We start from the raw sequence: 86828 nt of genomic DNA, 5'->3' as shown, positions 1-86828 counted from the left end.
GGCTTTGAGAAAGAAACTGACTCGAAATCCCTCTAGCCTTTCTTGACTAAATAATGAAATTCTTTATTACCTGCTTCATCTAACACTTCTTCTTTTAATAATAATTCATGGCCTAAATGCATACAGAATTTTGGAATATCCCAAGAAGTTGAATTATCTGTCGCAAACACTTCAACCACATCGCCAGACCTCGATTTACGAATCGCCTGATGCAGCATCATCACGGGTTCAGGACACCGTAATCCACGGGTATTTAATTGAATGCTTGGAATGACAGAGGGTTCAGACATCAGAAAACTCAGGTTTAAAATCTGCAGTTATTTTAGCATAAACATAAACACCCTGTGATATGCAGGGAAATGAAGAAAATAGTCTCTTTTTCTGACTCAATTGCCTATGGATTAGATGAATATTAGCGATAGACAACTGTATTTTCTACGGTATGATTAAAATTACATTTTTTAGATATTAAGCGTCTTTAGGAAAGATCATGCACGAGGAATCAGGCCCGTCGTGGGGCATGCGCGGCTTACGCAAATGGCTGGGTACAGCACCCGAAACTCGCGACGAACTGCTAAAATTAGTACAAGATTCACGTCGTTTTTTAGAACCCGATACGGTTGCCATGCTTGAAGGTGTGCTTGACCTTCCAGCAACCAAAATTCGTGAGGTCATGACTCCGCGAACTGCCATGATCAGCTTACAAGAAGATGATCAGCTGTTCGATATTCTGCATGTGCTAGTTGAATCTGCCCATTCACGTTTTCCTGTTTTTTCATCTGATCAACCGGATAATGTGGTCGGGATTTTATTGGCCAAAGACCTACTGCCATTTCTGACCGAGCCGACATCCAAAGTGGACATTCGCGCACTCATGCGCCAACCCCTATTCGTGCCAGAAAGTGCCCGTTCTGACCAGGTCATGCGGATGTTGAAAAACACCCAGACCCATATTGCTGTGGTGATTGATGAATATGGCACTACTTCAGGCCTAGTCACGCTAGAAGATATTCTGGAAGAAATTGTCGGTGAAATTGAAGATGAACACGACAAGGTGGATGAAGAAGCCCAGTACATTATTCCCGATAATGACCCGCACACGGCGAATACATGGCTTGTTCAAGCACTTACACCAATTGAACACTTTAACAATGTTTTAGATGCTGATTTTTCCGATGATGAAGTAGAAACTGTCGGCGGTTTATTGCTTCAAGAAATGGGTTTAGTCAGCGATTTACAAGGTCAAGTGATTGAACTTGAAAATTGGGAATTCACCATTGTAGAAGCAGATGCACGTACTATTCATCTGATTCGAGCTGTCCGTAAATGAGAACTTACTTTGATAAGCTGTTAAATTCATCTCAACAACAAAAGCAGCTCCCTTTTATTTATCCTTTTTTAATTTCGTTATTTTCAGGTGCCATGTTCAGTTTTGCGCTGGCACCTTATTATTACTGGTGGTTGGCACTACTGTCTCCAGCCCTGCTCTATGCTTCACTACGTAAACGCTCAGCAAAGCAAGCTTTTGGCATTGGCTGGGCCTATGGCTTTGGTTTATGGTTTGTTGGCGCATTTTGGCTGTATACCTCAATCCACGTTTATGGTGATACCAGCTCTTTTGTCAGTGTACTGATGATTGCTTTTATGGCCTTGGTGATGGGCTTGTTTACCGCATTGCAAACTTGGATCTATCGTCGCTTTTTCCCGGAAACACCGCTGACTTTTGCGCCGCTTTGGGTATTCTTTGAATGGGCAAAAACCTGGGTATTTACCGGTTTCCCTTGGTTATTTGCAGGGTATGCGTTTACCGAGCGCTTCCTAGATAACTATGCGCCACTGTTTGGGATCTTCGGTGTCTCGTTTGTAGTGATTATCTTAGCCTGTGCGCTGGTGGAAATACTGAATAAACGCATGTTCTGGATTATCCCTTCAGCCCTGATACTGCTGGGCGCTTGGGGTGCTTCCTACCTTCAGTTTGTGGAACAAAAAAATGAGAAGCCGCTTTCCGTTTCATTAATTCAGGGCAACATTCCACAAGACCTGAAATGGCTGACAGAGTATCAAGTCAAAACCTTGATGATCTATGCCAATTTAAGCCGGACTGAATGGGGACGCGATCTGATTGTCTGGCCAGAATCTTCGATTCCTATGTTCCAGACCGATATCGAACCTTTCCTCGATGCCATGAAAGTTCAGGCAGAAAAATCTGGAACGGCTTGGGTCACCGGCCTTCCTTATTGGGATTTGAAAGAATCTAAAACTGAACAACATCCAATGTACTACAACAGCATTATGGCAATGGGTGATGAGTCTGAAGGCCTATATAAAAAGCAACGTCTGGTTCCTTTTGGTGAATATGTGCCTTTATCTGGCTGGCTCAGTTGGGTACTGCCGGCATTGCAAAATGACCCTTCCATGAGTGGTTTTTCTCGTGGTGCCCTCGACCAAAAACCATTAGACGTAAAAAATCATGCGCTGGGTGCAGCCATCTGTTATGAAGTGGCTTATCCGAACCTGACCCGTCGTAATGCCAGTCAAAGCGATTATCTGGTCACTGTCTCTAATGATGCCTGGTTTACCGGCACCGCTGGCCCTTGGCAACATTTACAAATGGTGCAAATGCGCGCCAAAGAAAATGGCCGCTGGTTTATTCGTGCCACCAATACCGGTGTCACTGCATTTATTGATCATCACGGGCATATTGTAAAACAGGCACCCACCGATCAAACCGCGATTCTTCGTGGCGAACTGCCTGCAATGCAAGGTGAAACCCTCTATATGCGCTTAAGCGACTGGCCCGTACTGATTGTGTCAATCTTGCTATTACTGCTGGGTTGGCGCTTCCGTCCGCGTAAGGTAGATGTGTCGTTTAAATCACGACGTTAAGGCATACCCTGAACGAGCTTTAAAGCATTGCTTTTAAAGAGAAGGCAAGTGAAGGGTAGAGAGAGGACTTTTGAATTTCTCCTCTCCCTTGCGGACTTAGGATATATTCTGAGGATTCTCATCTCCCACAGGGAGAAGGAAAAAAAGGTAATAAAAAAACCGAGGCATTAACCTCGGTTTTTTTATTCAATTGGTTTTATAACTGGGTGACCAGATAGGACACCATGACAGTTAAAAACAACATAGGAATATAGCGATAAATTTTTACTACCATGTGTTCTAAAGCTGAAGTCTGTTGTTGTTTTAAGTTGAGTACCGTCGCTTTTAAGGCAGACCAAAAACACAATATAAATAATGCACTCAATACACTGATTGCAAAAAAGCCCACCATAATCTGGCTACTTCCTTCGGTTGCATTCCATAAGGTTAAAATGCCCTGACTCATGGGAAGCAAACTCAAAATTAAAAGAACAGACTTGAGCATTGCCCAATGAAATTGGTTAATTTCATCCGATATTATGAATGCTTTCATTCCATTCTCTCCGACAAAACCTTTGCCATTCAGAACATTATGCAAGCTTTTGAATAAATAGAAAGTCTATTTCCATTCACATATAATCATTATTGTAACTATCAAATATGGGAATAATTCTTATTATAACTCTCAAACAGCCAATATTATATAATTTTAATTAAATTCAATAACTTAATATATATTTATTTATAATTAAGATTTATTATCACTTCACTTAGTATTGAATAGCCAGATAAAGTGAAGTGATATATTTTATATCCTTAAAATAATTAAGGATTTTTAATTAAGGCTGATAATAAATATCGGCATCTGTACCTTCACCGCCTTCTTTACCATCGGCACCAAAAGAATATAAATCGAATGGACGGCCTTCAGCACCGGGAATCACATATTGAATATCATTATCCCAACTGTCTTTTGGATAACCACCTTTAACATAACCACCCTGCATCCAGTTTTTTGCCGAAGCCGGCTGATTGACCAAAGCATCTAAACCACCATCCTGCATGGACGGGTATTTACCGTTATCCAGTTTATATTGATCTAACGCTCCGGCTACCCCTTTTAAGGTAATGGCTGATGTATCCACCTTGGCTTTTTCACCACGCCCCATAACATTAGGCACAATGAGGGCAGCCAATACCCCTAAAATCACAATCACCACCATCACTTCAATCAAAGTAAAACCAGTCTGCTTATTAAGTTGATTCCGTTTCATTCAATTTCTCTCATTCATCTTGATACTTTAGAAAGTCTAATTCGCTTTCAACTATTCGAAGAATTTACCCTAGTTCTATTTAAATCATATTATTCATATTCACGATTGGCAGCATCACCGCAATAACGATTACCAGCACGATACTGGCCATCAATACCAACATGAGCGGTTCAAGCAGAGCCAGCAAAGTTGAAATGAGGGTGGTCACTTCCCGATCCTGCATGGTCGAGGCACGTGCCAGCATACGGTCCAGTTCCCCAGAGGCTTCACCACTTTTGATCATTTGTACCATCATCGGTGGGAAATAACCACTACGCTCCAGTTGCGTGGCCAGGTTGCCGCCTTCGGTAACGCGTTCGGCTGCCAGGTTAACAGAATCACGGATGACCCAGTTATTACTCACTGCAGCGCCAATTTTAAGCGCATCTACCAAAGGCACCCCAGATTGGGTCAAAATGGATAAAGTACTGGCAAAACGGGCGGCATTGATACCACGTGATAATTTACCCAATAATGGCAATTTCAGGGTTAAGCGGTCAAATGCATAATGTCCGGCTGTGGTTCTTAAAAAGCGTAGCAGCCCAGTAAAACCCACCACACCCGCGACCAGTAAAAATGGCCATGCTACCCGTATAAAGTCGCTGGCTTTCATTAAGGCAACCGTGATCCAGGGCAAGGCATCTTTACTCTGGTCAAAGGTCTTGACGATATCGGGAACGACATAGGTCATCAGCCCCATCACAATCGCAAAGGACATCAGCATCAAGATAATGGGATAAATCATCGCGCCCTGCACTTTCTTTTGCATGGCAAAGCGGTTTTCGGTGTAATCTGCTAACTGATCCAGAATTAAATCCAGATGTCCTGAGCGTTCACCGGCGGCGATGGTCGCGATATATAAATCCGGTAAACGCCCTGCTTGCTGCAAGGCATTGGCCAGTGAATGCCCTTCCATGACTTTTGAGCGCACTGACATCAACAGGTTCTGTACATGCGCTTTTTCACTTTGTTTGCCCACAGCCCGCAGCGCTTCTTCTAAAGGAATCGCCGCTGCCACCAGAACCGAAAGCTGACGGGTAAACAAGGCCAAATCATAAGCGGTAATTTTTTTCTGAAACCAGCGGGTGGAATTTTGCTTATCTTTTTGCTCGACCGGATCGACCGTCACAGGAATAAGCGCTTTATCTCTCAGCTGTTGACGGATTTGACGTGCAGAATCACCCTCTAACACGCCTTTTTGCTGCTTCCCTGAAGCATCAATGGCAGTAAATTGATATGCAGGCATTGTGATGCTCTAATTTTCTAAAATTTGCTTCAGCGCTGTTGCGTCTGACCACCAAAATCATTCATATTCTTAGATATTCATGATTTGCTCACTCTAACATAACTCGACCTTTAGCACGACGAAATTTGATCAGGACCATTTGACCCTTATTTATGCCAAATACACCATCGACTCCAGCCGACATTTATCGCATTCGTGTTGCAGTACCCGTACATATCTATGACTGCTTTGACTATACATTGACTGCTGAACAATACCAGCAAGCCGAAGTGGGAGCGCGTGTTGCGATATCATTTGGACGGCAAAATCTGGTCGGGATTATTGTTGAAAAATTAACGGCCGACACCCCGATTGATCCGCGTTTTAAGCTTAAAGCCATCACCGAGCTGTTAGATAAGCATGCTCTTTTAGATGCCAAAGTTTTAAATTTATTGATCTGGTCCGCTCAATATTACCAATTTCCGATTGGAGAAGTTTTTCAGAGCGCCTTACCGACATTTTTACGTCAGGGCAAACCCTATAATTTATTGGCACGGCTATGGAAAGTGCTGGATTTGCATGCCGAAGACAAGCTGACGCGCTCTGAAAAACAGCAACAAGCGTATAAAGTTTTAAAACTGCATCCTCAAGGCACCACAGAAAATATTTTAAATTTGGCCGGAATTGAGACAGCGACACTCAAAGCTCTGGAAAAAAAAGCCATTGTGGCATGCATTCTGGAACATCAGGATTTTCGCCCGCAACCGGTCACACTGGCGCAAATGCCATTAACAGCAAATGAAGATCAGAAGAAAGCCATTCAACAGGTATTGAAAGCACAGAAAAAATATCAGGCTTTTTTGCTGGATGGTCTGACCGGTAGCGGTAAAACTGAAGTCTATTTACAGATCATGCAAGAGGTGCTGAAACAGGGCAAGCAAGTCTTGGTTTTAGTCCCTGAAATTGGGCTTACCCCACAGACCATTAGCCGTTTCCAGTCACGTTTTCACGGCAATATCGTATTGCTACATTCAGGACTAAACGATTCCAAACGTCTACAAGCCTGGCAAGCGGCACAAACCGGCAAAGCCTCGATTATTCTGGGAACCCGTTCGGCCATTTATACCCCGCTGCCAAATTTGGGCTTGATCATTTTAGATGAAGAACACGACCTTTCATTTAAACAACAAGAAGGCTTTCGCTACCATGCACGCGATGTTGCGATGTATCGGGCTCATTTAGAAAGCTGTCCGATTATTTTAGGTTCAGCTACCCCTAGTATTGAAAGTTATGCACTGGCTGACTCAGGGAAAATGACCCGTTTAGAGCTGAATCAGCGTGCGGGTGTGGCACTAATGCCCAAGATTCATCTGATTGATCTGAAAATTGCCCAAAAGCAAAATGGGATTAGCCAAAGTCTGATTGATGAAATTCAAAAACGTCTGGATAAAAAAGAACAGGTGTTGGTGTTTTTAAACCGCCGTGGTTATGCACCGGTACTGATTTGTGAAAGCTGTGCCTGGCAGGCCAAGTGCCCGCATTGTGATGCCAACTTTACCGTGCATCGACAGCCTTATCAGCATTTGCATTGTCACCATTGTGGCAGCATTCACCGCATGCCCGATCATTGCCCGCAGTGCAAGCATAGCGAATTAAAACCTCTTGGTCTGGGCACCGCCAAAGTGGAAGAACATTTACAACAACTGTTCCCTAACTTTGACGTAATTCGGGTGGATCGCGATTCCACCAGTCGGGTCGGCAGCTGGCAGAAAATCTATGACAAGATTCAAAAAAGTGAACCGGTGATTCTGCTCGGTACCCAGATGCTGGCCAAAGGCCACCACTTTCCTTATGTCACCTTAGTCGCCATTTTAGATATTGACTCCGGCCTGCTTAGTGTAGATTTCCGTGCCACCGAACGCACGGCACAACTGATTGTCCAAGTGGCCGGTCGTGCCGGACGCGGTGAACGCAAAGGTGAAGTCTATTTACAAACCTTGAGACCGGATCATCCTCTACTCAATACCTTAATCCAACAGGACTATCGTCATTTTGTCAAACAGACGCTAAAAGAACGCCAAGCTGCACTACTGCCGCCTTTTCGTTATGCAGTATTGATTCGCTGTGAATCGAAAAGTCAGGAACAGAACCAGGAATTCTTGCAGCAGCATGCTCAAGCTTTAAGACAGGTTTCAGAAAACCTGATTGATATCTGGGGGCCCATTCCTGCCCCGATGGAACGTAAGGCTGGGCGTTATCAGGCACATATGGTGCTGCTGTCACAGGATCGTGCCCGATTACATTTTTATATCCGTACCTGGTGGCAAAATATGTTGCATCAAAAGCCCTCAAGCATGAAACTGACACTCGATATAGATCCTCAAGAATTAAGCTAAATCCGAACTCATGTTTGGTTTAATTTTTTTGCAATTCAAATCAATTCCAGGATGAACTGATGTCGTTACTGTTACAAATCACGATTTTCCTCGGTGCTTCACTACTCTTGGTGCCACTCGCCAAGCGTTTTGGTATTGCCACGGTACTCGGGTATTTGTTTACAGGTATTTTGCTCGGTCCCGGCGTATTGAATATGGCCAGTGACCCGGAAGCCATTCAGGAACTGGCCGAATTTGGCGTGATTTTGTTGATGTTTATTATTGGCCTGGAGCTACGCCCCCAACGGCTCTGGGAAATGCGTAAGTCCATCTTCCTGATGGGCAGCTTGCAGGTCGGGATTACCGGGGTGATTCTGGCCATCCTGACCTTTTTTGCCTTAAACCAGAGCCTTTCTGCCAGCTTTGTGATTGGTATGGCGCTGGCGCTATCCTCTACCGCCTTTGTGTTACAGTTACTGGCAGAAAAACAGCAACTAAATACCACTTTCGGGCAACAATCTTTTTCCATTTTACTGTTTCAGGATATTGCGGCCATTCCGCTACTGGCCATTATTCCACTATTGGCAGGCACCGAATCGACCCATCACGGCATTGCCTATTTTGCTGCAATCATTGCCACCTTTAGCGGTTTGTTCCTGTTTAGCCGTTATATGATGCGGCCATTTTTCCGCTTTGTGGCCAAAAGCGGGGCGCATGAACTGATTACCGCTGTCGGCTTGTTTATTGTACTCGGTGTCGTGGTGCTGATGGATGTGCTCGGGATCAGCACCACCCTGGGGGCTTTCTTAACTGGGGTATTGTTGGCCGACTCCGAATTCAGGCATGAACTGGAAGCCAGTATCGCGCCCTTTAAAGGCTTGCTGCTGGGTTTATTCTTTATGACCGTCGGCATGACCACACAATTATCCTTACTGGTGGATATGCCGTGGCTGATCATTGGCGGTGCAGTGGTTTTAATGCTGGTCAAAAGCGTGACCCTGACGGCCATTGCCCGTTATTTAAACTATTCATGGCGCAACAGCTTGCTGCTTGCCACCTGTCTGGCCCAAGGCGGTGAATTTGCCTTTGTGGTACTTAAAGTGGCCAGTAGTGAAAAAGTACTCACCCAAGCCATGCTTGAGCCTTTGACCTTGATTGTGACCCTTTCCATGGTGCTCACTCCAATGCTGTACTGGATCATCAGCAACTGGATTATTCTGCTTATCGATAAAGAAAAAGCGCCGGTTTATGATGAAATTCCAGATCGCCATAACCCAATGATCATTGCCGGATTTGGGCGTTTTGGACAGATCATTGCCCGTATTGCGCATTTACAGCATCAGTCCTTTACTGCCATTGACAGTAATCTGGAAAAAGTTGATTTCGTGCGGAATTATGGCGGTACTGTATACTATGGTGATGCTACACAACCGGATATCCTACGTTCTGCAGGTGTTGAACACGCCAAGGTTTTTGTTCTCGCGATTGATGATATTGAAGACTCGATGAATGTGGCACGTCATATTCGCTTAAACTATCCTAATCTGAAACTTTTGGTTCGTGCACGCGATCGTCATCATGTGCATTTACTGCGAGATTTAGGTGTAGAACATATCTGGCGTGAAACCTATTTATCGTCTATGGGTATGGCCTATCGAGCCTTGCGTGAATTGGATATCAGTGAAGAAGATGCGTATAAAAGTATTGAACTGTTCCGCGATTACGATGAAAAATTATTGCTTCAGCAACAACGGGTGTATACCGATGAACAAAAGATTTATGAAACCCATCGTAATGCTTTGGCCGAGCTGGAACATTTATTTGAAAGTGATGCGCAGATTCGTCAAGAACCTACTGGCGTCAATTTACAACGTGGCTTAGCACATCAGCGTATTGATGTCACAAGAGATGATAGTAACTAGCTTGTGTTTTACAATATAGACACCATTAACACGGGCTATTGGAGAAATTTATGTCTGAATTACGTCAACGCTTTTATATTGAGAATTGCCCGATTCGTGGTGAAGTGGTCCATCTTGAAAGCGTTTTGCAAACCATCCTTGCACAACGTGATTATCCGCAAGCAATTCAAATTCTTTTGGGAGAAATGCTGAGTGCCACGGCATTACTGGCCAGCACCCTGAAAATTAAAGGCCGGATCAGCCTGCAAATCCAGGCAGCCGGCACGTTCAAATGGGCGATGGCAGAATGTAACCATCGCGGTGAGGTACGTGCATCGGCCGATTATGAAGAAGATCCGCGTTTCTTTCAGGCAGAAAACAGCAGTACAGTGTTGAATGCACTGGTCAGTCCAATCCTGTTTATTAACATTGAACCTGAGTTTGGTGAACGCTATCAGGGCATTATTGCCCTTGAGCACGATACGCTGGCCGGTTGTTTAATGCAGTATTATGATTTATCTGCGCAAATTCCAACAAAAATCGTTTTAGCCAGTACCGCCGAACGCTCTGGCGGTCTGCTGATTCAACTCTTGCCACGCAATAGTGAAGAAGAACAGCAACGGGTCGATGAAGACCTCTGGCCACGTTTGACCATGTTGACTGAAACCTTAAAAGCGGAAGAGCTGACAGAGCTCGAACCCACTGAAATTCTGTATCGTCTATATAATGAAGAAGATGTACGTTTACCCGAAGTCGAGCCGTTGAGTTTTGGCTGTACCTGTTCAAAAGAACGTTGTGCCAATGCACTCATTCAGATTGGGGTGGAAGCAGTACGCGAAACTTTAGAGTTCCAGAACCCGATTACCATGGATTGCCAGTTCTGTAGCACCCGCTATACCTTTACTGCAGAAGAAGCTTTTGGTTTATTTGGTAAACACCTAAGCTAATGCGATTCAAGTAAATAAAATCAGAGTGGCGATAACAGCTGCTCTTTTTTTATCGCCAGATTGAGTAGCGACTTTTCTGTTCTTTTTTATACAAGTTTTATCTACTTGTAATCTAAATATTTTAAAGTAAAATTCCACAGCAAAATAAAGCAGCTCATTTTTTTAAGGCTTTATTTTTACTGAAAAAAAATAAATTAATTATTGGAACCACCACATGAACACAAAAATAATTGTGACTACCCTCTTGCTTCTTGCCTGTCCTTTTATTCAGGCCCAAGTACCTGACTTAGTGGGGACATGGAAAACGATTGATGACAAGACCGGCTATGCCCGTGCTGAAGTCTTCATTAGCCAACAACAAAATGGGACTTATCTGGGGAAAATTGTCAAAGTACATGGTGTTCCAAACCAGACTGCTATTGATCATTGCGAAAAATGCAAAGGCAGCTTGAAAAATGCCCCTTTAATTGGCTTAGCTATTTTGACCGGATTTAAGCAAAACCCGAAAAATAAAAATGAATTCATTGAGGGGCATATTCTTGATCCACTTTCTGGTCATACCTATCAGAGCAAAGGACATCTGAATACCCGAGGCAATGTACTGACCTTACGTGGTTTTATGGGGACCAGTTTGCTCGGCCGAACCGTATCCTGGATTAAAACGGAATAAAACCTGGAAGAAGGTCATCACAAGTTTTGATCTGGCAAATGATTCAGAACTTGTGATCTCCCTCTTTAGCACCCTACGATCTTGCTGGCATTCCTCCTGCTCACCCATTTCATAACTCGATCACCCTGACCTAGAAAGCAAGCAGCAGACAACTCGCTGTGTTGCACATAGGCCAGCGAGCAATCACAGAAAATCTTATATTCTTTTTTAATTTATGGTCTTACTTACTGTGGGATAAAATATAAATGAAAGAAAAGTTCAATATTTCAGCCCTTACCCGGACATTTTTTAAATACGGATTGCTAAAAAACTGGATTTCAGCGCATAACTTATTATTTATGTGATTTATATAACAATTTAATCATTTGATTTTATACCTGTTTGCCGCTATAAATTAGGCGTTTTACTCTAAAATTAAAAAATAGTTCATTCAACAGGGGAAATTAGTGAAGAATTTATATAAAGGGATTTTGACCGGGGTAATTTTAGCTGCTGTTTCATCTTTCAGTTTTGCTGAAAATGATCCCTTGGTGGGCAAATGGAAAACCATTGATGACCGAACCGGTTATTCCCGTGCTGATGTAGAAATCAGCAAAAAGCCGGATGGCACCTACGAAGGGGTCATCGTCGCGACCCGTAATGTACCTGGTACAGAAAAGATGGTAATCTGCTCAAACTGCCCGGGTAACCTAAAAAATAAACCGTTTATTGGCTTACCTTTTATTTGGGGATTTACACAAAATCCGGACAATCCACGCGAATTTAATCATGGTCGCGTACTTGATCCGATTGGCGGCAAAGTTTACAAGGGCAAAGCACGCATCAGTGCCAGTGGCAAGCACTTAAACCTGCGTGGTTATGTCGGTGTATCGGTGATTGGCCGCAGTGTGACATGGATTAAATATTGATCTTATTCATGATTTGCGAAGGTTCCGGTTACGGAGCCTTTTTTGTCATAATTTGAAACAATAAGGCACAGATCAATACTGTTTCAGAACTATGAAAAGCATAATAATGATTAAAACATGATCAATCCCAGATTCCCATTATATGCCTCAAAATCATTATGAAGTTCTTGGCATTAACCGAAATGCCACCCAAGATCAAATCAAAAAAACCTACCGGAAATTGGCTCGAAAATATCATCCCGATGTCAGCAAAGAAACCGATGCTGAAACAAAAATGCAAAGTATTAATGTCGCTTATGACACGCTAAGCAATGAAGAAAAAAAAGCTGAATACGATTTTCAGCTTGATCATCCTGAAGCTTTTTATCAATCTGGAGCACAGACTGGCACAGGAGGTTTTGACCATAACCAATTTTACCGTCAGGGTTTTAACCAGCAGCAGTCCGATTTTAGTGGTTTTGAAGACCTTTTTGGACGTTTTGGTTCAGGTTTTGGCGGAGCCAACTACCAATATCAAAATCAGCAAAGACAGCAACAGCGCAGTTATAAAGGCGAAGACCAACATGCCAGCATAGAGGTTGATCCGGCAATTGCTTATCAGGGAGCCACTCAACAGATTACCTTACAGATTCCGACTTTAAATGCCTATGGCGAGCCGGAGGTTCAACGTAAAACCTTGCAGGTCAAAATTCCTAAAGGCATGAAAGAAGGACAAAATATCCGTCTCTCTGGACAAGGACAAAGTGGCATCAACGGAGGCAAGAATGGTGATCTGTATATCGAGATTCACTATAAAGACACTGCACGGATCCGGGTTGAAGGTGCCGATATTTATTACAACGTGGATATCGCACCTTGGGAAGCAGCATTAGGTCAAGGCATTGAAATATCGACACCCGAAGGTAAAAAAATTCAGGTGAATGTGCCTAAAAATGCCAAAACCGGTCAACAGTTACGACTCAAGGACAAAGGGATTCCAAGCAAGATACCCGGCCATCTCTATCTGGTTTTAAATATCGTGTATCCAACTGCACAAACTGAACATGAACAGCAGGCTTATCAAGCTTTTTCCGATGCTTTTGCAACATTTAAGCCTCGCAATGCTTAAGGAGAACATCATGGCGACTATTCATTATCGTGAAATAATATCTGATGAATTTAATCCTGCAGATGTCATTGATGAACATTACAGTTTTGATTTAAAGCATTTTGCTGATGCGTGTGGGCAAAGTCCGGAATGGGTTTTGCAGTTGCTTGAATACGATATTTTAGACACGCGTCCAGAAGAAAGAATTCATCAATTTTTTGGTGATGATGTTTCGCGTGCACGTCGGGCCTACCGTTTACAACGCGACTTTGATGCCAGCTTTTCTGCTGTGGCAATGATGCTCGACTTGATTGATGAAGTGCAACGATTACGTAAGCAAGTGAAACACTTCAATGTAAAAGATGCTTAAGGCTACTTTTCTGCCTCCAGCGTACCGTTTATATAACAGGTCCGTGGTGGTTATTTTGTTCTGAGATTCAACGCTGGAGAATAATCTAGGCTTATGAAAACCAAAGAATGCAATAAAAAAGTGAAGAGAATGTTTCCTGAATATCAGGAATTGATCCATAAACTACGACATGATGATCCTCATTTCGCAAAAATATTTGAGAGCCATCAGGAACTCGATAAGGAGATTACTCAGCTTGAGCTCAATCCGGTCAATTTAATTAATGATGATATTGATTCTCTAAAACGCAAGAAGCTCAAAATGAAAGATGAAATTTATAAAATTTTGTCGCAGAGTGTTCAGGTGAGCTAATCTTCCAGCAGACTAAAAATGACCAAGACCATTTTGGGGTTTGAATGAACTGACAGGATTGTGCATCAAATATAGCGAGTAGGAATAAAAACTGACCTTTTATTTTAACTTGGTCAGTTTTTCAACTTCTTTCATGGTTTCCTTGACCGATTGCTTAATCGGCTCATAGTTTAAAAACCAGAACAGGTTCACGTGTTGATCTTGATGTTGTTGGGCCAATAAATCAATCACGCTCTTTTCCCCGCGCCCTACCAGATGGCGACGATAAAAATAATAAACCAACAGTATCGTAGTGATCAGCATTACCATCAGCATGCTCCAAAACCCGGTTGGAGATTTTAAACCTGGAATAAATTCAAAGTTCATCCCATACACCCCGGTCAATAAAGTCAGAGGGGCAAAAATTGCGGTGATAATAGCCAGAATACGCATATTTTCATTGGTCTGGTTAGCAATTGCAGAAAAATGCAAATCTATAGCTGCCTGAATGGAGGCACGAAGACGAACCATATGCTTTTGAATCCGGCCCACATGGCTAACCAGATCATCCATCCGCACCAGCATAATATCTTGCCGTTCAGACTTCTTCTTGCCTTTTAAATGGGGGTAATTATCTACAATTTCATCGCGTAGTTCTTGTAAGGCATCAATCTGTTCTTCGCAAAGATTCTCTACTTGCTGAAAAGTCATGCTTTCCTGAAATAACTGATTCCATTTGGTAAATCTGCGATGACCTTGCAGCAATTCTTGCTGCCAAAACTCTACACGCCGGGTCAGGGGGACACGTAAATCTAAATAACCATCTACAATGCTATTCAATAATCGTAAAGCCAGGTCTAAGGGGGTAGTGGAAACTTTGCGTGATTTGCTTTGATCTTGAGCAGGACGGATAAAATTCATTTCAATCCGTGAGATATAATTCTCAACCGCCCGATTGCCTTGTTCACGCACTGTAATGAGCACCTGAGGCGTCATGATAAAGCTAACCGGTGTGGTGGCTAAACCAAACATCTTTTCATGCTGTTCCAGCGCTTGTGCCCCGGTCTTAATATCATCATCAGGTGTAATCAATTTACGAAAAATCAGTAAATCATAATTTTCCATGGTATCGAAGGTACAAGGATGCTCTAGGTTCAAAACATCTTTCAAATGAAACTCGTTTAATATCAGCTGAGTATATTGATAAATTTCTTTTTGCCACTCATCCGCACGGTTCACTACATCCTCCCGGGTGCAATCTATCCATACAAAGACTGGTTCAGCTTCAGTATTTTGGTCTTTTTGTACAAAAATATGCTGTTCAGTAGGATGTTGGTAGAAATAATAAACCTGCATATAAACAATTCTCTGGTGTACTTTCTTATTGTTGGATTGATTGAAGTTTCAATAATTCAAAGCTGCGATCTGGCATAAAATTATGAGCTGCGCGCAAGCGTTAAGCAATAACATACAACTGGATTTGCAAATTTTAAATCAAATTTTCTCTCTGCCCATAAAAAAGCCCTGAGCAAGCCAAAGTCAAAACTTTAGCGAAGCACAGGGCTTTCTTTATAAATATTCACATGGTTAACCCATGTGAATACTCAAACCATTAAGCTTGTTCGATGTCTTTCATAGTCAATTTGATACGACCACGGTTGTCGACATCAGCAACTTGAACCTTGATTTCTTGACCTTCTTTCAATACGTCTGCAACGTTCGCAATGCGTTCGTTAGAGATTTGAGAGATGTGAAGTAAACCATCAGTACCAGGAAGGATGTTTACGAACGCACCGAATTCAACGATACGAATGACTTTACCAGTGTAGATTGTACCTGGTTCGATTTCAGCAGTAAGCGCCTGGATTTTTGCAACAGCAGCCATCGCAGCAGCTTTAGTTTCACCAAATACGCGAACTGTACCGTTATCTTCGATATCGATAGCAGCTTTAGTTTCTTCAGTGATTGCACGAATAGTCGCGCCGCCTTTACCAATGACATCACGGATCTTATCAGGGTTGATGGTGATCACTTGGAATGTAGGAGCGTGCATAGAAATTTCAGGACGAGCGCGTGAAATTACTTGGTTCATTTCATTCAAGATGTGCATACGACCAGCATAAGCTTGGTTCAATGCAGACTCCATGATCTCTTCAGTAATACCTTCGATCTTGATGTCCATTTGAAGTGCAGTAATACCGTTTGCAGAACCTGCTACTTTAAAGTCCATGTCGCCAAGGTGATCTTCGTCACCCAAGATGTCAGAAAGAACTGCGAAACGCTCGCCTTCTTTCACAAGACCCATCGCGATACCCGCAACTGGTGCTTTAAGTGGAACACCTGCGTCCATAAGTGATAGAGAAGCACCACATACAGAAGCCATTGAAGATGAACCGTTAGATTCAGTGATGTCAGATACGATACGGATCACGTACGGGAAGCGGTCAGCTGCAGGAAGAACCGCTTGAACACCACGACGCGCTAGACGACCGTGACCGATTTCACGACGTTTAGGACCAGATTCACGACCAGTTTCACCTACAGAGTATGCAGGGAAGTTGTAGTGCAACATGAAGTTATCAGTTTTAGTACCTGCAAGGGTATCAACCATTAACGCATCACGTGTATTACCCAAAGTCGTTGTTACCAAGGCTTGAGTTTCACCACGTGTGAACAATGCAGAACCGTGAGCACGACCTAATACGCCAACTTGTACGTCGATTGCACGAACAGTTTTCGTGTCACGACCATCAATACGTGGTTTACCAGACAAGATGTTGTCACGTACTGTGCGGTATTTTAAGTCTTCGAATAATTCGTTTACTTCGTCAGCAATGCCAGTTTCGTCATTTTCAGGAACGAATTGAGCCAATGCTTCTTCTTGAAGTGCATCAAGCGCTGCATAACGTTCATGTTTAACAGCGATTGTGTATGCTTCAGAGATTTTAGCTTCAAAAGCTTCTTTCAATTTAGCACGAAGGTCTTCGTTTTTCTCAGGAGCAGTCCAAGTAGACTCAGTTGCACCAGCTGCTGCAGCAAATTCTTTAATTGCTTGGATCGCAATTTGCATTTCGTCATGACCGAAAAGCACAGCGCCGAGCATTTGGTCTTCTGAAAGTTCTTTCGCTTCAGATTCAACCATCAATACTGCTGATTCTGTACCCGCAACCACAAGGTCAAGATCACTTTCTTTTAACTGTTCATTGTTCGGGTTAAGAACGTATTCACCATTGATTAAACCAACGCGCGCACCACCGATTGGACCACGGAAAGGCGTGCCAGCGATAGCAAGCGCTGCTGAAGTACCAAGCATTGCAGCAATGTCAGCATCCATCGTTTTGTCAGAAGAAATAACAGTTGCTGTTACTTGAATTTCGTTGAAGTAACCTTCTGGGAACAATGGACGAATTGGACGGTCGATTAAGCGTGAAATTAAAGTTTCAGCTTCAGAAGCACGGCCTTCACGTTTACCGTAACCACCCGGGATACGACCTGCAGCATATTGTTTTTCTTGATAGTTAACAGTTAAGGGGAAGAAATCCTGACCTGCTTTTGCTTTTGGTTGCGCAACAACAGCAACAAGTACTGTTACGCCGCCCATAGTAATCACTACTGTGTTTGCCTGACGAGCAACACGACCTGTTTCTAGGACAACTTGATGTTGACCAAATTGAAATTCTTTACGAACAATATTAAACATTGACATGTATTTTTCTTTCCTAGTTCTTTTGAACAGTTATTCTAGTGGAGACCCCTAAGGTTTGGCATTCACATCAACTGCATAAATGACAAAGCTTAGAAGCCGACCTCACTAGACTATAAAAATGTATGAATACACTATTTTTAAACACAAAGAAGGAGCGAAACAATCGCCCCTTCCCCATTACCTAACCAAGGTCAGGTATACTTTAATTTTCAGTAATACAGCATTTAACATGCAATAGTCCGAAAAAATAAGTTTAATCGAATTAACGACGTAAACCTAAAGCAGCGATCAAAGCGCTGTAACGAGTAGCATCTTTACCTTTAAGGTAGTCAAGAAGCTTACGACGTTGGTTAACCATACGGATAAGACCGCGACGGCTATGGTGGTCGTGTTTATGTTCTTTAAAGTGACCTTGCAAATCATTGATTTGGGCAGTTAAAAGAGCTACTTGAACTTCAGGTGAACCAGTGTCGTTTTCAGCGCGAGCAAATTTAGCAACGATCTCTGCGCGATCTGCGTTTGTTAAAGCCATTCGATTTCTCCGAGATGCTTAAAAATTACATTTGATAGAAATCAATTGATTTCTCAATTGACTGCCGTGCATCACTACAGCAAGTGCGTTATTTTAAGGGAAAATTCAGGGGATTGCAAAAAGAGAAACCGCTTTTCATCTTTTAATATCAATTCATTGAAAAAGCTTCATTTTATCGTTTGAGCTTTGAATTTATTCATTGCCGGTTAAATCCTCCCCTGAAAAAGGCGCGGTGCAAATTGTTTTCCCAGATTTAAAAAGCACTTATTTTTATGTTCTATTCATCCATGTAAGATAAAAAAAAGCCCAAGCTGGGCTTGGGCTTTTTTTGCGCTGTAGTTTCTTCTATTTTAGTTATTATTCTTTTATTTATAGTCATAATTTACGCTGTTCGCGTTTATTATTATAAACATTCCGTGTGTGAAGTTTTACTTCCTTATGTGGTAGATTCTGCCACAAAGCATTATGTAAAAAAGTGGGCTTTCTCGTATCTCTTTGTAAGCATTTTCGTACATTAATTAATATTTCTTATGTTTCATGTAACCCATCAAATAACCACTATTTATTTAAAATTAATCACTTAAGGTTAAATAAAATATCTAACTTATACAAAAGCCGTCATATTCCTCCACATTTAATTTTTGCTTATATAACTGGGTCTGAATAGTGGCGGTTTCAGCCAATCATTTTTGTAATAAATCGTCCATTTTTGCATATAAAAAAGCCCTGTAGTCTCTCCCAAAACTACAAGGCTTAGCGGCTGTAAGTTTCCTCTTTATACTTACTTCACTGTAAGTTCGCTGTCTTTCGACATTATTATTATATTATGGCGATTTTGCTCAATTTTCCGTATCGAGCTTTTTATGTGCAGCCATCATCTCAAAAACATTCATAAAGCTCTATGCGGCAATTTCTCGAATCACTGTAAGTAATTTCGTACAAAAATGAAAAATTATTTATTTATTGTTAACAATTTAGCAAATTATTTATTTTATCTAACAGACCGCTCTTTCTTGTGGTTTTAATGGTTAAAGATTGTACTAAAGCCTCTTGATCGACCAAAAGGCTTACCACTTTTTTGGCCCGGGTAATGGCCGTATAAAGTAATTCTTTACTCAATAAATTTTTTGCAGCCTCATCTAAAACCACTGCGGTATGGGTAAATTCCGAACCTTGCGATTTATGAATGGTCAGCACAAATGCGGTTTCAATACTTTTCGGTAAACGGGTGGCAGGTACCCATTTTTCCAGACTGGGGAAATACACTTCAAACTGGGACTGCGCATCTCGACTGCGCTTAAAACAGATCCCGATATCCCCATTCGACAAGCCCAGCTGGTAATCGTTATAGGTCATCATCACCGGACGGCCGACATACCAGTCGCCCTGTTTGCTCATATGTAATGCCAAGGCTTCCAGCAGGCGCTGTTCCATTTGCATATTCAGCTGGCGCAAACCCAAGGCGCCATGTCGGATAGCCGCTAAAATACGGTAATCATCAAACACCTTGACCACCTGCATCACCCAAAGTTCAGGTTCATCTGCAGTTAAATAGCTTTTCAGCACCGCAATATAATTCTGATAGCCCAGCATCAATTTGTCGTAATATGCCGTGCGGTCGAATTGTGTGGACATGTGGGCAGGAAGATATTCCAGTTGAATTTGATCTTGCATTTCGGCCTTTAAGGCAATGGCTTTTATTTCAGCAGGTTGCACAATTTTCTGGGCAAACTGCGCTAATAGCGCTGCACTATTTTGCCCCGGCTGTTGCAGTTGAATAAATTCGGCCATCTGTCCAATCAGCGCCCCGGCTTTAAAACGGCGACTATTGACTAAATTGACCCGATTTTCAGCCAAAGCCGGCACCTGTTGTAAATCTGCCAACACCGAGCCAACATCGACCGCAGCGAGCTGATTGGCATCGCCCAGTAAAATCAGGCGAGCATGATCCGGCACCGCTGACAGCAGCATATTGGCCAGACTGAGATCCAGCATGGATGCTTCATCCACCACAATCACGTCATAAGGCAAAGGCTGCTTGGCATGAAAGCGCGGTTGAGAGTTACTCCCTAGACCCAATAAGCGGTGAATGGTAATCGGATTAAGTTGTTTTAATTCATCACTGACTAGGTCCTGAAGTTTTTCATCATTCAGCGAGTTTTGCAGCGCTTCTTTCATTCGCTGTGCTGCCTTACCGGTCGGTGCTGCCATCGCAATGCGGATATTTGACATCGCTTGATTCAGCACGGCAATAATACGTGCCAAGGTGTAGGTCTTCCCCGTACCCGGTCCACCGGTAATGATATTCAGGGCTTGTTTCGCCACCATGCTTAAGGCATTAATTTGGTGTTCATCGCTGAGTAAGTCTGGATAAGCAGAAAGATCCACCGCTTCTATGGATTGCTGTTTTAAACGTGCGACTTGCTGGGCCAACGACTGCTCCAGCGCCCAGTAACGATACAAATACAAATGCTGCTGATCGAAAACAAAGGGTGCGATCTGATCTTGTATATTGTTTTCAATATTTTCAGCCGAAATCACCAGATCATGCAGGGCTTGAATCTGTTGCGCTGTTGCCGAAATACAACTGTCCCCTTGTTGAATAGCTTCCAGAACCTGCCCGATAATGTGGCTGCTATTTTCGTCCTGCGCTGCATCACTAAAAGGCTGCTGGCAAATAAACTGACTCCAAGTGCTGATCCATGCAGCGCTTTGGTCATCTTTATATTGTTTATTTTCCACACAGTTATCCTCAAAGTTATCCACAACTCAATCTATTGTTTAAAAGCTATTAATTTCGCTACATCAGGCGATTTTGCTGCTTTTATCTTCACTAAAATAGCCCAAAATTGCATCAAGACGCAGAATAAATTCGGCATCCGGCTTCCAGTGATAAAAACCCTGTTCGGCTTGCCCGTCCATGCCACGCAAATACAGATAGCTCGCGCCACCCAAATGCTTTTCGATGTCATAATCCTGCATCTGCACGCTTAAATAACGGTGCAAGACTACCAAATATAAACCTGCCTGTAACCAGTAACTGGACTGGCTCATATTCTGCTGAATCGCCTCAGCGCTATAATGCTGTTGATCAGGCCCCAGAAAGTTACTTTTATAATCGGCAATATGGTAACGCTGGCCATCAAAATACACCAGATCGATGGAACCGGTTAAGTAACGGGCAGAATTGGCCTGATTAAAATCCAGCATGTCTATACCATGTTCTGCATAGAGCTGATGAATACGCTGAATCGCCAAGACATGATCCGACAGGGATAGATAAAAAGGAAACTCGGCTAAATGTTCCTGCTCCTGCAGTTGATTCAACTGAAAGTCGCGATGCAAAGGTGTAGTTAAAACCTCTGCCAGCCATTCTCCCATCCAGCTGATGAGCTGCTCTTCATCGACCTGCTGAAACTCTTGCTCATATTTACCACTCAGTTCTGTCCATAATCCGGGATAGTCATTTTTAAAACGGCGGCGAATTTCTAAAGGCCAATCCTGCGGATCATGGAAATCGATATGTTCAAAAATTTCATGCAGGAAGGTTCCCGCTACCGTACCCATCGGGAAATTACGCTTAATCCATGACACGGGCTGGCTCGCAACGGTGTCATGCGCTTCAAGTACATGAATTTCGTCAGCTGCACTAGACAGCTGTTCGGTATTGACGGCCAAGGCGTCCATGGCCTGTTTACGGCTTAAATGCTGGGCCAAGGCACTGAAACTGGTTTTGGAGCGTGGATAAAAGCGCTGACTCGGGAATTGTAGCGCCTGTAAAGGCAAAGGCTCCTGCTGCTTGGCTTGCAGCTTGATCGGTCTTTCATTGATTAAGGCTTCGTCGGCACTGGCAGGATGGGTAAAATCTGTTCCACGCCAGAAAGCCAGACCATGATTGGAATTGCCTTCCTGATCCTGCAACATGGCATAAACCCGATGGCTGGCCCGGGTCAGTGCCACGTACCAAAGCCGGTGTTGTTCAGCCACAGCACGGGCATTGTGCTGATCAATCGCATTTTGATCGAGCAGATTTTTGTCATTGACTGCTACCATACGCTGGACTTCGACTTTGCCGGTGACCGGATGAATATGTTCCACGGTAGAGAAGTTCAGGGTTTTGTTATTGTCACTAGGTTTTTTGTCAGCCCCAAGCAAAAAGACGATTTTAAATTCCAGCCCTTTAGACTGGTGGATGGTCATCAGCTGGACCCCTGCCTCATTCGACAGTTTGCGTTCCAGTTCCCACTCCCGCTCTGCCGGAGATTGCAGCTGTTTTAAATACCAGTGATAAAGCTTTTGCGCACCCTGATATTGTTCGCTGTGCTGACTCAGTAATTCGGTCAGATGGCGCAAATTGACCACACAACGTTCATTATCGCGGCTCTGGGTCGCCACCAGATTTTTCCAGACCTGAAACAGATTCAGGCAATACTGCCAAGCGGTTAAAAAGCCTTTTTCCAGCCACATTTCGCGAATGCAGTCGAAGTCATAAATAAACTGGCTTAAGCCATCCGCCTGAGCTTCCAGCTGAATCAGCTGTTGTAAATTAAAGCCCAATAAACGGCTCAGCAAAGCTCGTTTGATTTTGCCTTCATCATAAGGATGCATGATGGCGCTGAGCACAGCCCCGACATCTTTGGCCACCTGATGGTCGAACACGCTGCGCTTAGAAGGTCGATTGACCCGAATCCCCAAACGCTCCAGTTCATATTGGGCTTTATCCAGACCGTCATGGCTTTTCGATAAAATCGCAATATCATTTTCCTGCAGATATTTGGGCCCGGACTTTTCTGCTAGGTAAAGTTTTTCTTCAATGCCCTGATTAAGTAAGTCGCGAATTTTCCAGGCTACCTGAATTGGCTCGTGTTTTTTATCTTGTAGCATAATCCAGCGTAGCGGTTGATGATTTTCGCCATGCGCATCGATGAGTGCCGGATGAGGACGGGAACCAGCCTGAACCGGGCTGTAACTGACCTGTTCACCAAAATCCATCTGCCGCTGAAACAGGGCATCGACCGCCTCCACCAGCACTTTCACCGAACGGTGATTATGCCGCAGGCTGTATTCCCGGCCCTGTTTAGACAATACATCGGCACGGGCCTTATTATAGGTCAGCATGTCGCCGCCACGGAAACCATAAATGGCCTGTTTCGGGTCACCGACCATGATCATGCAGCCTTGCATATAACGTTTCTGGTCGCGCCAGATCCGGGCCAGCATGTTGTCCTGATCCTGATTGGTATCCTGAAATTCATCGACTAAAATGAGCGGATAATGGGTCTGGACAAATTTGGCAAAACGCAGCCCCTGTTCCCCCTGCAAGGCTTCAGACAAAGTCCGGATTTGCTGGGCAAAGGTGGTTTCACTTTTTTGCTGCAACACTTGCGGCAGGCGCTTTTTTACTTCTTGAGCTAAATAATATTTAATATAACTATCAAACTCATCCAACTGATTTTGAAATACTAATTCAGATTCAATGAATGCTTTTAATAAAGATAATACAGGATCATTATAAAACTGTGTTTTTACATCCTCAGGACAAGAGTTAAAAATACTATTTCTAAATTGACCTTTAGAATCTAAGAAAATAGCCCTGATATCAGAAACAGCTAGTACTAATGTTGTATCAAAATAATTCTGTATCCCCTTATTCTTTAATTCATTAATGAGCTTTGGTAAGCTTTTTTGAAAAATTCGAGTAAAACGCCCCTTAGGAAAAATTTTTTTATTTATTATTTTATAAAACTGTCCTTCTTCTAAATAATATTCTTTTAAATTTTCAATTTTAGAATCTTCGATCTTTGCAATTTTCTCTAATAAACTTTCAAAGCTTTCAATATCTAGAGTTGGCTTACTCATAGATTTAAACTGCGCCGAAGCAAAATTCAGGCTATTTTCCACCACCGGCACATAGGCATCCTGCGACTTCAGCTTTTGATTGAGCAGCAGATAATCCACCACATTTTGTGGCTGGGACTGAATCCATTCACGCAGCACATCATGAATCAGTTGATAGGTATAGCTTTTGGCATCATCAGTGATATCGGCACGTTCAATCTTGCCACTTTCAAAGGAAAACTCGCGCAGCAATTTCTGGCTGAAACTGTCCAGCGTACCGACAAACAGCTCATCCAGCTGATCGAGTACCAGCTTTAAGCGTTCACGGGCAAAATCTACCCGCGTGGCATAATCGCTTAAAACTTTCTGAAACAAAGGATCGGTTTCAGCCGCGATTTTGGCCTGAATTTCAGCTTCAGTCAGGGTTTGACAGTGTTCAAAATAACGTAAGGTTTCCACCAGACGTAGCCGAATCCGGTTTTTCAGTTCTGCTGCAGCCTTACGGGTAAAAGTGGTGGCAATCACCTGATTGGGCAAATACGGCCCAAGAAAAATCCGCACCATCAGACTGGATAAGGTGAAGGTTTTGCCTGTACCTGCGGAAGCTTCAATCCAGTGCAAACCCTTGAATTGCATATCGACAATCGGGTGAAAGGAAACGGCCGTTAATGTTTGAGGATGATTCATCTTATTGTTTATTCTTCAATCACTTGTTGATGCAAAAATACCGGTTGATAGAGCTGATAGGAAAATTGCGCACAGGCATCTTCCAGCAGTGCAGTGGCATCCTGTTCCTGTAAAATAAACTGCCAGTCCCGGTGCATTTTGGTCGCTTCATTATCCGCCACCGAAAAACCGCTGAACTTGCCATCTTCATGCCAGTCTTTATAGATCACGTCCATATCATCAATACACATCTGATTCTGTTCATTCGGCTGCCAGTCATGTTCTTTGTCTTTTTCAGCAATTTTCAGCAGCAAGGCTGCAGGTAAAACCAGCGGCTGGGTCTGTCCATATTTCCAGGCAGCCAGCCAGTGGTCCAGCCATTCGCGTGCCTTGTTGGAACTTACCCCATGACACAAGATGGTCCGGTCACTAAACACGACTATTCGCGCCAGTTTTTCACCACCCTCGCCCATGTTCAGATAAGCCAGCCAGAGCAAATACTCCAGCCAGACTTTGGCACGACGCTTGGCACGGGCACTGGAAGCATCCAGACTGACCCATTTTTCTGCGCCATGCTTGGGTAGACTGATGTTCATATAAACATGATCATTGACCTTCCAGACCTGCTGTGTAGTGGGCGTCACTTCGGTCGCATATTTCAGCAAACGGTCTTTCAGGCGCTGCTGCTCTACCAGGCTGATTTCCCAGCTACTGTGTTTTAGCTTGCCAATGGGTAGCTGATCCATCAGTAATTCGGGCTTACTTGGCCCTTCCTGCTTTTGCAGGAACTGGCGCACGGCATAGCGTCCCAAACCATCCAGCAACAAAGGCTCATCCACGGCAGGCAAATCTTCCGGACGCAGGTTTTCCACACCCAGGGTTTTTAAATATAAACGTGCCGGAAAGGTCACATCCTGAATCCACTGATGGCTGTCCAGCACCTGAATATCCTGTTGCAGCAGCTGATAAGGCGTATTTACCCAGGATGTCCGCTTGCCCGTGGCATGGCGAATCTGCCCGGCCACACAAAACCACTGATCCTGATAACGCACCGGTCGAGCCGATTCAAAGCCCAGCGGATCAAACGGCAATAAGGGATGCACATGATACAGCGACCGTAGTTGTTCAGGCACTTCCACGCCATTGATCTCTACAGTGGCATCGGCTTGATTGTCCGCTTGTTTACTCTGCACAATAAAAGCCAGATGTTGCACCAGTTCCTGCAACACGGTGGATGGATCACGCACTTCACCATCGTTAATGTCGAAACCATTATAAAACAGCCACAGGTTCTCCTGCGCCAGCAGCAGGTGATCTAAAAATGCGCCCTGATCATCCTCCAGACGGGAACGGTCGCCCAGCTGCGGCTTGAGCAAATCCATCAAGTCAAAAGGCAAATGCTGGGTCCGGTTCGGAAACTTACCGCTGTCCAGTCCCAACATCACAATCAGCTTGTACGGCACAGGGCGAATCTGCCCGATCTGGCTAAAGGTAATCTGTCCGGTCGGTTCGGCATGTTCCAGCTGAGCTTCCAGCGTATTGTTAATTTCGGCCAGCAAATAAGGCAAGGGTAAACTCAAGCTACGTAAGGCATGATGATCATGTTCATCGTAGAAGCTGGCCAGCGTCAACATACGCTCTTGCTTTTTAATAATTTTATAAACAGTTGCTAAAGATTCGACACCAACTTGCTCAAACTCGGCAATATCCTGCATCAGGTATTTTAGCCACTGCTCCACCGGCACAGTTTTGCCTTTCTCATGCGCAATCATCCAGTCACGGCGTACATCAAAATCCTGATAAATCTGGATCAGCTTGCCAATCAGCTCAAAATCACTCGGCAAGACCTGAGCAAAACTAAGCGTGTTATTAAACAGGGTATGTTCAGGAATGGCGATACCCAATGCCAGCCGGTCGAGTGCAAATTTAAAACTGAAACGATAATCTTCATCGCCTTCACACAGGCTACGCTTTAAATGCTGCGCATCCAGCCCCCTTTTAAAGCCGGCATCAATCAGCAATGCTGTGATACGTTCAATTGAGTTGACTTCTAAACCATAGAGCTGCTGGTTTGCACTTAGGCTGAGCCAGTCGGCAAAATCTTCAATGCTGAAACGTCCTTGAATCAATTCAATGCGTCCCAGTACTGCTCGCCAGGCATTTAGCGCATCCAGCTGGGTCACACCAGCAATCTGAATTGGTAAATAAACACTGTCTTTGGACAGTTGATGACTGCTGCCCGTTTTTTGCTGGATCAGATCGCGTTCACTCGGCGGTGGGGCAAATACGCTACGGATCAGCGGTTCCAGTTCGCTTAAACTTGGACTCAGCACCAGAATATCGCTCGGCCGGCGTGGTGCATCTTTGCTGCCTTGTGCCAACCAGTGAATCAGTTGCTCTTTTAAAACTTCCAGCTGGCGCAAACTGGAATGACAGACATGAATCTGAATCGACTCATCCTGTTCATCCAGCATATATTGATGCTTTTCCGGTTCGACCAGATAGAGAATGTCGGACTGGATTTTACCCAGTAAATTCTGTTGATATTCATCCACAAAGGCATCTGCCCAGACCCCATCTTCGCCTGAAGACAAGTTGGATAATAAAGAGAAATGATCCCGCGCCTGTTTACCGAAACGGGTCAGCAAAGGATGGCGTGACTCGCGCTGTTCCGCATTGAAATTTAAGGTAAATTCCTGAAAGAATTTTTCAATATCAGCATCACTGGCCTTGCTCTTGTTCTGCTGTTCATATTTGGCAATAAAGCGTTCTTTAACCCGCACGTCATAACGTGCTTTCCAGTTCGGATCGACACTGTCGGCCCAGTATTCTTGTGATGGGTTGTAATGCAGAATATAAATATCGATGTACTGGCCTAAACGACGGACAAACTCCAGCTGCATCGGCGGCAAATCCAGCAAGGTAAAAATGACCAGTTGTCGTGGCAATTTTTTTAATGCAGCTTTGCATGTTTCCGGATGGTCCAGTGTTTCCCAGAACATGGCATCAATACTTTGCATCTGTTCAAAGTCCTGATGAAACACTTCCTGCCACAACCAGCGCTGCCAGGCTTCCAGCTCACGGGCCTGATTTAGGGTAAATTCGGAAATCTCGCTATTGGTCTTAAAGAACATGTCCTCAATAGCCAGTTCCCTGTTCTGCCCCCAGGCTTGCAACCAGTTAGTCTGACAGTTACAGCTATGAGTCGGACAGTTTTTTTGGCAATGTCCACGGTATTCCATGTAATGTGTGAACAGGCGCGATACCTGTTCCGCAACCCAGTACAGCATGCCCTGTTTTTTCAGCTGTTTTTCAATGCCTTGTTCCAACCGGTCGGCACTGTCATAAATTCGCTGCACGATGGGATGGAGTGGATGATCCTGTGCCAGAGGATTTTGTTCAGCCTGAATAAAGGCTTTCAGTGTCTGAAACACCCGCCACTTAATAATAATACGGGGGATGTTGGCTTTACGAACCTGTTCTTTGTGTTCGGTCAGCACCCATTGATAGGCTGACCACTGCAAACCACGAATACGGTGATGAAACTGGGTATTGGCACTGATACCTTTTTGTTCGGCCAGCTTCTGGGTCAGCCAGGCTTCAACCGCATGCGACGGTACAATAAAATGTTGGCTTTGCAGAACCTGGAAAGGTGTTGTGGCAGGCTTATTCACGGTCGTCAGCATGGCGTGCACAAGCACGTCTATACGCTGACTTTGAATCACATGAATGGCCATTACTTACTTTCTCCAGTTTTTTTTGCAAAATGAAATGCCTACAAAAGCATAAAGATTATTTACTATACATCTGCATCTGTCTATGTCACTTTTAATTGGACATTGAATTTAAAAATGCTTTGAAATTCACACCTTAATGATGGTTGAATAGAACAAATAACACGAAATTTAAGGTATTACATGATGAAAATAGATAAAATTCCAGACGCAATCGATCCACAATTAAACTTGGAAAGCATTCGGGAAGAATGCCTAGAACTTGTCAAAAAACGTGCTTACTGCTCTGCAGGTGCAGCCGTCATTCCTGTTCCATTTCTCGATGTGGTCATCGACGTCGGAATTTTGTCACAACTCATTCCGGATGTGAATGCACGTTTTGGTTTGGCTCCTGAACAAATCAGTGTCTATGATCCGCAAACCAAACAAGTGCATTGGAAGGAACTGCGCAAACGTGGCGTGGAATTTTCCGGTTTGGTGGTTGCGCGTACGGCAGTCAAAAAGTCCCTCAACAATGTGTTAGCCAAGGTCATCACCAAACAGGTGACCAAATTTATTCCCTTAGGCGGACAACTTATTGCCGCAAGTCTGGGCTACATGGTCATGAAAAAAGTAGCCGATGCCCACGTAGAAGATTGTTACAAAATTGCCAAAAGTATTCAGCAAAAGCAGCCAATGAGCTAAAAACTTTTGTTCAGTATGTCAATAATCAGCTAGATGAATCTCGCCGCTGAGAGCTTAATCCGCTCTCAGCTGTTTTAGAATGGCTCTTAATATGGCTAAACGCGCGGTATTTTTATCATTGCCAGCAATGATATGCCACGGTGCATAGGAAGTACTGGTTTTTTCGAACATATCGGCGGCAGCATCGAGATAGGCATCCCATTTTTCCCGATTGCGCCAATCCTCCGGAGTGATTTTAAAGCGCTTATGCGGTGTTTCTTCGCGGGCTTTAAAACGGGCTGCCTGCTCATCCTTGCTAATCGCCAGCCAGAATTTGATCACCACAGTTTGACTATTGGCCAAATCCTTTTCAAAGCGGTTAATTTCCTCATAAGCCCGCTGCCACTCCTGTTCACTAACCAAGCCCTCCACGCGTTCTACCAGCACCCGCCCATACCAGGAACGGTCAAAAATCCGGATGTCTTCATCGGTTTGCAACTTGGTCCAGAAACGCCACAAATACGGATGACGCATCTCATATCGTTCAGGGGCTGAAATACTGTGAATGTCATATTCTCGCGGATCCAGATTTTTCACCAGACGTTTAATGGCGCCGCCCTTTCCTGCCGCATCCATACCTTCAAAAACAACAATGGCTTTACGGTCATCAAAACGTAGCGCCTCTGCCACTTTTACCGATAGCTCTTTCAGCTCTTTTTTATAGTCTTCTTTAGTCGTGGGCTGCTTTTCCGGGTGCAGCAGCAGCTCTGGAATAGCTGCCTGTTTCCATGTGGTTTTTGCTTCGGTCGGGTGCTTGGGACAGTCTTTCAAAGCCGCCAAAATGATCTGTGCAAATTGCTGATTACGCGCTTTTTCATCTTCACAATCAATGATGTTCCAATCCTTGATAAAACGCTGACTGAGATTTTGCAAATTGTCATATTGCTTCTTATTGCGCCAGTCCAGACCATGCAATTTATGCCAGCGTATTTCGCTGGGATCCAGATTATCCAGCCGCTTCTGCAAGGATTTCCAGGACAGGTCAAACCAGACCTTAACCACATCGACATGGTTATTTCTTAAGTCCTGCTCAAAAGCCTGCATATCTTCAATATAGGCATCAAACTGGGTTTCATCGAGAGGTTTCGACACATGCAAGGCTGTGGCCAGCAAATCGCTATACCAGTTGTCAAACAGCACCATGATCTGCCCTTCGGCAGGAATAAAGCGTGCATACGGTTGCCAGAACGGCTGTTTCTGATTAAACATGATCGGTGCATCGGCCTTGACCAGCAAATAACGTGGATCGACCCATTCGCGCAGCTGCTTCACCGCCTCGCCCTTTCCGGCCAGCTCAATGCCATTGACCAGCACCAGTACGCTTTTGGCATTGTTCTGATCGCGGGTATCTTTTAAAAAATATTGTGCTTCAATCAGATTCAGGGAAAGCTCATCTTCATCCAGCAACGGATTTTTTGTTTTTTTAAGTGTCATGTTTTCCCCGTCTTTTCTTCTAGATTTCAGTCTATTCAAGCATAGTACAATACTGAATTTAAACCCATAGTGTTTATATTGCGTATAATTGCTTCGTTTTCCAGCAAACTGACTTAATTTAAATCATTTTTCTTGCAGTTTGTCATAGCGACTTTGCCCATCTCGCTCTAAGATTTAGCCATCTAAAAAATAATAGAGACACAGAATGTCTAAACTGGCTGCATTAGATGATCTTTTAGAGTTGTATTATCAATTAAATTATCATCAAAACCCTGACATTTTTCGGCGCCTGCAAGATGTACAGGCCTGGCAAAAGCAACGTATGCAAGCTACCCATAGCAAGCCTTTTGCAGAAAAGCATAATGTGTTGATGTCGGAGTATTTTCTGAATCGCCTGTATGGCGGTCCGGACTTTGATGCCCTGGCTGAGCAAATCGCGCGTTTAATGAAATATGCCCACAAGGCAGAAAAATTGATTCCTGAAAATGCTGTTAAAACTGGTACCTCAGGCGTATCTTTGGCCATTTTTGCAGTGCAGCTGGATGAGCAGGTGGCAATGCAGTTGCTTGAGGACTATCATCCGCATGAAAGCTTAAATGATGAGATGATGCGACTGACCTATCTAAAACTGGATCAGGGCCAACAGCGCTTGCAGCAGCTGGATTTACTCGATCAGCTGGGCTTAAGTTTAGATAAATACATGCGCTCATTTGTGGTTTATACCGCCTTTAAAATGTGCAAAGGCACAGCCAGCAAATATAACTTCGACGTGATGTATGAGTTTATGCAGGATGGCTTTTTAGCAATGAAACCGTTAAAGTCGGCAGAGAAGTTCGTGAAAGATTTCACTGCGGTTGAACGTCAAATTATCCACAAGGTTCATGCAGGCGATCCTCATCCATTTCAGTGACTTTATATGGTGATGGAAATAACAAATTTGCGCAGTGAATAAAAACTCAGAACAGATTTCTGTATATTATTCATAACAATTGCATGCGGATTGCTGTACAACGTCCTAGAATCTGTCATCATGCAAGCACTGCAACATTAACCCTATTTTTATGTTAGGAGTGACTCTAATGTCTAACGAAAATCAAACGCCTACCTCGACAACCGAGCCGGCACAAAAAAAAGACAAAGTGAGTCCTTTCTTAACTGAGCCCCTTCCGCAAGGGACTGCACAAGGTCAGCAACAATCGCTACAACAACAGTTGACCGATACTCCAGTAACCGGTTCAGTACCGAAATACAATCTTCCACGTGGTGCCAATACCGGTAATGTCGGTGCAACCACCCATTTCGGTTACCAGACAGTAAGTAGTGAAGATAAAGCCCAGAAAGTGGCAGAAGTGTTCCATTCTGTAGCGAGTAAATACGACATCATGAATGACTTGATGTCATTTGGTATTCACCGTTTATGGAAGCGCTTTGCCATTAACATGTCTGGCGTACGTCGTGGTCAGCATGTACTGGATATTGCAGGCGGTACAGGTGACTTGGCTAAAGTCTTCAGTCGTGAAGTCGGTTCTACCGGTCATGTGGTTCTTTCAGACATTAACGAATCGATGTTGAATGTCGGTCGTGACCGTTTAATCGATGCAGGCTGCACCAATGTCGATTTTGTTTTGGCCAATGCTGAAACTTTAGAGCCATTTGCAGACAACAGCTTTGACTTACTCACCATCAGCTTCGGTTTACGTAACGTTACCGATAAAGATGCCGCACTCGCTGCTATGTACCGCGTACTTAAGCCAGGCGGTCGTTTATTGGTGCTTGAATTCTCTAAACCGGTGTTTGAGCCATTTTCTAAACTTTATGACTTGTATTCATTCACGGCTTTACCAATCATGGGTAAAATTATTGCCAATGACTCGGAAAGTTATAAATATCTGGCCGAATCTATTCGTATGCACCCAGACCAGCGTACCCTCAAAGGTATGATGGAAAATGCCGGATTCCAAAACTGTGATTACCACAACTTAACTGGTGGTATTGTGGCGGTTCACCGCGGCTTTAAACTTTAAGGTTTTATGCTATGTGGTCGATTCTTGCACTCGGTGCAGTTGAACGATTAATTCATCATGTGATTGATTTGGATGCGATTACCCGTATCCAGCTCAATCAATTGCAAGGCAAAATGTTGCGGGTGGTGATTGAGTCACCGCAGCTGTCTGTCGATGTGTTTTTTGACGACAACAAGGTGCGCCTAGAACCAACCGTTACCGGTCAAAGCGAAACACCTTCCATTTTTGAACAACGTCCATTCGATAAAAACCAGCAGATTTCGGAAGCGACCGCAACTTTGCAGGTTAAAAATGTAGTCGAGCTGATCAAACTGCTGCTGGCAGATGGTGTTGGCAATATTCCGCTGCAAGGGGACTATCACCTGTTGCAGGATATTCAACGCATCATGCAACAGGCCGAACCGGATTTGGCTGCGCATTTAAGTCCGTGGATTGGTCCTGCCTTGGCCCATGAACTGGGAAAAATCCAGCTAGCACCCAAACATTTAAAACGGTCATTAGAAAGTTATTTATTCTTTGCTGAAGATGCGTTAAAAGAAGATACCGGTCTGTTTGCCTCACGTTGGCAAATGGATGATTTGCAGCAAGATACCCGAATTTTCAATCAAAATTTAGATCGGGCTGAAGCCAAAATTCAACAGCTTCAGGCACAGATTGATTCAACTCAAAACTAGGTATAAACATTTATGATTCCGCACGTTTCACGTTTACTCGAACTTTGGCGCATCGCCGCGCACTATAGACTCGACACGTTGTTTCCTGCGGAAGAATTACCTGAAAAAGCCCGTCATGCTTTAAGCCTGATTCGCATGCACCCTGCGGCATGGTCCAGTCGTGAACGTAAAAATCCGCTGAAGCTGAAACAAGCTTTGGAGGAAATGGGGCCGCTGGCAATTAAATTAGGGCAACTGCTTTCAACCCGCCGAGATTTGATTCCACCCGAAATTTTACAACAATTGGTGCTTTTACAAGATCGGGTCAAACCGTTTGACAACAACCTTGCCAAAATGCGTATTCAGGAATCGCTAAAAGCCGATGTGAATACCTTGTTTGCCCGTTTCGATGAACAACCGCTTGCCGCAGCTTCCATTGCTCAAGTGCATACCGCTGCCCTGCATGATGGCCGTGAAGTGGTGGTGAAAGTCACTCGCCCCAATATTCGCAGTCAAATTTTACAGGATTTCGAGATTTTAGACTGGCTCGGTGCTGCCTTAGAAAAACGTTTAGAGGCTGCCCGCGCTTTGCATCTTTCTGAAATTATTCAGGACTATCGTCAAATCATTTTAAATGAACTGGATTTGACTTTAGAAGCCGATAATACCCGTCGTATGCGCCATTACTTCACCGGCTCGAGCATGATGTATGTGCCTGAAGTATATATGGACAGCAAAGACGTGATGGTCGCTGAACGCATCACCGGTGTTCCTATTTCCGACATTGCCACTTTTGACCGTATGGGGATGAATCGCGCGGACTTGGCAGAGAAAGGTTTAACCATCTTTTTTACCCAGGTGTTCCGCGACAACTTCTTCCATGCCGACATGCACCCAGGAAATGTGTTTGTCGAAACTATTAATCCGAGTAATCCACGCTTTATTGCGCTCGACTGCGCGATTATGGGTGAGCTGTCCAAACATGATCAAATGACTGTGGCACGCATGTTACTGGCGGTGATGAACAGCGACTTCATGCAACTGATTCTGGTAGTACATCAAGCCGGTTGGATTCCACCGGGTACAGACCAAGATGCTTTAGCGCGTGAAATGCATCGCACTGTGGGGCCAATGGTATCGAAGCCAATGCATGAGCTGGACTTTGCCGGCATCCTGATTCAGGTCATGGATATCGCCCGTCGTTTCCATCTGGAAATTCCACCGCAATTGATGCTATTGCTAAAAACCTTAGTGCATGTAGAAGGCTTGGGAACAGACCTTTATCCGGAACTGGATATCTGGAAACTGGCGAAACCGATCCTTAGCGATTGGATTAAAGCCCAAATGAATCCTCAGAAGAATCTGAAGGAATTGGGGCAAAAAATTCCAGACCTTCTTCTGGGTGCACAAGATTTACCAAGCCTGATGATCGATAGTCTGAACGGTTTAAAAAATCAGTCGGCCTGGCATTCCAAACAGTTGCATGAACTGCAAAGCATGCGTCTGCAAATGGAACATCAGCAAAAACGCAGCTGGATGTTTGGCAGTATCATGGCGATCTTGTTATCGATTGCGATTATTGCACCGTGGTATGTATCCATTATTTTAATTCTGCTTTCCAGCTTGCTTGCCGTTTGGCGGGTAGTGAAATAGCTGTTTAAAATTAAAACTTTTAAAAACAATCAAACTTAGATTCTCAGATGAAGTGCAACAGAGATTAATTTAGCGAGGAAGCAAGATGAGATAGCATTTTGCTTCCAGACCGACCAAAGTCAAAGTTGCACAATGAACTATTCTCATCTCACTCAAAAAGAAAGATATCAGATTTATGCTTTATGACGTGAAGGTTTTTCCACAGGTCATATTGCCCGCAGATTAACCCGTGCTCCCTCTACGATTTCCAGGGAGATCAAACGCAATCGAAATGGCTACTTTGCCAAGCATGCTCACAAACTGGCTAAAACACGCCATATTTCGAACCATAGAACCATAAATTCCACTGTATGGAAACAGGTTGAAAGCTATCTTGCTTTGCAATGGAGTCCTGAACAGATCGCCTCTCAAGTTGCTGTCAGCATGCATTCGATCTAGCGTTATATCCAACAGGATAAAATAAAAGGAGGTGACCTGTATTTGCATTTACGTTTTAGAAACCAACGTAAAAGAAAGTATGGACACCCAGAAAAGCGCGGGAAACTCAATAACCGTAAAAGTATTCATGACAGACCGAAGATCATTGAAGAGCGGTCACGTTTTGGCGATTTAGAAATAGATACGATTGTCGGCAAGAATCATCATCAGTCTCTGGTTTCAATCGTCGATAGAAAAACCGGCTACTTATGGTTAAAGAAGTGTAGCACTCGTAAAAGTCAGGAGGTGGGTGAAGCCACGGTTCACTTGCTAGATCCAGTCAAAGAGAAATTACACTCCATCACTGCCGATAATGGCAAAGAGTTTAGCTTGCATGAGCAAATCGCTGCTGAGTTAGGAATAGAATTCTACTTTGCCGATCCTTACAGTGCATGGCAGAGAGGGACGAATGAGAATACCAATGGTTTGATCAGGCAATATATTAGAAAAGGGAGTGATTTAAAGGACTATTCAGACGACTATATTACCGAGATTACTCACCGACTCAATCATCGCCCAAGAAAAAGACTCGGATTTAAAAGTTCGAGTCAGGTATTATTCCAAGAACATGGGGTTGCACTTCAAATGCTAATCTAAGCCCTTTAAAAAATGACCTTGTTGCGATTATAAAATATTGAAAACGATCTTCGCTCGTAATGTCATCATTAGTCTGCTTAGATCATAATTTTTCTATAGTAAATTTCACCTCAATGTCATCAGGAGTAGAGTAATCCATCATCAAATGCGTTAAATCTAATAGCATGAATCACCTGTGATCTTAGAGTGACTACATAGTCACCAACTGAATCATCTCGCCATTGTTGCCCTGAGCTAGCTACTTAAAATAAGCATATCCTTGTATATTTAATAATAGATCATGACGCAAATCCTGCAGAAACGTCCACCAGCATTAAACATCCGTGCGGGTCACTTGGCACGTCAATTGATTGAAAAAGACGGTTTACTTGCCCAGCAAGTCGATATTATCCCTGGCGCTGCAGGTGGCCCCAAAGGGATTGGTATTCAAGGTTTAGATCAGGCCATTTTCGGTGATTTTCTAGCTCAGGCACCACAGCGCAGAACCCTGATTGGTTCATCTATTGGCAGCTGGCGCTTTGCCAGTATTGCTGCTTGGGGGGCGAAAGAAGGAACCGAACGCCTTTCAGAACTTTATACCAACCTGTATTTCCATAAAAAAATGACGCGTCAGCAGGTAGGTAATATTTGCCACGAGATGCTGGTCAATCTGATTCAAGGTAAAGAACAACAGTTGGTACAACATGCAGATTATCATCTTGCAGTAATTTCGGTGAAGGCGCAGCATATCTTTCAAAGTGACCAAGCCTTGCCGTTGCTGGCTTCTGTGGTAGGCATCGTCAGCAGCAATGCCTTGGCACGCAAGCATAACCGGTTATTTATGCAGCGGGTCATCAGCCAACCTGAAACAGGTACGCAGTTTAAAGTAGATGATGATTTTGTCACGCATTATCAAACTTTAACCCAAGACAATGTCACGCCTTGGCTGATGGCTTCTGCCTCCATTCCCGGCGTGATGGCGGCTATTCGTGATATTCCGAATGCGCCCAAAGGCAGCTACCGCGATGGTGGCTTAATTGATTATCACCTGGATCTGCCCTTTGAAAGTCAGGGCATTGTGTTGTATCCGCACTTTAGCGACAGCATCACCCCGGGTTGGTTCGACAAGATGCTGTTAAAGAAACGCCAGGCCAAGCCTGAAAATCAGGCACGAACTTTACTGCTTTCACCCTCACAAGACTATTTGCAATCTTTACCATTGGGGCGTTTGCCTGATCGTAAAGATTTCACTTTAAAAGGCTTGGATCAGAAAAAACGGATTCAGATGTGGAATCAATCGGTAGCAGAAAGCCAGCGTCTGGGCGATGAATTTTTAGAAATGGTCGAAAAGCAAAACTTCCCACAGTTTATGCAGGATTTATAAACCCATTTTAAATACAGGTTCATTTATAAGATGAACTGTACCTTATACATAAATCCCCTGTTTTTTCACTTGTTTTGATCGATAAAAAATAGACCACGCTATTTTCAAGTTTTAAGCTCCGCTACAAGCGATGAAGAAACGAAATGATGAGGCGTATATTTTTTTCTCAAAGCAGCGCTAATCACGTACACTATGCAGTGGCGATTTTCATTCGCTCTTTTTAATTTTGAACATATATTTTGGTGAAATTCTCATGAACAACTTGCAATGGCTCGATGAAGTAAAATTTAACGAACAAGGTCTAATCCCTGCCATTGCACAGCATCACCAAACTGGCCGTGTGCTCATGGTCGCGTGGATGAACCGTGAAGCTTTAGCCTTAACTGCGGAAAAAAACCAGGCGGTATATTTCTCTCGTTCGCGTCAAAAATTGTGGCATAAAGGCGAAGAATCCGGTCATTTCCAGACCGTGCATGAAATCCGCTTGGACTGTGATGCCGACGTAATTGTATTGCAGATCGAACAGCACGGCGGTATTGCTTGCCATACCGGTCGTGAATCGTGTTTCTATCGCAAACTCACTGCAAATGGCTGGGAAATTGTTGATGCACAATTGAAAGATCCAAAACAAATTTATACTGAAAAATCTGCCAATTCACACAATCCACATACTCTGGCCATGAATGCTTCAACTGCGCAATCTGAACAAGTGGAAGTTTTAGATTATTTAGGTCAGATGATGGCAGAGCGTAAAAAAGCCGATCCAGATTCCTCTTATGTAGCCAAGTTGTATCACAAAGGCTTAAACAAAATTTTAGAAAAAGTCGGTGAAGAAAGTATCGAAACCATCATTGCAGCGAAAGACTTTAAAGCCGAGGCCAATGAAGACAATAAAAATGATCTAATTTATGAAGTGGCAGATTTATGGTTCCATACTATTGTGATGTTGGGCTATTTCGATCTTGAACCACAACTGGTACTCAACGAGCTCGCGCGTCGCCAAGGCTTGTCTGGCCTGGTTGAAAAAGCCAGTCGTCAACATTAAGCCCATGACTGTGTCTGATCCGAAAAAACCGAGCGCCACTTATGAGCAAGCGATTGCCATAGATAATGCGCGTTTAGGTAAATCCTTTAAAGTGATTGCCTATGCAGGCACAGGTAAAACCACCACCTTGCAAATGATCAGTGATGCCATGCCCGAGCGGCGTGGTATGTATCTGGCATTTAACAAAGCGATTGCTAGCGAGGCGCAAAGTAAATTTCATCGCAATGTCGACTGTCGCACCTTTCACTCACTGGCTTTTCGTAGTGCGCCGCGTGGCGTGACTGACAAACTGCGGCTGCCACGTTTAAGTCCAAGTTTTATTGCCAAAGAATATCGACTACAACCGATTACCCTGCGCCGGATGATGGGCGGGCGTTATGAAAAATATGTGATGATGCCATCGCGGTTGGCTAGTCTGGTGGCCAATGCGGTGAGTTATTTCTGCTCGACCAGTTCGCAATATCCTGCACCGCGCCATCTGCAAGCACCGAGCTGGTTACATCCAGACGATATTGACGAATTGCAGAAACATTTATATCCGGCCATTGAACGGCGCTGGCTCGAGTCGATTGATCCCAATCATCAAGCCGGTATTGGACATGATATTTATCTAAAACTTTGGGCACTCTCAGAGCCGAATATTCCTGCCGATTATGTACTGTTTGATGAAGCACAAGATGCCGACCCTTTGATGCTGGGAATTTTGCTGCGTCAGAGAAATACCCAGGTGATTTATGTCGGCGATGCCCATCAACAGATTTACGCCTGGCGTGGTGCGGTCAATGCCATGCAGCAGCTGCCGCTGCCTGAATCGCGCTTGACCACATCATTCCGTTTTGGTGAAGAAATTGCCTTGAATGCCAATGCCATTTTAGGTGCCTTAAACGAGACGGTACCTTTACTTGGTAATCCGCATCTGAATTCCAAAGTCGTCAATAAACCGCATACCAAACAGCGTGATGCGATTTTATGCCGCACCAATGCACGAGCCATGGAATTACTGCTTTCCGGACTGGTGCATGGCGACAAAGTCAGCTTGCAGGCCGATCATGCCAAACTGAACCGTTTTGTCGATGCCGCCAGCATGCTGAAACAAGGCCGCCGTGTCACTGATGTGCCGGAACTGGCCTGGTTTAATTCATGGCATGATGTGCATGAATACTGTGAAACCAATGATGGCAGTGACATTAAGCCTTTAGTAAAACTGGTAGATGATCACGGTACAGATCCACTCAAAAGAGCCTTGGCCAAAATCACCCCGATTGAACAGGCTGACTACATTATTTCGACCGCACACAAAGCCAAAGGTCTGGAATGGGATCGTGTGCATATCGAAGATGACTATCAATTCAAGGTCAATGAAAAAGACCATAAAATTAGTGACGAAGAGTTAAGATTGCTTTACGTGGCCTGCACACGTGCTAAAGTAAGTTTAAATATTCACCACATTTACGATTTGCTGCAACAACTGAAAAAGCAAATGCCGGTATCGCTGCGTAAAGCTGTGGGAGAATAATTTTAGCTTCAGCTGCAAGGCAGGTGTTTTATGAAAATCGATTCTATTCAACTCAAACACGCGCTTCATTTTGCCGATCTCAAGCTGAAATTTAACGACAAGCCCATCACCCTGATTCTGGGCGATCAAAGCTCGGGCAAAACCGGCATTTTAAAATTTACCTATCAGGCACTGACCTGGTTTGCTGCGCGCTATAAAGATTTGCGTGCGACCGGTGTGGTGATGCTGGATCAGGACATCATGTTTACCCGCCTGCAATCCAAAATTGATATTCGGGTTCATATTCCGCCTGATATTGGTACTTTAAATGCGTCTAGCGAAGCTGGAGACAAAACACTCACTGTGTGTGACTGGCAAATTTATAAAACCTTAAATAGTCATGGCGTTGGCACCAGCAAGGCTGAAACCCAGCAATTAGACAATCTGGTGGAGCTCTATCATAACGCGCTCAAACACGATCAGCTGCAAGGCTTGCCCTTAATTGCCTATTACCCGGCAGAACGCTTTGTGAATGAAATAAACATTCAGAACAAAAATAATCCGGTGGTGTTTCAGAATTCACATGCCTATGAAATTTCCAGCATTCCCTATACCACCTTTAGCCGTTTCTTTGAATGGTTTCGTGAAATCAGCGATATTGAAAATGCCCAGATTGCGCAGCTGTTTCAACAGCTGGTGTCGCATCCTTCCATTCAGAAGAATAAAGAAAATGACTTTTTGCAACATCTGGTGAATGCACAAAAACAAATGAACGCGCCCAGTCTGGATGCTTTAAAACAGGCCTTAAGCACCGTTCTTCCCGATTTTGAAGATATTTATTTGCAATATCAGCCCAAATTACAACTGATGGTGAGTTATGCAGAAAAAACCATGCTCTATCAGCAGCTTTCCAACAGTGTCAAAAACTGGATCGCCTTGGTGGGAGATATCGTACGGCGCTTGTGCCTGCTCAATCCCAACAGTTTATATCCCTGTCTGGAAGGCGATGGCATTTTGCTGATTGATGCGATTGATCACCAGCTGGATCAAAATACTTCTCAAGTGATTTTACAGCGCCTGCATCAGGCTTTTCCGCGTCTGCAAATTATTGCTACGGGTAATCGTATCGAATTACTGGAACATGCAATTGAATATCAATGCTTAAAATTGGAAAATAAACAGCTGTTTGATATGCAGCTACAGCCTTTGCAGGAAAAGTTTGACACCATTTATGAGAACCTGGTGTTTAATGAAGAAGTGATTGAAACCGACACTTTAACTGAACCTGAATTGGAAAGCATCACTCCACAAAGCCTGTTAGAACAGATTCAACAGCATTTAAATGGTGAACAGCAAACCGAATTGCTGCGTTTAATTCAACAACAGGATGATACATCTTCCCCCCATCCTTTGCCTTGACTGAAAAGATTGAATTTAATTCAAAAAAGTTTCAATCTTAAAAATACTCCATTCTGGGGCGTGATCTGGCTAAACACGCTGCGCCCCTTTTGTATGGACAGGCGTATAATAAACAGGGTTTGTTGACACTTCGTCTATGTTTACAACATATACGTCTCATGCTCAATTTTAGCCTGCAGCACAAGCCATTTATGAAATGTCGACCAACCCTTGTGTGTGCGCAAAAATAATTGATGTTGTTTTACTCATGTCAAAAGATCATGTATATTTAAAGTTTAATAGTAAAATCCGATTTTACTATGACTTTTTACAGGTTGCGCAACACAGCTTGTTTTTCATTTTTTAACTCAAACCGGCTTTCAAGATTGAGAAGTTTGGATGGCTCTTTGCAGTCCTGTAATCCTTGAAAGATAAGATTCACGCTTAGGTTTTTATCGCCTAAATCACGACTTTGGATATGAGTGTGCTACCGATTATTATCTTGTTACCGTTAATACTAGGCACAACCCTTGTCTCGTGGTTGAAATTTTCACGCGGGCTAACGGCTTTAGCCGCCATTACGGTTAGTCTCAGCAGCCTGGCCCTGTTATTGACACAAGCCAAAGATGTCTTTAACGGTACCCCTATCACGCAAAGCTGGAGCTGGATTCCCCAACTCGGTATCAATTTAAGCTTTCGTCTGGATGCCTTAGGCCTGTTATTTTGCTTGCTGATTAGCGGTATCGGAACGCTGATTTATATTTATGCCTATTATTATTTAAATCCCAGAAACTCCCTGAGCAAACTGTATCTTTTGCTGATGCTGTTCATGGCCTCCATGCTCGGCATATCACTTTCTAACAATTTAATTTTACTGCTTATTTTCTGGGAGCTCACCAGTATTTCCTCCTTCCTGCTGGTGGGTTACTGGAATAATTATGAAGCGGCACAACGTGGTTCACGTATGGCGCTCACCATTACCGGCATGGGTGGCTTGGCCATGCTGGGCGGTTTCATTCTGTTAGGTCAAATGACCGGAACCTATCAGATTGACCAGATCCTTACGATGAAGGATCAAATTCAGCATCATTCATTATTTGTTCCAGCTTTATTGCTGATTTTAACTGGAGCCTTTACCAAAAGTGCCCAGTTTCCGTTCCATTTCTGGCTACCGAATGCCATGGCAGCACCGACCCCGGTTTCTGCCTATTTACACTCTGCCACCATGGTCAAAGCCGGAATTTTCCTGCTGGCCCGTTTTACCCCGATTTTTGTCGGTGCCGCGCTGTATCACAATATTGTGACTTTCGTGGGCTTGTTCACCTTATGTATGGCTGCCTTTTTTGCCATTTTCAAGGAAGACTTAAAAGGCTTACTGGCTTATTCCACCATCAGTCATTTGGGGCTGATTGTGTGCTTGTTGGGGATTGGCTCACCACTGGCCGTCACGGCAGCCATTTTCCATATTATTAACCATGCCACCTTTAAAGCTGCCCTGTTCATGATTGCCGGGATCATTGACCATGAAACCGGAACCCGTGATTTGCGTAAACTCAGCGGTATCTGGCAGTTGCTGCCCTTTACTGCGACCCTGACCATGGTCACGGCTGCCTCTATGGCCGGTGTACCCCTGACCAATGGCTTCCTGTCCAAGGAAATGTTCTTTACTGAACTTTTGGCCAACCTGTCCGGCCCAGTACTGATTTTTTCTGCCATTGCCGCAACACTGGCCGGAATTTTCGCAGTGACCTATTCAGTACGTTTAGTACATGGGGTATTTTTTGATGGACCAGTAGGCTCGCAGGTACCCAACCACAAAGTTCATGAACCCCCTTTCGGCATGCGCTTGCCTGCAATACTGCTGGCAGTTTTATGTATTTTAGTCGGTCTTGCACCTGCCCTGCTGGTGGAAAAGATTGTTAATTCAACTGCACGTGCCAGCACTCAAATGCCTGACTTTACCGGTACCCATTTAGCCATCTGGCATGGTTTTAACCTGCCTTTGCTGATGAGTGCGATTGCGTTATTCGGTGGAATCATTTTCTATTTTGCTTTGGCCAAAGGCGGTCGCATTCGGGAAATTGATCTTGATCCTATCTTGGGCAAATTTCAGGGCAAGGTGCTGTTTGATTTATTTCTCAAGCACCTGTTACTCAGTTCACGCAAGTTCAAACGTCAAACTGAAAATGGCTCACTGCAAAGCTATCTGATGTGGATTGTGCTGTTCAGTGCTGCTTTGCTGAGCATGCCTTTTATTCATCAAGGCCTGACCACTGGCACACGTGAACTTACCCACGCCCCTGCAATTGCCATTGTACTGTGGCTGCTCTTGTTCTCGGCCTGCTGGATGATGCTGTGGTTCCATCATGAACGGATCAAGGCGGTACTGATTAGCGGTGCAGTTGGTCTTGTCGTTACACTGGTTTTTGTGACACTCTCTGCTCCTGATCTGGCCTTAACCCAAATCACTGTCGATGTGGTTACTACAGTATTGCTACTGATGAGCCTCTCCCTGCTGCCACAGCTCACGCCTTATGAATCCAGTGTTTCGCAGCGCTGGCGCGATGCCCTGATTGCCATTGGTGGCGGTCTGGGCATAGGCTGGATTAGCTGGCTGATCTTGACCCGTGACCACAACTCGATTTCATGGTTCTTTATGCAACAGTCGCTTCCACTCGGTGGCGGCTCCAATGTGGTCAACGTGATTCTGGTCGACTTCCGTGGTTTCGATACCTTCGGCGAAATTACCGTACTCGGTATTGCTGCTGTAGGAGCACTCTGTCTCATGGATGGCATGCGTGCACACGGTACCACCATCACCCAGGGACTGACTTACCGCTTTAATCCTTCTCCGTTGATGTTCCGTATTACTGCATCCTGGGTATTGCCTTTGGCACTGGTGGTGAGCCTGTATATCTTCCTGCGCGGCCATAACCTGCCCGGTGGCGGATTTATTGCCGGTCTAATTACCGCTTTGGCGCTGGTGATTCAATACATTGCCTTAGGCCAAGACCAGGCTGAACAGATGCTAAAAGCCAAATCAGGCCGCTTATATGAAATCTGGATTGGTTCAGGTCTAAGCATTGCAGGACTGACCGGACTCGCTGCCTGGTTCTGGGGACGTCCGTTCCTGACCAGCGCCCATATCCATATCGCTCCGCCCCTGTTGGGTGATATTCACTTAGCCTCTGCGGCATTATTTGATGTCGGTGTCTATGTCACAGTGGTCGGTGCCACCATGTTGATGATTTCAGTCTTGGGTGACTCGCGCCACTCCAGCATGTCTGGTCCAGTATTGAAAGGGGAATAAAATGATCAGTCTAGAATTTTTACTTGCCTCTGCTATTGGCTTACTTACTGCAACAGGTATTTACCTGATCTTGCGTGCCCGTACTTTTCCTGTGGTCTTAGGGCTGGCGATGATTGGCTATGCGGTCAATTTATTCCTGTTTGCCATGGGACGCATTCAGGTCAATGCACCGGCTGTCCTGACTGAAACCAGCAAAGCTACCGATCCTCTACCTCAAGCTCTGGTATTGACCGCCATTGTGATTGGCTTTGCCACTACCGCCTTTATTGTACAACTGGCTTTGCGCAGCCGTTATGAAACCGGAACCGATCACGTCGATGCAAAAGAAGAAATCAACCCGATTGACTCGCGTGAGGATGAGCCTTAATGAATGCGATCCTCCAGTTCTGGACTGAACATACCCCGATCTTTAGCATTTTAATTCCGGCATTTACCGGCTTTTTGCTGGTTCTTTTAGGCAATCCCGGGCCAGGTTCATTATCACGTGATTGGCGACAGCCTTGGCGTCGTGGCATTAGTTATGTCTCGTCAATACTGGGATTAAGCACTGCGATAGTGTATTTAATATTCGCTAGCAGCGGGCAAATTAGTACTTACAACCTTAGTGAATGGTCTGCACCGTTCGGAATTGTGCTGGTTCTGGATCAGCTTTCTGCCCTGATGCTGGTGCTGACCTATGCCTTGGCAACACCGATCTTATGGTTTGCCAGTCACGCCTGGGATGCAAAAGGGCGTTATTTCCATGCCATGTTCCATTTTTTACTCATGGGCTTATGCGGTGCATTTCTGACAGGCGATTTATTTAACTTATTTGTATTCTTTGAAATCTTGTTGGTGGCCTCTTATGTCCTGCTGCTCCATGGACAAGGCAAGGCACGTTTTCAGCTCGGCATTCATTACGTCACCATCAACCTGCTGGCCTCTGCACTATTCCTGATTGGTCTGGGCATGATCTACGGCAGTGTCGGCAGTTTAAACATGGCCGATGTCGCACGTTTAATCCCGCTGTTAGAACCGGATCAGCATACCCTGGCAGTTGCAGGTGGCTTGCTGCTCTTTGTGGTCTTTGGCATCAAGGCTGCCATGTTGCCGGTAGGCTTCTGGCTTCCAAAAACTTATGCCGTTGCCACAACTCCCGTGGCTGCCATTTTCACCATCATGACCAAAGTGGGCATTTATGCCATTCTTCGAGTCAATGGCACGATTTTTGATGACCAATTAAGTCAGGGTATTCTGGCAAACTGGTTACTTCCAATCGGTTTAGCCACCTCAGTCTATGGCGTGATTGGCGCCATTGGAGCCGAGCGTTTACGCCGTTTTGTCGGTTTTATGATTTTATCCTCCATCGGTACCCTGCTGATTGCCATTTCACTGTTTAATACTTTGGCTTGGGCTGCAGGACTGTACTATCTGGTTCATAGCACCATTATTGGCGCTGCGTTTTATCTGCTTTCTGGCTGGATTACTTCACAACGCGTTGAATTCAAAGATCATTTCAATATTGCCCCGAAAATAAAACAGCAAAAAGCGGTGTCATTGACCTTCTTTTTGATTGCTTTAATGATGGCAGGTTTACCGCCTTTTAGTGGATTTTTAGGCAAGGTTTTTATCTTGCAGGCAACTTCGCATTCCCCTTATCAGGGCATTATTATTGCAGTCGTGTTATTGGTGAGTTTGCTCAGTATCATTGCCTTTACCCGGGTTGGCTTCATTCTGTTCTGGCGTGCCAGCAAACCTGAAGATCACCCGGAAACTGAAGAATTTAAAGCTTATCGGGCTTTACCCGATCGAGCCCCTGCACGCAATGACAAAACCATTTATCTGTTGTTGTCAGGCTTGGTGCTGTATATGGTTGGCGCAAATCCGATTCAGCAATATATGTTCAAAACGGCTGAACAAATCCAGAACAATGGCTTATATGAACAGGTTATTTTGCATAAAGATAATCTGCATCAAGTGATTAGCGTGCAGCCTTATAATTCTGAAAATTTACCCGAAACCAAATATGGGGGTGAAACGGTTGATCCTAATGCCCATCTGATTCCATACATCATCTCTGAAGATACGCTCGAAGGTGAGCATATTTCAGAATATAAGCAGCGTCAGATCAGGCAGCAGCAACAACAGCTGTCCACCTATCCGGATGATGTCAAACTCAAGCCTATGGAGCCTTAAGCATGCAAAAAACATCGTTTTGGGAAAGCTGGCTGCCTCATCCCTTTGTTTCCGTGATTGTGGCGTTAAGCTGGGTCATGCTTGCGCATAGCCTTGATCCGGCAACCTTGCTCATGGCTTTATTACTAGGCATTGCCATTCCACGTTTAGTCAAACCTTTTATTGGTCATACCCCTAATATTCACTGGATTTTGGCCGTAAAATTATTCTTTGTGGTGTTATGGGACATTATTGTCTGTAATATTAAAGTGGCCAAATTGGTCCTTGGACCGACACATAAACTACATCCCAAATGGTTTCGTGTGCCTTTGGAAACTCAGCATGAACAGGTTAATGTTCTACTTGCCCTGATTATTACCACCACCCCGGGTACGGTAACTGCAGGGATTGATGATGATCGTGGCGATATTCTGGTGCATGCTTTAAGTACCGATAATGCCGAAATTGATATCGTCGGAATTAAAACCCGTTATGAAAAAGCACTGATCGAAATCTTTGATGTGGAATTAGGAGAAGATTCATGAGTATTTTGCCTTATGCACTCGGTCTGTGTATGGTCGCAATCACTGTTTCCATGTTTCTTTGCCTGGTTCGTATGGTGATGGGGCCATCCATCGTAGATCGGCTTTTAGCACTGGATACCCTGTTTCTGAATGCAACCTGTCTGGTGGTCATTCTGGGCCTCTATTGGGCCAGTACCTCCTTATTTGAAGGCGCGCTTCTGGTGGCCATGCTGGGATTCGTTTCTACCGCAGCCCTGGCACGCTACTTTACCACTGGTCATGTGATCGATTAGGAGCTACAGCAATGCAACTTCTCATGGAAATCCTGATCTCAATTTTTTTGTTGATTGGCTCATTCTTCATGCTGGTGGGCGGCATTGGGATGGTTCGTCTGCCCGATTTATTTATGCGCCTACATGCACCGACCAAATCCAGTACCTTGGGACTCGGCAGCTTCTTAATTGCCGCCATGATTTTTTCAGCTTTTCAGGGACGTTTTGGTTTTGCCGAACTGTTGCTGACTTTACTGGCGTTCATTACTGCACCCGTGTCTGCAAACCTAATGGCACAGGCCGCACTGCATTTACGGTTACGCTCAACCAGTGGTGAAGTACCTGAAGCACTGGAACGCCCCCTACCCTGGCAACGTAGCCGACGCCGTAATCCCAAAGCAGAAAAAGACTCACATGATGATCTGGCCTGATATCAGGTGCATTTTGCTGAGTTTGAATTAAAAATCTGTTTTTTACTTTAATTTTTTACTCAATTTAAGTTCAGTAAATTGAATTAATTTTCAGCCAGAACTTTAGCCTTTTCTTGTTCAAATTCTTGTTTTGTAAGAACTCCATCATCTAATAATTTTTTTAAGACTGTAAGTTTCTCATACTTAGTTGCCGCAAGATGATGATTTCTATTTTCAGTTTTCTCAACACACTCAAACACCAGCTCTATTCTTGGAAAATTTCCCAAAATATATGGTGGCTTTGCGGCAGTTTCGCTAAGACCATGCATTGTTTCATTTTTACGTTCACAAAAAGCAATTGATGCTTGCTCTGCATTTGCTCGCACTGTTGATAATGATACAAAACCTGTAGCTGCTTGCCTAAAAATACGATATGAGGCTTCACTATTTTTCATTGGCTGATCCAATATCACCGTTTCCCCACCAAACACAGCATTCGCAAATGGTGATTTACTTTCTGAAGCCAACTGAATAGGCGGCACACTTGCACAGCTGGAAAGAAGAAATGCTGCAATGATAAAACTTAGTTTATTCATAAGTTTGAATCTCAAAAATAGAATATTTTCTTTATTAATCCTGATCGCTGATCAGTACATCATTTATATATAAGTTATTTAAATAATTAATAAAACTACCAAATTCTTAAAATAACTCAAAATAAAAAAAGCCACCCGAAGGTGGCTTTTTTATTACATCAATTATTCATCATCTTGCTTTGCTTCAGCAGGCGGTAAATCCTTCACTGCTTCAGCAATCAGACCAAACATATAGTTACCATATGCGTTGGTTTTGTCGTAATGGAAACGCAAGCGAGGCGTTACACGTGTCTTGATACGACGACTGAGTTCGTGACGCAAGAAACCAGAAGCCTTATTTAAAACTTCTAAGGTATCTTTGTTTGCTACTTCACTTTGCTCATCGCCCAGCTCACGACCCATCACGGTTACATAAACTTCGGCATATCCTAAATCTGGGCTAACTTTCACCGCAGAGATGGTCACCAGACCACCTAAGCGTGGATCTTTCAGCTCTTGGCGAATCAGTTCAGACAATTCACGCTGAACTGAGTCTCCCATACGCTTCAGACGTTGACTACCCGCCATTAAAGACTCCGTTTAATCAATTGAACATCATAGACTTCGATTTTATCGAGTACTTTAATGTCTTTATAACCTTTCACGGCAAGACCACATTCCATACCGGCACGAACTTCTTCAACCACTTCTTTATAGCGACGAAGAGATTCAAGCTCACCTTGGAATACCACCACGTCATCGCGTAATACGCGAATCGGTTTATTACGGTGTAACATGCCTTCAAGAACCATACAGCCCGCAGCCGCACCAAACTTACTTGAGTGGAACACTTCACGTACTTGAGCTACACCTAGAATCGTTTCACGATGTTCAGGCGCAAGCTTACCGCTCATTGCTGCTTTCACATCATCAATCAATTCATAAATGATGCTGTAGTAACGAATATCGATACCATCTGCATCCGCTTTTTGACGTGCAGTATTATCAGCACGTACGTTAAAGCCTAGAAGAACAGCTTCAGAAGATTCAGCAAGGGTAACGTCAGACTCGGTAATTGCACCTACACCTGAACCGATCACACGTACACGAACTTCATCAGTGGCCAATGCTTGCAATGCTACCGTCAATGCTTCCAATGTACCGCGTACATCAGTTTTAAGCACAACGTTCACATAAGGAACATCTTTTTTGCCCATAGATGCCATGATGTTTTCAAGACGCATTGCACTTTGACGCTCAAGACGTTTTTCACGTTCACGAGACATACGTGCATCAGCGACTTCACGTGCTTTCTTCTCATCGTTAACAACAAGAACTTCGTCACCCGCCATTGGCGCTTCAGGAAGACCCAAGATTTCTACTGGAATCGAAGGACCTGCCGATTTAATACGTTTACCGTTTTCATCTACCATCGCACGAACGCGACCATAAGATGCACCAGCAAGCACTAAATCACCCACATTCAAGGTACCGTTTTGTACAAGAATAGAAGCAACAGCACCACGGTCTTTATCTACACGTGCTTCAATGACCACACCTTGCGCAGCACCTTCTTCAGATGCTTTCAATTCAAGCAATTCTGACTGAATCAAAATCAAGTCTAGAAGTTCATCGATACCTTGACCAGAATGTGCAGAAACCATTGCTACAGGTACGTCACCGCCCCATTGTTCAGGCACGATTTCTTTGGTGGTCAATTCGTTCAATACGCGATCTGGATCGGCAGATTCTTTATCCATCTTGTTGATTGCAACAATGATTGGCGTACCTGCAGCACGTGCATGATCAATTGCTTCTGCAGTTTGTGGCATTACACCATCATCAGCCGCAACAACCAGAACCACGATATCAGTCGCTTTGGCACCACGTGAACGCATTGAAGTAAACGCTGCGTGTCCCGGTGTGTCTAAGAAAGTGATAATGCCTTTATCGGTTTTAACGTGATATGCACCGATATGCTGTGTAATACCGCCCGCTTCGCCCGCAGCTACTTTAGTACGACGGATACGGTCAAGAAGCGATGTTTTACCATGGTCAACGTGACCCATAATAGTGACTACAGGAGCACGAGTGGTTTGAACACCACGTGCTTCTTCAGCTGCTTCAAGTAAGTTATCTTCAGCTTGAGTATCAGATACTAGAACTGGGTTATGACCCATTTCCTCAACCACAAGTGCCGCAATTTCTTGCTCAATCGCCTGGTTCTGAGTAACAAGCTCACCCATTTTCATGAGTGATTTGATGACTTCGCGAACTTTAATCGCCATTTTCGCCGCTAAGTCAGCAACAACAATGGTTTCACCAATTTCAACATCATAAATTTGTTTTTTAACAGGTTTTTCAAAGCCATGCTTGTTGCCTTGGCTGGTTTTCAAACCACGTTTATGCTGGTTATGGCTGAAAGATTGCTCTTCCTGACCACGACGTCCGCCTTTTTTCGGTGCACGTGTACTTGTAGTGTTACCACCACGTTTAATTTCACGGTCTTCTTTCGCAAATGAATCTTCATAAGCCTGACCAACAAGGCCAGCCGCCAATGGAGAATCATCGACAACACGAATCGTTGCCGTAGTATCTTCAGAGGTGTACTTAGAAGCCATTTGACGCATTTGTTCAAGCGTACGTTGTTGAGCTTCTTCAGCCGATTTACGACGTGCTGCTTCTTCAACTGCTTTTAATTGCGCAGCTTGTGCTTCACGTGCTTTTTTCTGTTCAGCCGTCTCAACCTGTTTAACCGTTTGTTTTACAATTGGTTTGTTGTTCGACTTACGCTTCACAACAACAGCAGCTTTTGGTACTTCTTGCTTAGCCGTTTCTTGCTTAGCAGCAGCACGCATTGCTTCTAAAGCTTGTTTCGCCTTAGATGCGCCTGGTTGAGGTGCTTCAGCTTTTTGTTCAGTATTAGCAGCAGATGCAGTCGCATTCTTGTCTGCCTGTGCTTTAGCAAGTGCTTCAGCTTTGATTTGTTCAGGATCTGGCTTAACAAATGTATGTTTCTTACGAACTTCTACATTAATCGTTTTCGCCTTACCTGATGTACTTGCCACTTTAGCAGTACTGGTTGTTTTACGTTTCAACGTGATTTTTCCTGCATGCCCATCGTCTTGACCATGAACTTTCTTCAAATGGTTAACGAGGGTATTTTGTTGTTCAGTGGAAATAATATCTTCAGCTTTACGTTGCGGTAAACCTGCGTCACGAACCTGCTCTAGGAGCTTCTCAACGGGGCGATCCACGCTGAGAGCCAACTCTTTAATCGACTTGTCCGTCATATATTTCCTCCTAGTTAAACCATGATTCGCGCGCTTTCATAATAAGTTGACCCGCTTTTTCCGCACCTAAACCTTCAATATCTTCAATATCGTCAGTGGCTTGGTCAGCTAAATCATCTACAGTCACCACACCGCGGGCCGCAAGGGCATATGCGATTTCCTGTGTCATTCCTTGCATTGCAACAAGTTCTGCACTTGGATCTTGAATGTTTTCTTGTTGTTTTAACGCGTCTGCCAATGTAATTTCTTTCGCACGGCTTTGCAATAATTCAACAGTTTCAGCATCCAACTCAATTTCATCAAATGTTTCAGCTGGAACATAAGCAATTTCTTCTAGCGAAGTAAAGCCCATATCAACCAAAGCCATTGCCAAGTCTTCTTCAATATCCAGACGGGTGACAAACATGTCTAGATATTGTTGAGCTTCATTTTGTTGACGTGCGTAGAATTCATCTTCGAGCATCATATCCAGTTTGTAGCCTGTCAATTCAGAGGCTAAACGGACATTTTGACCTTGTGAACCAATGGCACGTGCCAACTGATCGCTTGCTGCAAAAATGATGTCTGCGCTGTGAACATCTTCATCAATCACAATACTCGATACATCTGCAGGCTCTAAAGCGCTTGCGATGTACTGTGCTGGATCGTCAGACCATACAACGACATCAATACGTTCGCCATTGAGCTCTGATTGTACTGCCTGAATACGTGTACCACGCATACCAATACAAGCACCTACAGGATCAATACGGTGATCGTTGGTTTTCACAGCAATTTTAGCACGAACGCCCGGTTGACGTGCAGCTGCTTTAATTTCGATAATTTCTTCAGAAATTTCAGGAATTTCTTTCTTCATCAACGCAATCAGCATTTCAGGACGTGCACGTGACAATAATAATTGTGCACCACGGCCTTCACGGTTCACGCTATATAAAATTGCGTTTACACGTTGTTTGGGACGAAGAATTTCCTTAGGAATCATTTCTTCACGCGCAAGATAAGCTTCCGCATTGTCACCCAAGTCAATAATAAAGCCATCTTTGGTTTGTTTTTTCACTTCACCATAAATGAGCTCACCGACTTTAGACTCATAGGCATCAGCAACTAAAGCACGTTCAGCTTCACGAATTTTTTGTACAATTACCTGTTTGGCAATTTGTGCAGCAATTCGACCGAAGTCAATCGATTCCACTTCGAGTTCACGAATGTCACCAATTGACCATTGAGCAGGATCAACATCAGAAATGGCATCCTGACATGCAGGCATCTCGTGATCTTCATCAGCTACTACTTCCCATTGACGGAAAGTACGGTAATCACCTGTTTTACGATCGATTTCCACACGTAAACGTGCTTCTTCCGAGTGTGTGCCTTCATAAAATTTCTTTTTAGTCGCAGCTACAAGCGCTTGTTCTAGCGCTTCAAAGATCGCTTCACGAGGTACACCTTTTTCGTTACTAACCGTTTCTACTACGGTAAGAATTTCACGTGCCATAAGTCACCTATTCGTTCAGATTCTTATTTATTAGATAAATTAATCTTGGTAAATCAAATTTGCTTTGTCGATATTATGACTATCAATTTCAAGAACTTGTTGTTTTTCAACTTCCACTTGAATGAGTTCATTTTCAAGATCAACAGCAACCAGTTTTGCTTGAAATTTACGACGGTTATCGACAGCACTAATCAGACGTAACGCAATTTGATGTCCAATATAGGCTGGCATTTGTTCGAGTTGAAAAAATGGACGATCCCAACCTGGCGAAGATACTTCAAGTGAATATTCGCCAGAAATTGGATCATGCACGTCAAGCATGGCACCGACTTGCTGTGTTACGCGAACACAATCTTGTACGCCTATGCCTCGGCCCTGCTCTAGCTCGCCTTCTTCATTCAAAACAGGCTGGGCATCGGTTTCATTTGCTTTATCAATATAGATACGCAATAAAGAACGCTTTCCTTGAGGAAGAAATTCGATTCCCCAAAGATCTACATTGCATGCTTGCACTGCAGGAGCGATTAGGTCTTGGAGTGCTTGAGTTTTATTTGATAGCTTCATTTACTCTCGTCATTATGGTGCGATTTAATGGTCGCGGTGACCGGTTCAGACTAACTCAACTATATTAGTAGTGAAACATGACGATTTGACCAATTAAATGTCGGACACTACACGATAGCCAATAAAAAAGGGCGTAATCGCCCCTATTTACACAGAAAAACCAAAGTCCACTGTGCAAAAAGGCCCACCTTTTTGTGAGCCTTTTAGAAACTTGGTAGCGGGAGCTGGATTTGAACCAACGACCTTCGGGTTATGAGCCCGACGAGCTACCAGACTGCTCCATCCCGCATCAACGTGCAAAAATTATATACAATCTACCGAACATTTTCAATCAAAAACTATTTAGTGATTGCTTGATTAAGTTGCACCTTAATCAAAAGTGGTAGCGGGAGCTGGATTTGAACCAACGACCTTCGGGTTATGAGCCCGACGAGCTACCAGACTGCTCCATCCCGCAACAACATTGCAAAAATTTTATCTCACCTCAATACTCAAGGTGCCTACTTCAGTTTGCATCTAAAATAAGATTGATTGGTAGCGGGAGCTGGATTTGAACCAACGACCTTCGGGTTATGAGCCCGACGAGCTACCAGACTGCTCCATCCCGCATCAACAGATTTGCTGCACAACACCAACTTATGTTCTGGATTACAAGTTGGTGCGGAAGGGGGGACTTGAACCCCCACGCCCGAAGGCACTACCACCTCAAGGTAGCGTGTCTACCAATTCCACCACCACCGCAGCTGTGTCGCATTCTAGTCGGATCAAACCCAAAAAGAAAGAACTAAATCAGATTATTCACCAGTTTTTGGTGCAACTGGCGAAGTTTCAGGCGATTGAGTTTGTGCAGGAACTGGGGTTTGTACCGATTTTAAGCTGTAAGCATCGGTGGTTTGTTTTTTGGCAAACACCGCTAAACTTAAGCTTGTTACAAAAAATAAAGCGGTCAAAATCGCGGTTACACGGGTTAAAAAATTACCGGAACCTGAAGCACCAAATACAGTTGCTGCACCACCACCACCAAATGATGCACCCGCATCGGCACCCTTACCATGTTGTACCAGAATCAATACAATCATTAAAAGGGCTAAGATAATATGTACTACCAGCACAAATGCATGCATGCTGAACTCCTAATTATTTTGTATTTGCAAAAGCCTGAGCAATTTTATAGAAAGACTCTGCATTTAAAGATGCACCACCAACCAGCGCACCATTAATATCTGGACAGGCAGCCAACTCTACTGCATTTTCTGGCTTAACACTACCACCATACAGAATAGCCATGCTTGCACCTAAAGGTGTAATTTGAGTTAAACCTTCACGAATTTTAGCGTGCATTGCCTGTGCATCTTCAGGTGAAGCTGTTTTGCCGGTACCAATCGCCCAAATGGGTTCATAAGCCACCACAATATTCTTCCATTGCTCTGCTGTTACAACAGTCGCAATATCACAAATTTGTTGCAAGACCACCTGCTCTGCCTGACCATTTTCACGCTGTTCCAGGCTTTCACCCACACAGTAAAGAATGGTTAATCCTGCATTTAAAGCATTTTTAACTTTTTCATTCAGAATCTGTGCAGTTTCAGCAAAAATTTCCCGACGTTCTGAATGACCAATCAGTACAAAATCAATTTGCTGATCTTTTAACAACTCAGCACTTACCTCACCGGTATATGCCCCTATTCCAGAAATACGGGAAACATCTTGGGCAACGCTATAGATGGGGCGAATTGAATCTGCTAATTCACTCTTCACTCCAGCCAAAGCAAGCATGGTAGGTGCAACACCTAAATAACAATCTTGTTCTTTAATTTCATTATTTTGCAATAATTTTTTAAAATCATTTACCCATACTTTGGCATCTGCTTGCATTGGGTTCATTTTCCAATTGCCGACAACCCAAGGAGTAATAGTCGAACCCGACATACAGTAACCTATTAAAAACAATTCATTAAACCGCGCACATTCTACACGGAATTCAGCATTTTTTAGATAATTTTCACCAGCCTTTTTTATAAGTTTGTTGTTTTTCAAAATTGCTACAAAAAAAACTTGGTCTTGTAATTACGACTGGTTCAAAGTTTTATCTGATATTAAGTAGATGACAACACTTTCAGATATGGTATTTTTATATAACAAAAGTATAATTTAATGATACCAATTATAAACAGATTGATTAAGCAGGCATATTAACGCATGGCAGCATTACAAGGTTCACCAAGATTTACAGGTTTTATTCGGCGTTTAGTCGAAGATGGCTTAGTTTCTGCTGAAAATATGCAGAGTGCAATATTGAATGCAAAAAAAGCCAATCAGGATATTGTCCCTTTTTTAATTGATCAGTTGAAAATTTCATCTTTAGAAATTGCAGTAAAAATTTCTCAAGAATTTGGCGAACCTCTTTTTGACTTGAGTGCATATGATTCAGCTCAAATTATCCGCGAAGGTGTGGATGAAAAACTCATCAGCAAACATTGCATTCTACCGATTTTTAAACGCGGGAATTTGCTCTACGTTGCAACCAGCAATCCGACTAATATAGATGCTATGGATGCAATCCGCTTCAGTAGTAAAATGAATATTGAAGCGGTTATTGTAGAATATCCAAAATTACACAAACTGATCGAACAAAATTTTACTCAAGCAGATAGCTTTGAATTCTCCGATGATGATATCGACTTAAATCTCGAGCAAGAAGACTTAAGTCAAAAAGATGATGATGATCATGATCAAAAAGAAGATGAAGCACCGATTGTTAAATATATTAATAAATTACTGATTGATGCCATTCGCATGGGCGCTTCAGATTTGCATTTTGAACCTTATGAAAAATCTTATCGGGTACGTTACCGTATTGACGGTGTATTACGTCAAATTGCTAATCCCCCTTTGCAACTGGCTACACGTTTGGCATCGCGTTTAAAAGTCATGTCGCAAATGGATATCTCTGAAAAACGCTTACCTCAGGATGGACGGATTAAACTTAAGCTTTCAAAAAGCAAAGCCATCGACTTTCGTGTCAACTCGCTACCGACCCTGTTTGGTGAAAAACTGGTACTGCGTATTCTAGATCCATCGAGTGCCATGCTAGGTATTGATGCATTGGGTTATGAACCAGAGCAGAAAGAGCTGTTTATGCAGGCCTTAGATAAACCTCAGGGTATGCTGCTGATTACCGGCCCCACTGGTTCAGGTAAAACCGTATCACTTTATACTGGCTTGAATATTCTGAATCGTGAAGACACCAATATTTCAACTGCCGAAGATCCTGTGGAAATCAACCTGGAAGGGATTAATCAGGTCAACGTCAACGCCAAAGTAGGCTTGACCTTCTCTGCAGCGCTAAAGTCTTTTCTACGTCAAGATCCAGATATTGTCATGGTGGGTGAGATTCGAGATCTGGAAACCGCCGAAATTGCCGTAAAAGCAGCGCAGACGGGTCATATGGTCATGTCTACACTGCATACCAACAGTGCACCTGAAACCTTAACCCGCTTAAGGAATATGGGTGTTCCGTCTTTCAATATCGCGACCTCTGTAAACTTGGTGATTGCACAACGTTTAGCACGTCGTTTATGCTCTCAATGTAAAGAGCCTGCAGATATTCCTGAACCTAGCTTATTAGAAATGGGCTTTACAGAAGAAGATCTTAAGCATCCAGATTTTCAAGTATATCAGCCTGTAGGCTGTCCCGAATGTCGTGAAGGTTATAAAGGTCGTGTCGGTATTTATGAGGTCATGAAAGTAACACCTGAAATTTCAAAAATTATTATGGAAGAGGGTAATGCACTGGAAATTGCAGCAGCTTCTGAAAGATTGGGGTTTAATAATTTAAGACGTTCAGGATTAATTAAGGTTATGCAGGGGGTGACTTCGCTTCAGGAAGTCAATCGTGTAACCAGTGAATAAATGAAAATTTAAAATAAGGATAAACGCATGGCTGTCAAAAAAGCACAGATGATGCCCACCTTCAGTTATGAAGGCATTGATCGTAAAGGGGAAAAACTTAAAGGGGAATTACCTGCACGTAATATGGCACTTGCTAAAGTGACCTTACGTAAGCAAGGCATTACCATTAAAAACATTCGGGAAAAACGTAAAAATATTCTCGAAGGTTTAATGAAAAAGAAAGTAACCACGCTGGATATTACTATTTTTACCCGCCAGCTAGCTACCATGATGAAAGCCGGTGTTCCTTTGGTTCAAAGCTTCGAAATTGTAGCAGAAGGCCTTGAGAATCCATCCATGCGTGAAGTGGTATTAGGGATTAAAGGTGAAGTCGAGGGCGGTAATACCTTTGCCGGTGCCCTTAAAAAATATCCTCAATATTTTGATAATTTATTTTGCTCACTGGTTGAATCCGGCGAACAGTCAGGTGCCCTAGAAACCATGCTGGATCGCGTCGCGATTTATAAAGAGAAAAGTGAACTTTTAAAGCAAAAAATCAAAAAAGCCATGAAATATCCGGCAGCTGTCATTGTGGTGGCCGTGATCGTGACCATTATTTTGATGGTTAAAGTGGTGCCGGTTTTCCAAGATCTATTTACATCCTTTGGTGCAGATTTACCTGCCTTTACCAAAATGGTAGTAAATATGTCGGAATGGATGCAAAAATACTGGTTTATTCTGATTATTGCCATTGGTGCGATGATTGCCGGATTTCTTGAAGCTAAAAAACGCAGTAAAAAATTCCGTGATTTTCTTGATAAAGCAGCCCTCAAAGCTCCTATTTTTGGTGACCTGGTCTATAAAGCTATTATTGCGCGTTACAGTCGTACTCTAGCGACTACCTTTGCTGCCGGTGTTCCCTTGATTGATGCATTGGAATCTACAGCAGGGGCAACCAATAACTGTGTCTATGAAGCTGCTGTAATGAAAATTCGTGATGATGTTGCTACAGGACAACAATTACAATTTGCCATGCGAGTCACCAACAAATTTCCCTCTATGGCTGTACAGATGGTAGCGATTGGTGAAGAATCAGGTGCTCTTGACAGTATGCTGGATAAAGTCGCAACGCATTTTGAAAACGAAGTCGACAATGCAGTAGACGGTTTAACCTCTATGATGGAACCCTTAATTATGGCAGTGCTGGGTGTACTAGTCGGTGGTTTGGTTGTTGCCATGTATCTTCCAATTTTCCAAATGGGCTCAGTCGTGGGCTAATCCAAAGGTTAATTCTCTTGTTTAATGACGTTATCTTATTTTTACAGATCAACCCAACTGCACTTTATCTTGCGGTTGGGCTTTTTAGTCTGTGTATCGGTAGTTTTTTAAATGTTGTCATCTATCGAACTCCCAAGATGATGGAGCAAGAGTGGCGACAGGATTGTCAAATATTGCTGCATCCTGAACAAGCCATTATTGATGAATCCAAACTGACGCTAAGCCAACCGCCATCTACCTGTCCTAAATGCCAAACTGAAATTCGCTGGTATCAAAATATTCCCGTCATCAGCTGGCTGGCCTTAGGCGGTAAATGTGGTTCTTGCAAAAATCCGATCAGTAGTCGTTATCCTTTAATTGAACTATTGACTGCAATATGCTCCCTGATCATTGTGGCCGTATTTGGCCCCACCCTAAAAATGCTGTTTGGCCTGCTGCTCACCTGGACACTGATCGCCCTCACCTTTATTGACTTCGATACCCAACTGTTACCTGACCGTTATACTTTGCCCCTTGCAGCTCTGGGTTTAGCAGTGAATAGCTATAGTATCTATACCAGTCCAAGTTCTGCAATCTGGGGCTACATTATTGGCTTTCTCTGTCTCTGGATTGTGTATTATCTGTTTAAGATCATTACCGGTAAGGAAGGTATGGGCTATGGAGACTTTAAACTCCTGGCGGCTTTAGGCGCCTGGATGGGTCCATTTCTATTACCGCTGATCGTATTACTCTCTTCCTTCGTTGGTGCAGTGATTGGCATTATTCTGCTGAAAATACGCAAAGAGAACCAACCTTTTGCATTCGGTCCTTATATTGCCATTGCCGGCTGGATTGCGTTCATTTGGGGTGAGCAGATTATGAAAATCTATTTGGGACAGTAATTTCTAGGTACATATATGACTTTTATCTTGGGTTTAACTGGAGGAATTGGCAGTGGAAAATCTGCCGCAAGTACATGGTTTGAAACCCAGGGCATTATTGTAGTAGATGCCGATATTGTCGCGCGAGAGATCGTTGAAAAAGGACAACCTGCTTTACAGCAAATTCACGCTGCATTTGGAGATTGGGTACTTTTAGCGAATGGCGAACTGAATCGTCGGGCATTACGCGAACATATTTTTAAAGATCCAGATGCGCGCAAAGTCCTAGAAAGCATTACCCATCCTGCGATTCGCCAATCCATTATTCAACAGCTGCAAGCCGCAACCAGTCCCTATGTGATATTGGTTTCTCCCCTGCTGTTTGAAACTAACCAGCATGAACTGACCGATCACACCTTGCTCATCGATGCATCGATTGATTTACAGATTCAGCGGGCTGCCATGCGTGATCATCAGTCGATCGAGCAAATTAAAAAGATTATTCAGGCTCAGATGTCACGTGAGCAAAAGCGTAGTTTGGCGGATGATATTGTGCTGAATGATGGTCATCTTGATCATCTCTACAGTCATTTAAAGCCATTACATGAAGCTTATTTAAAACGCTGAAATTAAAAAAGCAGTCGATCAGGACTGCTTTTTTTGCTGATCAAGTTGCCGCTACAAACTGTCTTGATGACTGATCCAGCGCCATGGCTGCAAAGCACCAATCGCCATACCAATCAAGCCACAAATAATGGCCAGACTTAAAGGTTCACCCAATAGCGGTACTGCTAAAATTGCAGCCATAAACGGTGCCAAAGTCACGATACTTCCCGCCTTGAATGCCCCTAAACGTTTAATGGCTTCTACATAAGTCAGTGTAGCTACAATCACCACAAAGATGCCGTGAAAAACCACCTGTAACAGTAAATGCATAGGTTCAGGTGCGGTTAAATTTTTCGGTAAAAACAGCAGATAAATCGGGACATAAACAATCGCCGACCAGATGGCGACCCCTGCCATGGAATGCCAGGCAGAGAGTTTCCATTGCCGTAACAGTACGGTAAACACACCCCACCAGATCGCACTCAGGAAAAATAGCATGTCGCCAAAGCCAAAAGCCACACCGGTTTCCTGATACATTAAGAAACTCATGGCAGTGATCGCGCTCAGCATAATCAACAGGCTGATCCAGATGTGTTTATCCAAAGGCTGCTTAAATAGCACAAATGCAGCTATGGCTGTGCACAGCGGAATACAGCCATTGAGAAAAATGGCTGCATGTGCTGCCGGCACATAATGGAATGCAGTATATGAGGTCAGGCAATATGCTACCCCGCCAATCATCGCCAAAATAAAAGGCTGTTTTTTCCATAAAAAAACGGTGTCTTTTTTATAGAGCAAAATGGGCATCAAAATACAAAATGCCAAGGCAAAACGTAAGGCGGTGATGTCCCAGGCACTAATCCCCCACTGGGCATTCAGACGGGAAGTAATGGTAAATCCCCCCCAAATACACATGGTAATGGCGACATAAAGATAACCTTGAGACCGGGGAGACATAGCAAACAACTTTTAAATTTGAAAGAGAAAAAATTACAGGTTACGTTGACGACAAGCTTCATACAGTGCCATCCCTGTGGCAACACTGACATTTAAACTCTGCAAGTTTCCTGCCATTGGAATGTATACCGTCTGATCACATTGCGACTGGGTAATCGGGCGTAAACCTGTATCTTCAGCCCCCATCACCACACACACTGCCGTACCGGTAAAATCAAATTTATCCACTGGTAAGGCTTTTTCATCCAGCATGGTTCCGACTACACGTACATTAAATTCATCTTTGATGTTACCCAAAGTACGCGCCAGATTGGTCACCTGAATAAACTTCACCTTTTCTGCGCCGCCGGCAGCAACCTTACGTGCAGTTGGCGTCAAGCTGGCAGAACGATCACGCGAAACCACCACCGCTTCAACACCCATGGCAGCGGCTGTACGAATACATGCACCCAAATTATGAGGATCGGTGACCTGGTCCAGCGCCAGCAAAAGTGCCTGAGGATTTTGCTTGAGCACTTCATCCAGGTCCTGTTCATTCAGCACTGGATGTGGACGTACTGCGGCAACCACGCCCTGATGAAAAGGCTGACCTGCCAGTTTTTCCAGTTTGTCACGGCTGGCTTGCTGCACACTAATGCCAAAAGGTTCAGCCAAAGCCAAGACGTTTTTCAAACGCTGGTCATCACGACCTTTCAAGGTAAATAGAGTCAATACGCGCTCAGGCTCGAGTTCTAATAATGACTCCACTGAGTGAACGCCATAATAATATTCTGGTTTTGCCATGAACGACCTCTAAAATCTATGGTAACAATACAAAAAAGAAAAATCCTGCAAAGCAGGCTTTACAGGATTGACGCTTGAATCTAGTTTAACCGATTCAAGGTAAAATTTCTTTGTCTTATCTGGGACTAATGCTTAGCCTTCAAAATGACAGACATAATCGAGGACTTCATCGGTCTCGATTTTAAAGCGGCTATTGCCTGGTACATAAAAAGATTGACCGGCACGGAACAATTCACTTTCGATTTTGTCGCCAATTTGTACACGACACTCACCTGAAATAATTTCCATACGTTCAGGCACATGAGTTTGAAAGGTCAATGCCTGTTCTGTTGGCAAAATCACCCCTAAGGTTTTTTTAGTGCCATCTTCAAACTGCACGGTATGACTGATACATAAGCCATCGAAATAAACATTCGACTTTTTGACAACCGAAACGTGATCAAACTGATTTGACATGCGTATTCTCCAGATAATGCGCATTTATAATTTTTGCTCGAGCTAGTTTAAAGCTGAGCATTCAACTAATCAATCGCTGTTTCATCCAGCTAAATTAATATTTTTCAAATTTTTACAAATATTTTTATTTCTGTATCAGTGAAAAATGAATGCTTGGTGCATGAATAGCGATAACCATGAAATTATAAGCCCAAATGGTGGATAATGTTTCCCCGACCAAAGGCTAATAGTGTGGTTGTAATTCTGTCTTAAATTTTCAAATGTCGCCCGATTGAAGTTTCAAACAGTTTCCAGTTTTGCTGATTTAGATAAATTGTTGACTCAAACATCTATCTTTTTTAATAACATGAATTGGCAGAGCAGAAAAATGATCGGCTATCTTGAACGGCGAGTTTCATGTTCACAGCCAATATAGGGTAAGATATTGATGTTTTAAGTCCTTTTAAAATAAAAGCTGTCTTGTGACCAAAACAAAATTTCACTATCTTAGACTAAAACTTTTCGCAGCTTGGATGCGTTTATGCTGACACATTTAACTCTGATCAATTTTGCTTTAGCCGATCATCTAGCCATTGATATTGAACAAGGTTTCAATGTCTTGACCGGTGAAACAGGTGCCGGTAAATCGCTATTGCTGGATGCACTTTCGGCCTGCCTGGGTGAACGTACCGACACCAATTATGTACGTTTCGGTTCAGACAAAGCCGATGTGACGGCCATTTTTAGTTATCAGGAACAGAGTCCTGAAGCCGAGTGGCTAAAAGCACATGAGTTGGATGATGAATCGGGTGAAATTCATTTACGTCGGGTGATTTTTGCCACTGGTCGCAGTAAGGCATGGATTAATGGCCGTCCAAGCAGCCTGTCTGAACTAAAAGAAATTGGCCGTTTACTGGTGCAGCTTTATAGTCAGCATAGCCAGCAACAACTGCTCGAACCGCCTTATCCGAAACACTGGCTCGACCGTTACAGCAATTTTTATCAGCCGGCTCAAGAGGTACGTGATGCCTACAGCACATGGCAAAAAGATATTCGCCAGTATCAGGCAGCTTTAGATGCTCAAGCCACCCGCAAACAGCGTATTGAAACTTTAGAGTTGCAACTGGAAGAACTCGAAGAGATTACCCAGATTGACTACAAAGAGATTGAACAGGAATTTGACCGCTTAAGCCATCATGAACATATCATGCTGGACTGTGGCAGCAGTTTAAATGTACTGGATGAAGCGGAACAGAATATTACCCAGGAACTGTCTTCCATTATTCGCCGTCTGGAATCACATTCTGGACGTAGTGAACAGCTTGCCGAAATCTATAATTCACTCATCAATGCACAAAGTGAAATTGAGGATGCAACGGCAAACTTGCGTCAGTTTATCGATCGCCAAAGCTTCGATCCGGAACGGATGGAAGAGCTGAATACACAACTGGAAGTTTTCCACCGTTTGGCCCGTAAATATCGCAGCCAGCCAGAAACCTTGAAAGAAGAATATCAGGCTTGGCAGGCTGAACTTGAGCAGTTGCATCAGCTTGAAGACCCTGAAACTTTAGCCGAACAGGTAGAATTGTCGCATCAGGACTTTTTAGCCAAAGCACAACATTTAGATGAGATTCGTCGTACTGCAGCGGTTCCTTTAGCCAAACATCTGACTGAACAGGTAAAACAGCTGGCTTTACCGGAAGCCTATTTTGAGTTCAAATTTGAGCCTCTGGAACAAGCCGGTGCTGAAGGTCTCAGTTTTATTCAATTGCTGTTTACTGCGAATAAAGGCATTCCACCGCAGCCTTTGGCCCGCGTGGCATCCGGTGGCGAACTCTCACGTATTGCCCTGGTGATGCAAGTCATGAATGCGGAAAAAACCGAATCGGAAGTTTTGGTGTTTGACGAAATTGACGTCGGTATTAGTGGCGGTACGGCAGAAATGGTCGGCCGCTTACTGGCAGACCTAGCCCAGCATGTACAGATTTTATGTATTACCCATCAGGCCCAGGTTGCAGCCCAATCGGATCAGCATCTGCTGGTGAAGAAACGTCAGACTGATCCAGCCAGCAGTACCATTCTCAATCTTTCCGAAGAACAGCGTATTGATGAACTAGCGCGTATGACCGGTGGAGTCGAGATTAATGATACGACCCTGCAACATGCCAAGCAATTACGTCAACTTAAATTTCAACAGGTATAAAAAAACCAGTACAGCATGTACTGGTTTTGAACTTCAATGCAAATAACGTTGCTTTGAGGACGACTTACCATTTGATCGGTTTTTCACTCGATCCTGGGGTCATGTCATAGGTTGGAGTAAAACCTGTCTCTTGATTCTGATAGGAGGCGGGTTGTAGTTTCATCCCAACCAGCACCTCTCGACTCAAGCTTTGCGCAATTTTATCTGTACTTGAATCATTCAATGAATTATTCAGCATGTTTTGAATTGCATTATCTGCAATAACACGGTTGAAGGTACCCGCTGCAACAACTTTGCTGGTATTCGCCTCAATCACACGCCAGGTTAAACGTACTTGATCTGAACCTTGATTCAGACCATACATCTGTTGACCATTGGCAACCGAGACATTATTGATACGGCCCACCAACAAATAGTCTGCACCCACTTTCTGACCTATACGTGCCAATTCTTGCGGCGCACCATCCCAGTATAAAAACTCATTTTCAGACTGCATTTCGCTTAAATAATGACGATCCACCAAGCTCAATTGACCCGTCTGAGCCAAATAGATACCCAACTGATCAGACAATTCTGATGCAAAATCTTCCGCAGAATCCACCTTGGCAGAACGGTTGTTTTTTTCATAAAATTGAAATGGCAGCACAGCAATGCGGCGTAAATGCTGATCCTGAACAGATGACTGGTACTGCACAACATACGCACGCACTTTCGCACGATAGTTGTTTTTTGATCCGGTCACGCTGAGCACCTGGAATTTAGTGACAGATCCTGAGCCAGTATTATCTACGCTAAATACTGGAGAAACTTTACCAGAATAACTCCATTTATTATTCGAAACTGACATATTGACAGTTGTTTCATAATCTACACGTGAGGAAACAGTCGCACCATTCACCGATTGAACCGCAACCAACAAGGCTTCTGAAATAGCTTGATGCTGGGTAGCTCCACTACCCGACGCTTCTTTAACCACTTCCTTTAATGCTGCAAATGCAGAGCTGGTCGCACAACCAGCAAGCAATAAAGCTAAAAATATTTTATTCATCATTATTATCTTCTTAAGCAACTGTGCAATCGCACAGTTGCATATTTGAATTATAAACCGAAGGTCGAACGTTTCGACGATTTACGAATTTCTTTCTCGCTGGTCCATTCCACAATGCCGGTTTGTACATTTTGAAGTTTTAAAGTGAACTTGTAATACACATCACTTTTACCCCCTGCATTTTTAACAATGCTCGACAGGTTACCGTTTAACATATATTCAGCACCAATATGACCACCGGCTTTTACCGAAGTCGCCTGGTTCACCAATCCACTTTGCTTTTGGTATGCCAACTGTTGAGCTAATGCGTTGGCAGAAGTCATATCTACAAAACGGAATTTGCCTGAATTGATGAGTTTGTTTTGAATGGTGTCAGTGATTGACTCGGTATCAATATGTTCTTGCGTTTTATTGCGGATGCGGTCGACAAACATCACTGGGCGGCGGTTTTGGGTCAATTGAACAATCACCGGAAAGGTCAACATATCATCCACCATTTTGTCCGCAATCATCTGCAAATCGGTAGAACCGAAATCTTTAGTCAGGGTTTCAACTGACTGGGCATCTCCATAACTCACGTTATTCGACGCACAGCCGCCCAAGACCAAAGTAGCCAAAATAGTAGTAGCCAAAGTTAATTTCAATTTCATGGAAAACTTATCCTTAATCTTTTCTCAAATAGACAACAACATCAACAGCAGATGGGTTAGGCGCAATGGATTGAACGGTCTTTATTTCGCGGCCTGTTAACTGAATAGGCTTCCAGCGTGAACCTTCTGGATTCACTTCAAAGCCATTTGCATCTACCCAAACAATTTTGTATTCAAAATTACGGCTCACAAACCAGCGGTCCTTAATTGCAATCGAAGCTTTTTTCAAATCGCCAGCGTATCCCATACTGATCCGATCAACAGCAATTTGCGTGACCAGTTTTGGGTTATTGCTAACGGTTTTTACGCTATAGTTGCCATCGGCTGCAGTTTGGGTAGAGAGTGAGTTGGGTGCGGTGCAACCAATAAGTGCAGTAGCCAAAAGGCCTGCCATCCCCAGCTTTAAAAATATTTTCATCATTACACTCTTTTAAAATTAACGAGTTACAGCACTTACACTGGCTGAAATTTTATTATTTATATCACTGACATAAACAAAAACGGTTTGGTTTGGATTTGCTTCAACATTAAGTGTTGGGCTAGAGGATTGTGGTCCAATAATTTTCAAATTATGTTTTCCTGGACTCACCTCAAAACGTGCCACCTGTGTATTACTTGGCAGTGTCGACCATGCTCTTAAATCGGCACGTTCAGTGGCAACATTCATTAAGTTTCCAGCCAGCTGCCCTAAGGATCCCAATTGCTGGCCCAATTGCTGTTGCATCACGTATTTTGTCGTTGCCCGTACAATCTGACTGGTAACGTTACTGATGGTTTGTTCTTTCAGGTTTTTTACTGCCAGTGCACCAATATCACTGACCAGAGCACTTTGCTGTACTTGGCGATCACCTAGCTTAATTTTCAAGCTTTTCGGTGGCACGTAAGTACTCGGCTCATAGGTGGCAAATGCAATATTAATCAGTCCATTGGGCATGGGAAAAGCAAGTTTATTTTCAATCTTTTTCGGTACTGTGCCCTGTTCAATAAATACAATGACAGGTACTGTTTTCGCATTGTTACTTAATACTTTATCAACCCGGGTTACATCTTGGGCAACATTGGAATCACCTTGCAATTCATAAGCTTTTTTAAAGTCTACCAAAGCATTGTTATAGTCACCTGTGGCTTCCCACAAATTAGCCGCCATGTAAAAAGCATAACCATTTTGATAGGTATTTTTAATTCGGCCTGCAATTGGATCCAAACCGGCAAAAGCTTCATCTAAAGTTGAATAATCAATTTGTTTATCTGCATTCTTCTGCTTATCTTTTTTCTGAGCAAATTCTTTCTCATGCGCCAGTTCAATTTCTCGCTGAATTTGCTGTGCAACACGCATTTCCACCGCTGCAGCTTCAGCATTATTCAGCAGAATATAATTTTTTGCCTGAGAAATATGCGCTAAAACCTGCTCATAGGGAGGAACCAAATAAGGTACAACGGACTCATTGCTCACCATCGAAAGGGCTTTGAACCCCATCCGGGTTACACTCACTTTACTTCTGTTGTTTTGCTGATCGATCAGCTCAAATGCCTTTTTATAAATATCCAGGCTTTCTTGATACTGTTGATTGACCTGTAAAATTCGTGCCTGTTCTAAATAATATAAAACTGCATCTTTAGAATTTTTCTTGCTGTCAAACTTTGCCGCCACGGATGAATTGAGTTCCGCATTTAAAGAGCTTCTAAAAAGAGATCCATCTTCTTCATAAGTTCCAAATACCGCTGCATGTGTTTGTACAGCAAACAATGAAGTAAAGCATAAAGTGATAACTTTCTTGTTTATTTGAACCGACATAATAATATTCAACTTACTTTTTATTACATACATCATACAAATCAAAACAATATGGATCAAATCAATATTTTTCTATAAAACATATAATTATTTTGACTAAATTAAGATAATTTAAATATTGGTCACAAAAAAAGTAAAAATACACAATAAGTCAAAAAAATATTTAAGTTTTAATAAATCAAGACAACTATTTTAATGTGACTTTAATCTCAAAATAAAATCTTAAGCGTGAGAAAAACATAAATTTATATATTCAGCTTATAATTCTTTATAGAAATTTGTAAGGTCAATGTTATAGTCAAGAAAGCTCTAGATAGAGTGACAGCTACACCAAATTTAAAAATATTTTTTCAAATGATAGACTAAAACTCGGAGATGCTTAGATGACTAAACAATATCTGACACATCGCTGTCTCATTGCACCTCCTGATTTAGCCAATGATTTTTTTGCCAATACGGTGATTTATTTGGCACGCCATGATGAAGACGGTGCTCAAGGCATTATCATTAACCGTCCGTCGGGTCTTTCAATCAAAGAATTATTGAATGACCTGGAAATTGAAGCAGATAATGTCAATCCCCATGCAGTCTTGCAAGGTGGACCGCTGCGCCCTGAAGCCGGCTTTGTGCTGCATACCGGTCAGCCGACCTGGCATTCATCCATTGCTGTGGGTGAAAATGTCTGTATCACCACATCCAAAGACATTCTGGATGCTATTGCACATAATGAAGGTGTGGGCCGTTATCAGATTGCCTTGGGCTATGCCAGCTGGGGCAAAAATCAACTGGAAGCAGAATTGGCACGTGGCGACTGGCTGATCTGCGATTCAGATATGGATTTGATTTTTAACTTACCTTATGACGACCGCTGGGATGCCGCCTATAAAAAAATGGGCGTCGACCGGACCTGGTTGTCATCAGAGATTGGACATGCCTGATTTATCACAACCACAAATGATTATGGCATTTGATTTTGGTACCCAAAAAATGGGCATGGCGGTGGGTCAATCCATGATTGAAAGTGCCAATCCGCTTGCCCTGTTTCCCATGAAAGATGGCATTCCGAATTGGGATGCTTTGCTAAAAATCGTCAAACAGTATCAACCCACCTTATTTCTGGTCGGTTTACCGCTGAATATGGATGATAGCGAATCGGAACTTTCAACACGTTCACGCAAATTTGCCCGTCGCTTGCGCCACCAGACCAATATTGAAACCTTGATGGTGGATGAACGCCTGACCACCCGTGAAGCACGCGATGAACTGGATCATTACCAAGCTCAGGGACGCGCCAAAAAACTGGCTGCAGACAGTATTGCAGCAGCGCTGTTTATAGAAAGCTGGTATCGTAATCCGGTAGGCTTAACCCCTTAAAAGCGAATGAACAAACAATAAAAAAGCATCCGGTCGGATGCTTTTTTATTGAAATGAACCAGGTCGAATCTATTCGAAGTTATTGGTGGATATTATTGGGATTTTTCTCAATATGCACTGTTGCAGTACGTCCAGCCACAAAGGCCAGCTGGTTCTTCGGCAATTCATCAATCATGATTTTCACCGGAACACGCTGTGCCAGACGCACCCAGCTAAAGGTTGGATTTACATTGGCAAGCAGGCCGGTGGTTGTAGTACGTTCCCGATCTTCAATCCCGGAAGCAATGCCCTGAACATGACCTTTTAGTTTTTGCGAATCTCCCATGAGCTGGATGGTTGCCGGAGCACCGACATAAATTTTGTCCAGTTTGGTTTCTTCAAAATAACCAACCACATACAGCTGCTGACGGTTTAACAGTGCAGCCACCGCCTGCCCCACTTTGACATAATTACCTTCCTGCAATTCAAAGTTAGACAAGGTACCATCCACCGGTGCCACGACTTCGGAACGGTTTAAGTTCAGTTCGGACAAGTGCAGATTACTGGTCGCGACTTCAATCAAGGCCTTTTGCTGCACAATATTGGCTTTGGCCTGTTCAATCGCGGCAAGCATTTGTTCGTGTTCAGCATGCGACTGATCACGCGTTGCAAACATCTGATCCTGTTCTTGTTTTGAAATCGCACCGTCCATTAAATTGGAATAGCGACTGGCATTTTTATCCGCCAGATTGCTATTGGCTTGGGACTTCACCACATTGGCTTTGGCCTGTGCCAATTCGGCTTCGGCAGCAGCCAAACCGGCTTTAGCTTTAGACAAGTCTGATCGGGCTTGCTCGACATCCAGAGCTTGACGGGCAACATCAATTTTAAACAGCACCTGACCTTTTTTGACCGTCTGGTTATCCTGCACCAAAACCTTAGTGACCAAACCGGAAACATCTGAAGAGACTTGAATCACATCGCCACGTACCCGTCCATCACGGGTCCAGGGTTCAGAATTGTAATAATCCCAAATATGTTTTACTGCCAAAATTGCAACGACAGCGACCACAGCAAAGAGTACCGGTCGGACGACTTTACGCAAGTCTAAAGATGTCATGGAAAAACCTCATTCACTTCAAAAGATAGCTGCTTAGCCCAAGCAGACAATAAAACCCCAATGCACTAACCACAGCAGTACCAGATAAATACAGAGATAAAAAATATGTGGCAGCGGAATCCAGCCCTGTTCCACAAAACGGTCGAGCAAGCGCATCAATACACGCAGTAAAGCGTAGGCCAGTACTGCCTGAATCAGCAGAATCGGGACATATACTCCATAGACATTTAACTCACCCATGGGCTACCTCTCCAAGTTCTGTGTGTTGCTTAGACTGTGCCGGTTCATGACACAAACTGCTGCGAATATTGTTTAAAGACATCTGAATCCTTTGAGCAGTTTCAGCATGCTCCAGTTGCTGTGTCTGGTTTTTTAATTGGCTGATTTTTAAAATAACTTGCTGATGAAGATCTGGAATCAGCTGCGTTTGTGCATTTTCTTTGGCACGAAAATAATCATCCAGACCTTGTTGCAGATCTTCCAGACTGGCCAAAATGGCTTGATCCGAATCAAGTCGATGCATCAATTCTTGCAGACGGGTCAGATCAATCACTGCACTGGTTTCCACCAGCGCCAAATTAATCTGGGTCTTTAATTTTTCTGACTGCACCATCTTGGTATTCAATACCCCAATCCGGTCTAGCATACTGCGCAGATGAATCCGGAACGGCACGCCATAAGGAAGATATAAAGCTTGGCGAATCGCCTTGTAATGCAGTGACAAAATCCGCTGTACCGTGATTTCAGGGGACATAGCCCGAACCAGATGAATGATATAAATTGAAATAATCGGCCCCAGCACCGAACCGATGGTGGCATCAAAGAAAAAAACCTGATCCAGCATGTAATGGTTTTGCAAGTTCAAGCCCATGATGGTTCCCATTAATAAGGGTAAGGCAATCCCGGTGAGTGGCGGATGGGGAAACATCATCAGGCAATAGATCACAAAAGGGGCCAGTACCAGTGCCAATTCCCAGAACGAGGTCACGTGCGGGAAAATGCCATAGGCATAAATAAACACCAGTACCCCGGCATAAATATTGCCGCGCACAAACATCTTCAATGCCGGTACCGGATTATCCATGGCCGTCAAAATACAGGCACTGATGGCCGCCATTTCAGCCATCATAAATCCGGCTTTCCAGCCACTTAAAATCCAAAATCCTGTAGCAATGATCACGACCATAAAAGCGGAAATCCCGCCCCGTACCGCAACCCCATGGTCACGGTGTAAATTGGGATAAGTCGTGGTCAGTGGCGTCACGCTTTCAGGCAGTGAAGCATCGCCTTGCTGAATGCGTCGCCAAATCAGTTTGATGGCTCTGATATTTTGAATGAAATGACGAATATCCATTTTCAGGCTGGCCAAAATCACCTGCTGTTCAGCTGGTGCAGCAGCCATCAAGTCAGCAAAATCTTGCTCAAAATTGTCAGGTAACAGATTTAAAGTCTGTTCCTGAATATCCTGATCATCTTTTAAAAATGCCGCGCTATGATCATGAATCACCTGAAGCTGAGCACGATATTGGCGATCCATTTGATCTAGCTGTTTGACCCGTTCCGCCATTGCCACCAGATTTGCCACCAGCATGCTCAGTTGATGCAACATTTCCTGTAACGGCTTGGTCATGCCCTGCAAGGTGGATTTTTCATAAGCCAAATGCACCGCCATGACATAAATTTCGGCAATATCACGAGCAATCTGACTGAGTGCGCTACTGTAATTTTCCAGTTTGGATGGGTTCAGCAAAATCTGGTCAAATAAATCTTTGGTGTCTTTAAAAGTTTTAGATACCTTTGCGGCCACGGCTGGTCCAATGTGCAGCGGAAAGATCGTCGTGGTCACGATGGCACTACAGACCACCCCGACCATAATCTCTAAAAAACGCCCCACTGCCATATCAAACATCGATGCCGTGCCGATGTTATAAATAATGTTGTAGCTGATAATCACGGTGGTATAGCCCGCAAGCATAAATACATAGCTACGCGGAGTTCGGTCGAGCATCGAGATATATAAGCAGCCACCTACCCAAGCGGCCAAAAACAAAGTAAACAGCCACGGCATGTTGATGAGTAGCGGAGTCACCACCACCGAAACCACAGCACCCAATAAGGTACCCAGTGTACGATACACACTTTTGGAAGAAGTCATGCCGGAAAAAGGATTGGCGATGACAAAGATTGTCCCAATCGCCCAAATGGGATAAGCCAAGTTCAATGCAAAAGCCACATATAAGGCGAGCATGCCTGCCAGAAACGTTTTAGTCGCAAAAATCCAGTCCATCTTGCTGGGACGAAATGCGAGTACTTGTTTGGTAAGCAACATGGGTTGATCTCAAATTAGGGTTTATACCTTCTTCCTAATTTTTAAATGACGACTACAAGGCACGATCTATCTGGAAGATGGATCGTGTAAAAATAGGCATGTTTCAACATGTCATCAGAGATGAGTGTCATTCAAAATGAATGGAGAAGATTCCACATCATCCTGTTGATGTGGAATAAAACAGGAAAACAGCCAAACCAGAAAGATTAAAAATTCATCATTAGATATTTAACTTGAGTATTTTTTCAAATAAAACATTTTAAGTCAATAATAATATCTTATTATGATAATAAGACTTAAATTAAAAAGATCTATTAAATAGATATTGCCTTATTTTCTCAGCTTAAATGAAAAATATTTTTAGCTGCCAACAAATCCAGCATTAGCTTAACAAAAGCCCTGCTTTGCCTATTTATTTGTTATAAAGTAATACTCATTGATTTCTTTTTTATATGCTTTGACCAAGCAGGTACTTATGGCACTTTCTAGTTTTGGTAAGATTCTCACCGTTTTAGATCTTTTTTCGGTGTCTCGTCCTATCATTAATGTCGATATCATTAGTGAGGAATTAGGACTCTCTAAACCCACAAGCTACCGTTATTTAAAAGAATTGGTTTCAGCAGAATTATTGCAGCGCTTAAGTGGTACCTCAGGTGACTACACCCTGGGTTCTAAGATTGCAGTCTTGGATTATATTTCCCGCACTACCGATCCCTTGGTGCAAATCAGTAGTCCATTTATGCAGCAAATTGTAGAGCGTACTGAATTCGGCTGTCTGCTCACACATTTAAATTACGATTCATGTATCGATATTCATCACGAACTGTATAAAGATCTGACCACACTGATTTATGGCCGTGGTTGCCCTCGCCCGATCTATAAAGGCTCTTCTGCCAAGGTGATTCTGGCACATTTACCCAAACAGCGTATTTTGGATTACTACCAGCGCTTTGCCACCGAGCTGTCTGAAGTTGGATTTGCGCATAACGAAGAAGAGTTTCTGTTGCAGATGAAGCAGATTAAAAAGCAGGGCTATTATTTCTCGAGTGGAGAAGTTGATCCAAATCTGGCCAGTCTTTCTATTCCGGTGAAATTCTCCAGCAAGGAACCGCCTTTGGCCTTGACCTTATTGGGTTCTAGAAACCGCTTTGAATTTACCAACTTCCAGAAGTTGATTGAAATTTTACAAGACAATGCCAGCTTGATTGAAAAGAAATTTATGGCCTTGACCCATCAGGAAGACACATTATAATTTAAGGAAATGTGATTTATTTTAATGTAAATTATATTGAATTTAACAATATATTCTCATAATATGATTATTGTTCTTCAGCATCCATTGTTCCATGATAACGTGATGCCATGTTAAAAACTCTCCTCAAATTAAAAAAGCTCATCACAGGATGGGCTTTTTTATTCGCTTATTTCCAATACTCTATTGCTTTTCATGCGGATAAAAATAACGGAAAGTCAGATTCACCCGTGGCTCAATAATTTTCACCGATTTCCTTAAAGTATGCTTCCAGTACTGCTGGGTCTTGCTACGCATCACAATCAGCTGACCGCCCTGTAACAGCAGATCAACTTTTGCTGGCTTTTTTTTATGCTTAAAACTGAATTTTCGGGTAGCGCCAAAACTTAATGAAGCAATCACGGTTTCACAACCGGCTTTAGAAACCAGAGCAGGCTCATCATCGCTATGCCAGCCCACACCCTGAATACCGTCTTCATATAAATTGGCTAAGCAAGAATTAAACGAATGCCCGACCAAATTTTCGACATGTTGTTTTAAACGAAATAATCCCGGTGTCCACACATGGGCTTGCTTGAATGTACCTGAATAATGATATGGGTAATGTTCATCGCCATACCAGGCCACTTTGCGTGCCGTTTTATAGTGTTTTCCATACAACACCACTTCATCATGTTGCCAGGCCAGATGAGCCAAAAAATACTGCAAATATTGCTCGCTCTGCTGAGGCGTTAAAATCAGGCCATAGTCTTCTACTACCCCATCACAGGGCAACAGATTGGCTCGAGCTTCCGGCTCAAACAATTCAAAGTTCATCGGCAAAAATGCATCATCTAAAATAAATATAAAATTCACTTTATTCTAGCGGATGATTTCTGTTCACAATAGAAAAGATTGTATGCGCTTGTGACATGGCCTGATCGGGCTTAGACTCAAATCAGGCTTGAAAATAAAAAAATTGCATATGAATTTATGGCACTTATTCCAAAAACTGCGCCCTTTTGTACGGCCATATCGCTTACTGGTCATCGCCACCCTAATTTTAACCCTGATTGGTTCCCTCACGGCTCAGGTCAATGCACTGACCTTACGCTATGCAGTCGACAGCATTAACCGGCTGATTGAATCTGGTCTCGGACTGGCTCAAGGCTGGCATATTCTGCTCACCATCTCTGCCATTTTATTGGGTAAAGAAGTTTTGAATGCCGTGGTTCAGTTTGGACAAAAATTTTATGGTGAAAAGTTACGCATTTTTGTTTCGCAGGACTTGGCCCAAGGCATCATTGAAAAATTCCTGACCTATAGACTGGCTTTCTTCAATGAAGACAACAATCAGGCCGGTAAATTACAAACCCGAATCGACCGTGGCATTGGCTCACTTACCCGGCTAGTGCAAATCTTTTTTATTGATATTTTGCCGCTATTTACCAGTGCTATTGTGGCACTGGGACTGATGTTCTATGCCAATGTCTATGTGGGTCTGGTCGCGCTGTGTATTGTGCCGGTCTATTTCTGGCTGACCTATATCCAGGCACAAAAACTGGGAGGATGGCGGCGTAAATTACGTGATGGCCGGGAGAAAAAAAGCCAGGGTATTCTTAGTATTATTAACTCAATTACCGTGATTAAATCCTTTAACCGCGAGTCGATCGAATCGGACAAACAGCTCAAACTGCAAAAAGAACTGACCGACAACCAGATGCAGACCCGGCAAACCAGTTTTTTGTTCGACGGCTTAAAGACCTTTATTGAACAGATTGGCATTGTACTGATTATTATCCTGACCGCTTATTTTGTGCTGGATGGACAGATGAGTATCGGCATGATCATGTATCACGTGCTGTTATTTAATAATGTTTCAGCCCCGATTCGCTCGCTGCATCGGATTTATGATGAAGTGAATGATGCCATGATTTATTCGGAAAGCTTCTTCAGGATTCTGGAAGCCGATCATGAAATCGAGCCTAGTGGCAGCCAAAAACCGGTGATTAGCGGCAGTTTTGAACTAAAAAATGTCGAATTCTATTATCCCAATGGTCATCATGCCTTAAAGAATATCAATATGCTGATTCAGCCGAATAAAATCACTGCCTTGGTTGGGTTATCAGGTGCAGGAAAATCGACATTGATTAGCTTACTCGATAAATTCTATCAACCGGCGTCCGGACAAGTGCAACTCGATGACATCAATCTGGAAGACATTGATACCCAATATCTGCGCGATCACATTGGTCTGGTATTGCAAAAAAACCACATTTTTCAGGGTTCAATTTTTAACAATATCCGTTATGGCAAAACCGATGCCAGCCTGGAAGAAGTCATAGAAGCTGCTAAAAAGGCGTCTATTCCCGAGCAAATTTTGCAGCTCCCCCAAGGCTATGATGCCGATGCTTTACAACTTTCTGGCGGCCAGCAACAACGGATTGCCATTGCCCGAATGTTCCTGAAAAATCCACCGATTATTTTTCTGGATGAACCGACGGCCAGTTTAGATGCGATTGCTTCCGAGCAAATCAAGCACAGTCTGGATCAAATCAAGCAAGGACGAACTGTGATTATCATTTCACACAGTTTGTCGCAGATTATTGATGCCGATTACACCTATGTGATGAAAGAAGGTCGCATCGCCGAGCATGGCGAACACGATGCGCTTTATCATCAGGGCGGTGTCTATAAGGAAATTTTTGATGCGATGGCCAAGAGCCTGAATATTGAAAAGATTGTCAAGACCTTTGAAGAAGATGCCGAAGAAGAAACACATAGCTAAATGCCTAGAATGAACAGCATTTTCATCCTAAGCATGATCCATATAGAAAGGTCTTATCCAAAAACAATTTTCCTCTAGTCAAAAAATTTGAAGAAGATCGATTGATGACCTTCACATATTGGGCATAGATTAAAAACTGATAATCCATTCACCCCTGATATAGCGATAATTGTAATCTGGACCAGAGTAGGACGCGCTACGATTATAGCCAGCATTCATACGAATAAATTGCGATCCGTGAACGGGACTTTGCACATTCAGTTCAAACAGTCGAGTTCCTTGACTCGGATCATCGTTAATTGTTTCACGCCCAAAGCCTGCGGTTAAACCGGTGGTCCAGCCCGCAAAACGCTGACGCCAACCCATGGCCAACATCCCCTCTTCATAGTCATGAGGATTAAAATAATAACCGGCCACATCAGCTTTGCTACTTTGATAAGTTCTGTATCGAGCCTGAAGGGTAAGCCCCAAGTCTAGTGAAGGCTGGTAGATCACTTTAATGCGTCCATGGTCACGGCGATTATCATCTGAAAAAAATTGTGATCCTGCGAGCCCTACCACGGTGACATGCTCACCTAAGCCCTGATCCACTGCCGCACCAACAAAGGTAAAATTCGTTCCTGCATCCAGTGCAGGTTTGGTTTCTACCCAATCCCGATTGGCAAACAGCTCTATAGCTGTCTTTTTGGCTAATGCAGTTCGATAACTGCCATCAAAGGTAAATAAGCTATGATCATCTTGCGTGAAAATGCCTGCATCTACAAACCAACCATTCGCTGTAGCAGAATCAATCTCGCGTCCAATAAATGAAATTTTTTGACCATCTCGACGCCAATCTTCAGCTTTATACTGATAAGCACTGGCACGTACCCCTAAGTAATGATCAGCATTTTCATATTGAGGCAAAAATTCTGCCGATAACTTACGGGTTTGGAAGCCTTCGCTATCATCACTAAAAAAGAATTCCGTTCCAGCTGCACGTTCATTTTGAACTTGATCATCCGGTAATGCATTTGCCAAACTGCTGGTACTCATGCCGATGAGCAAAGGAACAACAACATACATACTGGTTTTCTTGTTTTTCATTTTGTTCCCCATGTTTTTCGTGTTCTCAATAATTCATCCAAGTACCCTAAAATACTGGCAGGCTGTAATAAGAAACTGTACGCAAGAACATACAATAAAAAGCCGCTGAAGTTTTTTCGTACTTTAAGTTCCAGATCATCAAACATTCTACGTTCAATCGAGTAATTTAATAGACCGAGCAAAAATGCCATAGGTAACAATGCCAGGGTCATAATACCGACAATCCAGTAGTGTCCAAAACATGCCAGAATGATTCCTGGTATAAAGCCAAAGGTGAATGCGATGTCTAACCAAGGGAAAACCAGGTTCCAGTAAATAAAAAACGTGGATAATCTTGGTTTAATTAAAATAGTGGGATGTTTGATAAATGCTTCGATCATACCGCGTGCCCAACGCTGACGCTGTTTAACAAACACTTTAAGCGTTGTGGGTGCATTGGTAAACAGACAAGCATCCTCACAATGTCCCACACGATAGCCTGCTTTCAACAATGCCCAGGTGAGTACAATATCTTCACCAACGCATTCAGGCCATCCACCTACCTCAATCAAGGCATTGCGGTCATAAATAGAGAAAGCACCTTGGGCCACCAAGGTTCCCTGATATAGGGACTGCATACGTTTGGTCGCTGAAATCCCCAGAAAATAGTCCCATTCCTGAGTTTTGGTCAGCAAATTGGTACGAGAGTTACGCACCAGAATCTTACCCGCAACCGCACGTGTGTTGGGTGGATCCGCTACATAGCGTTCCACAATATTGATTAATGCAACACGATGTAAATAAGAGTCTGCATCGACTGTAATCACCAAATCATGCTGAGCAAGTTTCAGCCCTTCATTTAATGCGTGCGCCTTACCTGCATTTTGTTTTAAATCCAGTAAAGTCAGCCAAGGAAATTTTGCTTGTGCTTTTCGAACAATATCTGCAGTTTCATCCTGAGAACCGTCATTAATCACAATGACTTGTAGGGGACCTGGATATTTTTGCAGACCGATACTGACCAAAGTGTCTCGTATTGAGGCAGCTTCATTATAGGCAGCCACCAGCATGGTAATGCCAGGATAAGAAGGCAATGGTTGGCGCTTAGGCCTTCTATCCATCATTAGGCTTAATGCCGCAAATGAATTCATAAATCCCGGAATAATGGCAATCCCATAAATCAGGAAAACAGCCCAAAAATAACCGATATAGCTGCTGAGATCATACATCCAGTTCTGGGCAATCCATATGGAAAATACTGTCCAGAAACAGGCACCGATGAGAGCGACAATAAACTTTAAATGCACAGAAAAGTAAATTTGAGAGACTTCTCTTTTACTGTCATCAATGATCATGAATGTTCTCTAAATATTTCACGTAATAAAAATTTGTGCAGAATTATTTTTCGTAAAGTCTGGGAGTGTTGCAACAGATCATGACTTTATTTACATAAATAGATTTTTATAAACCCATGAAAATCATTATTTCGCCAAGAGCAAACTTTACTTTTTTGTTAAAAACAATCTGCATTTTGTATAATAATATATCATTTTGTATATTTTTTGATAAATAAGTCACACTTTTTTGAGATAATTTGTATTGCTTATTTCAAGTTGTTGTTTTTATGCATTCTAGTCATAGAAGTTTTTAAATGAATGGGGCTATTAAGCCAACCCACTGATAAAGAAATTTTTGAAACAAAAAAGCCTGCAAATCGCAGGCTTTTTATTGTGATTAATTTAGTAATTAACGTTGAACTTTTTGTTCAATCTCTTCCACACTGGTATGGCGTACATCCAAACCTTTGACCATATAGATGACCTGTTCGGAAATATTGCGCGCATGGTCACCAATCCGCTCCAAAGAACGCAGTACCCACATGACATTGATGACCCGTGAAATATGACGCGGATCTTCAATCATGTAAGTCATTAAGGTACGGGTCGCAGACTGATATTCACGGTCAATGTCGGCATCAGCTAGCAAAACACGTAAAGCCTGATCGACATCCAGGCGGGCAAAGGCATCCAGCGCATCATGAATCATGACCCGCACCTGATTGCCAATATGACGGGTTTCCATATAGCCGCGCGGTGAACTGCCCTCTTCACATAAATTCTGGGCAATTCGGGCAATTTTAGCCGCCTCATCACCAATACGCTCCAGGTCGGTATTGGCTTTAGACATGGCAATCACCATACGCAAATCAATCGCGGCAGGATGACGGCGTGCCAGAATCAGAGTCAAGGCTTCATCAATTTCAGTTTCCAGACGATTGACCACATTATCCTGAAACTGCACATCCATCGCTAAAGTGGCATCGGTATCCAGCAAGGCATGAATACCATTGGCCACTTGCTGTTCCACTAAGCCCCCCATGGTCATGAACTTGGTATTTACATCTTGCAAATCTTCATTAAATTGCGAAGAAATATGGTGATTTAACACCGGATTATTTGGCAAGGGGCATACTCCACAACAGCGATTTTAAAATGAATGATCTTGTTCAATATTAAAACATATCTAATATGAAACTTTCATGACAAAAACCGCAAGATTAGCTGGCTGGCTTGAACGACTTGTCAATCAACCAGGCATTCATTTCTTCCAGGTCTTTTTCGGTCAATTTACCGACCGATGCTTTTAAACGCAGCACATTAATTAAATAATCATATTTTGCATTTAAATAATCCTGTTTGGCAGAAAAAGCATTACGTTGGGCTAACAGCACATCGACCATGGTTTTTAAGCCTTCCCGATACTGTGCTTGTGAGGCCCGAGAAACCACTTCTGAAGAATCCATTGCCGCTTTTCGTGCCTGTAATTTGGCTTGATCGGTTTCCACCTGCATATAAGATTTTTTCACATCAGTATTGGCCTTGCGAATCATGGCATCCAGCTGAGATTCACTTTTTTTCACATTTACCGCTGCTTTTTGAATGGACTTTTGCGTTCTTCCACCAGTATAGACCTTCCAGTTCATCTCTACGCCAACCTGATCAAACTGGCCATCACTGGAAACCACATTTTGCGGTGATTGTTTGGCATAACCATAGGTACCGACCGCCTCAATTTGAGGATATAAGGCCGCTTTTTCTACCCGTTTCTGGTCTTCTGCATAATGCTGTTGTATACGCGCCTGCTGAACGGATAGATTCTGGCTCAGTGCCAAAGCTGTCCAGGCATCCAAATCCGTAGGATAGGGTTTCTGAAATTGAAAGTCATCTCTGAGTACGGCCAGATTCTCTTGATAGGGTCCAATTAACTGGGCCAGCTGTTCCTGTGCCAAAACCAATTGCACATGCGTGGCTATCCGGTTAGCCCGGGCACTTTGATATTGCGCATTGGCCTCACTGACATCGCTTTTTGCCACCAGACCTTCTTTTAATTTGGCATTCATGACATTGAGCTGTTCAAACAGGGTTTTTTCTTCTTGCAGATTGGCCACAGTTAAACTCTGCTGACGCAATACATTAAAATAACTTTCAGAGACATTTAAAATATGTTCTTGGCACTGTAACTGTAAAGTGATTTCACTCAAACTGACCGAAGTCTTGACCTGCTTTAAACCTTCCCAGGCATCCCAACGGAAGATCGGCTGGCGTGCTGTGATGGCAATTTGTCGAGTTGTGGAAGATGAAGCTGCAAATGCATCTGAGGGAAAACCTGGAATACTGCTGTCACTGGTCTGCTGACTTTTACGTGCCACATTTCCAGAAATAGTGACTGTTGGCAGCAAATTCCCTTTGGCAATGCCTAAATTGAGTTGATCTGCTTCATATTGTAAAAGATTGGCTTGCCAATTTGGATCGCTGTTTTTTGCCCGTTGATAGGCTTCCACCAAATCCAGAGCATGCCCCCATGTGCTAAACAGCAATGCACACGCACCAATGACTACTTTAATATTCATTTTTTTATAGTAAATCCCTACTAGACTAGCGACCATCCATAGACACGCATATTTATAATAAAAGCTATGTAATATTAAAACGATCTTCTCAACTTTCCGTATGATTTTTATTAATTTTTACAATCTGCACATGCGATTTCGATCCATCTCCATCATACTCGTCAATGATCACAGCGCGTAACCAAAACCCTGCACAATACTACACAGACAAAAACTTTTTCAGTTATAAAATATCCAGACACCCTACAAATCATTGCCGCATGTACCCCGATATAGAATGACTGTGCCTTTAAAAACAAATTTTTCTGTTAAGCAATGCTTTCCCTTTTTTATTTTTATCCTTCTGTTCGGGTGCCAAAAACCCGAGCCTCAACCTATCCCAGAACCGGTACAAAAACAATCACAACAAGATGAAACGGTAGATTTATCGTTATTATGCAAAAATCTTGAAAAAAACATGCTGGCTATTAATGCAGAACGCACCACTTTTGCCCTAGAACAAATTAATCAGGATCTCAAGTTATGCTTGCCGCTGTCTACCTTAGCAGAACAACAACATTTATTAAAACTGTCCAATCAAATGTACAACAACTTCCTTAGCGTGGATAGAACAGCTGCTCAGCAAGCTGCTTTCGAAGAGTATGCTTTTGATTTATCTCAGCATCCGACCATTCAACAAAACCTTTTTGAACAACTGACGTTACGTGATCAATACTTATTAAAACATAAAGGACAAGCTTATATTGAACTGTTTGATAGCGGTAAGGGCCGGGTCAATTATCGCCGCAGTCCCGAATATTTAGCCCGAATTTTTGCCCCTTATATGCCACCAGCCGAACAGGTCTTTATTGAAAACCTAGCCACACAGAATATGCTGCCGGTATTGTCAGAGCATATCTTAATTGTCGAACCGCATGAGATTGCGTCTCGGGCCTTATTTTGGGAAGACTATTTACATCAATATCCTAAAAGCAGCTATCGTAAAGATGCCGAATATCTGTTGCAGATGTATACCCTGTTTTTATTTAAAGGCACCAAAGACTCTCCGGTTTCGGACAGTTATATTGACAAGTATGCGGTACAAAGCAGTTCGCTGGATGAAATTGAAAAACTGGCAGAGGTCAAAAACTCGCATTTATCCACTCAAGCCACAAAATTTCTGCATTTTTTACAATTATCTGAACAGCAACGCCTCAAAGAGATTCCTGTTCAACTCAGCCTGCAGGAACAGCAGTCCCAAACTGAAAATCAACTGGCTGTTAAACAGCTGGATCAGTATCTGGGCTTGGCAAATCTTAGTCTTTCCAATCCACGTGACTGTTTTAGTGATGCAGTCTGTCTTTAAGTCTTTGTTTTCTATGCATGATCAATAAAACCACTGAAAAGCGATATTTTATGTGAATGTTTTTTACTAGTACGGCATGTTAAGATTGACGCATAGCTTGACGGAGCGCGAGTAATAACTTGCTGAGATCACCTAAATTCTATATGCAGATATGGCATTTGAGGGTGAGTACCGTTGAACCTGATCAGGTTAAGACCTGCGTAGGAATCAAGCCATCAAAAAACCTAAGCCCTCAATTTATCCATGTTAATTCTTTCAATGAATTTACCTGGATAAAGCAGCCACGTTTTTGGTCGTGCTTGATTCGTTGATGTCATTCACAAGGATCACCGCAATGCACCAATTAACGAATCTCTCTGCAACTGATATTTCTGCTCAACATGAGCAAGATGCTAAAGATCTCACCCGAATTTTGCCCGCTTCCCAAAAAGTCTATGTTCAAGGTTCACGTAGCGACATTCAGGTTCCCATGCGTGAAATTGCATTGACCGAAACCCCCACCGGTCTGGGTGGCGAACACAATCCTGCCATTATGGTCTATGACACTTCAGGGGTATATACCGACCCGAACGTTGCCATTGACCTGAATAAAGGTTTGCCCAATGTTCGTGAAACATGGATTGAGGAACGTCAGGATACTGAACGTTTAGAGACCCTGAGCTCTGCTTTTGGACAGGAACGCCTGAAAGATATTCGCACCGCGGACATCCGTTTTGCCCATATTCAAAAGCCGCGTCGTGCCAAAGCAGGTAAAAATGTCACTCAGATGCACTATGCACGTCAGGGTATCATTACCCCGGAAATGGAATATATCGCCATTCGTGAAAACCAGCGCCAGCAGGAAGGTGTGGATGCACGCCAGCATGCAGGTCAAAACTTCGGGGCCAAAAATCTGACTGAAATTACCCCTGAATTTGTGCGTCAGGAAGTAGCGGAAGGCCGTGCCATTATTCCGGCCAATATTAACCATCCTGAAATTGAGCCGATGATTATCGGACGTAATTTCCTGGTCAAGATCAATGCCAATATCGGCAACTCCGCACTCGGTTCCAGCATCGATGAAGAAGTGGCGAAAATGACCTGGGCGACTCGCTGGGGTGCAGACACCATCATGGATTTATCGACCGGCAAGAATATTCATGAAACCCGCGAATGGATTATCCGTAACTCCCCTGTTCCAATTGGTACCGTTCCAATCTATCAGGCGCTGGAAAAAGTCGATGGTGTTGCCGAGGACCTGACCTGGGAAATCTTTAAAGACACCCTGATTGAACAGGCAGAACAAGGCGTGGATTACTTCACCATTCATGCCGGCGTACTTTTACGATACGTGCCGCTGACCGCAAATCGACTTACCGGAATTGTGTCACGTGGCGGTTCCATTATGGCGCAGTGGTGTCTGGCACATCATCAAGAGAATTTCCTCTATACTCATTTCGATGAGATCTGCGAAATCATGAAAGCCTATGACGTGTCCTTCAGTTTGGGCGATGGTTTGCGTCCGGGCTCTATTCAGGATGCCAATGATGAAGCCCAATTTAGTGAACTGCGTACTTTGGGCGAGCTGACCCATCGTGCCTGGGAGCATGATGTACAGGTGATGATTGAAGGTCCGGGCCATGTGCCGATGCACATGGTCAAAGAGAATATGGATCTGCAACTAGAAGTCTGTAAGGAAGCACCTTTTTATACTCTGGGGCCTTTAACCACCGACATTGCTCCGGGCTATGACCATATTACTTCAGCGATTGGTGCTGCCATGATTGGCTGGTACGGTACCGCCATGTTGTGCTATGTCACACCAAAAGAGCATTTAGGCTTGCCGAACAAGAAAGATGTCAAAGACGGCATTATCACCTATAAAATTGCCGCGCATGCAGCCGATTTGGCCAAGGGACATCCAGGTTCACAAGTACGTGATAATGCCTTATCCAAAGCGCGTTTCGAATTCCGTTGGGAAGATCAGTTCAATTTGAGTCTGGATCCTGATACTGCACGCAGCATGCATGATGAAACCATGCCGAAGGAAGCACATAAGTCCGCGCATTTCTGTTCCATGTGTGGTCCTAAATTCTGTTCCATGAAAATCACCCAAAATGTGAGGGATTATGCGAAAAATCAAAGCAATGTGGAGCAAAGTCAAGAACAGGATACAGAGATTGAAGCAGGTTTGAGTGCCATGAAAACCAGCTATCATGAACATGGTCAAAAATTGTACCATAAGCTGTAATTCTGAAAAAAAAATCTTTTATTTTCATGAAATTCTCAGTTAGGATGAATGTATGCTTTTCATCCTGACTGAGCTATATGAATATTATTAGACAAGCCACATATAACAGCGACCAAGTCAAAATTCAGTCCCGTGAATATCTTTTTCGTGGCTTCATTCAGGTTGAAAAAGTAAATCTCAGCCATCGTTTATTTAACCAGCGCGAATTCACCCCAGTCATGCAACGTGAACTGATTCACCGGCCTGAAGCTGCGGGTGTGCTGATTTATAATGATGCGCAGCAAAAATTTGCCCTGATTGAACAATTCCGTGTCGGTGCGATGGATGATGCAGATTCTCCGTGGCAACTGGAAGTAATTGCCGGAGTACTTGATGGCAATGAGTCAGCGGAAAGCTGTATACGCCGTGAAAGTCTAGAGGAATCCGGCTGTGAGATTGATCAGTTACAGCATTTATTCAGCTTTTATCCATCGGCAGGTGCCTGTTCCGAACTGTTCCATTTATACAGTGCTGAAGCACATCTTCCTGAACAAGGCGGAGTTTTTGGCATGCCGGATGAAGGAGAAAATATTCAATTGCACATTATTGACTATAGGGAAATAGCTACTTTAATGAGCAATGGTCGCTTAAAAAATGCGCCGGTCATTATGGCCTTGCAATGGTTGCAACAACATATTAAAACAACAAGGAATGTCTAAGGAGTCAGACATGACTTTATCCAACAATAATCAAGACCAGCAAGACTGGACCATTATTCAGATTTCAGACACACATCTCATGAATCAGGAAGATTTAGAATTTGTGCATATGAATCCTGAGCACAGTTTTCATGCAATCATCAAGCAAATTCAGCAGCACTATCCGAATACCGATGCCATTATTCATACCGGTGACTTGGCTCAAGTCCCGGTCGCAGAGACCTATAGCCGTTACTTATCTTTTATGCAGGCGCTGGGAATCCCGTTTTATCAGATTCCGGGTAATCATGACGACCTGGATCTTTTCCCTTTCTACCAAAATAAGGA

72 protein-coding genes, 4 tRNA genes, 1 pseudogene and 1 riboswitch (1 of these 78 only partly in view) are annotated in these 86828 nt (G+C 43.4%); of the genes and pseudogenes, 40 read left to right on the top strand and 37 right to left on the bottom strand.

Annotation, left to right across the window (positions count from 1 at the left end; all coding sequences use genetic code 11):
* Nucleotides 1-32: 32 nt before the first annotated feature.
* Complete coding sequence (gene tusA, locus LZZ98_RS08860; protein WP_237787530.1) at nucleotides 33-290, bottom strand: sulfurtransferase TusA; 258 nt, start codon at nucleotides 288-290, stop codon at nucleotides 33-35.
* Between the two features lie 200 nt (nucleotides 291-490).
* Here tusA and LZZ98_RS08855 point away from each other — a divergent pair, with 200 nt between their 5' ends.
* Together LZZ98_RS08855 and lnt are read left to right on the top strand one after the other, a co-directional pair.
* Nucleotides 491-1330, top strand: coding sequence for an HlyC/CorC family transporter (locus LZZ98_RS08855; RefSeq protein WP_086174068.1), 840 nt, complete (start codon nucleotides 491-493; stop codon nucleotides 1328-1330).
* Nucleotides 1327-2886: an apolipoprotein N-acyltransferase gene (gene lnt, locus LZZ98_RS08850; protein ID WP_237787529.1), complete on the top strand. Its 1560-nt coding sequence runs from the start codon at nucleotides 1327-1329 to the stop codon at nucleotides 2884-2886. Before LZZ98_RS08855 ends, lnt begins: the two co-directional genes overlap by 4 nt.
* A gap of 196 nt (nucleotides 2887-3082) precedes the next feature.
* On the opposite strand, the gene LZZ98_RS08845 is transcribed toward lnt, so the two are convergent.
* The 3 genes from LZZ98_RS08845 to gspF all read right to left on the bottom strand — a co-directional run bounded on the left by LZZ98_RS08845 (nucleotide 3083) and on the right by gspF (nucleotide 5424).
* Nucleotides 3083-3418 (bottom strand): hypothetical protein, encoded by a 336-nt coding sequence (locus LZZ98_RS08845; RefSeq protein WP_237787528.1) that lies wholly within the window; start codon nucleotides 3416-3418, stop codon nucleotides 3083-3085.
* A 286-nt stretch (nucleotides 3419-3704) separates the two neighbouring features.
* Nucleotides 3705-4139 carry a type II secretion system major pseudopilin GspG gene (gene gspG / locus LZZ98_RS08840; protein WP_086174071.1) on the bottom strand — a complete coding sequence of 145 codons (435 nt, stop codon included), beginning with the start codon at nucleotides 4137-4139 and terminating at the stop codon, nucleotides 3705-3707.
* Nucleotides 4140-4218: 79 nt separating this feature from the next.
* Nucleotides 4219-5424 carry a type II secretion system inner membrane protein GspF gene (gspF, locus tag LZZ98_RS08835; protein WP_237787527.1) on the bottom strand — a complete coding sequence of 402 codons (1206 nt, stop codon included), beginning with the start codon at nucleotides 5422-5424 and terminating at the stop codon, nucleotides 4219-4221.
* Between the two features lie 152 nt (nucleotides 5425-5576).
* On the opposite strand from gspF, the gene LZZ98_RS08830 reads away from it, so the two are divergent.
* The 8 genes from LZZ98_RS08830 to LZZ98_RS08795 all read left to right on the top strand — a co-directional run bounded on the left by LZZ98_RS08830 (nucleotide 5577) and on the right by LZZ98_RS08795 (nucleotide 14012).
* Entirely contained in the window at nucleotides 5577-7799 is a 2223-nt protein-coding gene (locus LZZ98_RS08830; protein ID WP_237787526.1) for a primosomal protein N', read from the top strand.
* 59 nt (nucleotides 7800-7858) lie between these two features.
* Nucleotides 7859-9700: a monovalent cation:proton antiporter-2 (CPA2) family protein gene (locus LZZ98_RS08825; protein WP_237787525.1), complete on the top strand. Its 1842-nt coding sequence runs from the start codon at nucleotides 7859-7861 to the stop codon at nucleotides 9698-9700.
* A 50-nt stretch (nucleotides 9701-9750) separates the two neighbouring features.
* A complete protein-coding gene (gene hslO / locus LZZ98_RS08820) occupies nucleotides 9751-10626 on the top strand; it encodes an Hsp33 family molecular chaperone HslO (protein ID WP_237787524.1) in 876 nt (291 codons plus the stop codon).
* Nucleotides 10627-10840: 214 nt separating this feature from the next.
* On the top strand, nucleotides 10841-11296 hold the full coding sequence (locus LZZ98_RS08815) for a DUF2147 domain-containing protein (RefSeq protein ID WP_237787523.1): 456 nt from the start codon (nucleotides 10841-10843) through the stop codon (nucleotides 11294-11296).
* 446 nt (nucleotides 11297-11742) lie between these two features.
* Nucleotides 11743-12204, top strand: a complete 462-nt coding sequence (locus LZZ98_RS08810; protein WP_237787522.1) for a DUF2147 domain-containing protein — start codon at nucleotides 11743-11745, stop codon at nucleotides 12202-12204.
* Between the two features lie 142 nt (nucleotides 12205-12346).
* Nucleotides 12347-13312 (top strand): DnaJ C-terminal domain-containing protein, encoded by a 966-nt coding sequence (locus tag LZZ98_RS08805; RefSeq protein ID WP_237787521.1) that lies wholly within the window; start codon nucleotides 12347-12349, stop codon nucleotides 13310-13312.
* 10 nt (nucleotides 13313-13322) lie between these two features.
* A complete protein-coding gene (locus tag LZZ98_RS08800; protein WP_237787520.1) occupies nucleotides 13323-13661 on the top strand; it encodes a chaperone modulator CbpM in 339 nt (112 codons plus the stop codon).
* A 93-nt stretch (nucleotides 13662-13754) separates the two neighbouring features.
* Nucleotides 13755-14012 (top strand): YdcH family protein, encoded by a 258-nt coding sequence (locus tag LZZ98_RS08795; RefSeq protein WP_237787519.1) that lies wholly within the window; start codon nucleotides 13755-13757, stop codon nucleotides 14010-14012.
* A gap of 99 nt (nucleotides 14013-14111) precedes the next feature.
* On the opposite strand, the gene LZZ98_RS08790 is transcribed toward LZZ98_RS08795, so the two are convergent.
* The 6 genes from LZZ98_RS08790 to LZZ98_RS08765 form a co-directional block, all read right to left on the bottom strand.
* Nucleotides 14112-15347: a magnesium transporter CorA family protein gene (locus LZZ98_RS08790; RefSeq protein WP_237787518.1), complete on the bottom strand. Its 1236-nt coding sequence runs from the start codon at nucleotides 15345-15347 to the stop codon at nucleotides 14112-14114.
* 256 nt (nucleotides 15348-15603) lie between these two features.
* On the bottom strand, nucleotides 15604-17691 hold the full coding sequence (gene pnp / locus LZZ98_RS08785; protein ID WP_237787537.1) for a polyribonucleotide nucleotidyltransferase: 2088 nt from the start codon (nucleotides 17689-17691) through the stop codon (nucleotides 15604-15606).
* Between the two features lie 268 nt (nucleotides 17692-17959).
* Nucleotides 17960-18229, bottom strand: coding sequence for a 30S ribosomal protein S15 (gene rpsO, locus LZZ98_RS08780; RefSeq protein WP_005007057.1), 270 nt, complete (start codon nucleotides 18227-18229; stop codon nucleotides 17960-17962).
* Between the two features lie 966 nt (nucleotides 18230-19195).
* Complete coding sequence (recD, locus tag LZZ98_RS08775; RefSeq protein ID WP_237787517.1) at nucleotides 19196-20971, bottom strand: exodeoxyribonuclease V subunit alpha; 1776 nt, start codon at nucleotides 20969-20971, stop codon at nucleotides 19196-19198.
* Between the two features lie 63 nt (nucleotides 20972-21034).
* Nucleotides 21035-24754, bottom strand: coding sequence for a UvrD-helicase domain-containing protein (locus LZZ98_RS08770; RefSeq protein WP_237787516.1), 3720 nt, complete (start codon nucleotides 24752-24754; stop codon nucleotides 21035-21037).
* An 8-nt stretch (nucleotides 24755-24762) separates the two neighbouring features.
* Nucleotides 24763-28470: an exodeoxyribonuclease V subunit gamma gene (locus tag LZZ98_RS08765; RefSeq protein WP_237787515.1), complete on the bottom strand. Its 3708-nt coding sequence runs from the start codon at nucleotides 28468-28470 to the stop codon at nucleotides 24763-24765.
* 183 nt (nucleotides 28471-28653) lie between these two features.
* On the opposite strand from LZZ98_RS08765, the gene LZZ98_RS08760 reads away from it, so the two are divergent.
* A complete protein-coding gene (locus LZZ98_RS08760) occupies nucleotides 28654-29151 on the top strand; it encodes a hypothetical protein (protein WP_237787536.1) in 498 nt (165 codons plus the stop codon).
* 54 nt (nucleotides 29152-29205) lie between these two features.
* Here the strand turns inward: LZZ98_RS08760 and pap are convergent, their stop codons facing one another.
* A complete protein-coding gene (gene pap / locus LZZ98_RS08755; protein WP_237787514.1) occupies nucleotides 29206-30624 on the bottom strand; it encodes a polyphosphate:AMP phosphotransferase in 1419 nt (472 codons plus the stop codon).
* Nucleotides 30625-30829: 205 nt separating this feature from the next.
* Between pap and LZZ98_RS08750 the strand changes: the two genes are divergently transcribed.
* The 16 genes and pseudogenes from LZZ98_RS08750 to LZZ98_RS08680 all read left to right on the top strand — a co-directional run bounded on the left by LZZ98_RS08750 (nucleotide 30830) and on the right by LZZ98_RS08680 (nucleotide 48020).
* Nucleotides 30830-31534, top strand: coding sequence for an FFLEELY motif protein (locus tag LZZ98_RS08750; RefSeq protein WP_237787513.1), 705 nt, complete (start codon nucleotides 30830-30832; stop codon nucleotides 31532-31534).
* A gap of 169 nt (nucleotides 31535-31703) precedes the next feature.
* Nucleotides 31704-32648: a bifunctional demethylmenaquinone methyltransferase/2-methoxy-6-polyprenyl-1,4-benzoquinol methylase UbiE gene (gene ubiE, locus LZZ98_RS08745; protein ID WP_237787512.1), complete on the top strand. Its 945-nt coding sequence runs from the start codon at nucleotides 31704-31706 to the stop codon at nucleotides 32646-32648.
* A gap of 11 nt (nucleotides 32649-32659) precedes the next feature.
* Entirely contained in the window at nucleotides 32660-33322 is a 663-nt protein-coding gene (locus LZZ98_RS08740; protein WP_237787511.1) for a ubiquinone biosynthesis accessory factor UbiJ, read from the top strand.
* A gap of 12 nt (nucleotides 33323-33334) precedes the next feature.
* Nucleotides 33335-34954 (top strand): ABC1 kinase family protein, encoded by a 1620-nt coding sequence (locus tag LZZ98_RS08735; protein WP_237787510.1) that lies wholly within the window; start codon nucleotides 33335-33337, stop codon nucleotides 34952-34954.
* 201 nt (nucleotides 34955-35155) lie between these two features.
* Nucleotides 35156-35392: pseudogene (locus LZZ98_RS15610) on the top strand (helix-turn-helix domain-containing protein); the annotation flags it as partial.
* Between the two features lie 6 nt (nucleotides 35393-35398).
* A complete protein-coding gene (locus LZZ98_RS08730) occupies nucleotides 35399-36028 on the top strand; it encodes an IS30 family transposase (protein WP_330848200.1) in 630 nt (209 codons plus the stop codon).
* A 280-nt stretch (nucleotides 36029-36308) separates the two neighbouring features.
* The gene (locus LZZ98_RS08725) at nucleotides 36309-37391 is read left to right on the top strand and encodes a patatin-like phospholipase family protein (RefSeq protein ID WP_237787508.1); all 1083 of its coding nucleotides are present in this window, start codon (nucleotides 36309-36311) and stop codon (nucleotides 37389-37391) included.
* Between the two features lie 253 nt (nucleotides 37392-37644).
* Complete coding sequence (hisIE, locus tag LZZ98_RS08720; protein ID WP_237787507.1) at nucleotides 37645-38436, top strand: bifunctional phosphoribosyl-AMP cyclohydrolase/phosphoribosyl-ATP diphosphatase HisIE; 792 nt, start codon at nucleotides 37645-37647, stop codon at nucleotides 38434-38436.
* Nucleotides 38437-38446: 10 nt separating this feature from the next.
* On the top strand, nucleotides 38447-39952 hold the full coding sequence (locus tag LZZ98_RS08715) for a 3'-5' exonuclease (RefSeq protein ID WP_237787506.1): 1506 nt from the start codon (nucleotides 38447-38449) through the stop codon (nucleotides 39950-39952).
* Between the two features lie 30 nt (nucleotides 39953-39982).
* Entirely contained in the window at nucleotides 39983-41350 is a 1368-nt protein-coding gene (locus LZZ98_RS08710; protein ID WP_237787505.1) for an ATP-binding protein, read from the top strand.
* Nucleotides 41351-41801: 451 nt separating this feature from the next.
* Entirely contained in the window at nucleotides 41802-44639 is a 2838-nt protein-coding gene (locus LZZ98_RS08705) for a monovalent cation/H+ antiporter subunit A (protein WP_237787504.1), read from the top strand.
* Between the two features lies 1 nt (nucleotide 44640).
* Nucleotides 44641-45006, top strand: coding sequence for a Na+/H+ antiporter subunit C (locus LZZ98_RS08700; protein ID WP_086174097.1), 366 nt, complete (start codon nucleotides 44641-44643; stop codon nucleotides 45004-45006).
* On the top strand, nucleotides 45006-46814 hold the full coding sequence (locus LZZ98_RS08695) for a monovalent cation/H+ antiporter subunit D (protein WP_237787503.1): 1809 nt from the start codon (nucleotides 45006-45008) through the stop codon (nucleotides 46812-46814). The genes LZZ98_RS08700 and LZZ98_RS08695 overlap by 1 nt, the downstream gene beginning before the upstream one ends.
* 2 nt (nucleotides 46815-46816) lie before the next feature.
* A complete protein-coding gene (locus LZZ98_RS08690; protein WP_237787502.1) occupies nucleotides 46817-47338 on the top strand; it encodes a Na+/H+ antiporter subunit E in 522 nt (173 codons plus the stop codon).
* Nucleotides 47335-47610 (top strand): monovalent cation/H+ antiporter subunit F, encoded by a 276-nt coding sequence (locus tag LZZ98_RS08685; RefSeq protein ID WP_086174100.1) that lies wholly within the window; start codon nucleotides 47335-47337, stop codon nucleotides 47608-47610. Before LZZ98_RS08690 ends, LZZ98_RS08685 begins: the two co-directional genes overlap by 4 nt.
* Before the next feature lie 11 nt (nucleotides 47611-47621).
* Nucleotides 47622-48020, top strand: coding sequence for a Na+/H+ antiporter subunit G (locus tag LZZ98_RS08680; protein ID WP_237787501.1), 399 nt, complete (start codon nucleotides 47622-47624; stop codon nucleotides 48018-48020).
* Between the two features lie 83 nt (nucleotides 48021-48103).
* Here the strand turns inward: LZZ98_RS08680 and LZZ98_RS08675 are convergent, their stop codons facing one another.
* The 11 genes from LZZ98_RS08675 to tpiA form a co-directional block, all read right to left on the bottom strand.
* A complete protein-coding gene (locus tag LZZ98_RS08675) occupies nucleotides 48104-48595 on the bottom strand; it encodes an SHOCT domain-containing protein (RefSeq protein ID WP_237787500.1) in 492 nt (163 codons plus the stop codon).
* A 162-nt stretch (nucleotides 48596-48757) separates the two neighbouring features.
* On the bottom strand, nucleotides 48758-49162 hold the full coding sequence (locus LZZ98_RS08670) for a ribosome-binding factor A (protein WP_237787499.1): 405 nt from the start codon (nucleotides 49160-49162) through the stop codon (nucleotides 48758-48760).
* Nucleotides 49162-51867 (bottom strand): translation initiation factor IF-2, encoded by a 2706-nt coding sequence (infB, locus tag LZZ98_RS08665; protein ID WP_237787498.1) that lies wholly within the window; start codon nucleotides 51865-51867, stop codon nucleotides 49162-49164. The genes LZZ98_RS08670 and infB overlap by 1 nt, the downstream gene beginning before the upstream one ends.
* Before the next feature lie 10 nt (nucleotides 51868-51877).
* Nucleotides 51878-53362, bottom strand: coding sequence for a transcription termination factor NusA (gene nusA, locus LZZ98_RS08660; RefSeq protein ID WP_086174104.1), 1485 nt, complete (start codon nucleotides 53360-53362; stop codon nucleotides 51878-51880).
* 39 nt (nucleotides 53363-53401) lie between these two features.
* The gene (gene rimP, locus LZZ98_RS08655) at nucleotides 53402-53926 is read right to left on the bottom strand and encodes a ribosome maturation factor RimP (protein ID WP_237787497.1); all 525 of its coding nucleotides are present in this window, start codon (nucleotides 53924-53926) and stop codon (nucleotides 53402-53404) included.
* Nucleotides 53927-54138: 212 nt separating this feature from the next.
* Nucleotides 54139-54215: transfer RNA gene (locus LZZ98_RS08650), tRNA-Met, on the bottom strand.
* Between the two features lie 91 nt (nucleotides 54216-54306).
* Nucleotides 54307-54383 (bottom strand) — tRNA-Met (locus LZZ98_RS08645).
* Nucleotides 54384-54458: 75 nt separating this feature from the next.
* Nucleotides 54459-54535, bottom strand: a tRNA-Met gene (locus LZZ98_RS08640).
* 47 nt (nucleotides 54536-54582) lie between these two features.
* Nucleotides 54583-54667, bottom strand: a tRNA-Leu gene (locus tag LZZ98_RS08635).
* A 53-nt stretch (nucleotides 54668-54720) separates the two neighbouring features.
* Entirely contained in the window at nucleotides 54721-55050 is a 330-nt protein-coding gene (gene secG / locus LZZ98_RS08630) for a preprotein translocase subunit SecG (RefSeq protein WP_086174106.1), read from the bottom strand.
* A 13-nt stretch (nucleotides 55051-55063) separates the two neighbouring features.
* Nucleotides 55064-55855 carry a triose-phosphate isomerase gene (gene tpiA / locus LZZ98_RS08625; RefSeq protein WP_237787496.1) on the bottom strand — a complete coding sequence of 264 codons (792 nt, stop codon included), beginning with the start codon at nucleotides 55853-55855 and terminating at the stop codon, nucleotides 55064-55066.
* A gap of 270 nt (nucleotides 55856-56125) precedes the next feature.
* Here tpiA and pilB point away from each other — a divergent pair, with 270 nt between their 5' ends.
* Genes pilB through coaE form a run of 4 tightly spaced genes read left to right on the top strand, consistent with a single transcriptional unit; the run spans nucleotide 56126 to nucleotide 60582 of the window.
* Nucleotides 56126-57838, top strand: coding sequence for a type IV-A pilus assembly ATPase PilB (gene pilB, locus LZZ98_RS08620; protein WP_237787495.1), 1713 nt, complete (start codon nucleotides 56126-56128; stop codon nucleotides 57836-57838).
* Between the two features lie 27 nt (nucleotides 57839-57865).
* Nucleotides 57866-59095 carry a type II secretion system F family protein gene (locus LZZ98_RS08615; protein WP_237787494.1) on the top strand — a complete coding sequence of 410 codons (1230 nt, stop codon included), beginning with the start codon at nucleotides 57866-57868 and terminating at the stop codon, nucleotides 59093-59095.
* A 17-nt stretch (nucleotides 59096-59112) separates the two neighbouring features.
* Nucleotides 59113-59976: a prepilin peptidase gene (locus LZZ98_RS08610; protein ID WP_237787493.1), complete on the top strand. Its 864-nt coding sequence runs from the start codon at nucleotides 59113-59115 to the stop codon at nucleotides 59974-59976.
* Between the two features lie 15 nt (nucleotides 59977-59991).
* Nucleotides 59992-60582, top strand: a complete 591-nt coding sequence (gene coaE / locus LZZ98_RS08605) for a dephospho-CoA kinase (RefSeq protein ID WP_237787492.1) — start codon at nucleotides 59992-59994, stop codon at nucleotides 60580-60582.
* A 51-nt stretch (nucleotides 60583-60633) separates the two neighbouring features.
* Here the strand turns inward: coaE and LZZ98_RS08600 are convergent, their stop codons facing one another.
* From LZZ98_RS08600 to ppnP, 3 genes are all read right to left on the bottom strand, one after another.
* Nucleotides 60634-61518 carry a DMT family transporter gene (locus LZZ98_RS08600; protein ID WP_237787491.1) on the bottom strand — a complete coding sequence of 295 codons (885 nt, stop codon included), beginning with the start codon at nucleotides 61516-61518 and terminating at the stop codon, nucleotides 60634-60636.
* Between the two features lie 33 nt (nucleotides 61519-61551).
* The gene (rlmB, locus tag LZZ98_RS08595) at nucleotides 61552-62301 is read right to left on the bottom strand and encodes a 23S rRNA (guanosine(2251)-2'-O)-methyltransferase RlmB (RefSeq protein ID WP_237787490.1); all 750 of its coding nucleotides are present in this window, start codon (nucleotides 62299-62301) and stop codon (nucleotides 61552-61554) included.
* 132 nt (nucleotides 62302-62433) lie between these two features.
* A complete protein-coding gene (gene ppnP, locus LZZ98_RS08590) occupies nucleotides 62434-62757 on the bottom strand; it encodes a pyrimidine/purine nucleoside phosphorylase (protein WP_086174114.1) in 324 nt (107 codons plus the stop codon).
* A 520-nt stretch (nucleotides 62758-63277) separates the two neighbouring features.
* Here ppnP and recN point away from each other — a divergent pair.
* Nucleotides 63278-64939 (top strand): DNA repair protein RecN, encoded by a 1662-nt coding sequence (gene recN / locus LZZ98_RS08585; RefSeq protein WP_237787489.1) that lies wholly within the window; start codon nucleotides 63278-63280, stop codon nucleotides 64937-64939.
* Nucleotides 64940-65003: 64 nt separating this feature from the next.
* Here the strand turns inward: recN and LZZ98_RS08580 are convergent, their stop codons facing one another.
* From LZZ98_RS08580 to LZZ98_RS08565, 4 genes are read right to left on the bottom strand one after another with little or no spacing between them, the layout of a single operon-like run.
* Entirely contained in the window at nucleotides 65004-65987 is a 984-nt protein-coding gene (locus tag LZZ98_RS08580; protein WP_442862704.1) for a CsgG/HfaB family protein, read from the bottom strand.
* 50 nt (nucleotides 65988-66037) lie between these two features.
* Nucleotides 66038-66637, bottom strand: coding sequence for a penicillin-binding protein activator LpoB (gene lpoB / locus LZZ98_RS08575; protein WP_237787487.1), 600 nt, complete (start codon nucleotides 66635-66637; stop codon nucleotides 66038-66040).
* 13 nt (nucleotides 66638-66650) lie between these two features.
* Nucleotides 66651-67019 carry a DUF1425 domain-containing protein gene (locus LZZ98_RS08570; RefSeq protein ID WP_237787486.1) on the bottom strand — a complete coding sequence of 123 codons (369 nt, stop codon included), beginning with the start codon at nucleotides 67017-67019 and terminating at the stop codon, nucleotides 66651-66653.
* Nucleotides 67020-67073: 54 nt separating this feature from the next.
* A complete protein-coding gene (locus tag LZZ98_RS08565) occupies nucleotides 67074-68432 on the bottom strand; it encodes a hypothetical protein (protein ID WP_237787485.1) in 1359 nt (452 codons plus the stop codon).
* A 383-nt stretch (nucleotides 68433-68815) separates the two neighbouring features.
* On the opposite strand from LZZ98_RS08565, the gene LZZ98_RS08560 reads away from it, so the two are divergent.
* Both LZZ98_RS08560 and ruvX read left to right on the top strand, forming a co-directional pair.
* Nucleotides 68816-69370, top strand: coding sequence for a YqgE/AlgH family protein (locus LZZ98_RS08560; protein WP_237787484.1), 555 nt, complete (start codon nucleotides 68816-68818; stop codon nucleotides 69368-69370).
* Nucleotides 69363-69806, top strand: coding sequence for a Holliday junction resolvase RuvX (ruvX, locus tag LZZ98_RS08555; protein WP_237787483.1), 444 nt, complete (start codon nucleotides 69363-69365; stop codon nucleotides 69804-69806). The genes LZZ98_RS08560 and ruvX overlap by 8 nt, the downstream gene beginning before the upstream one ends.
* A gap of 79 nt (nucleotides 69807-69885) precedes the next feature.
* On the opposite strand, the gene LZZ98_RS08550 is transcribed toward ruvX, so the two are convergent.
* The 3 genes from LZZ98_RS08550 to LZZ98_RS08540 are packed head-to-tail and all read right to left on the bottom strand — an operon-like array spanning nucleotide 69886 to nucleotide 73234.
* Complete coding sequence (locus LZZ98_RS08550; protein WP_237787482.1) at nucleotides 69886-70905, bottom strand: HlyD family secretion protein; 1020 nt, start codon at nucleotides 70903-70905, stop codon at nucleotides 69886-69888.
* 33 nt (nucleotides 70906-70938) lie between these two features.
* Nucleotides 70939-71145 carry a DUF1656 domain-containing protein gene (locus tag LZZ98_RS08545; protein WP_237787481.1) on the bottom strand — a complete coding sequence of 69 codons (207 nt, stop codon included), beginning with the start codon at nucleotides 71143-71145 and terminating at the stop codon, nucleotides 70939-70941.
* The gene (locus tag LZZ98_RS08540) at nucleotides 71138-73234 is read right to left on the bottom strand and encodes an FUSC family protein (RefSeq protein WP_237787480.1); all 2097 of its coding nucleotides are present in this window, start codon (nucleotides 73232-73234) and stop codon (nucleotides 71138-71140) included. The genes LZZ98_RS08545 and LZZ98_RS08540 overlap by 8 nt, the downstream gene beginning before the upstream one ends.
* Nucleotides 73235-73709: 475 nt before the next feature.
* Between LZZ98_RS08540 and LZZ98_RS08535 the strand changes: the two genes are divergently transcribed.
* The gene (locus LZZ98_RS08535; RefSeq protein ID WP_237787479.1) at nucleotides 73710-74486 is read left to right on the top strand and encodes an IclR family transcriptional regulator; all 777 of its coding nucleotides are present in this window, start codon (nucleotides 73710-73712) and stop codon (nucleotides 74484-74486) included.
* 183 nt (nucleotides 74487-74669) lie between these two features.
* On the opposite strand, the gene LZZ98_RS08530 is transcribed toward LZZ98_RS08535, so the two are convergent.
* A complete protein-coding gene (locus LZZ98_RS08530) occupies nucleotides 74670-75302 on the bottom strand; it encodes an alpha-ketoglutarate-dependent dioxygenase AlkB family protein (protein WP_237787535.1) in 633 nt (210 codons plus the stop codon).
* 148 nt (nucleotides 75303-75450) lie between these two features.
* On the opposite strand from LZZ98_RS08530, the gene LZZ98_RS08525 reads away from it, so the two are divergent.
* Nucleotides 75451-77253, top strand: coding sequence for an ABC transporter ATP-binding protein (locus tag LZZ98_RS08525; RefSeq protein ID WP_237787478.1), 1803 nt, complete (start codon nucleotides 75451-75453; stop codon nucleotides 77251-77253).
* Nucleotides 77254-77382: 129 nt separating this feature from the next.
* Here LZZ98_RS08525 and LZZ98_RS08520 read toward each other — a convergent pair whose 3' ends face one another.
* The 4 genes from LZZ98_RS08520 to LZZ98_RS08505 form a co-directional block, all read right to left on the bottom strand.
* Nucleotides 77383-78339, bottom strand: a complete 957-nt coding sequence (locus LZZ98_RS08520) for a hypothetical protein (protein WP_237787477.1) — start codon at nucleotides 78337-78339, stop codon at nucleotides 77383-77385.
* Entirely contained in the window at nucleotides 78336-79673 is a 1338-nt protein-coding gene (locus LZZ98_RS08515) for a glycosyltransferase (RefSeq protein ID WP_237787476.1), read from the bottom strand. Before LZZ98_RS08515 ends, LZZ98_RS08520 begins: the two co-directional genes overlap by 4 nt.
* A 391-nt stretch (nucleotides 79674-80064) precedes the next feature.
* Nucleotides 80065-80781, bottom strand: coding sequence for a phosphate signaling complex protein PhoU (gene phoU, locus LZZ98_RS08510; protein ID WP_237787475.1), 717 nt, complete (start codon nucleotides 80779-80781; stop codon nucleotides 80065-80067).
* Nucleotides 80782-80875: 94 nt separating this feature from the next.
* A complete protein-coding gene (locus LZZ98_RS08505) occupies nucleotides 80876-82228 on the bottom strand; it encodes a TolC family outer membrane protein (protein WP_237787474.1) in 1353 nt (450 codons plus the stop codon).
* Between the two features lie 277 nt (nucleotides 82229-82505).
* Here LZZ98_RS08505 and LZZ98_RS08500 point away from each other — a divergent pair, with 277 nt between their 5' ends.
* The 4 genes from LZZ98_RS08500 to cpdA all read left to right on the top strand — a co-directional run.
* A complete protein-coding gene (locus LZZ98_RS08500; RefSeq protein WP_442862702.1) occupies nucleotides 82506-83573 on the top strand; it encodes a hypothetical protein in 1068 nt (355 codons plus the stop codon).
* Between the two features lie 91 nt (nucleotides 83574-83664).
* A riboswitch (TPP riboswitch) is annotated at nucleotides 83665-83797 on the top strand.
* 110 nt (nucleotides 83798-83907) lie between these two features.
* Nucleotides 83908-85803 (top strand): phosphomethylpyrimidine synthase ThiC, encoded by a 1896-nt coding sequence (gene thiC, locus LZZ98_RS08495; protein WP_237787472.1) that lies wholly within the window; start codon nucleotides 83908-83910, stop codon nucleotides 85801-85803.
* 77 nt (nucleotides 85804-85880) lie between these two features.
* Nucleotides 85881-86501: an NUDIX domain-containing protein gene (locus LZZ98_RS08490; RefSeq protein ID WP_237787471.1), complete on the top strand. Its 621-nt coding sequence runs from the start codon at nucleotides 85881-85883 to the stop codon at nucleotides 86499-86501.
* Nucleotides 86502-86511: 10 nt separating this feature from the next.
* On the top strand, nucleotides 86512-86828 hold the 5' portion of the coding sequence (cpdA, locus tag LZZ98_RS08485) for a 3',5'-cyclic-AMP phosphodiesterase (RefSeq protein ID WP_237787470.1). 493 nt of this gene lie beyond the right edge of the window; 317 of the gene's 810 nt are visible here — the first part of the coding sequence; its start codon is at nucleotides 86512-86514; its stop codon lies beyond the right edge, outside the window.

Origin of the sequence: Acinetobacter sp. SM34, assembly GCF_022012365.1 — a bacterium.
In the GTDB taxonomy this organism is placed as follows: domain Bacteria; phylum Pseudomonadota; class Gammaproteobacteria; order Pseudomonadales; family Moraxellaceae; genus Acinetobacter.
Note: the sequence above shows the minus strand (reverse complement) of the source record. Positions and strands in the feature narration are given on the sequence as shown.

What these genes read in the sequence shown, in the direction of transcription:
- tusA (WP_237787530.1), bottom strand. Translation starts at nt 290, where the DNA reads ATGTCTGAACCCTCTGTCATTCCAAGCATTCAATTAAATACCCGTGGA.
- LZZ98_RS08855 (WP_086174068.1), top strand. Translation starts at nt 491, where the DNA reads ATGCACGAGGAATCAGGCCCGTCGTGGGGCATGCGCGGCTTACGCAAA.
- lnt (WP_237787529.1), top strand. Translation starts at nt 1,327, where the DNA reads ATGAGAACTTACTTTGATAAGCTGTTAAATTCATCTCAACAACAAAAG.
- LZZ98_RS08845 (WP_237787528.1), bottom strand. Translation starts at nt 3,418, where the DNA reads ATGAAAGCATTCATAATATCGGATGAAATTAACCAATTTCATTGGGCA.
- gspG (WP_086174071.1), bottom strand. Translation starts at nt 4,139, where the DNA reads ATGAAACGGAATCAACTTAATAAGCAGACTGGTTTTACTTTGATTGAA.
- gspF (WP_237787527.1), bottom strand. Translation starts at nt 5,424, where the DNA reads ATGCCTGCATATCAATTTACTGCCATTGATGCTTCAGGGAAGCAGCAA.
- LZZ98_RS08830 (WP_237787526.1), top strand. Translation starts at nt 5,577, where the DNA reads ATGCCAAATACACCATCGACTCCAGCCGACATTTATCGCATTCGTGTT.
- LZZ98_RS08825 (WP_237787525.1), top strand. Translation starts at nt 7,859, where the DNA reads ATGTCGTTACTGTTACAAATCACGATTTTCCTCGGTGCTTCACTACTC.
- hslO (WP_237787524.1), top strand. Translation starts at nt 9,751, where the DNA reads ATGTCTGAATTACGTCAACGCTTTTATATTGAGAATTGCCCGATTCGT.
- LZZ98_RS08815 (WP_237787523.1), top strand. Translation starts at nt 10,841, where the DNA reads ATGAACACAAAAATAATTGTGACTACCCTCTTGCTTCTTGCCTGTCCT.
- LZZ98_RS08805 (WP_237787521.1), top strand. Translation starts at nt 12,347, where the DNA reads ATGCCTCAAAATCATTATGAAGTTCTTGGCATTAACCGAAATGCCACC.
- LZZ98_RS08800 (WP_237787520.1), top strand. Translation starts at nt 13,323, where the DNA reads ATGGCGACTATTCATTATCGTGAAATAATATCTGATGAATTTAATCCT.
- LZZ98_RS08795 (WP_237787519.1), top strand. Translation starts at nt 13,755, where the DNA reads ATGAAAACCAAAGAATGCAATAAAAAAGTGAAGAGAATGTTTCCTGAA.
- LZZ98_RS08790 (WP_237787518.1), bottom strand. Translation starts at nt 15,347, where the DNA reads ATGCAGGTTTATTATTTCTACCAACATCCTACTGAACAGCATATTTTT.
- pnp (WP_237787537.1), bottom strand. Translation starts at nt 17,691, where the DNA reads ATGTTTAATATTGTTCGTAAAGAATTTCAATTTGGTCAACATCAAGTT.
- rpsO (WP_005007057.1), bottom strand. Translation starts at nt 18,229, where the DNA reads ATGGCTTTAACAAACGCAGATCGCGCAGAGATCGTTGCTAAATTTGCT.
- LZZ98_RS08770 (WP_237787516.1), bottom strand. Translation starts at nt 24,754, where the DNA reads ATGAATCATCCTCAAACATTAACGGCCGTTTCCTTTCACCCGATTGTC.
- LZZ98_RS08765 (WP_237787515.1), bottom strand. Translation starts at nt 28,470, where the DNA reads ATGGCCATTCATGTGATTCAAAGTCAGCGTATAGACGTGCTTGTGCAC.
- LZZ98_RS08760 (WP_237787536.1), top strand. Translation starts at nt 28,654, where the DNA reads ATGAAAATAGATAAAATTCCAGACGCAATCGATCCACAATTAAACTTG.
- pap (WP_237787514.1), bottom strand. Translation starts at nt 30,624, where the DNA reads ATGACACTTAAAAAAACAAAAAATCCGTTGCTGGATGAAGATGAGCTT.
- LZZ98_RS08750 (WP_237787513.1), top strand. Translation starts at nt 30,830, where the DNA reads ATGTCTAAACTGGCTGCATTAGATGATCTTTTAGAGTTGTATTATCAA.
- ubiE (WP_237787512.1), top strand. Translation starts at nt 31,704, where the DNA reads ATGTCTAACGAAAATCAAACGCCTACCTCGACAACCGAGCCGGCACAA.
- LZZ98_RS08740 (WP_237787511.1), top strand. Translation starts at nt 32,660, where the DNA reads ATGTGGTCGATTCTTGCACTCGGTGCAGTTGAACGATTAATTCATCAT.
- LZZ98_RS08735 (WP_237787510.1), top strand. Translation starts at nt 33,335, where the DNA reads ATGATTCCGCACGTTTCACGTTTACTCGAACTTTGGCGCATCGCCGCG.
- LZZ98_RS08725 (WP_237787508.1), top strand. Translation starts at nt 36,309, where the DNA reads ATGACGCAAATCCTGCAGAAACGTCCACCAGCATTAAACATCCGTGCG.
- hisIE (WP_237787507.1), top strand. Translation starts at nt 37,645, where the DNA reads ATGAACAACTTGCAATGGCTCGATGAAGTAAAATTTAACGAACAAGGT.
- LZZ98_RS08710 (WP_237787505.1), top strand. Translation starts at nt 39,983, where the DNA reads ATGAAAATCGATTCTATTCAACTCAAACACGCGCTTCATTTTGCCGAT.
- LZZ98_RS08700 (WP_086174097.1), top strand. Translation starts at nt 44,641, where the DNA reads ATGATCAGTCTAGAATTTTTACTTGCCTCTGCTATTGGCTTACTTACT.
- LZZ98_RS08695 (WP_237787503.1), top strand. Translation starts at nt 45,006, where the DNA reads ATGAATGCGATCCTCCAGTTCTGGACTGAACATACCCCGATCTTTAGC.
- LZZ98_RS08690 (WP_237787502.1), top strand. Translation starts at nt 46,817, where the DNA reads ATGCAAAAAACATCGTTTTGGGAAAGCTGGCTGCCTCATCCCTTTGTT.
- LZZ98_RS08685 (WP_086174100.1), top strand. Translation starts at nt 47,335, where the DNA reads ATGAGTATTTTGCCTTATGCACTCGGTCTGTGTATGGTCGCAATCACT.
- LZZ98_RS08680 (WP_237787501.1), top strand. Translation starts at nt 47,622, where the DNA reads ATGCAACTTCTCATGGAAATCCTGATCTCAATTTTTTTGTTGATTGGC.
- LZZ98_RS08675 (WP_237787500.1), bottom strand. Translation starts at nt 48,595, where the DNA reads ATGAATAAACTAAGTTTTATCATTGCAGCATTTCTTCTTTCCAGCTGT.
- LZZ98_RS08670 (WP_237787499.1), bottom strand. Translation starts at nt 49,162, where the DNA reads ATGGCGGGTAGTCAACGTCTGAAGCGTATGGGAGACTCAGTTCAGCGT.
- infB (WP_237787498.1), bottom strand. Translation starts at nt 51,867, where the DNA reads ATGACGGACAAGTCGATTAAAGAGTTGGCTCTCAGCGTGGATCGCCCC.
- nusA (WP_086174104.1), bottom strand. Translation starts at nt 53,362, where the DNA reads ATGGCACGTGAAATTCTTACCGTAGTAGAAACGGTTAGTAACGAAAAA.
- rimP (WP_237787497.1), bottom strand. Translation starts at nt 53,926, where the DNA reads ATGAAGCTATCAAATAAAACTCAAGCACTCCAAGACCTAATCGCTCCT.
- secG (WP_086174106.1), bottom strand. Translation starts at nt 55,050, where the DNA reads ATGCATGCATTTGTGCTGGTAGTACATATTATCTTAGCCCTTTTAATG.
- tpiA (WP_237787496.1), bottom strand. Translation starts at nt 55,855, where the DNA reads ATGTCGGGTTCGACTATTACTCCTTGGGTTGTCGGCAATTGGAAAATG.
- pilB (WP_237787495.1), top strand. Translation starts at nt 56,126, where the DNA reads ATGGCAGCATTACAAGGTTCACCAAGATTTACAGGTTTTATTCGGCGT.
- LZZ98_RS08615 (WP_237787494.1), top strand. Translation starts at nt 57,866, where the DNA reads ATGGCTGTCAAAAAAGCACAGATGATGCCCACCTTCAGTTATGAAGGC.
- coaE (WP_237787492.1), top strand. Translation starts at nt 59,992, where the DNA reads ATGACTTTTATCTTGGGTTTAACTGGAGGAATTGGCAGTGGAAAATCT.
- LZZ98_RS08600 (WP_237787491.1), bottom strand. Translation starts at nt 61,518, where the DNA reads ATGTCTCCCCGGTCTCAAGGTTATCTTTATGTCGCCATTACCATGTGT.
- rlmB (WP_237787490.1), bottom strand. Translation starts at nt 62,301, where the DNA reads ATGGCAAAACCAGAATATTATTATGGCGTTCACTCAGTGGAGTCATTA.
- ppnP (WP_086174114.1), bottom strand. Translation starts at nt 62,757, where the DNA reads ATGTCAAATCAGTTTGATCACGTTTCGGTTGTCAAAAAGTCGAATGTT.
- recN (WP_237787489.1), top strand. Translation starts at nt 63,278, where the DNA reads ATGCTGACACATTTAACTCTGATCAATTTTGCTTTAGCCGATCATCTA.
- LZZ98_RS08580 (WP_442862704.1), bottom strand. Translation starts at nt 65,987, where the DNA reads ATGAATAAAATATTTTTAGCTTTATTGCTTGCTGGTTGTGCGACCAGC.
- lpoB (WP_237787487.1), bottom strand. Translation starts at nt 66,637, where the DNA reads ATGAAATTGAAATTAACTTTGGCTACTACTATTTTGGCTACTTTGGTC.
- LZZ98_RS08565 (WP_237787485.1), bottom strand. Translation starts at nt 68,432, where the DNA reads ATGTCGGTTCAAATAAACAAGAAAGTTATCACTTTATGCTTTACTTCA.
- LZZ98_RS08560 (WP_237787484.1), top strand. Translation starts at nt 68,816, where the DNA reads ATGACTAAACAATATCTGACACATCGCTGTCTCATTGCACCTCCTGAT.
- ruvX (WP_237787483.1), top strand. Translation starts at nt 69,363, where the DNA reads ATGCCTGATTTATCACAACCACAAATGATTATGGCATTTGATTTTGGT.
- LZZ98_RS08550 (WP_237787482.1), bottom strand. Translation starts at nt 70,905, where the DNA reads ATGACATCTTTAGACTTGCGTAAAGTCGTCCGACCGGTACTCTTTGCT.
- LZZ98_RS08545 (WP_237787481.1), bottom strand. Translation starts at nt 71,145, where the DNA reads ATGGGTGAGTTAAATGTCTATGGAGTATATGTCCCGATTCTGCTGATT.
- LZZ98_RS08540 (WP_237787480.1), bottom strand. Translation starts at nt 73,234, where the DNA reads ATGTTGCTTACCAAACAAGTACTCGCATTTCGTCCCAGCAAGATGGAC.
- LZZ98_RS08535 (WP_237787479.1), top strand. Translation starts at nt 73,710, where the DNA reads ATGGCACTTTCTAGTTTTGGTAAGATTCTCACCGTTTTAGATCTTTTT.
- LZZ98_RS08530 (WP_237787535.1), bottom strand. Translation starts at nt 75,302, where the DNA reads ATGAACTTTGAATTGTTTGAGCCGGAAGCTCGAGCCAATCTGTTGCCC.
- LZZ98_RS08525 (WP_237787478.1), top strand. Translation starts at nt 75,451, where the DNA reads ATGAATTTATGGCACTTATTCCAAAAACTGCGCCCTTTTGTACGGCCA.
- LZZ98_RS08520 (WP_237787477.1), bottom strand. Translation starts at nt 78,339, where the DNA reads ATGAAAAACAAGAAAACCAGTATGTATGTTGTTGTTCCTTTGCTCATC.
- LZZ98_RS08515 (WP_237787476.1), bottom strand. Translation starts at nt 79,673, where the DNA reads ATGATCATTGATGACAGTAAAAGAGAAGTCTCTCAAATTTACTTTTCT.
- LZZ98_RS08505 (WP_237787474.1), bottom strand. Translation starts at nt 82,228, where the DNA reads ATGAATATTAAAGTAGTCATTGGTGCGTGTGCATTGCTGTTTAGCACA.
- LZZ98_RS08500 (WP_442862702.1), top strand. Translation starts at nt 82,506, where the DNA reads ATGACTGTGCCTTTAAAAACAAATTTTTCTGTTAAGCAATGCTTTCCC.
- thiC (WP_237787472.1), top strand. Translation starts at nt 83,908, where the DNA reads ATGCACCAATTAACGAATCTCTCTGCAACTGATATTTCTGCTCAACAT.
- LZZ98_RS08490 (WP_237787471.1), top strand. Translation starts at nt 85,881, where the DNA reads ATGAATATTATTAGACAAGCCACATATAACAGCGACCAAGTCAAAATT.